Consider the following 108427-nt stretch of genomic DNA (forward strand, 5'->3'; position numbering starts at 1 on the left):
GTGTCCTCACGCGCTGATCGAATCGCCAAAACTTGGACACTGAAAGATGTTTCACGGGGTGAAAGAATATTAGCTTGGCAGCTATGGTGTCCCCTCCAACCGATCGAAACCCTAAAAAAAGTTGTTTTTTGTACACCGATATGCATTGGTAGAGACACAAATCAGGGTGAAAAATAGTAGGGTAGAGTAAGCAACCGCTCAAACCTCCCTTCTTTTGTGCGGTATTTAAGCTGAATTATTCTAAGATGTTTTATAAATATTAGTTATTGTGACGCTCGGTCATTAAATTTACATAAGACTTTCAATATTTTGTGCTTCTTTAGGCGTTAAAAATCGCTTATTTAAAATTTTTTATAAAACTTCTCACATACAGAAGTTCAAAAAGAGCGTTCCTTATAGGGGATAAGCCTTGCTCATAGCTACAGCTACGAGCCCAACCAAAGGCTACAAGCGTCTCGTCTGGTTTTAGATACTTCAATCTGAGAATTTATTTTGAACCTTGTTATTTAACCACTGACCAATAAAAGTGCATTATTTTTAATAACCACGTCTGTTAGAGTATAATCAATTATTCAATATATATTACACACACTAACCTTATGCAAAATAACTTCGATTACATCATTATCGGGGCAGGATCTGCTGGCTGTGTACTTGCCAATCGCCTGAGTGCCAACCCGAAAAATCAAGTGCTCGTACTGGAAGCCGGGCGTAAAGACAACCTGCAAAACGTGAAAATTCCAGCTGGATTTCCCAAATTGTTCAAAACAGAGGTAGACTATGGCTACACTACAGTCAACCAACCCACCATGCATAACCGTGAAATGTATTTGCCTCGTGGCAAAGTGCTGGGAGGTTGTAGCAGCATCAATGCCATGATTTATATCAGGGGGAGCCGCCAAGACTACAACGAATGGAGTACCCTGGGCAACCTGGGCTGGTCTTATGAAGAAGTACTTCCTTATTTTAAAAAATCAGAAAATCAAGAAATTATTCAAAATGACTTTCATGGCAAAGGTGGACCTCTCAATGTAACCAACCGAAGCTATACCAATCATTTGTCACAGGTGTTTGTACAGGCAGCACAAGAGCTGGGCTATGATACAAACGAAGACTTTAACGGAGCTACCCAAGAAGGCTTCGGGTTTTATCAGGTAACACAAACCAAGGGAGAACGCTGTAGCACTGCCAAAGCTTACCTGCACCCAGTCATGGCAAGAACAAACCTCCAGGTAGAAACCAAAGCCCAGGTTGAGCGCATTATTATAGAAAACGAGCGGGCAGTAGGTGTGGTATACCACCAAAATGGACAAAAGTACGAAGCTAAAGCCAGCAAAGAGGTAATACTAAGTGCAGGGGCTTATAACAGCCCGCAAGTGTTGCAACTTTCGGGCATAGGCAATGGCGACGACTTGCAAGCGCTGGGTTTGCCCGTAGTAAAACATTTGCCCGGAGTAGGTCAAAACCTGCAAGACCACATGGTGTACTTTACCCTGTTTAACAGTAATTACAAACGTTCGCTCGATTCGGCAGAAAACTTTCCGGGTATATTCAAAAACTTGTTTCAATACCTACTCACCAAAAAAGGCATGTTTAGCACCAACATAGGCGAAGCAGGAGGCTTTGTTTACTCTTCGCCCGATCAACCCTCGCCCGACATTCAATACCATTTTGCTCCGGCTTATTTTTTATCGCACGGTTTCAAAAATCCCGAAAAGGGCAACGGTTACTCTATTGGAGGGAAAGTGCTCAATCCGAGTAGTAAAGGCACTGTAAAACTGGCTTCGGCAAACTTTAATACTGCCCCAGCCATAGATCATAACTATATGAGCACCGACGATGACATCCGGCGTTCGGTATGGGGTTTTAGACTTGCCGAAAAATTGGGCATGACCAATGCTTTTGCGCCTTATCGTAAAGGGTGGCATGGCTTTGCTGCTCGCCCCACCGACGATGTGGAAATAGAAGACTTGATTCGTGCTACGGGCGAAACTTTGTACCACCCTACCTCTACCTGCAAAATGGGTGACGACGAAATGGCAGTGGTAGATGCAGAGCTAAAAGTGTATGGAGTCAATGGTTTACGAGTGGTAGATGCTTCTATTATGCCCAATGTAACCAGGGGCAACACCAATGCCCCTGTGGTCATGATTGCCGAAAAAGCTGCCGATATGATCTTACGTGAAGAAATGATGGTAGCTGCTGGCATTACTGAGCGGGTGGGTTAGCCTATAGCTGAGGCAAATGCTTGAAGCAACCCTAAAGCGTTTGGTGAAGCTATAAGCACAATAGTTGAAGGGTTTAGTGCTGTTTTGCTTAATTTTAAGGTTAAATTTTATTATTTTGGGATAGATGACTTGAAGAAATAAAAAAACAATCAAAAATTATGGAAACAGCGCTAACAACCAAGAAATTCTCCCACACAGTACCCTTTTTGCCAGTGAACAACTTGCAGGAAACCATTGCCTATTATCGTTATGTACTGGGCTTTAGCAAAGAGTGGTTTTGGGGCGACCCACCTACCGATGCAGGCATTAGTCGTGACAACATGAAGCTGTTGTTTGGCAAAAACCCCGAAATGGTGCAGCACATGCAAGGCTTTGAGGTAATGCTATTTGTAGAAGGCATAGACGCCATTTATGAAGAGCACACCCTCAAAGATGTTACGATTGTGTCGGACATAGAAGACAAACCCTGGGGAGTGAGAGAGTATACCATCAAAGAAATTAATGGGTACCATTTGCGCATTGCCGAAAGCGCCAATCAATACTGACTATTGATAGCCTATTATAATGAATAAAAATTGAATGATGTCTTGAGCTACTTGCTCAAGGCATTTTTTTTTGGCAAATACTGGAATAATCTCCTGATAAAATGCTTTAATTTGTTGCTAAATAAAACTATAAAACCCACCTGTAACAGGTAATGTGTTGCTGTGGAACTTTTGACTTTGTCAAGGCTACTAAAGAGCACACCAGTAGAGTTGAGAGGTAGGTAATAGTTGATTGTTTACCCTCTTGGGTGATTTAAAATGAATATATAAATATGCAACAGACCACTGCAAATATTATGATGGTACGCCCAGTCAGTTTTGGGCATAACCCTCAAACTGCCGAAAACAATGCTTTTCAGACAAAGAAAGCCAATGATGCTGAAGTATTGCAACAAGCCCAGGCAGAGTTCGATGGCATGGTGGCAATGCTGCGTGAGGCTGGAGTCAACGTATTGGTTTTTGACGATACTCCCCATCCTCCCAAGCCTTCAGCTATTTTTCCTAACAACTGGGTATCTTTTCACGAAGAGGGCGTGGTGATTTTGTATCCCCTGTATGCTCCCAACCGTCGCGAAGAGCGCCAGGAAGAAATACTGATTGCCCTGGAGCAACAGTTTGATAAACAAATTTTGCTTGATTTTTCACCCTATGAAAGTTCAGGCAAATACCTCGAAAGCACAGGGAGCATGATCATAGACCGCCCCCATAAGGTCATATACGCCTGTAGGTCGGAGCGCACCCACGAACAAGTGCTGCAGGTAGTAGCCGAAAAACTGAGCTATGAATACTTGTTATTCGATGCTGTAGATGAGCAAAAGCAGGCCATTTATCATACAAATGTAATGATGTGCCTGGGGCAAGACTTTGCCGTGATTTGTCTGGATTTATTGCCCAATGCAGCCGAACGTAAGGCAGTAGTAGACAAACTTCAGCAAACCCACAAACAAATTGTAGCGTTGTCGACGGAGCAAATAGCCCAATTTGCTGGTAATATGTTGGAAGTGCAAAGTACTCAAGGCGACCGATTGTTGGTGATGTCAGCGCGTGCACTCAAGTCATTGACCCCTGACCAACGCAATGCCCTTGAGCAAAAAGTGAAAATAGTGGCTCCGCCTTTGTATACCATAGAAGATCATGAGGGGGGGAGTGCCCGCTGTATGATGGCAGAGGTCTTTTTGCCCGAAAAGCAATCATAAGTAGCAGCAAGTAATTAGCTATAAGTAAGTGTAATTTACTCATTATAAGGGTACTATGCCTGCTTATTAGATGTGTTTAACTTTAAGATCAATACACCAAGCCTTTTCAATTATCTCGATTGAAAAGGCTTTTTGGCTACTATAACCTAAGTAGTAAATTGTAAAATAAAAAAAATGTAAGCCAAGTGTTGGTGTTTTTAGGGTTTCAAAAACATGTATTCTCCTCCTCTTGGTCTTAAGTGCAGCTGACCAAGAGAGCGGGTAACGATAGCGAAGAACTTGGTCTTGCCAAAAAAGACCACTACAAGTTTGTATAGGTTTTCAATCAGACTTGGTATAAGTGGCAAATTATAAAACAAAAAAAAATGTAAGCCAAGTGTTGGTGTTTTTTCTAAAAGCCATCACCAAGCTTGTCCCCTCCTCTTGGTCTTAAGCGCAGCTGACCAAGAGAGCGGGTAACGATAGCGAAGAACTTGGTCTTGCCAAAAAAGACCACTACAAGTTTGTATAGGTTTTCAATCAGACTTGGTATAAGTCGCAAATTGTAAAACAAAAAAAATTGTAAGCCAAGTGTTGGTGTTTTTAGGGGTTCAAAAACAGTTACTTGTCTTACCGATATGCATCGGTACCTAAGGACTTGTAGTTTGCTGCTTGTAACCTTGTATCTGGTATTGATATAATAAATTGTTACACTTGGAGTTTAAACTACGTACTGTTCTTAAAGTACAACTTTTGTTTTGATTACCGTGGGTATAAAAGACCCATCTAGGTTTGAAGAATGTTTAATATTCACTAATTTTGTGAAAAATACACCAAGAAAATACATCTATTGCTCAGGCATTTATGATTGATTATAATAAAAAAATATACCATTACCTTATATTATTTGTGCTTACACCCTATTTGCTTACAAATAATTGTTTTGCTAAGCCTAAAAACTATAAGGAAATATTACATCCGGCGGATACTGCCCAATATAGCAGCAGGCTTTCTCCAAAAAACACAACTGGTAACTCCCCGTTTTTCAAGAAACAGCGCAAAGATGGCTTCATTGCTTTGCCATTGGTGTACTACAGCCCTGATACCCGCTGGGCTGCAGGTGGAATGGTAGCCTACCATTTCAAATTTATTACTCCTGGCAAAAAAGCGGCTCACAGTCGTTTGTCTTACATTCAGCTTACCTCTGATTATACCCAAAACAAACAATTGGATGTATGGGGGCAATGGCGAATATTTATGAATGACAATGATTACATTTGGTCAGGTGAGGCGCGTTACCGCAACTATCCTGATCGTTATTATGGGGTGGGTAACCTTACCCTAAACGATGCTGAAGAAACTTACTCTTATGATTTGCTTAGGTTTCAGTCCAGGGTCTCCCGTCAATTGGTTAAAAACGTATACCTGGGACTGGACTATGAGATAAGCAAATACTATAATATGACCTTGCAGCAGGGTAAATCGTTGGAGTCCAGCCAGGTAGAAGGAACCAAAGGAGGAATTAATTCGGGACTTGGCCTGGTGTTTATGATAGATACCCGCGACAATGTAGTAAGTGCTTCCAGAGGTTTTTTTCTGGAAACTTCATGCTATTTGTTTGATGGAGTCTTAGGGAGTAATTTTAGCTACAGCAATTACAATTTTACTTTTAACAAATATTTTGCGATTGGCCAAAAAATGGTAATTGCTACCAACACCGTCATGACGTTCAATACCGGCGAGGTTCCCTTTGTTAACCTGGCAAGGGCAGGAGGCAACAGTGTTTTGCGGGGGTATGCTCAATATCGTTTCCGCGACTACAACTTTATTGCGTCTCAGGTAGAATACCGATATATGTTTTTGAAAAGGTTGGGTGTAGTAGCTTTTGCCGGGTTGGGCGATGTATTCAATAAAAGTGAAGACTTAGACGCTAACGCCCTCAAGTATTCGGTAGGGGGTGGGGTACGCATTGCGCTTGACGCCAAAGAAAAAATAAACCTAAGAGTTGACTATGGTGTAGGTAGAGACAACAATGGCGTATATGTATCAGTTACTGAAGCTTTTTAAAGTTTTATATATCAACACCCAAGGCAACCGTATTTTATGAAACGATTGCCTTGGGTGCTTCATCACTCAAATCTTAATCTATTTTCTCAATTTTAAAAGTGCCCAATGGAGCCACCGTACCATTTACTGCCAAAGGTGCGCTGGTAATGATACTTATTGGAGTTGCAGGAGAGGTAGCCTGGTTTGCCGAGGTAAAAGTAGTGCCACTGTCGGTACCCGAATCATAAGTACCCGGAGAAACCTCTTTTGAACTTACCCACTGATCGTTTTCCAATAGGTTTACCCCCGAAACGCCTACAAACCAGTCGGGGCTAGGGGCTATCATAGATACTATACTTACCAGAGAGTGGGTTTTGGTTACCTTAAACTCTACACTTACATTGCCTGTGCCAGTGCTTACTCCCCCACCGCTAATGAGTTCAAAAGCCGTTTTATTTTGAATCAGGGCATTGATTTCGCTGGTTAAAGGTGTTTTACCTCCTGTTTCTGCCATTACTTTAATTCCTTCTGACGCATTTTCTCCTGTTTTGTACAATGTAACATCACTGTTGTGGCTCATCCCTATCAAGCCCGAAAAGTGTGGGTTGCTGGGGTAGTCAGTGGGGTGTGAGTTGGATGTCCAATTGGCGGTAAAAGTAAGCCGGTAAGTAGCGGTATCGCTTGTTGTGTTGGTGGTAGGACTCACGGCTTCTTGCTTTTTGCAAGCAGCTATCAAAAAGATAAAGGTGCTCAAAAATAATAAGGTTTTAAAAAAATGTAATCTCATTAGCTAAAGTTTAAATGTTGAACAGTACAAATTAAGCGAATATTTGCTCCTCCAAATGTCAGTAACCTAACACATTTCAATAAAATATAATGATGATTTGTTTGTATGAGTGGAGAATGTTTGGATATAATTGTTTTGGTTGATTTTTTATTTGCCCCATTGCAGGCACTATGCTTTTACACGGTTGCCCTTGGCATAAGTTTTAGTGGGAAGGGTGTACTTAGTGGAGGCTATGCCAACATCCCGCGTGCGGGGCCAGAACCTTGTCAAGACTTTGAACTCCATCAAACATCTATATTTTTGATGGCAGTCAATCCGTAAGTATCCAAATTAAAAGCACACAAGCGCCCCGTTTTGGTATAATCAAGGCGCTTGTGTTTTTTGGTATACACACAACCATTATCCAACGGAATAGTCAGACTGCGTGCGTTAATGCGTTGTACTATCTCATCCAGGTAAAACACCTCGTGCCCATGTAAAATTGTTTTGCCTTGCACTGCCTCTTTGCTGGGTGGTATCACCCGCGGGCCTCTTAACCTTAGCATAGCGTCATAATGTACTAAAAAATCATCTTTGTAAAGTCAAACCCCGCGTGCACTAGGTAATAGTCGTCCAAGACTATATAATAGGGCAAGTTTTTAAAAAAGTGAAGATAGGCAGGTTTTATCTGGGCATCTTCGGTTAACAAGTCCCCCGATTTATTAATTCTGGAGACAAACAATCTAAAAGTACGACTATCATATTCTTGCCAGGCTTGCAGCAGGTTTTCTTCGTGATTGCCCCGCAAACAGTACACTTGGTAGCTTTGGGCTTGCAACGCCATAATGTAGTCGATTGTTCCGGCACTATCTGGCCCTTTGTCAATGTAGTCGCCCAGCAAATACAAATGATCATCCTTAGTAAGCTGAAGCGTCTCTTCAACCATTTTTTTGAGTGTTTGGCAACAGCCGTGCACATCTCCCACCGCAAAACGGCGTCCATTGGTCGGTTTTTTTATGGTTTGATATAGTGGCGTGCTCATCGGTCAAAATCTATATTGGGTTGGTAAAACAACTCCCAATTGTCTATATCAAGGGCGCACAATTGACCATAGTCCTCTATATGGTGTTTATAGCAACCATTGTCTAATGGTATCACTTTGGCACGGCTCGCCACGGCTGCCTTTATCTCAGGGAGGGAGGTTTTTTGGTGTCCATGTACCACGTGTTTGCGTTGGGCTTTAATCGCATGGTACCTTTTCAGGTTAAACCGCATTGTCCAGAGCATCGCATAAAAATCTTCAAAGGGGGCAGCCTTCCTGAAGTTGAATCCGGCGTGCACCAAATAAAAATTATCCAGTGCATAATAATAAGGTAAGTTGTTGAGCCAGCGCTCAAAGCGAGGCAATAAGCAGTCTTGCGAGTGGTCAACCATCGATTGATCCCTGACTTTGTCAGCAAAACAAGTAAGTGCCTTAGTGTCAGGGTCAAGTTGTTGGAAGCTTTCCCAGGCAGTAAGCAACATTTGTTCATGATTGCCCCTGAGTGGGTATACCTGATAATCTTGATGTTGTAAGCCAATGATGAAGTCAAGCACACCCGCCCCGTCTGGACCCCGGTCAATATAATCACCCAGTAAAAAAAGCTGGTCTTGGGTTGTAAACTGCAAGTGTTTCCATACTAATTGCTGAAGCGTTAGGCAACAGCCGTGCACATCACCTACCACAAAACGGCGTCCATTCAAAGGCTTCTTAATGGTTTGAAATAAACTCATATAAAGTAATGTTTTTTATACCATTGATGTTATGCTGTAGTATGGGCAAAAAAATAGCTACTGTTATACAATGCAAGCCTAGCAACCCTTGCCCATTTATTGTGCATCACTTCCTTTGTCCAGGTTTTTTTGGCAGACAAGCTCCCACGTATCCAAATTAAAGGCGCATAAATGCCCGTACTCATCCAAGCTATGTTTATAACAGCCATTGTCTAGTGGTATAGCTTGGGCTTTATTGGTCACGGCTTCCTTTATGGCAGATAGTGGGGTAGTAGTGTGCCCATAGATTACACGTTTGTAGTTGATTTTTTCAGGGATAAACCTCTCCGTGAAATCCCTGGTCCAAAGCATGGCATCCAGGTCAGATAAGGGGTTTTTTACTGTAAAATTAAATCCAGCATGTACCAGATAAAACTCATCAAGTTCATAATAATAAGGCAAGCTACCTAAAAAGTTCAAGTACTTGGGGTACAGTTGTCTTTTAGCGTCTTTGAGCCCCCTGCCACGTTGTATGCTAGGCAGGCGCAGTTCTTCTTCAGAATAGTTTTTGGCTTTTTCGTGCGAGTCGAGCAGCATTTGTTCGTGGTTACCCCTAAGCGGATATAGCTGGAAATCATCATCTTGCAACTCTATAAGGTAATCAATCACCCCTTTGCTATCAGGGCCCCGGTTGAGGTAATCGCCCAGCAAAAAAAGTTGATCTTCCAGCCTCAGCCGTAGTTTTTTTTCTACCAAATACTGTAATGTCTTGAGGTTAGCGTGGACATCGGCTACTACCCACCTTTGCCCTTGGGTTGGTTTGTGTATTTTAATTCCTTTCATATTGAGTGTGTCATCAGGATCGATCCATATTTTCAACTACTACTAACTCAAACGAGTCCAGATTGAGCCCACACAAGCTACCATAATAAGGGTTGTAGATTTCTCGTAAGCTTTTATAACAACCATTGTCAAGCGGTATGGCACCTGTTCTATCTTTAACCGATGCTTGTATTTCGTCTATCGAGCGGGTAGTATGCCCGTGCAGTATAGGTTTTTGCTGAATAATGGCATAGTCTGGCTCAAAATACCTTACCCATAACATACGCTCAAAGTCTTCGAGTGCATGGGGTACCCCTAGGTCGAAATCAAACCCAGCGTGGACCAAGTAAAAGTCGTTTAATTCGTAATAGTAGGGCAAATTATTTAAAAACTTATCAAGTTCGGGCATAAGTTGCCCGTTTTTGTCAATAAATGCGTTATTGAGCGTCCAGTTTTTGACGTGGGATTGGTATTGAGTGCTGTGTAGGCGTTGGTAGTCTTTCCAGTCATCAAGCAACATTTGTTCGTGGTTACCCCTAAGCGGAAAAACTTGATAACCGTTTTGTTGTAAGTAGATTAAAAAATGTAAAACACCAGGGCTATCAGGGCCCCGGTTGATATAGTCGCCCAGCAAAAAAAGTTGATCATCTTGAGTCAGTTGTATGACTTCAGTTACCAGGTAATGCAATGTTTTGAAGCAGCCATGCACATCACCAATCGCAAAGCGCCGTCCCTGGCGGGGTTCAAAAGTAAGGGTTTTGTTAGGATAAAAAGCCTTGACCATAAGGGTGTGTTACTAAAGTAATCAATCACTCAAGGTAAAAAAAATGGGTGAAAATTCCATGAGTTTTTACCTTGAGCTCACCTATCGCTTGACAACCCAGCGTAAACCCATTGAATCATAGCCTGATTTCAGGGGTTTACCCAAGCTTATTTTTGGCAAACATAATAAGCCCTGCCTGCGTTGCGCTGGTCGTCTAAGTCTTGAGCAGCTTCATAAACCGTGATTTTTTTGAATCCAGCTTTTTCTAAAGCTTGTTTTATCTGGGCAGGTGTATAACAATGTTGGGTGAGCTCCCATTGAGTACGTTTCCAGGTTTTTTTGCTGCCATCCATAGGCGAGTACAACCAAAACTTAAGCGTGCCTTGTCGAGTATTCCTGTTGTAAGAAGAAGTGAAAATGCCTTCTGAGTTTTTAAACTCAAATCGTGCTCCTCTGATGTTCCAACCTTTGATGTAGCGTTGTTCCCAGTTCATGTCAAACACAAACCGCCCACCCTTTTTCAATGCTTTATACACTTGCGTAAAAGCCTGGGTAAGCCCTTTGAGTTGCATAATATGGTTGAGCCCATCAGACATACATATCACCGCATCAAATTTTTGGCGAGTCTCAAATGTCCGGGCATCCTTGAGCCACAACTCCATAGAAGGCACGTTTTGTTTGGCAAACTCCAGCATTTTGGCCGAACCATCCAGCCCAGTCATTTGATAACCTTGAGCGTGCAATGCTGCTGCAATGTGCCCGGTGCCACACATAAGGTCTAGTATTTTTGCTTTGGGTTTTAGTTTTGGCACAAGCAGCCTGTTAAGTTTACCCATGGCAAGCCTTTCGAGCGGTTTAGACCAAAAGCTATTATAAAAATCAGCTATTGGGTCATATTCGTCGTAACGTTTTGTTTGTGCCTGCGTGGGTAGTCCAACCAATAAGACCAACACGAGGCAAAGAGAAATATAGATAAATGAGAATCGTTTCATTGTCATATTTTTAGGCATTCTGTTTTACTGCTTCACCACATTATACTGTCCATTGGTGGATTGGGCTTGGCAAAAACTGCTTTTTGTTTTGGGGGTCAATTAAAAACTCTTCAAAAGCTACTGAATCTCTAGTACAATGGGGATTAAGTAAATAATGAATTAATTTGGATGGATTGTGTTCTCTAACGAATCGTTAAAATGGTGGATAGCCATAGCTATCTAACTTTTTGGCGATGAAGTAAGAGGGCAAAAGTCGCTGAATAAATCATTAGTAATTTAGTTCCCGTTGTACTAGTTCAGCAAAAATGTCTTTGCCATTGGTAAGTCCCAGCAAATCTTTGGCACCCTTTACATTACTTATTTCAACATCTATCAGCCCATCATGAAAAGTAGCTACTTTGGCACCTGTAGAGAGGGTTTTCCAATTTTCCCACGAAAACTTGACCCCACCTACCGGAATGATAGACACCCATAGTTTCCAATGAGTAGGCAAAAAGTTTTTATCTACTATCCATAAGTAAGCGTCGCCTGGAGTATCGCCTCCCGAACTGTAAGAAACCATCACCCCTTTACTGCCATCTTCCAGCGTTACAAGGCTCCGACTAGTACCAGGGTCAAAAGCCTTGGCAATTGGGTTGAGCCAGAACGAATCGTTTACCCATATTTTCCAGGCTTTGGTCACCAGTTCTTGCCCCTTGTTGCCCGGAACAACTTTACCATTTTTACGTGCGATGCCCTGTTTTTTATTAATATCTACCAGTACATTATATGTTTCACCCCAGCGCACTTGGGCGTAGTGCCTTTTCTTGTCCCACAGTGTGTGGCGGCTAGAGCCTAAACCCCCAAAAGAAAATTGCACTGCTCCTGTGTTTTTCCAGGCTTGCACGTGGGTGACTTGTTGCATTTTTCGGGCAAAATCATCAGCAGCTGACCCGGTTTCACCTTTGGGCAACGGTTCATTGACAAGTAAAAAGGCGATGAATGCCGTGAACACCAGTCCTATTATAAAAATAAGTATTCTTTTGAGCCATTTCATATTGGTGTAGTTTAGTATGTGGTCTACAGGCGATAGACCGAGTTTTTTTATCAATAAATTATCCTTTTTTTGAACTACTAAGTATTTTTTTTTGAAAAAACTGGATTTAAACTATCCACCTGCTTTCTTTGTTGTAATAAACAAGAAGTTTTTTACAAAAAAACCAAAATCTAAAAAATTACATTCCAATGAAAAAACTTTTATTAAATATCGCCACAGTAGCCTGTTTGTTTACTCTTACTTATTGTGGAGGCAAAGAAGGCAATACTGATAACAATACAGACACTACCACCGCCAAAGACTCTGTTCCCAAAACATTGGACGACCCTGTGACTGTTTCGGCTAAAAGGTATAAGCTGGTGCCAGTGTCTTCACCTGCTTTTGCCGACGCAAGCCTTACTTTGAAGGACGTAGCAGATGATGCCAAGCTCAAAGAAGGAGAAAACGTGTTTAACTTTGAGGTGCAAAACTATAAGTTGGGTGAGCAAACCCCAGATGCAGAAGGCAAAAGTTTGGCAAACTCTGGTAAAGGGCAACACATTCACTGGATATTGAACAACGATCCTTACTCGGCACACTATGAGCCTACCGTAAAAAAAGACCTGGAAAAAGGTGGGTATGTAGCCTTGGCGTTTTTATCACGCTCTTACCACGAAAGTGTAAAAAATAAAAAGTCTTATGTAGTCAAAAAATTTACCGTGGGCGATGCTGAGCCACATAGCATAGACCTTACAAAACCTCAGTTGTTTTACAGTCGTCCCAAGGGTACTTACAAGTGGGCAAAAGGTGACAAGTTATTGCTTGATTTCTTTTTGTTAAACACCGAGCTATCGCCTGATGGCAACAAAGTAAGGGCTACTATTAATGGTGGAGAGTACCTGATAGACAAGTGGCAACCTTATGCTATAGAAGGACTAGAGATAGGCACAGTAACTATTAAGCTTGAGCTAATTGACAAAGCTGGTAATGTGATAGAAGGGCCGTTTAACACAGTAGAACGTGTAGTAACCCTTGAGACTCCAAAACCTACCCTTTAAATAGAAACTTAAACAAGTTCATAAATTAATAAGTTACAAAAAAGCATCTCAGCAAAAACTGGGGTGCTTTTTTTAATTGAGAAATTAACGAACCAATGGCTTTGCACATCGTATATTTTGTCATTGATTTACTTCCCTCTTTTGATGCTTTTTTAGAAATGCTTTGAAGTAATTGACTATCAAGGTAGGGCATTTTGTCTACCCAAACCAAGCCTTATACAAAGCATCTACTGCCTCTTTAATTTGCTCCAGCGTGAGCTTGCCAAAGCCAAAAGAGAGGTGAGGGGTGTCAGGTATATTACCTGGCAATAGCCAACTGTCAGACTTGCCCATGAGCCAAACATTGGTTTGCCTGGCTTTATCTACCAACATTTGCTCACTATCGTTGCTATGTACCTTCATAAGCACATTGAGCCCGGCATAATGATAGGCAAGCGTGACTTTTTCCTGAAAAACTTCTTGGATATACCCTACAGTATACGCATACTTTTGACGGTAAACCTTTCTCATTTTACGTAAGTGCCTGTCCCAGTACCCCTCCTGCATAAAAATAGCCATTGCCCGCTGCATATTGATAGAGGCGCTTTGTCCCAAGTGTTGTAAATCTTGCAAATAAGGCAGTAAGTGAGGCGGCAATACTATATAAGCCAGACGTAGCGCAGGTAAAAAAGCTTTAGAAAACGTGCCCGAATAAATTACTCGTTCGTGGGTGTCTAGTGCTTGCAAAGCAGGAATGGGCTTGCCCTTGAATCTAAACTCACTGTCGTAATCGTCTTCTATCAGGTAACTGTGCTTTTCTTGTGCCCATTGAAGCACCTGTAGGCGATGTGCCACAGGCATAATACAACCCAGGGGGTATTGGTGCGAAGGAGTAAGGTATACTAAATCAGGTTGGTGGGGAGTCAGCAGGTCGAGCCTGATGCCGGTTTGCTCGTTTACCTCTATGGGCAAAGCCTGGTAGCCATAATCTAACCATATTTGCCGCGACGACTGATACCCCGGCTCCTCAAAAGCAATTTGCCTGACACCTTTTCCTTTGGCTCTGTTTTTAAACAAGGTGGCTAGTAAACCCATAAGCTGGATAGTACCCGATCCAATGACTATTTGCTCGGGTTGGGTTTTTACCCCACGTGATTGGAACAAGTAAGTGGCCAAAGTTTTTTTGAGCGCAGGCTCACCAAAGTAGCCCCCATATTGCAGCGAAGGTTTGTCTAAAGCCCAGTTAATGCATTTGCGCCATTCTTTCATCGGGAAGCCTGCCTCGTCTATAGCTGCCTGATTGAGATTAAATGCATACTGAGCACGAGGTTTATCGGTGAGTACGCGAGGCAGGGCAAGGCGAGCAATCGTTGGTTTGCCCTTAGGGTATACTTCTTCAGTCTCCAGGTTTGCCACAAACAGCCCTTTGCGGGGAATATTGACCAAATATCCCTCATCGTTTAACTGCTGATAAGCTGCAATAATGGTATTATTGCTCACACCCAAAGACCGTGACAATTGGCGTATAGAAGGAAGTTTAGCATCTTTGGCTATGTTGCCGTCAATGATAGATTGTTTGAAAAAACTATAAATCTGGTCGAATAATGGGATAGGGGATTGTGGGTTGATCAATGGTAACATCTGTATCCTTTAATTAGTGCTAAACTGTATCTTTTAAAGGTAACAGGTTTACCTTAACTTTGCAATAGTAAATAAGCCATATAACCTAATTTTTGTATTTGAAACCGTACACTAATTTTTCACTGCCAATACTTGCGTAGAATTTAATTTTATCAGCCCAAAAAGTGTTTGAAAAACAGCATCTTTCTTTCCGCCTTAGTTTACTGGCGTTAAGAAATTTGAAGAGTGAAGCCGTAAAACCGAGGCTGCAGCTTTGCTGCGCCGAGCTCTGCGTAAGCTAAACAGATCACTGACCGAGGAACGAGGGAATGTTTGAGCTGTTTAGCCGAAAAGGCAGAGCCCCGAATCAAGTTCGGGATTTTAAAACTTGGGCTTCGCCCTGCGTGCGGTTCGGCGGAATGAAGCAAATTTTAGCAACAGTAAACTACAGCGGTGGCTTTTTTTGGTTCGTTTTTTTAGCTAAAGAAAAAAATGAACGGATGCCTGAGGACAAAGAATCAATAATTTAACCCAAAAGACTGCTGATTAATCGCTTTTTTTAACTGTATAAATTTATCTAAAAGGCAAAGAACTTTTGTTAAAAAAATGTGTACGGTTTTGAATTTTTGTAAAAAAGAGCTTGACAGAAACAATGCGAGCAGAAGTTTTTAGCAAACAAGTAAATTTTTTTTAATCATATAACAATTGAACAATGAGCACTTTAAAAGAACCCGTAAGGTATTATAAAGCCGTGGTAGAAGACCCACAAAAAGTAAATCTGTTTTTGCAAAAAGCCCGCAATGGACAATTGGGGTTGTACGATGGCGAATACCCTTATGTGATACCAATGGCGTATGTATGGCACAAAGGCGCCTTTTATTTTCATGGCTCAGATGCCGGCAAAAAAAACCGGGTCGTTGCCCAACATCCCAAGGCTTGCTTTACTGTAGACGAAGAATATGGCTCTACTATATCGGCAGTGCCTGCCAACTTGAGCGTGGTATACTTTAGTGTGGTAGCCTATGGCAAGGTAGAGGTAGTAGAAGACCTCGACGAAGCCACTGAAGCCTTACAAGTATTGATGGATAAGTTTGTGCCAGGATACTTTGACAAACCTTTGGCGAAAGAGCACGTAGCTACTTATGCCTCAAGCCTAAAAAGCAAAACCTGCACATTTAAGTTGGTACCCGAAAGTATGACTGCCAAAGAGTCGGAAGGAAACTTGTTCAATAAATATTTTGGGGGCAGGCACCGCCAAAACGACACCCAAAAGAGCAAAGATCAGGTGCATGTACCAGGGTTACATAGTTAGGGGCACCCACAGGGGGCAAGCTTTAAGCTACAAGCTTCAAGTTGCACCTTGTTTAACTGCGTTGGGCTCATCACAGCAAACTGCTGTAGATTCGGTTCACAGGCAACTACAGTTTTCTATTGCATTGATTTTTAGCAACTTATGAAAAAGTAGTTAGAAACGCTGGCAGGGAGCAATTTAAAATCACTGCGGATTATTGGAATATATAGGTCAGTAAATGCTTACTATACTTAACATAAAGTATAGTTATGAAAAATGTTTAACATCAATTTTCAATTAAAAACCTGCTGCTTGAGTAGTTCCTTAAACAGCAGGTTTACCTATAATCAGTAGTTACTTTTTTTGGTAATAGCGTTGCTTACTGCTTTTTGCCGGAGCTACCGAGTGGATGGCATCATAAGCAACTTGGGGAGCATCGGTAGCCAAAATGTCCCCCCCCAATTTTTTGATAATGGTCTGATAAACCGTAGCGTCGTGTTTGCCCGCTTTGTCTATGCTATACATAGTACCTACAGTGCAAGACAGGTTTTGTTGGTGAGCCGCCTTGATCACATCTGTTCTTAGCTTGAGCGAAAAATCGCCTTGAGCATCTTCTTTAAACTTACCCACCCCCACAAAAGCCATTAATTTTTGGAAAGGAATCCCCGCTTTTTTCAAGTCGTTCAGGTCTTCGGGTTTGCGCAACGACACCGACATCATCAGTTTAGGGTGCAGTATATGATACTTTAACGCGTCTTTTAGGTTGTATACAATCAGCACCACAGATGCTTCGGTGCGGGTTTCACGAATCATGTCTACCAATTGTTTGCCGTTTACCCCACGCTTAATGTCCAGCGTCAACACGGTTTTGTCTTTTGTCCATAGCAAAGTTTCTTTGAGTGTAGGTATTTTAAAGTTGGTCAGGTTGCCTTGGTTGTCTTTGAGCTTTAGTTTTTTTAGTTGGGCTAAAGTATGGTCATTTACCCGCCCGGTGCCATTGGTGGTACGGTCAAGGGTACGGTCATGCATCATTACCAACTGTTGATCTTTGGTAGTACGTATGTCGCATTCAATCAAGGCAGGGTGGGCGTTTATCACCTTCTGAAAAGTAGCAAGGCAGTTTTCCGGGTAGCCATCCGACGGACCACCCCGGTGGGCGCTCACCATAGGAATGCGGTCAGGAGTACGCTCAAAAAATGCATATAACTGTTTTACACTTTTTATTTTTAAGTAATGCTGTGCTTGCCCAGCTTGGGTACCCACCCAAAGCCATACAAATATTACAATACTTAATCTGTTGAATGTTTTGTTAAGTTGTGGTAGTTTCATCAATGATTTGTTTTATTAAATAACTGAAGCAATACTCCGCAGTGATTTTAGTCAAAGTTGTTTGCTATTTAACTTTGTTGAGCTCGCCAGAGGCTCGGTTATCAGTCATTTATGAATTTAAAAACTATTTAATAGGGTGTTTAGGCATAAAACCGAAACACTTTTAAAAATAAAGTGAGTATACAATCTTAATATAAAATACTGGTTTACAGCATTTAACAAGGTGAACATTTACTCGAATCAGCTATGGACTATCGACTAAATACTATGGACTATTGTGAAGCAAATCTACAAATAAGTAGCAAGGTTTGTATGGTTTTTATTAAGCGAATTGCGGGCTTTTTTATTACTTTTCTGAGAGCTTGGTAAAAGCATGTAAATAATTGATATTTAATACTTAACAAAACTATGAAAAAACTTAAATGCATTGCCATAGATGATGAGTTTATGGCGCTGGAGGTCATTAGGCACCATAGCCAAAAAATACCTTTTATAGAACTGTTAGCGTGTTTTGAGAATGCTATAGAGGCGATTGCTTTTTTACAACAACACGAAGTAGACCTCGTTTTTTTAGACATCAACATGCCTGACATTACCGGGCTCCAGTTGCTCAAAAGTATTACCTGCCAACCCGTGGTTGTTTTTACTACCGCTTATGCTGAATACGCCCTACAGGGCTACGATTTTTACACGGTTGACTATTTGCTCAAGCCCATAGAGTTCGATCAATTGCTCAAAGCAGTAAATAAAGCGCAGCATTTTTTGCAAACTCAAAAAACCGCCCCCACTGCTCAAGTAAGCACCCCATCCACCCATATTTCTGATACCATTTTAGTAAAAAGTGGTACACAAATTCACCAAATAAAAACAGCAGAAATACTATATATAGAAAGCACCGGAAACTATGTCAAGTTTGTAACCCCACACCAACAGGTAATGTCGTTGTTTTCTATGAAAGAGGTCATAGAGTTACTGCCTGCCCAAGACTTTGTGAAAATACATAAATCGTTTATTGTGGCTTTCAGGCACATTAGTTTGTTTGAGAAACACCAGGTAAAAATTAATGACCAACCCATTCCCATTGGCAAAACCTATCGTGAGGCTTTTCAGCAAATAGTACAATCTCGTGTGGCAAAATAGGCTGATAGTCAGTGTTTTTGGCAATAAAGTAAGCGCGGTTTTTTGAGCATTTATTCATTTCAACCTGTCCACCCCCAGTGAGTTGACAACAGCTTGTTAAAAATTATCTTGTTTTATGCAAACCTAATCCATTGCAAATGGTTATGTCTATGTAGAAAATCCATCATTTAAGTAGGATAAGCACACAACCTCTTTTGCGCTGGTTTTCTCCCTGTTTTTTTGTTAAACTTTTTCAAATAATAGTAGTTCATTAAACATAATGATAGTTTTACTATTATCTTTGTTAATCAAACTATTCCTAATAATAGCTTGGGTTTAAAAACATTATAATTACTGCTGCGGATGCAAACTAAAAATATTGAGCAAATTATTATTAAGCTGGCCGAAATATATCAGCATAAATATAGTCCCTTTGATCTGCGAGATCAGCACGTAGAAGACATTCATTACGACGCTGACCATGTAGGCACCTTTATTGACCACCTCATGGAAAAAGGGCAACAAATAAATGTAGCTCTACTAAAAAATCATATCCCCCCCCATAACCTGGAGCAGCTCATAAAATCAGTACACTTCCCAGTATTGGTATTCAGGCGATTACCCGACAATGCTTTTGCTCCCATTATTATATATAACAATCAACAAAATCAAGTACAAGGTTTCGATTTTTGTGACGACTGCGTAAAGTCTATCAAAGAGCTGGTAGAGATTATTCCTGAGCTAATTACCTACGAAAAGTCTCCAGATGTAAACGTGCAGAACGAAATCATCCTCATTACAGCGTTTCCGCTGCATTATATCATGGATGATTACTATAGCAGAAAAGAAGGTCAAGACGAAAAAAAGAAAAAACTCACCCCCGTAAAACGCTTGTTTCGTTTGCTACAGGGCGAACGTCGTATCATTGCTTTTATATATATATATGCCATTGCTGTAGGTATTATCAGTTTGTCATTGCCGCTGGGTATTCAGGCAACTATAGGGCTGGTATCGGGTGGTATGGTCTTTAGCTCAGTGGTGGTTTTAATTGCCCTGGTCATTATAGGAGTGATGGCTGGCGGGGGCTTACAAATTATGCAAATAAGCCTGGTGGAGACACTCCAGCAACGGGTTTTTGCCAAAACAGCCTTTGAGTTTGCCTTTCGTATACCTAAAGTAAAAATAGAGAGCTTTTTGAAATATTACCCTCCTGAGCTTCTCAACCGGTTTTTTGATGTGCTGACACTACAAAAAGGTTTGCCCAAACTCTTTGTAGACATTACCGGAGCTTTGCTACAAATATTTTTTGGTTTGTTGCTATTGTCGCTATATCACCCTTCGTTTTTGGTGTTTGCCTTGGTTTTAGTAGGGGTTGTAGTGAGTATTTTCTACATCACAGGAGGCAAAGGTTTGCGAACCAGCCTCAAAGAGTCAGACCATAAATACAAAGTAGCTTATTGGCTACAAGAGCTTGCCCGTACCGTAGATTCTTTTAAGATGGCAGGGCATACCAACTTGCCTCTACAAAAAATGGATGAGCATGTAAACAACTACCTGCACTACCGTAAGAGCCACTTTAAGGTGTTGCTCCTTCAATTTGCCAATATTGTGGTATTCAAAACTATTATTATTGGTGGGTTGCTTGTTTTGGGTACTTTTTTGGTGGTAGACAGACAAATTACTCTGGGGCAACTGGTAGCTTCTGAAGTAATCATTGTATTAATTGTAAGTTCGGTAGAAAAACTGATTGTAAGCATGGATACAGTGTATGATATGCTAACTGCGGTAGAAAAAATTGCCAAAATTACTGACTTGCCTACCGAGCGTGCCACTGGATTACACGTGGTGTTTGATGAGTACCAAGAGGGAATGCACTTGATGGCCAAAGACCTAAAATACAAGTATCCTGACAACCCTAAATATACCATCAATGGAGTTGATTTTGAGTTTAAACCAGGCGAAAATATTTGTATAGCTGGCGCCAATGATTCTGGAAAACATACGCTCATGAAAGTGATTACCGGAATGTTGAGCGACTATGAAGGAGTATTGACGGTAAACCACTTGTCGCAACGTGACATTAACTTGATAGCTATGCGCGACAAAATAAGTAAAAACCTGACTCAAGACGAGATTTTTGATGGAACGATTTTGGAGAACATCACCTTGGGTTGTACCGATGTAAATTACAAAGATGTAATATGGGCTATAGAAAAGATTGGTTTATCAGACTACATCAATGGGCTCAAGAAAGGTTTGTATACCCAGATTGGTTCTTCGGGCAAAAAACTATCGGGAAGTGTCATTGCCAAAATTATTCTGGCACGTTCGGTAGTATCGCACCCTAAGTTATTGATTGTTAATGATTTTTCTGAACATATCAGTCGCCGGGATAAAGTAAAAATCCTGAAGTTTTTGCAAGATAAAAGCAATGGCTGGACACTTATTATTCTGAGTATTTCTGACGACCCGCTGTTATTTGAATCATGTGATAAAATTGTGCTTTTAAGTGCTGGACAGGTAGCTGCGCAAGGAAGTTACCTTAACCTAAAAGGAAACCTCAATTTTCAGCGTTTGATCTCTAGAGACCGACATGGTTTGCCATAGAGGTTAGTTAGTTCAATGAATGTTTAAATTGTAATTATTTCATTGTTTATAACTATTTGATTTACAAATGTTTGCTATTAATTTTTCTTGCAAAAGGTCTAAAATATCCGGGTCTGAATTAAGGGTTCGCTGTATGGTAATGAACCCTTTTTTGTTAAAACCCTTCATTTGTTTTCTGATCCATTTCACCAGTTTTTGTGCGTGCAAGGCTACATAAGAAAATCGGTATAACTTGAATTCAAAACCTTTTTTGTCTTTTGTTCTGGCTTCCCCAATTTGGAGCACATGTTTGAGTAATTTGAAAAACTGTTCAATATAAGTTCTCTGAAACCAGTGTCTTCGCAAGGTTTTGGCGAAAATATGTTTACTTGTGCTATAAATAACACTTACTTTCTTTGATCCATTGAGCCGAAAAAACAGCAAAGTTACAGCTTGTTTCTTGCTACAATAATAGGCACTTATTCTCCTTTTAAAAGTGGTTTTATCTTCCTCAGGAAGCATTTTTTGACTCGCTTGATGAGCTTGCTCTGCTGGGATAAATTCTTTCTCAATCCAATCAGAGAGCTTTACCTTTTGACCCTCTATTACCACATAATGAGATTTTTTGGTTACACTGATGTAACAAAGTCCATTTTGGGCACAACTTTCTGCCAAAGCCTCATTACTATATCCATTGTCACAACTCAGGTGAAGTGTAGGAAAATCATACCCAGTTCTAGTCAGCTTTTTGCGATATTCTCCCCAGCGCCTCACAAGCTTTTGAGCTACTTTTGCTGGTTTCTGATAAGCGTTGGAGGTTTTCTTCTTGATAAAATCAAAGAAAAGTGGGTAAAATACCCCATCAATGCTCACCCCAAGGGTCAACACCCGAAAACCATACACACTTGTACCAAACTGACCACTAAAAAATTTCCCGTAGCACTCCTCAAAATCTTTCAAATGATTCTGAGAAGATAGCCAACACCGAAACACGCTATCATCCAACACAACAGTGACCGTTGTTTTTGACCAACAACTTGAATCTTTTTCACTCATTTCTTGGAGTACCTGACCCAACTGAGCCGAAAAAACCTCTTCAAATAGCTTCCGAATGGTGCTAATAGATAAATTAGAAGCCAACTTTTGATAGCTGATTTGAGCAGAATTGCTCACAACCCCATGCTTCACTAAGATACTGTTCAAAGTAGGTAAACCTACCAATTGACCCAAATAAAAAACCTGCAGAAGCTTTTCTAGTTTAGTGCATTCCTCTAAACTCAAACACGATTTATCAAATGTTTCCGAAATGGTAGTAAATATGTTGACCTCCTCACAAAAATGACCACGAAAATATTTTTTTACTAAAGAGGATAGTTCTTTACGAAAGTTTTTTTAAAATGTATATTCATTGTAAAAGCTATTATGATGTTTTAGGAGATATAATAATAACCTTTTGCAATGAATTATGGGTATAATTAATTGGAATTCAATTTTTTATACCCTTTTTAATTTCTACAATTTAAAGGAATGTATATCAGAGACATAATTTAAAAGGAATGCTTGAAATATCTAACGAAAAAATAGATTACAAAGAAATCAACGAGAAGGTACACTCGTTGAAAACCCTGACCCCGCCCCGAAATGCGCGTAGGCTTGCTTACATTCTTATTCTGTTGCTTCTTATCTTAATTGGCATTTTGTTTTTGCCTTGGCAGCAGAACATTAGTGCCACTGGCAAAGTAACTGCCTTGCGTCCATCTGACCGCCCTCAGGTGGTGCAGTCTACCATTGCCGGGCGTATCAAAGAATGGAGAATACAAGAAGGGCAATCTGTGACAAAAGGCGATACCCTGGCCATTATATCTGAGGTCAAGTCTGATTACTTTGACCCGCAATTACTCAAACGTTTGGAAGAGCAAGTGACTGCCAAAAGGGAGGGCATGGAGGCAAACCAAGGCAAGGTAAGGGCCCTGGATCAACAAATCAGCGCGTTACAAGATGCCCAAAAGTTTAGCCTTGAAAAAGCCCGCAATAAGTATGAACAAGCCCGTCTTAAGGTAATCAGCGACAGTGCCAACTTACAGGCAGAACAAGTGCAATATGGCATTGCCAAGAGTCAGTTTGGTCGCTACGATAGTTTGTATAGAAACGATGGGTTGATCTCAAAAACTGATTGGGAAAAACGCCAGTTGAAACTACAAAACACCTATGCCAAAGTAGTAGCATTACAAAACAAACTATTGATCTCAAAAAACAAGCTCATCAATGCCCGTATTGAGTTCAACTCGTTGATTGCAGATTATACAGGAAAGATTTTTAAGTCACAATCAGAAAAAAACTCTACCCAGGCCTATGTTGCCAACTCTCGTGGAGAACTATCAAAACTACGTAACAAATACGCCAACATAGAGATACGCAACCAGCAATATTATGTATTGGCACCACAAAACGGTTTTGTAGTGAAGGCGTTGAAATCAGGAGTAGGCGAAATGATCAAAAGCAATGAGGCAATTGCCACCGTTATGCCAGCAAACCCATCGATCGCAGTAGAGTTGATGGTACCCGCCCGTGATGTACCGTTGATTGAAAAAGGCAGGCATGTACGTCTTGAGTTTGATGGTTGGCCTGCATTGCAGGTATCAGGTTGGCCTAGTGTGTCGGTAGGTACTTTTGGTGGCCAGGTAAAAGTGATAGACTATATCATTAGTAAAGGAGGTAAATATCGTTTGTTGGTAGTGCCTGATCCTGAGCAAGACGGCAACTGGCCCAAACAACTGAGGGCTGGCTCTGGAGTGTATGGTTGGGTAATGCTGAAAGATGTGCCAATATGGTACGAATTCTGGCGTAAGTTGAACGGCTTCCCTCCAAGTTTGTATGAAGAGCCTAACGATGATTTACAAGACAAAGGTGGAAAAAAGAAGAAGAAGGCAAAAAATTAATAGGGTTTGAGTGAATAGTTGGTAGTCTATACTTTAACAGTCAGTTATTAAGGGTAGAATACCAACTGCTAACCAGGAAAGGAAACCTCTGAAAGTAGACTATAGCAGCCGGGTTACCAACCCCGGACTAAAAAATAATGATATATGAAAGTGCAATTTATTACATACATCACACTAGCATTGTTACTGAACTATCAGGCACTCTCAGCCCAAATACCTGGGACTTTGGTCAGTGGCACGCTAAAAAATTCGGGGAAAGTCCAAGTGATGAGCTTTCAGTTTTTTTATAAACAAATATTAGAACATCACCCAATAGTAAAACAAGCAAGCCTGCTCAACGAAATGGCACGCCAACGGTTAAGACAAACCAGGGGAGAAGGTTTTGATCCTAAACTTAAATCTGATTTTTCGCGCAAAGAGTTCAAAAGCAAAGATTATTTCAATACCTGGAAAACCTCGTTGAAGGTGCCCTTGTGGATTGGTGCTATAGAGGCAGGGTATGAACGAAACAATGGTATTTTTCTAAACCCTGAAAACTCATTGCCTAGTAATGGACTAGGTTTTTTGGGCATATCGGTACCTTTGGGACGTGGTATTGTTACCAACACCCGCCGGGCTACATTGCGACAAGCAAAAACATTTATAGAGATAGCCGAGGCTGACCGTAGGGCTATGGTCAACCAAATACTACTGGAGGCTACCCAAACCTATTGGAGTTGGTACCTGGCACATCGTAAACTCGAGCTTATCAAAGATGGGTATAACCTTGCCAGTGTACGCTATAAAGCCGTAAAACAACGGGTAAAAATGGGCGAATTGGCAGGCATAGATTCGGTAAAAGCAAAAATTATATTGCAAAAGCGCTTGTATGAACTGCAAGACGTATACACTAAGTCTAACAATGCCCGCATTAAATTATCTAACTATTTATGGCAGAAAGATAATATTCCACTGGAAGTGTCAGGCAATTTAATTCCTTCTGATAACGTACCCATCAATACCCCTAAACTAGGCGATTTGCTGGATCAAGCGGCTCAAAATCACCCAGAGTTACTGAGTTTGAATCTGACACAAAAAAACCTGCGGGTAGAAGAACGCCTACAACGCGACGAACTAAAACCCAGGGTGGATCTAAAATACCAAATACTTACCAACCCGGTAGGTAACAACCAGGACAAGGCGGTGCCGGTGGCTTTTCAAGAAAACTATAAGGTGGGGCTTAAATTTGAGTTCCCCCTATTTTTGCGTAAAGCAAGGGGTAAAATACAACAAGTACGCATCAAGAAAAACCAAACTGAGCTTAAGCTTACTCAAAAACAAAGAGAAGTACGCAACAAAGTAATTAGCTACTTCAATGAGTTTACTAACTTACAAAGGCTTATTCAGGTACAAAGACAAATGGTAGAAAGCTACGACTTGTTACGTACTGGAGAACTGAAAAAGTTTAGCGTGGGCGAAAGCGATTTGTTTTTGGTAAACACCCGCGAAAACCAATTGCTGGAATCCAGGGTAAAACTAGCAAGCCTCGAAGCCAAATTTCGTAAATATTATGCGAAGCTACGTTGGGCAGCTGGTTTAGCTCCGATTGAGTAATTTTTGGGGTAACCCAAGCAGCCTACAGCGCTGGCAGGGTAAACTTTAAGCCAGTGCAGGTAACTATACTTTCAAAAAAAGTAGTTGGAAGCACCAACAGAGGCAAGCTTCAAGCGACAAGTCGCAAGTCCTTAGATACCGATGAATATCGGTGCTATTCCCTATTCTATAGGGAGTTATCAAGTTTGTAAAATATTGATTTTAAGTTATTTACAAGCTTGATAGTTGGAAGTCCCGCAAGCGGAATGTTGGCATGGCTTTCACTAGGTACACTCTGTTTTATTACAGCTACCTTTGGAACAGGGTGTACCTAGTCCCTATTTAGGATTCTAACTGGTTGAAAATAAGTATGCTATGAACTTGTTAGCTACCTGTGAACCGAATCTACAGCAGCTTGCTGTGATGAGCTCAACGCAGTTAAACAGGGTGTACCTAACACCTAGTCCCTAGAACCTTATTATCGCTACCAACTAAATACAATATACATGGCAAAGGCAGTCAAATACATCGGGTTGCTGGCTATCTTTCTACTATATCACTCTTTTGTAAAGGCGCAGCCCGTTGTCTCCAACAAAGACAGCAGCCAAGTAAACCGTTCACGGTTACGTACCCTTATTGTGGGCAGCTCGGTATTGTATGGGGCTGGTTTGGTGGGCTTAAATGAGGTTTGGTACAAAAATTCTCCCAAACAGTCGTTCCATTGGTTTGATGATAGCCAGGAGTGGAAACAAGTAGATAAAGTAGGGCATTTTTACAGTACCTATCATTTTAGCCTGGGGGCTTCCAGGGCTTTTCGCTGGACAGGCTTGTCAGAAAAAAAGTCGATGTTTTGGGGAGCCATCATGGGCATTGTTGTAATGACCCCAATAGAGATTCTCGATGGGTTTTCGGCGGGTTATGGTGCTTCACTCAGCGATTTTTTTGCCAATGCCAGCGGCGCTATGTTTTTGTATGGGCAACACGCCTTATGGGGCGAAACCCGCATCCATCCCAAGTATTCGTTTCACCGTACCAAATACCCCCATCAACGCCCCGAGCTGTTGGGCAAATCGTTTTCTGAAGAAATATTGAAAGACTATAATGGGCAAACTTTTTGGCTTTCGATAGACGTTGACAAATTTTTGCCAAAAGGCAACCGCTATCCCAAATGGCTCAACCTGGCAGTAGGCTATGGTGCCGAAAATATGATTTTTGCCCGCGACTATCAAAACATTAACGCAGGGCTTCCTCCTTATCGTCAGTTTTACCTTTCGCTTGACCTCGACCTTACAGCCATCAAAACTAAAAGTAAGTTTTTAAAAAGTTTGATTTTTTTTGTCAATATGATTCATTTGCCCGCCCCCGCTATATCATTTAGTTCGGCAAAAGGGGTGAGGTTTCATGGGTGGTACTATTAAAGAGGCAAATCCTGAGCAGGAAAACTGTGCCTGCATTGTTATTGTGAGAGGCAATGAGCATTTACTTGGGTGAGTGCTGTAGCCAGTACTCCAGACACTACATAAGTAAAGCACTATTTCGCTTCCCCAAATCAAGTTCGCATAGGCGTCAACCTAACTTTTTAGCTGAATGCTTTATAAACAATACCTTAAGTTGAAAATAAGCACCTTTTAAAGTTATTTGATCTTGATGTGTTAGGAACACACGCGGGGACGCGTGCGCCAGCAGCTGGCAATGAGCATTTGCTTAGGTGGGTGCTGTAGCCAATATTTAGTTAATTAAAGTTTGATCACTTATTGTATAAAGAGTTATTTGGATTGTACATAAAACGCGTATGTTTCAACCAAATAACTCTTATTATAAAAGGTGGTGACTTATGCGTCACCCTGTTTGTTCACCTACTTTCCTTAGGTTATGCATATATATACCCAAGTTGTAACCGACAAATGGATAAAAAAGGATAGATTCTTACTAAAATAAAATATAACTTGCTGAAAATCAGTAATAAAAAAGAGCAACAATTAAAAATTGCTGCCCTTGTACATCTAAATTAACACTGATAAAAATTTCTTTTTTGTATATTCCTTAGTTGATCCCATCTACATTAGGCACATTGTTGCCACGTCTCTTTTTACGCTTTCGACGTTTTTTGCGCAGCTCACGCATTTTGCGGGCATCCATCGACATTTTGCCAAAACGATAAGAAAAGCTCAGAAATGCAATGCGGGTTTCTGGCTTAAAATTACCCACCTGCATAAAGTCGGTGCCATTGGTAAGGAAGCCGTAACGGCGAGTATTAAATATATCGCTTACTCTTAGCCCCAGGGTGCCCTTGCCTTTCAGTACTTTATAGTTAATGGCGGCATCTATTGAATATACTTCTTCCATTTCGCCTTGTGCCAATACAATAGGAGCACGGTAGCGCCCGGTAACCTGGGCGTTGAATTTAGAGCTAAATTTAAAGTTACTCAACAGCTTGGTTTGGTAGCTAAATGCTTCGTTATTGAGTTCATTTTCAAGGTTCGAACCATCAATTTCGGTTTTATAGAAGTTACCACTCAGGGTAAAATTCCACCATTTGGTCGCCCGCATATTAAAAGCCCCCTCTATGCCATAGTTACGCCCCGACTCCAGGTTGTCATACGAGCGAGTAATGATATTATTGACGTTGTCTTCCAACAAAATACGTTGAATATTGCCCCGAATGTCTCTAAAATAAGTGGTCATGTTCAAGGTGATGCCTTTGTGAGTATGGGTATAGCTTAACTCATAAGAGTTGATAAACTCAGGCAGTAAGGCTGGGTTTCCCTGAAACTGGTTGTTGGCATCTATTCTGATAATAAAAGGGTTGAGGGCACGGGTACGGGGGCGGTTGATACGTCGGCTATAGTTGGCAGTAAAGGTTCCCTGCTTACTGATTTTATAGCTTACAAAACCACTTGGAAACATATTTAAAAACTCGTTTTTGTAGCTTTGGTCAGTGTTTTCAACTACCGCATCCGACATGGTTTGTTCTACTCGCAAACCTACCTGAAAGCTTAACTTTTTGGTCAATTCATGATTGTAGATACCATAAGCGGCGTGTACTTGCTCATCGTAACGAAAATCATTGTTTTGAGTAAGGTCTGGGATGTAGTTGCCCGTTCCGGTGGCATCGTTCAACACCGAATAACCATTGAATATATTTCTTATAGTGGTTTTGAGTCCCATTTCCAGTTTTACGCTTTTATTTACTGGCAACTCAAAATCCAGTTGGGCGGTAGTGATATTAAACTTATTGTCGGTTTCGTTAATAGTCAATGCCGAATTACCTCCTGTGGGGGTACCATCTTCATTGCGAGGGGCAAGGGCAAGGTCTGAACTAAACAAGCTGCTTGAACGCGAATGACGTATGTCTAACGCCAGGACTTTATCAGGGTTATTAAAATACCTTTTGTAGCCAGCGTTAAAATCCATATTATTACCATCACTTCCCAACTCATTGTTGAGCAATGAGCGCGACAAAAAAGTACGATTGCCTCCGTTTACTTGTTGCTCGTTTACCTGGTCAGTGATCATGTCTCTGCCAAAGCCTCTGATGCTGTACAAACCACTAAAAGTCAAGGTGTTTTTTTCGTTCAGGTTGATGTCTATTCCTGCTTTGAGCAAGTTTGAATGAAACTGCATATCACCATCGCCTACTTGATTCAAAAAAGTAGTCGTGTCACGGGCGTCGTTGTAAGTTTCACGCACATTGGTAGAGTTCATAAAACGGTTGAACAAGTTGCCGCTATAGTTTACATAGGCGTTAACAGCTCCAGTACGCAATCCCAGGCGAAGCGAACCACTGTATTTGTCGTTGGTACCTACATTGAGGTTTACAAAACCGTTCATTCCACGTAATACGTTCTTTTTCAGTACAATATTAATGATACCCGACATTCCGTCTGGGTCATATTTTGCCGAGGGATTGGTAATTACTTCTATTTTTTTGATGCTCGATGCCGGAATTTGCTCCAAAGCAGCCTGGCGCCCACTCCCTGTCAATCCAGAAGGCTTGCCATCAATAAACACCGTTACATTGGCGCTTCCGCGTAAACTCACATTGCCATCTTGGTCTACATCTACTGAGGGCACATTTTGCAACGCATCTAACGAGGTACCACCAGTACTGGTAATGTTTTTTTCTACATTGAACACCTTACGATCGGCCTTGATCTCCATTGTTTCACGTTCAGCAGTTACAGTGACAGTGCCCAGCTTTTCGGTGCTCGATGCTATGCTCACTTCCCCCATATTTTGTTCTATGCCATCGCCCCGGTATTTTTTAGGAAAGAGTTTGATGGGGCCCAGGGTTTTTACTTTATAGCCAATATAATTTACTTTCAACTGGTACATTCCTAGCTTTACCTCACTGATAGAAAACTTGCCCTTGTCATTGGCAATGGCTCCTGTAACTATTTTTTTTGTACGCATGTTTACCAACGCCACTGTAGCAAACTCTACTGGTTTTCCGGTAGAAGCATCTTTTACCACGCCATATACTTTTCCAATGGCGGGCATTTGCCTTTTTTGCCCTTTTTTGACAGGAGGTTTTTTTTGCTGCGCCTGAGTACTTGTAAAGCCCAGTATCAGCCCAAACACTAAGAGTTTGATAATAAGAAGGTTTTTCATGGTATAACTTTTTGGGGTATAATTTTTCATTGGTATAAATGTTTTCTTAGGAATGTATGCTGTTTGGTTAAAAATAGGAGCGAACCACAAACTGAATTTGTATTACTTACCTGTTGTAAAATAATGTGGTATACACCTGTGTCATAACCTGGATTTAACTAATGTTCAATAGAAGCATGCATCATCTTTAAAAAATCACAATTTTATAGTCTATTTGGTTGCTATATATGGGAAGCAACGTTTCTACAAAACTAGTGAATGACTCTATTTCATACATGCATAATCTACCTATAGCCTTATTTTCTAGACCAATCACCCAATCACATCTCTATGAAATGCCTGATTTTATAGATGAGTTAAAGTGCAGATTATCAATTATTTAACAAATAATTAACAGGTAGTAATGGGAGGTTACTCTACTGGGTGGGCGTTTACGCACAGGAGTGTTGAGCGCTTTTTCCTGTTTTTGCTACAAGCTATATACCGAAGGTCGTTGCCTAAATTTGTTTATCCCCTTAAACTTATAGAACTTTGCAGTTACAAACATTCGGGGCAACTGAACCGCCCTCACTACCCTTTAAAAGACTAAGATGATGGCGACAGTAAGCCAAAAACAAGATATAAGAAAATTTTCGGTAGCTGATATTAGCAGCTTTTTGGCAAGTAAAGGTGAAAAAGCCTTTCGAGCCAAACAAATATATGCCTGGCTGTGGCAAAAGTCGGCAAACAGTTTTGAGGAGATGACCAACCTGTCGCTCAAGCTGCGGGAAATGTTACAAGCACACTTCGACATTACTGCATTGACAGTAGACCAACAACAAATTAGTAATGACCAAACAATTAAGTCTACCTTTAAACTTTACGATAATCATATCATAGAAGGAGTGCTCATTCCGGCTAAAGACCGAATGACCGCCTGTGTGTCGTCGCAAGTGGGTTGCTCGCTTACCTGTAAGTTTTGCGCTACAGGTTATATGTCGCGCAAGCGTAACCTGGAGCCAGGAGAGATTTATGATCAGGTAGTGGCCATTGCCCGACAAGCAGAAGAAAACTACGAACAACCCCTCACCAATATAGTATATATGGGGATGGGCGAACCTCTGCTCAATTATGCCAACGTACTAAAATCAGTAGAGCACATTACCTCGCCCGAAGGCTTAAATATGTCGCCTAAGCGAATTACAATATCTACTGCAGGCATTGCCAAAATGATTAGAAAGCTAGGCGATGACGAAGTGAAATTTAACCTGGCTTTGTCGTTGCACGCTGCCAACGATGAAAAGCGCAACGAAATAATGCCTATTAACGAGAGTAACACCTTGGTAGCTTTGCGCGATGCCTTGAAATACTACTTTCAGAAAACCAAAAACCGGGTGACTTACGAGTACATTGTTTTTCATAACTTTAACGACTCGCTCAAAGACGCTGAAGAGCTATATCGTTTTACCCGTCATTTGCCTTGCAAAGTAAATATTATAGAGTATAACCCCATTGCAGAGGCAGATTTTGTAAATACTAAAGAAGACAAGTTGGCTAAGTTTGCCAAATACCTGGAAGGCAAAGGGGTGATTGTAAACGTGAGACGTAGCCGAGGCAAAGACATTGACGCTGCCTGTGGACAATTGGCGATCAAAGAAGAGAAATAGTCGATACGAAATATTTATATAAAAAAAGCTCAGCTGTTATTAAAACAACTGAGCTTTTTTTTGATGTAAAAGAAGGAAAACCAAGAACCCAGTCCCTAGCTCCTAGCCCCTATAACTTATCTCCTAAAACTCAACACCCCACCCGAACAATAGTCAGAGGTTTTCTTGGTATCATAAGTAAACCGAATGTAGTAGATACCAGTACGTTGGCAAGTGTATTGAATAGCATCGTAATACTTGCCTTCTACATAACTGGTAGCAATGGCTTTTTTACGTGAATTGAGCAAGGTAATTTTTAAACCTTCGTTTTTGCGGCCTTTTCTGGCAAGCGATATAAGGTATTTTGAGTTACGACTAAGAATGTAAGAGTATTCAATTTTTTTCTTTTTACCACCCAACCCATTGACAGGGTATCCTTTGAGAAAGGTAAAACCTTTGGGTAGACTGCTAATACCCTTGCGTACAATTTGCTTGGCTGAGCAGGGAGCGTTGGTTACCGGAGTAGGTGATGGGTGGAACCAAGACATTAACGAAGCGAGTAAGAAACTGAAGATCATGAGTAGCTTTGTTTTTTGTTGAGACTAAGTACACTGTAAAATAAATATCTTATGCTTTTTTCGGCTTCTTTTGCCCTCTGACTTCTCTTTACAAAAATCGCGTAGCTTTGGCTATGCTCTATTTGTAAAGATCGCCATCAAACAAAATAAACTCGAACTAAATAACAACTTACTTAATTTACAGTGTACTAAGTAACAATGTTCAAAATAAGTTTCCGAATTTTGGATATATACCCGAAACTAACTGCGGCATTTTTTGAAGGCGTAGCAGCGCTACGGCTGATAAAAATAACAAAAGTTAGTAAAGGGGATTTATTCTAAATCAGACAGTTATTGCGAATATGTTACTAAATAATGTTTGAAAAATAAAACGTCTGTTTGGCGGTTATTTTTTATCCATTACTAAAAAGACTTTCCAAATTATAAAAATTCAGAAAGCCTTTGAATAAAGTTGTGATATATTTAACAGAGTTGATTAACGTTTGAACGCCAATACACCTCCTGCGCAATAATCGTGTTTGCCATCAAATCTAAAGGTAATGTAGTAGATACCAGTAGCACCACACTTATACCCTAAACCTGGGTAATATTTACCTTTTACATAGCTTGAGGCTATTTTTTTTCTTCTAGAGTTCATAATCGAAACAATTACTCCTACATTTTTTGGGTGACTATTTTTTAGTCTCACAGTGTAAGTAGAGTTCTTACTGAAAATGTATGAGTACTTAATCGTTTTTCTTGATCCACCTCTACCATCAATCGGGTAAGCTTTTAAGAAAGTATAACCTCTTGGTAGTTTGCTGATTGCTGCGTCAGTAAAAGCTTTTGTATTGCAAGCCATTGGTTTTACAGCTTCTGCCTTTACTGGCGTAGTTGGTGAAACATTGGTGAATGAAAGAAAAAACGACAGAATTAGATTCAAGACCATCATAATAATTTTGGTTTTTTAGTAGAATTATGTCAAAAATGCTTTGTTTTTATTCTTTGTGTAAAACAATTGATCTGTTAGAGATTTAAACAAAAAATATAAATCAATCTCATAAAAGCTTACTTTACAAATGTATAATATTTTTTGAAAAACCCCATATCATCGAAACTTTTTAAAAGATCAAATGATATGGCTCACTGGATTTTCTTAAGTAACTCATTCCGCTTTGAAAAATTTTACATAATCAAACAAAATTATAGATTATGCCTTTTTTATTAGACGAAACGATTGATTTGTAATACCTGCATTTATCAGGTTTTTAAAAGCTTTCCAATAACACATTCATACGAAAACTAAGCGGGTTTAGTTTTTCTAATATTTGAGAAATGAACGCAGGATTATTGACATAAATACTCAAAATATTGTCTTTACGCTCTTGTGGGGCTCCATTTGGAAACAATTTTTCTTTCAATTTTAGTAGTTGATTAATTTCAGTTTCCAATTTACGTTCTTCCGACTTCTTGAGCCTTTTCTCTATATTGCCCAACGATTTCAGGCTTTTTTGCTGCTCCGATTTAATAAAACCTTCCAATGATTTATCTACTTCTAGGGCTTTTTGCACCACACTGGCAAACGCTTGATTGAGGGTTGCTACCTCTTGGTCGAGCTTAAGTTCGTTTTCTGAGTTTTTGAGGACAAAGTTTTTGCGCAATGTTACCTCGTCTAAAAATAAGTCGGCAATGCTTAAATCCAACTTTTCCTTTTTCTTATGATTGATGTGGTCAACAAAAAGCACAAAGTTGCGGGGTTGTAACAAAGGAAAAGGACATTGGAAATGTTCAAACACCCCTTTGAGCTGTAGCCAGTATACAAGCTCGCTTGGGCCACCTATATAGCTCAGGTTAGGCAAAATACACTCTTGATACAAGGGGCGCAAAATAACATTGGGGCTAAACCTTTCAGGGTGTTGCTCAATGAGTGCTTCCATTTGGGCAGGTGAAAAGCTCAAGTCGGTGTTCAAGACCTTAAACTCTTCGCCCTCTCGAACAATGCGTTCACGGGTGTTGCCTTCCAGGTAAAAGAAATTGATTTCGCGGGGGGTTACTTGAGTTTTATAATTGAGTTGGTCTAGTTTTTCGCTGGTTTGGCGCACAATGTCAAAAGATGCCGGGGTCAGTACCTCTTTTTTGATAATGGGCTGAAAAACCTTTTTGAGTCCAGTGTGGTCAGCATCCAGAATAACCAGGTCAGTATTGGCAAATAGTTGGTGCACCAGGTAGCGGGTGGCGTCGCTCAACGATGAGTGCTGAGCGTAAGCCTGGGCAAATAAATCTGTTTTGGGCTCATTGATTTTTTCAAATATTTGGGCTACATTTTCGGGGTTAAACTGCCCCACGGCTCCTGTTTGGTCAGTGTTCCAGGTGTAGGTTTTGCCAAACAAATTGAAATGATTGATTTCAGCAAAGTCGTGGTCTTCGCTCGCCATCCAATAAACAGGTATAAAGTTGTACGCTGGATATTTGGCTTTCAAGGCTTTGGCAGTATTAATTGCTGCCGCAATTTTATACACAAAATATAAAGGTCCCGTGGCAAGGTTGAGCTGGTGCCCGGTAGTTACAGTAAAAGTATTGTCTTCAAGCAAAGCATCTATTTGTGCCTGAGGGGGAGCAGGCACGTGTTGGTATTGTTGAGTGAGTGCCTTGTGTAGTACTTGGCGGGTGTCAGCCGAAAACGTTTTTTTGAGGGCGATTTGCTGTTCGAAGTTTTCGATGTGGGGCAATTGGTGATAAAACTCCTTCAGGGCGTCTTTTCCGGTGATATAGTCTACAAAAGTGTCAGAGAATACGCCTGTTTGGGCAAAATCAATTTGATGTAATTGCATGGTGTAACTTGTTTGTTTATGTTGAAGCCTTTGGTGTTTTAGTGTTTGTATAATGAAAGTAAGCCAAACTAAAGGCCACGGCTGAGTTTAAGTAATTTATTGATTATTAGATAGTTGTTCTGGGCTGATGAATGAAGCCTTTATTTGTGAAGCAAAAATACAGGGATTTTTAAATGTGTCCTGTTAAATGGATGTTAAGTTAGATTAGCCCTGGTTTTTTTTATATCAAACAGGCAAACTCAGGGTTTAACGAGTATTTGGCGATGTAATGAAAATTGTTAATTTCGTTGTTAGTCTTACAAATACTTTCTTGCTATATTATCCATCCAATCACACCTATTCAAATAATAAAACAATATACTCATATAACAATAAACAACAAATTATGATGCGGATGAGGGCTTTCACTATGATGATGTTGCTATGGCTGGCAGGTATGTACACAGCCCAGGCACAACAAAAAGATTATCAGAAGCTGTACAACGACATGGTACAAGCTGCCAAGCAAAAAAAATATCCTACTGCCGTGAAATATGCCGAAGAAATGCTACCAGGCATAGAGGGCGTATTAGGAAAAGGCTCTAAACAACTGGGCTCTTTTTACTATAGTGTAGCTGGGTTTTATCAGGCAGTAAAAAAGTACGACAAAGCAGAACAAATGTACCAACAGTCGCTGGCAATACGAAAAAACCTACAGGGAGGCAAAGCAGCCAGTTACTTTAAAACCCAACGACGTTTGGCAAGGCTTTATCTTCAAACTAAAAAAATGGCCAAGGCAGAGAAAATTTATGCCCAAATGCTCGAAAGCCAGAAAACTGCCCTGGGCGAGAAAAGCCCCGAATATGCACTTACCTTATATAACCTGGCCAACCTCAACCGGGATTTGGGCAAACCTGCGGAAGCGAAAAAATACTATACACAGGCACTGGCCATTCAAAAAGCAAGCAGAGGCGAACAACACCCCGACTACTTGAATACCCTCGAAGGATTGGCATTTTTGTACAACCAGGAAGGAGACTATAAAAAAGCAATGCCTTTGTTTGAAAAAATATGGCAAACCTATAAAGCGACCGTAAAAAACAGCAACCCCCAATACATAAGAGCGGTGGGCAACCTTGCCGAAATTTATTTTGCGGTAGGCAAGTACAACAAGGCAGATCCCTTGTACAATGAAACAGTACAATTGCTCAAAGCTACCAAAAGCCCTTTATACGGCAGGTATTTGGCAAGTATGGCAGTGCTCAAAGAGGTACAAGATCGTTATGATGAGGCCGAAAAACTGTACCAAGAAGCCATTACTGAGTTGAAAAAAGACGTGGGCGAGCAACACCCTGATTATGCCCAGGCAATGCACGACTTTGGCAAGCTGTATGAGCTGAAAAATGAGCTCAACAAAGCCGAACAAATGATGAAAAAGGCGCAAACGATCAGAGCACAGGCTTATGGCAAAAACTCGCCCAAATACGCCGAATCGTTGAATGACCTTGCCAAGTTGTATTTTAAAATGGGCAAGCATCAACAAGCGCTTGCTCATGCCAAACAAGCACTAGAGATTCGACAGAAAGGCAATGATAAAGCCACCGAGATGACCACCATTCGAAACATAGCGAATATCTATTGGACATTGAAACGGTTTACCGAAGCCGAAAAGTATTACAAAACGGTACTGGATTATCAAAAAAAGACCCAGGGAGCATTACACAAAGAGTATTTGACCACGCTCAATCGCCTGGGGGAGATGTATGATGCCCAAAACCGATTGAAAGAAGCTACTCAAGTGTATAAAAAAGTGCTCAAAGGAAGGGCGCAAACATTGGGTACCAACCACCGCGATTATTTGCTTACTTCGTATGACCTGGCAATGCTGTACATTACCGAAGAAAACAAGTTGGATAGTGCTTTTAGTCTATTGCAGGAGCTGGAAAAAAACGCGAGTGTATTGCGTAAAATGCCAGATGTGTATGCCAATATCTTAAGAAACCTGGGCGGAATTTATTACCAACAGGGTAAAATAGCTGAAGCCAAAAAACGCTTTGCCCAGTGTATAAAAGTGTATCCCCAACGCGATGAAAGTTATATTTATTTTCTCAACTCTTTGGCAGCCTCTTATGTAGAGTCGAGCAGCTATACTACTGCCGACTCGCTGTATTCGGCATCGTTGCGGTTGAGCCGACAAAAGTATGGGCGTAATAGTGAAATATATGCGGTAACGCTTGATGAGTCGGGCAAGATGTATGAGCAGGCAGGGCGCTACGACGAAGCTCTGAAAAATTACCAGGAGGCATTGAAACTGGAGAAAAAAATAAAGGGAGCCAATAGCCCCGAATATGCCCGCGCGCTGCACGACTTGGGGGTAGTATTTAAGGCAATGGGGAAATACACCGAAGCCGAACAAAGTTTTTTGAAGGCAAAGCAGCTACGTAAGGTAAATCCGGGCGTTGCCTCTTACGCTTATTCTGCTACACTAAACGGTATGGGCAACTTGTATAAAACAATGGGGCGCTATCAGGAAGCCGAAAAGATGTATGTACAAGCGCTCGATATTCGACGAAAAACACTGGGTGAACAACATTTTGAATATGCAGTTACCTTGAACGACCTGGCGGGGCTATACCGTAAATTAGGCAAAAAAGCAGCGGCACGTAAACTGTATACCCAGGCGTTGACTATTCGGCAGGCGGAGCTGGGCAAGCAACACCCCGACTATGCATCGTCTTTAGACAATCTGGCGGGTTTGTACCGCGACGAGGGCAACAAACAAAAAGCCGAAGAATATTACTTAAAGGCGCTTGAGATCAGAGGAAAAACGCTGGGCAATAATCACCCAGCTTATGCGGCATCGTTGAACAACCTGGCGGTGTTTTATGAAGAGTTGGGTAAGTTGACTGAGGCAGAACAGGCGTATAAACAAACTATAGATATTTTTAAAGAAAAACTAGGCGACAATCACCCCGATTATGCGGCAGCTTTGGGTAATTTGGGGGTTTTCTTGGAAGCCCAGGGTAAGTTTGACCAAGCCGAGCAGTACTTTAGCAAGGCAGTGAAGATTGTACTCAGACAAATTGACCAAACTTTTTCTTCTTTGAGCGAAGATGAAAAAAAACAGTTTTATGAAGTCAATAAGCGTTTTATAGATGGTTTTATGCGTTTCGCCTTTAATTCGTCAGGCTTGCGGTTGTCAAAGGGGCAAACCAAGTTACCAGTATTGGGCGATGCGTATAACTTGCAGTTGGCTACCAAAGCCCTTATTTTGAACGCTACCTCTAAGGTACGGCGCCGTATTATGGCAAGCGGCAACCAGGCTTTGATTGCCAAATACAATGAATGGCAAAAGGTGAGAGAACAGATTGCCAATTTATATAACCTGGGCGATGCTGCGCTCAACCGCAAGGGCATTAATGTACAAGCCTTGGAAGCAAAGGCCAACTCGTTAGAGCGTGAGTTGTCTGCCAAAGCCGAGGGGTTTCGTGGGGCTTATAACCCTTCGTTACCCACTTGGCGCGATGTGCAAAAGCGTTTGAAACCGGGCGAAGCAGCTATAGAAATGATACGTTTGCGTACGCGTAAAGACAGTGTTTACTACAGCGTGCTGGTGATAAAACCTGAGACTAAAGATCATCCAGAGTTTTTGACCATTCGCAATGGTAAAAAATTAGAAACCCGTTATGTAGCGTATTATAAAAATGCCATTCGCTTTAAACGCAGAGACCGTTACTCTTACAAAATGTTTTGGCAATCTTTTCGTAAGGTGCTCAAGGGGGTAAAAAAGGTATATATTTCGCCCGATGGTGTGTATAATCAAATTAACCTGAATACGCTCCAAAATCTCGAAACGAACAAGTATGTACTGGACGAACTAGAGGTAGCGATGGTGACCAATACCCGTGATATACTAGGCTTTGGCAAGCGTACAACTACCCACAAGCAAGCGGTATTGTTAGGACACCCCAAATACTATATTAAGCCGGAAGGCAAGATAAATATGGTGAAGAAAAAAAATAACCTGGATGAACAACAAGACTCCTGGCTGAAGTACGCTTTTTTTGCCGACTTGCCAGGTACAGCAGTAGAAATAGCTGGTATAAAAAAGGTACTAAGACGACAAGCCTGGAACACAAAGGTGCATTTGGGTAACAAAGCCCTTGAAGACAGTCTGAAAACGATCAAAAACCCTGATATTTTGCATATTGCCACCCATGGTTTTTTTATCCCTTCGCTTACCGATGAAGCACAGGGTGCACGTGGGGTAAAAATAAAAGCCCAGAAAAAGAAGAAAAAGGGCAGTAACCCAATAGACAATGACCCTATGTTGCGTTCGGGGTTGATTCTTGCCGGAGTGACAGATTATTTTAAGGCAACCGAAAAACCCAATACCGATGATGGGGTGCTGACAGCTTATGAGGCAATGAATTTACAGCTTGACGAAACCGATTTGGTGGTGTTGTCAGCGTGCGAAACCGGGCTGGGCAAGGTACAAAGTGGCGAAGGGGTATATGGGCTGCAGCGAGCTTTGAAAATAGCTGGGGCGCGTACCGTGCTTATGAGTTTATGGAAGGTGAGCGATGAGGCAACCCAAAAGTTGATGAATGCTTTTTATGAAGAGTGGCTTAAGTCGGGTAATAAACGGCAGGCTTTTCAGAAAGCCCAACTAAAAATAAGAAAGGATTATAGCCACCCGTATTATTGGGGAGCTTTTGTAATGGTGGGAGAATAGTTTTATAAAAGCATAAGTTGCCAGACCTGCCAGATTTTCTACACCTGGTGGGTCTAACTAAAGATATATCCGGTTTTGAGGCATAACGATGGTCTCTGTTTACAACGTCAATACCAGGTTGACCTTAAAAACCTCTTTGTCAGGCACTACTTCGAGGGTATACTTATTAGCATACAGCAACTCAAGTTGTCTTTGAACGTTTTTGAGTCCCAAGCCCGACTTTTCTTCTAACTGATTGTTGGCAAACGGATTTACCGTGTTCTCTACCCGAAAGCTCAATTGCTGATTGCTTACTTTTAGCTCAATGCTAATCGACGATGTTTGTTGTTTGCTAATGCCGTGCTTAAAGGCGTTCTCGACAAAAGTAATCAACAACATAGGGGCAATTAGGCATGCAGGCGCATCTATTTCTACCTCAAAGTTAATGTTTACTGTGTTGTTTTTTCCGGCAAACCGCAGTTTCTGCAACTCTATATAAGTCTCAATATAAGCCACTTCGCGCTCCAGGGCTATTCTATCTACATTACTTTCGTGCAACATGTACCTAATCAGTTTCGACAACTTGGCAATGCCTTCTGCTGTTCGTTCCGAACCATCGCTTAGCGCTGAAGCATATAAATTGTTGAGGGTATTGAACAAAAAATGGGGGTTGATCTGCGACTTTAAAAACTTAAGCTCGGTTTGAAGCTTGGATTGTTGCAAATATTGCTTTTCGGTTTCGTGCTGCACCCAGTCTTGCGTAAAGCGAGCCCCAAACGAGGTAATAATAAATATGAGATAAAAAGCGGGCTGCAGAGACACTATGCCTTGAAAGTGATTAGGTGGGTAGGCATCTTGTGGCATAGTAGGAGGGACTACCTGTACCAAAAAATAATCTACTCCTATCTCTATCCCATAACACATCACCACCAAGCCCACAAAGTTGACCAAGTAACTAAAGTACCGTTTTTGTTGCAGAAAAGTCTTCATCAACACTTCAGAGTTGCCATAAAACAGTATTGCCTTAAAGATGTTGCCAATGAGTAGGGGAATAAAAAACTGGAGATCGGTATAGTGCACATCCTGAAAAATACTGTTTTTGTCGGTGTAGGTTAACCTGCTGGATGAAAAGCTGTAGTAAAAAAAAGAAATCGCAAGCCAAAAAAGCCCATGCAATACTATAGTAATTATTTTTTGAGGTTTCATGCAAGGAGGTTTAGTATAGAACTACTCGAAGTTAGACAAAACCCACCACCCACCTATTATGACCAACTGTTTTTTTGATCAACGCCTGGGTTTATTGTACCAACAGCGCATCATGCTGTAAAACCGCTTTGTTACCAGCAATGGCACCATACATCAAAAATATTGGTACGTTGCTGTATTGAGTTTTTTATACTACCACAAGTTGCCTTCATTGCTGCCAATTAAAAAAGCTGAAATGGCTTTAAACAACCAATCAACATAAATTCATGAAAAAAATCACCCTATTCAATCTTTGTATTTTCTTAATGGCACTGTTTGCCTTGAGTACATTGCAAGCCCAAAACCACGCCCGTACCATTGATCAATACCTGACTAAAGCTAATCAAGAAGGCTTTTCGGGGGTGGCTTTGGTAGCACATAAAGGCAAAATCATTTTTAGCCAGGGGTATGGCTTTGCCAATCGCGAAAAGCGCCTTGCCTTTGACCCAAACTCGGTATTTGACATTGGTTCTATTACCAAGCAGTTTACTGGAGCAGCCATTATGAAATTGGAAATGGAAGGCAAACTGAAAACTTCTGATGTATTGACGAAATACTTGCCCAACCTGCCCGCCCACATGCACAAAATCACCCTACACCATTTGCTTACCCATAGCGCAGGCTTGCCCGGTGGCATAGGTCCCGACGAAGAGGTATTGGGTAAAGAAGCTTACCTGAAAAGATTGTTTACCAAAAAACTAAGCGATTCGTTTGGCTCGTTTGCCTATAGCAATGTGGGCTATAGCCTGTTGGCAATGGTAATAGAGCAAGCAAGCGGAATGGAGTATGAGCAGTTTTTACACAAAAAAATATTTGCCCCTGCCGGAATGACCCAAACTGGGTATAGATTGCCCACCTGGAGCACCAAAAATATAGTAGTGGGTTATCGCAATGGCAACCGTTGGGGCAGTACCCACCTCAAGTCTCATTACAACCAGGGCGTTACCTACCATCTTAAGGGCAACGGGGGCATTATGTCTACCGTGCTCGACCTACATAAGTGGTATAAGGCAATCAAAAACAACACTGTATTGTCAAAAGAAGCCACCCAAAAATACATTGCCAAGCATATAAAAGACGGAGGCGGACACTATGGTTATGGTTGGGGCACCGAACCCAAACCCGGACGGGAAATAGTGTGGCACAATGGAGGTAATGGTTTTTTTAATGCTTTTATGGGGTATTATCTTGCCAAAGACTTGGTCATTATTGTAGCCACCAACTATGGTAAAAGTGCTGACCCTTATGCGCACCCAATAGACCGTATCATGCACGGCGAGTTTAAAACAATGAACGAAAAACTGGCGAAGCGCTACCAGGGGGCTTATCGCTTGCCTTCCGGCGAAAAATTTAAGGTGCGTTTCAATGCCAACAGTCAGTTAGAAGTGCCCATTCACCAGGCGGCTTTGTACCAGTTGTTTTCGGGGTCTATTGCCGACAAAGCCTCGGTAGCGGCTACTTATAACCAAAAAATAAGTGTACTTGGTAACACTTTGCTCAAGCACAACTATGCCCAATATGCCAAGATAGAACATCAGTATATGCTCGAAGGGTCAGAGGCAGCAATAGCAAGTCAAATAAAACGCAGCCTTGAACGCAGAGAAAAACGTCTGGGCAAAATAAAAGCGGTGGAGGTGTTGGGCAGTGTGGCACGCCAAAAAGGGAAGTATTACTTAAGTGCAGCAAGGTTCGCTTTTGCAAAGGGAAATAACTATGTTTTCTATACCTGGAAAGGAAATCGACTAATTGGTGTGAGGGTATTGAACGAAGCTGGTATGACCAAAAAGTTTGATTATCAGGGCAAGCACGCCTTTTTTGCGGAAAGCAACCAACTTAAGATACAACTTACTACCCAACAAGGCAAGCCTGCTATAAGGGTAGGAGACAAGGTGTTGGTGAAGGAGTAGGGACTTACAGCTTTAAGCGACAAGCGAAAAGTGATTAGCCCAGAGCCCTAACAAGGCTCTAGGGACTATTGATCATGCAATGCCGCTTTTTGCTAAAAATCATAAAAATTACAAAAGAGGTAACAGCCATTCATTGCGAGGCTGTTGCCATTTTATCTGCATCAAATCTACCTCAGGGCGAATGTAAGGCTGGCTTTTTCTACCATTAAATGCCAGGTATGACTTTGCCCTGATTTGGATTTTTGGGTGCCCCTCTTGTTTGAGTTGTTCGCCTAAGTGATGCGCCAGCTGCAAGATCATATCGGGTTGGGTAGCCATCATTTTTTCCTGCAAAGGCGTCAGCATTTTGCCCGGTAAAATCTCCCATTGTTGTTGGGTTTGTGGGTCATAAGCCATAAAACTTACCAAGCCCGTTTTTTCAATCAACATCACATTCCAGGCAAACCTAAACCCTTCTTCTGTCCAAAGCACATCGCCTTTGTACAACCAGTGTCGCAATGGCAGCAAACATTGAACTATTAAAAAAAACGCCACAAAGCCTTTGATCAACCGAGTGCGCCAAGGTAGCGCAGGAAAGGGGCGGTCTGGCACCAATGCAGGCGATGAGCAAAGCTTTTGGTAAAAGCCCGTAGAGAAGAAAACAGTAGCACTCACCATCATTACCCAAGGGAAAATGCCAATGTTAAACAACAGCCAGGTAAGCAAGTGAAACACCACTACCAACCCATAAGCCACCGGGCGAGACACCCGCCAGGCAAGCAAAAAAGCAATGCTCAAATCAAACAAAGCCCCCGCCCAGCTCATCAGGTAAGGCACCCAATCATATTGGAGCCAGGCACCCACCAACGGGTAGTTGGTGCGCACGGCAAGCCAGGTTTTGAGCGGTTCGGCGTGTACCAGCCAATCATACTTAAGCTTGGCCACTCCGGCAAAAAAATACACCAGCCCAATTTGACAACGCAACGCAGCCACATACCAAAAAGGCACCGTTTGCTGGCGCAGTTGGGCAAACCACTGTCGGTCGAGCGAAAAACGATGATGTAAGGGAAAAAAGATGAGCAAAAAACTCAATACACTGATAAAGTAATAGTGGTTGAGGTAATTGGTTTTGTCGATGAGTTCTACGTAAGTAAAACCCAAAAAAAACAGCCCCATACTCAAGCGGTAAAACAAGCCCAGTATGATGCACCCACAAAGTACCATAAGCCCACCAAACAACCAATACATACCATTGCCTGGTAAGGGTTGCACCCAATGAAACCCCTCGAAAGTAAAAAAGAACTTTGGTGTCAGGTACAAGTCTTTGATCCAACCCTTGGCCGCAAAACGTACAAGACTGACCAACATTAAGCTACCAAAAAAAATCCTGAAAACACCCAAAATAGCATTGTCTACCGGGCGGTTAAAGCGCAAAGTATTCATAGTTTTTTAGCATTGATAGGCTCAAGTCCTTAGATGCCGATGCATAGCGGTGCTTCAAGTTTGACGCTGCTCTACAAGCAAAACTTATCGGTTTTATAAGACGTTTATTTTTAGGGTTTTATGAGGTCAATAGATGGAAGCTACTATAGCCCCAAGCTTGGGACTTGTCGCTTGTACCTTGAGGCTATCCAAGCCCTAATCCCCATCATTGTCATTAAACGTCACAATTCCCCCCAAGGCATTCATCATGTCTACCTTGATAAGCACCACCAACTCACGCGCAAGGGCATAAGCTGCCTTTGTCTGCGTTTGGTCGGCACTTACAGCCTCATACAAAGTGGGTTGAATGGCAAGCACCGCCTCTTTGGTTTTGGCAATGTGCGCCACTATACTATTGGCAAGCGATTGCCCACTGCCCGACGCTTTCAGTGCATTGAGATAATCATCAAAACCATCGCCCGAATCACCCTTAAAAACCATTGTCATCATATCCAGGTTTGCGACCAAATGTGCCAACGAAGTTTTACTACGCCAAGCCTCCGTTTTTTCGGGTTGAGGAGTACCATCTTTGAGCTGCACCCCCAGCGGCGCGCCCAGTTTGGTATTGGCAACAATTTCTGCCGTTTCAATCATTTTATTGGCAAGTGTATTGACTGCATCGTTGCCTCCCTGACTATTTTTAATAAAAGTCTGGAGATAATTGCCCCCGTTGTTTGCCCACTCCTGTGCTACTGCTGTCACCTGTACTTCAATGTTTTGTGCTGCTGCCCTTACATAAGCCTTTCGGCGAATGGCTTGAGCATCGGTAGTAAACAGGGCAAGCATTTGCTCCAGCGTTTTTTCGCGGTCGAACAACAAAAACTCGATGGTTGGAAACCCCTTAGCGGCAGCCCCTAGTGTAGCCATATATGCTTGATTTAGCGTGATGTCAGCATCGCCCAGCACACTCTCAATGATGTGAGTACGGGCAGGGTTAAAGTCAATTTTGAGACTGGTTTCCTGCATTTTGATAGGCCCAAAGTTAAAAAAAGCACAGCGTTCCCATTGCAATGTTGCGGCTTGCCAGGCATTGCGTACCAATTGCAGGTTTTCGGCAGTGGTTTCGGTTTCAAAAGCCTGGGCAGCCTTTACCAAAGTGCTCATTTCTTGCTGCAAAGCATTCAATTGTGGAACAATGATATTATTCCCCACATTCTCCAGAATGAGCTGACGGTTATAACTTTCTTGTTCTTGTTTAATGCAGCCCAGCAAGCCCAATAAGCAATATATATAAAGCAGTGTATTTCTTTTCATCAGGTTATTTTATAGACTATCAATCGCCCATAGTTTTTTGTTTTTATTATATTTGCAAATAGTAGAGTGAAAGAAAGGCAACCATGAGACCTTTTATAAAATGGCTAATTTACCCGTAGCAGCTTCTGTTTGCGGATTTTATAAATCACCAAAAATCAAGGTGATATAAAACCACGGAAACTTGTAGAACAGCCTTCAACTTGAAACTTACTGCTTAAAGCACCAATATACATCGGTATCTAAGGACTTGAGTCTTTGGTAGCCCAGAGCCCTAAACTCTAAAGCGACTCCAAAAACTTAATGACCGCCTGACGGTCACCTTTCGACAATTTCATATAAGCCTCCTTCGCCTTGACACCCTCGCCACCATGCCAAAGAATAGCCTCTTGTAAATTGCGTGCCCGCCCATCGTGCATAAAATTGGTATGCCCGTTTACCGTTTGTACCAAGCCAATGCCCCACAAAGGCGGAGTACGCCATTCATTACCCGTTGCCTCAAAATCAGGGCGATTATCTGCCAGGTCATCGCCCATGTCGTGCAACAACAAATCGGTATAAGGGCGAATGACCTGCCCCGACAGTTCTGGAAAGCCCCTAAGAGTACCAGTCGTAAACTTGGGTGTGTGGCAAGTCATACAACCAATTTTGCGAAACAATGCCTTGCCCTTAAGCACCTCACCATCTTGCCAGTTGCGGCGAGCGGGTACTGCCACCAAATGGTTATAAGCCGTTACCGCGTCCAGGTTTTCGGCGCTTATCTCAGGGCTACCTCCATTGGGCGCCTGTTGGCAGTTGGTTTGCCCCGAAGTACAGTTTTCGTTAGGAAACAAAGGCGAAGTAATGCCCATATCGCCCAGAAAAGCCCCCGCTACTTGTTGTTTTAGCGTAGGTTTGTTGGCTTTCCAGCCAAACCTGCCCAGTGTCTTTTTTTCTTTCACCACATCCCACACATAGTTGGGTCTGCCCGACACCCCATCCTTGTTGATGTCATTGGGGTCGGCTTGTGCCAAAATATCTATTTCGTTGATCGCCTGTAGTAGCCCCAACCCCGGAATCATAGGTGCCACCCTGGGCGAAAACAATATTTGAGGCGACATAGCCCCATAGCCCAGGTTTTTGAAGGTATACACAGGTTTGCGCAAGGTATAGGTTTCGCCGTCGTCAAACTTCCCCGCCACCTCTACATAACTCAGTGCTACATTGCCTTCTGCCTTTACCCCCAATATATGCTTGTTGTTGAGCTGGTTGCCATAGGTAGGGTCGCCCAGAGGTCCTCCGTGTTCGGTTTGCCCCGGAATGCTCAACCTGATAAGCATAGACTCAAACACCCCACCCGGAGCAGGCGGTGTACCTCGTCCGTCGTTTACGTGGCACCCTGCACACGACACTGCATTGAATAAAGGCCCTAAGCCATCGCGGGCGGTAGTAGAGGCAGGCGCCGATACCCAAGGGTTGCGGAAAAAGGAGTTGCCTACAAAAAAATGATCAAAATTTTCATTGCTGAGGTTACGCACCGACTTGTCAAAAGCCTTGGCGCTGCTGGCAAAAACCGTAGTTTCGCCTCCCGAAAGTTCTTCGTTTTCTTCGGGCATCAACATTTCTGTTTCTGACTGGCAACTGATAAAAACTACGCTACAGTAAGCCAGTAAACTAAGAAAAAGCGTAAGGAATCTTATATGTGTCATTGGTAGGGAATTGGCAGTTATTGAAATCAAAAGCGTAGCCAGCAATTAGCAACAAACAAAAGTAGTTATTGGGCTTTTGCTATCAAACAAAAAAACGACAGGCTTATACCTGCCAGGGTGTTGAAACCTGGCAGGTACCATTACTTGTTGCTTTATAACCTTATTTCAAAGCGTCAGACGTTTCCAGCGTAAGGTTACCTAAGTTGAGCTTTTGAGCAATCGACTCAATAGAACGGGTTTGGGCTCTCAGAGCCGTGATCGCCACCTCTACGCGTTGGTTTCCAGCTGTATTGCCTTGGCTTATCTCCTTGTCGAAGGGCGCCTGAATAGCCAGTGTAGCTGCTTTGGTAGCTTCCAGTTCGGTTTTTATCTGGGCATACAGTTCTTTGTCGACTACTTCTACCAAGGAGGCAATGCCCTTGCCCGTAACACTGCCATAAGTACCCCAGTATACATTATAAATTCCCTGGGCATTGGTTACTATATCACGGTGAGTATTATCGCTAAAGCAAGAGTGTTCGTCTTCCTGGTCGTGGTTAAACAAAGCTACCTTCATACGCTCTCCGGCAAGTTCTGCTTCAGACAAGCTACCCATTCCGGTCAAAATTCTTACTATCGACTTGTTGCCATCTGCTACAAAACTAGTGCGGTAACTGGCACCCTCTGCCCAGGCATCTCTCACTGTTTTTAAGTCCTCGAGCAATAAATCAATCGTTACGTGCAAATATGTTTTGCGTCGGTCGGCATTGGTAGCCGTAGTATAATCAGTAAAAGCACGTTGGCCGGCGTTGCTGTAGTCGCCGCCAGGGTTGGTATCTTGTCCCCACAACAAAAACTCAATGGCGTGGTAGCCAATGCTGATATTTTTTTCACCCCCTTTTTCGTTGTTGCCTCTCAATGTAGCAGCATCAATGGTTTGGGTTAAATCATTGATGATACCAGCCGTGGCATTGCCGGCTACATAATCTATAAAGTTTTCGTCCAATGGCCAGGCATTGATCGCCCCCTCCGGACCAGTAGCAGAGTTATCGATAGGCCCTTCGTAAAAACGAAAAACCTCGGTTTGCCCATAAGGTTCGCGGGCGTCTTTCCAGGCTTGCTTGGCAGCGTCAAACTTGGCTTGGTCGGGGTTGGCTACAAAAGCGTCAATGCTTGTTTTGAGTGCTACCACCTTGTCGTAGCTATCACTATAGCTCTGGTGAGCTATTTTGGCATAAGTTTCCAATACCTCAGCCACCTGAGTAGCGTCAGGGGTAGGGGGAGTAGTTTCTTCCTTTTTTTTGCAGGCATTGAGTAACATTACAAATACCAGCAGGGGTAATACTTTAATCAATTGCATTGTGCTATCCTTATTTAGACTCGTTAAAAATAATGCAGCAAAGATAGAATTATTTTATTCAAATAATCAATAGCCTGCCGCATTTAGTCCATCATTTACAACCGACCTGAGCGCACATTCAATTTGCTCAATTGTGAGAATCAGTCAATTATAATAAAATCATTTCTTGATATTTTTTTTCATCAAGTAAGTGCTTTCACCACTGCACATTGGTAGGAGATCAAAAAGCTGGTGCAGGGATGCTAAAATTGTATAACAATGGCAGTGCAGAATGCCGACGTATATTGATAAGCTGTGAAGCTATCGGCAAAAAAAAACCGCAGATGTTGGTAACACCCACGGTTGGTCAATTCTTTATGATACAGCACATTTATTTTTTTGCCGCAGGAAAACGCATCCTATAATCAACCCGTACATCACCCTTGCTTATTTTGGTAAGGCGCGACTTGAGCAAACGTTTCTTAAAGCCCGAAAGGTAATCGGTAAACAATACCCCTTCTATATGGTCGTATTCGTGCTGAATCACCCTTGCCGCCATACCATCATACTCTGCTTCGTGTTCTTTCCAGTTGAGGTCAAAGTATTTGATACGAATTTTAGGCTGTCGACTTACATTCTCTCTTATGTCAGGAATACTCAAACAACCTTCTTCAAATACCCATTCGGTACCTTCTTCTTCCAGTATCACCGGGTTAATAAAAGTCATCTTCATGTTTTGTAGCGCCTCATCCATTGGCTCAGGGTCAATCACAAACAAACGCAGGCTTTTGCCTATTTGCGGAGCTGCCAGCCCCACGCCATGCGCCTCATACATGGTTTCAAACATATTTTCTACCAGTTCACTCACATCAGTACCTGGTGCTATTTCCTCGGCTTTTTTTTTCAATACGGGGTCACCGTAAGCCACAATCGGATAAATCATCTTATATCAAAATTTTTATTATTACTTATACTTTAGTCGATAGATTAGTAGTCCATAGTCAATAGTTTTTGTGGTTTGCTTGGCTCTTGTTTGACCGAAAGTTATGAGGGTGCTTTAGTCCATAGCCCCCACAGGGCAAATCCTTAGATGCTGATGTATGTCTAACCCCCTTGCTGTAATACAATGAAAGTCCGGGATTTATCGGGGTGTTTGCCCTTATGAAGAGTAAACAAGCGTGAATTAAATGCTTTTTGAGTGGAAAATCTTATTGACAAAGTTTATTTTCCTGACATAATTCACTGATGATCAGTTGGACCCACGTACACTCCTAATTCTTAATTGAAAATTGTAAAAGCCCCGCTTTGCGAACCATCAAACCATTTAAACTATCACAGCTGCATTTTCTCCAGGTAAGACTGCAATATTACTACCGCACTCACCTTGTCTATGTTGCCCTTTTCGCGGCGATACTTCTTCGTAGTACCCCCAGCAATCATTGCATTGAGGGCTATTTTAGAAGTGAACCGTTCGTCGTGGGTTTCTATGTCCGTGTCCGGGAAATTTTTCTTGAGTAAATTAAGAAAAGCTTCTACGTGTTTGGTAGCGTGGCTTTCGGTGCCGTCCAATCGCTTGGGCATGCCTACTACAAACAACTCAATGCCTTCTTGCTCGTGGTAGTCTTTCAAAAACTGGATGACATCTTTTGAGTGGACAGTGTCTAAGGCAGTAGCAATAATTTTGAGTGGATCAGTCACCGCCAATCCCACTCTTTTGGTTCCATAGTCAATGGCAACAATACGCGGCATATCAATAATTTAAGTACTAATGCAGAATTAAATACATTTAATAAATAGACATAATTGTCGTATTATAAACTAACTATATCTGATTGCTTATAGCTTGTTGCTGCTTAATTTAGACATAAACAACTGTAGGTAATGAGCTACAAGCAGGTTTGAACCAATCATATAAAATCAGCTATGCTTCATAATGATTGGTATTGTTTTTTTATAGTAAGTACCAAGGTAGCATTAAATATACCTAATGAGTAGGTGTAACTACCTTATGATGAGCAAGTGGCTCTTACTTGTAGCACCGATATACATCGGTATCTAAGGGCTTATAGCTCATTACTTGCTGCTACTTATCAGGTATAAACCTAGTCATTAGGCAAAATTAGACAAATCTCTACTGATTAGCGCGCGATTCAATAGTTAATTTCATTTATATAACCCTGGAGGGCATAAAATCAAGGGTTTAGTTATAGTGATGGCGTTTTTTAAGCATTTGTTTTACCTTTAGCTCCAGCTGTAATGCCTTGGGAAACAAAATTTGATTTTCTATTTTGGCATGTACCTGCAAGTCCTTTTCCAAAGCCTGTAGCTCCATAAAAAGCACCCTCAAGTGTAAATGGGCGTTTTGGTCAAGGTAGTAGTTATTGGTAATATCTCTGATGCCCTTCATTTCGTCGTCGTGGGTGTCGTGCTCAATGGCAAGCAAATGCACTTGATTTTTCTCCATTTCATAATGCAACTTGCTGGCGTTGTAATGCCCCTGAGAGGCACCCATCAATAGCATAACATATCGGAAAAAAGTATCTTCTTCTTCGTGGATATGATGAATGAAATCTTCGGTAAATAAAGGAAAGAGTAATTGAAGATCGCGAATAGTATGAGCGTTTCCTATTTTTTGAGGGTCAAGGTTTTCAATCAACGACGCCATATAAGGCAACTTTTCGTTGATAAACACATAATGGGCGTGACGCAAGTACTCAATCACCAAGTCTGCCGGGTAAGTATTGAGAGGAAGTTCTTTAGGCTGGTGATGGATAGCCTCAAGGCTACTCACTACCTTTTCTACGTTGAGATTTCTCGCCTTACAAACCTGAGCAAGCGTATCGTTTGAGTAATTGTAGAACTCAATGCCAAAATAGTGTAATACGGCAGCGTATACATAATTTTCGGTCACTAGTTCGTTTATTTTTTTGGCAACTAACCTCATATACTTGTTCCTAAATTGTGAGATTGTAAGATGATTGTAATAGATAAAGCAAATAAGTACTAATACAGCATTAAATACGGCTAACAAGTAGCTATTGTTAGCTTATGATGAGTGAGTTAGCCTTATTTTTATTATCGTTAATTATACCAATATGTATTGGCATTCAAGGCTTGTGGCTACTTGCTATATAGAAAGTGCTTAGCAAAAATAAAAAATTAAACCTTTTTACACAAATACACAATTTCTTTAGAAGGCAACGAATACTTTTCTACCAATGCCTTGTCCAGATGCATCACATAGTCATCTTCTATTACTTCAAAACCACCCTGTTGCAAGCGTATGCCATAGTCGGTACCATACATGCGCACGTGGTCTTCTTGTCCAAAAGCCTTGAAACGCTCCGATGGACTGATAATGTTAGCATCTTCGTAAGTAAGCTCTAGCCCTTCTGCGATAAAAGGCACTTGAATAATAGCCCAACCACCGGGCTTTAGTACACGGTGAATCTCACTCATTGCCTTGATGTCATCGTCTACGTGTTCCATTACGTGGTTGCAAAAAGCCACGTCAAAAGTACTTGCGTCAAAAGGAATGTCATGTACATCCATTTTTACCTTGGCAAGCGGCGACTCTAAGTCAGCCGTGATATAGTCGAGGTTAGGCATTTTGTCAAACCGTTTGATAAAGCAAGCTTCAGGAGCAATGTGCAATACCTTGAGTTGATCTTTAAAAAAGTTGGTTTTTTCTTTTAAGTACAAATGCATCAGGCGGTGCCGCTCCAGCGATAAGCAATTGGGGCACAAGGCATTGTTTCGTGCCGACTCACCCCTGCCATAAGGCAGAAACTTCTTGAAATTTTTGCTGCATACTGGGCAGTGTACCTTATCTCCCCGGTAAAATATGGCCAAAACTTTGAGCGCCAGCGGGCTTATAATTTGTAAATACTTTCTTGGAACTCGTCTAATGATCCAGCTAATGAGTTTTTTCATGAAGGTCAAAATCAAATGTAATTACAAAGCTACGGCTAAAGTCTGAAAAAATGAAGCAAACAAAATACACAAGTGACTTCTGCCAACGATAAAAGTTGTATTTAGAGTACTTATTGGTAGCTTTGTACCTGATTTGCTATTCTCAAAAACATTTTAAAAATGCAAAAAATACTCATTACTGGTTCCAACGGTTTATTGGGTCAAAAGCTCCAGCAATTACTCATTACGTCGCCTTATAATACCACCGTAGAAGTACTGGCTACTTCGCGTGGCAACAATCGTTGCTCTATCACCAATGCCAATCTGCGTTACCAGTCCATGGACATTACCAATCGTGAAGAGGTGATCGCAACCCTGACCGAGTTTAAACCAGATGCTGTGATACACACTGCTGCCATGACCCAGGTTGATGACTGTGAGACTCAACGTGACTTGTGCTGGCAGCTCAATGTAAACAGTGTAGAGTATTTGATAGAGGCTTGCCAACAGCTAAAGCAAGCAGGAAAGGCGCCTTTCTTGGTTCATTTGTCTACTGACTTTATATTCGATGGGGCAGCTGGTCCTTACCATGAAGAAGCCACCGCCAACCCGGTAAGTTATTATGGCGAAAGCAAACTAGCCGCTGAACAGGCTTTGCTGGCAAGCAATATACAGTGGAGCATTGCCCGTACCGTGCTGGTGTATGGCATAACCGAGGCTATGAGCCGCTCGAACATCATTTTGTGGGTGAAAAAATCGCTTGAAGAGGGCAAAACCATTCATGTAGTAAACGACCAATGGCGCACACCTACTCTTGCCGAAGACCTTGCTATGGGGTGCTTCTTGATGGCCGACAAGAAAATTAGTGGTATTTTTAACATATCGGGCAAAGATTTTCTGACGCCCTACGAAATGGCGATTAAAACCGCAAAATACTTTAACCTCGATGCGTCATTAATTGTAAAAACCGATGCTTCACGGTTTTCGCAACCTGCCAAAAGACCACCAAAAACCGGGTTTATTCTTGATAAAGCAATCCAACAACTCAATTATGCGCCGCGCTCGTTCGATGAAGGCATTGCTATTCTTGACCAACAGCTCAAGGCCACAGTATAGGGTTGGGCTACTATAAAGCATACCAGAAAATAGGGGTGTATGCGCGAAAATCTTGATATTGTTTAATCAATTTGCTTTTTTTTGCGTATACATTTCGCTATTTTTGTTGTTATAGCATTTTCTGCTCAATTTTTGTTCTTCCCAGTAGTATATTATTTTAAATGAGCAAATTGAATCAATAAAGGCGGTTTTTGGTGTTTTAAAAACCCAAATAATTTTATTGATTTCTAATCGTACAAAAAATAATGCGTGGAGCTTGTATGATTGTTAATTTGCCTAACCCTATAAGCTTTAGAAACAATGAGCCTACAAGAAACAAAAAATGGGCTGTACGCTTACTACACAAAATACGAAATAAAGCGCGCACTCAAATACTATGTTCCTACGCACTGTCAGAATATAGCCCCCACCTTAGAGAACAACCCTGACAATCAGTTTGCCTTTGTTACACGACAGTTATTGATTCCGTTTTTTATCAATCGCAACATCAAAGACTCAATGTATCGAGATAAGTTTTACATCATTTTGGCAGAGGCTGGAATGGGTAAAACAACCTTTATGTTAAACTTGTACACCAAATACGCCGAAAAGCTGGCAGATACCGATTATCAAATCAAAATTTTTCCGTTGAGTTTTCCTAATGCAATGGAGCAGGTAGAGAAAATTCCAAAAGCAGAACGCCCCAATACCATTTTATTATTAGACGCATTTGACGAAGACAGTGACGCTATCAAGGCTCATCAAAAAAGGCTGCACTACATTCTGCAAAAAGTGGCTGATTTTAAAGAAGTGGTTTTTACCTGTCGTACCCAGTTTTTTCCGCGCGAAGAAGAAGAGTCAGGAGAAACCGGCTTGTTAAAGTTTAAATACAAAGAAAATACTTACCAGTTTCGAAAGCTTTATTTGTCTCCTTTCAACGAAGAAGACATCAAAACATACCTTAAGAAGAACTACTCGTTTTTGAACATTCTGAAGCGCAAAAAAGCCGAAAAAATAGTGTTGCATTCGCCCAACCTGATGGTGCGCCCTATGCTGTTGCGCTATATCGACGACCTCATCAAAAGCCGGGACAACTACAGCTCTACTTATCAGATTTATACCGAACTGATTGCCAAATGGATAGAACGTGAAGTACAACGCCGGGGAACGAACAAAGAAAAGTATCGCCGCGACTTGTACAAATTTTCGCGTGAGGTGGCCATTGATATGTACACACACCGCAAGCGCAGAGGTGGCTTTGTGATCACTGATGATGAACTAAAAGTACTGGCCGAGCAAAACAATGTAGATTTGGGCACGCTTGAGCTCAAAACAAGGGCATTGTTGCACATGAACACGTTGCACCAGTGTACTTTTGCCCACAAATCTATCCTGGAGTACTTCTTGGTAACCGAGGCTTTTTACAACCTCCAGTTTGCCAAGCAGCTCGACTTGAGCGATCTGGAACAAGGAGAACAGTTACGTGAAGAAATGTTTTTTGAGAAAGCTAAATCATTATTTGGACGTTATAAAACCTATGATTCGGGCAAGAGCAAGGATTTTGTGAATATAAAACCTGCCGAGCTCGAAAAAATCAAACACGCGGCATTGCTCAAGATAGATGCCCACGACGTACAAGTATTGCGCACTTTCAAGAGTTTGGGTTTGTTGCAAATCAACGATATTCAAGTAGATGTTGATCAGTTAGACCAGTTCTTGTACCAAAACCATTTGGACTTAAGCGCCAAAGGTTTGACCCAAATCAGTGACCTTCAGTTTTTGACCAACCTGGAAAAACTGGATTTGAGTAATAACCAAATTACTGACTTGACTCCGCTCAAAAACCTGAAGCGTTTAAAACAGCTTAATTTGTACTCAAATAAGGTAAAAGATATAAGTATTTTGAGCGAATTGCCTAACCTCGAAGAGGTCAACATTCAGGAGAACCCTATAGACCCACATACTTCGGGCAATGTGAGTGGCTCTTATGCTGAGGTAGCGCTTTAGCAAAAATAAAACAAGACAAAATAAAAAACGAGTGATGGAACCAATGCTGTCACTCGTTTTTTTATGCTTTTTACTTTCGATTACCCGCCTTTTTTGAATTCTTGCCTTGTATTTAACCTTCGTTTGGGCATAATGCCTATATTCGTGTTTTTTATGCATCCAAATTGATTACACAAAATATAAAATTATGCAAAAAACACTATTCCTGCTATTTACTTTGTGGTGGGTTTTTGGCGTAAGCCATGCCCAAAAACCTGACACTACCCGGTGGTCGGTAACGATGGGCACAAAACAAGTGGGCTTTTTGAAAAAATGGAAAAATGTAGATGGTACCTTCTCCGAATGGTTTCAGTTCAACGACCGGGGGCGAGGCGATAGCACGGTAGGTACTTATAGTTATGACAAAGATGGTTACATTACCATGATAGATGCACGAGGGGTAGATTATTATAAAAAGCCAGTATATGAAAGGTATGGTTTTAAACGGGAAGAGGCTTTTTGGGAAAACAATGTAGAAAAGGGCAAAGAAGGGGTGCGCAGAAAAGCACAATATGTAGCCCTCAATATTTCGTTGGGTACCTCATACCAGGCTTATTTTAACAACCCTAAACGCATCATTCAGCACTTGCCCAGTGGCAGCTCTACCCTTAAGGTGTTGCAAAATCATATTTTACGCGATGGCAGAAAAGTAAAGCTGGTGAGAATAAGTGGATTGGGGTTGGCACCTAAATATATATGGCTGAACAAGAATAATGAGTTTTTTGCTGCTCCGGGCGAGTGGTTTTCTATGGTAAAGCTGGGCTATGAGGGTTTTACCAAAGAATTGCACAAGATCACAAAAATGTACCGTGATAGTTATTACAAAGAGTTGGCCTCTCAACTACGCCATAAAATCTCCAAAGGGTTGCTTATTACCAATGCTCAGGTGTTTGACCCAGTGGCTGGTAAACTGTACCCCAAAAGTAGTATTTTAATAGCCAAAAGTAAGATTCAACAAGTAGCTTACGGCAAAAAACTGAAGGCACCCGAAGGCTACCAAAAGATCAATGCCAGAGGGAAGTTTGCTATGCCGGGTTTGTGGGACATGCACGTGCACTACACCAGCGAAACCGACGGATTGCTACACCTTGCTTGTGGGGTAACCAATGTACGCGACATGGGCAACAGCGAGGCATTGCTTGCCCGCAAAAAGGCTATAGAGGCTGGTACAGTGCTGGGACCACGCATTCAGGCAATGGCTGGCTTTATAGATGGAGCAGGCAAATATGCAGGCCCCATAGGTAGCAAAGTTCACAATGTAAAAGAAGGCGTTGCAGCGGTGCAGGCGTATGCCAGTAAAGGATATCAGCAAATTAAGTTGTATAGCTCTTTGAAACCCGCATGGGTAAAGCCACTGGCCGAAGAAGCCCATCGCCTCAAAATGAGGGTAAGTGGACACATTCCATCGTTTATGCTTGCCGAAGAAGCGGTAAAAGCGGGCTATAATGAAATACAGCATGCCAATATGTTGTTTTTAAACTTTTATGGCAAAAAACTGGATACCCGCACCCCTGTAAGGTTTAGCGCGGTGGCACAACGCGGACATCAATTTGATTTTGACTCGCCCCAGTTCAAGGCATTTGTACAATTGCTTAAGCAAAAAAATGTAGTGATTGACCCTACAGTTACTATATTTGAAAATATGTTTGTAGGTACCAAGGGTGAGTTTCGACCTTCGATGAAAAGAGTAGCCAAACGTTTGCCTTTGAACATACAACGCTCTATGCAGGCTGGATCATCGCTTGAAGTACCCGAAGGTCAGGGAGCTAATTACGAAAAATCTTTTGCCAACATGCTCAAAATGGTAAAAGTAATGCACCAAAATAACATTACGGTAGTGCCGGGTACCGATAGTTTTGTGGGTTTTACTTTGCATCGTGAACTTGAAAATTATGTGAAAGCGGGTATTCCGGCAGCAGAGGTACTCAAAATGGCCACCATTACCTCGGCAAAGGTGGCAGGGCGAGCCACCAAATATGGCACTATAGCCAAAGGCAAGGCCGCTGACATTATCTTGATCAGTGGCAACCCACTCAAAAACATAGCAGATGTGGGCAAGGTAGCCATTACGATCAAAAACCAAGACATTTACTACACCAAAGAGTTGTTCAAAGCAGTATCTGTTAAGTATTTTTAATAGATAGCTTTTTAACTTGTAGTTTTTTACTTTTCGAAAAATTAAGAAAAACTGTATACAATTGACGCTCAATTATTGGAGTTACAGGTGTTTGAAAATAATTGTGTTATACAATTGATAGTTGCTTATAAACCAAGCCTGTGAGCTCAGGGTGGCCAAACAGGTGAAGACTTACGGCACCGATTGATTACATCAGTATCCAAGTCCATGCCTGCAAAGGCTACCAACCTAGTACACTTGCTCTTAAATAGGTAAATAGAGTATTTAAGTGTGTTTTGTTTTCTGATGAATTTTAAAAATTGAGCATAGCCAAAGCTACGTGATATTTTTGAAGTGAAATCAGGGGGCAAAAAACACAAAATAGACTTTACAAATTTAGGAGCTGGTGTACTAGATAAACCAAAATAACAAAAATTAGAACAATGAATTATACCAAAGAACAAACTGCCAACCTACAAGAACAAACTTTTGCTTACATTACAGTAGAAGAAAAAGACCATTTATTGACTATTACATTGAATCGCCCCAAGGCACGCAATGCGATGAGCCCCACTATGATACGTGAGTATGCCTATGCCATGAGCTATGCTCACCACCATGCGCATATTTGGGCGGTAGTGTTTGCTGCCAATGGGAAGGTATGGTGTGCCGGAGCCGACCTCAAGGCTATGCGAGGCAAAGAAGAAGCCAACGATAGCACTGTTCCTACGCCTGATACCCCTATAGTGATGGCAGAGTTATTTACCAAAATTCATAAACCTGTAATAGCTAAAGTACACGCTCCAGTATACGCCGGAGGCTTTTTGCTCATTGGAGGGTGTACTTATGTGGTGTCTACCGAAGCGGCTACTTTTACCTTACCCGAAGTAAAACGTGGGTTGTTTCCTTTTCAGGTAATGGCAAGCTTGATGAAGTTTATGCCTGCGCGCCAAGTACTTGATTTTTGTATCAGGGCTAAAAGTTTGAGTGCTCAAGAAGCCCTGGAAGCAGGCTTGGTTACTCAATTGGCAGCACCTGACAAGCTCGACGAAGCTGTAGATGCCTTGGTGCAAGAGATTTTTGCTAACTCGCCTTCAGCGGTACGCTTGGGTCTTAAGGCGTTTGACGAAATGAGAAATATCAGTGAGAGTGAACAACAGGCTTATCTGGCCAACATGTTGGGGCAAACCATCATGACCAAGGATGCTCAAGAAGGACTTAAGGCTTTTGCCGAAAAACGCACGCCTGCTTGGACAGGAGAATAAGAGGGGCCCATCAGGTTTAACCAAAGGTGTTATTTAAAGCTTCTCATGATAAGAAAGTTTCCAGACTTAGAGTATGTTTAAATTGTTAGCGTGAAGGTTTTTAAACATACTCTTACTACTGTTATACCAACCATTGTATCAGGGCTGTGTTTGAAGTAAAGCCTGGAGGCTTTTTAAGTAAAAAGAAAAATGATAAACAATACCAAAAACACGATGCCTATCACCAAAAAATATTTCGCTACGGCAGCCTGGGGATCTTCCCATACTTGTATTCTTACACTTTTTGGGTGGTAGTAGAGGCTTTTACTGAGTGATTTTTCGCCGTAAATTTCCAGGTAAAGTGAATCGTTTTTTTGACGGTTTTTAAACATCCACGATTCCGATTCTTCTTTTTCTGTCCAGGTACCGTCAGAGTCGTGTCCTGTTTCCCACCAATATTCGTTTTCAAACTCATTGATGCGACGGTCTTCACTGTCGTACATTTCAGCCATTAAGTATATGAAATCACCGTTGACATGGGTCATATGAGGGTAAACCGACATTTTTAAACTGTAGATGCCTACCTTCTTCTTCACAGGAAATGAGGGAGTTACCAATGGTTTGGTTTTGCTAAGAGAGTCTATAGGTAGCTGAACATCGGCTACTTTGCGGCGTTTGGTGGTTTTGAAACTTACAAACAAGCAGGCTACGAAAATAAATAATAGCAACAGCCTGGCAAATAGTTTATCGCTGATTTTTCCTGCCATAAAGTTCAACGTTTGAATGAGGAATGTTAGAGTACTTAAAAATGGAGTTTTTGGGGCAGAAAAGCAAGCAGTGGAGGTAATAAAGTAAGAGGCAGTAGGGGGAGAGAAGGGCAAAAATAAAACTTGTCTAAGCGAGAGGTGAGGAGTGATACACTCAACAATACACTCAGACAAGTTTTTAGGGTTTAGCAGGGGTTTGGGTGAATGCTTTGTTTATATAGAGCTGTAATATTTATCGTTCAAAAAGTTTTACAATATCAACAGCCCCTTTCTGTTTTATTACTAAATCAACATTACATAGTAGTGTTAATTTCATCGTCTACGTCTGCGCGACCAGTGTCGTCATCGTCTTTAGGCGGAAAGCCAAACATAAACATAGGACCGAAGCTTGCTGGGCCGAATGGGTTCTTTTTGGGGTTAAATCCTCCTTTAATGTCTCTCAAGTCGTAGTTAGATAATTGGTCTTGAATATTTCCAAAGTTTCTTAAACTTCTTTTCATTATAATCAGTTTTAAAAGTTAAAAAGTGTGATATACCTTGCAATAAGCATTCGCAAGTTAATTTTTTTTATGAGAAAACAAAGAAATTGGAGCTAAATCTTCGGTTTACCCATAGATGTTTTAACAAATAAATAACGTTTTCTTATGCTTTATTTGGGTATTTTGCGCTGTTTTGGAATAAAAAACTATTTATGAGTATTTATACTTATAAAACGAACTTGTCCTGCCTAAAATAGTTACCTATTTCTTTATTTTTTGTAGTACTTTTTGAGGATATTGCACTCAATTGAAGGGGATTATGTATACTTTCAGAGATTTATAATGGAGTGAATATAAATAATCCTTAAAAATATGATTATAAGAAGAATTCTGTAAAATAAACATTCAATGAAAATAGTAACAGTTGGCAGAGCGCCAGACAATAACATTATTTTGTTTGATGATAAGGTGTCGGGTAAGCATGCATCGTTTACCCTTACCGACAAACAAGAGTATTATGTGCAAGATTTTAACTCTACCAATGGCACTTTCGTTAACGGCAACAAAATAGGCAACGAGCCTTTTCAAATATTGCCTAAAGATACCGTGAAAATAGGTAAAACTATAGTGCCCTGGCAAACCTACCTGAGCGACCGGTTTGAACCCGCAAAAACTTTCCCAAAAGCGCCTGTTCGCCAATAAAGGTTTTTATAAACCGGGGCATTTTGGTGGCACCACCAGGTGATGTTGGGAGTAACCAAAAAAATAAAGCGTGTATTTTTTGGTTACTCCCTTATTGTTGTCATGTCTGTGCTTTGGTTGCATACAGCGGCATAGATGTGGTACAAACTTAAAAAAGATATACAAAGTATTGACAACTTTTCTAATTTACTTCGCTGGGTTGATTTCATTCCTTGAATTTGTTTAGATTTGCCGGATTAATTATAGATAATTCAAGAGCCTGTAATATGCCTTACCTGATCATAGGTGTGGTTTTGGGGGAAATGATTCTTGAACTAACCACAGAAGTAATATAAAAAATGAAAGTCCTGCCCATTGCTTGGGTCTGTTGTATAGCAGACACCAAAAAAGTATGCCTATGTTTGTTTGTGACAGTGTTATATTGTTTGGTATTAGCCACTGCCCAGGCAAAGTCCTATTCTAAAATCCAACGACAAATAGAACAGCTTACCGCTCAACTGCGACAAGCCTCCTCTGTACCCCAGAAAGTAAAACTACTTTATCAATTGGGTGAACTCCATAAATTTGAATACAAAAAAGCCATTCAGTATTACCAAAAAGGGGGAGCCCTTGCCACTAAAGCCCACGATATAGCGGGCGTTGCTCAGGGGCACGTACTACAGGGCAAGCTACACCTGAGTTATCGCAGTTTTGACAAAGCCTGGCAGCAGTTTAAAAAGGGAGAGGCAACGGCTCAAAAGCACCAACTGGTAGCAGCACATATTGATTGTTTGAATGGTATTGCCTCGGTACTGATAGAAAAAAACAAACAGCACAAAGCACGCACCCTTTATCATAAAGCATTGAAGCTTGCCCAACAACTCAACGACCCTGAAAGAATTTGTTATACCAACATTCGCATTGGAGAGTTTCATCGTTTGCAAAAAAACTATGATTCTGCTTTTGAGTATTTAGCCAAAGCCCTGAAAACTGCCCAGCACTACCAAATGGTTGCTTTGGAGTACGAAGGATTGATGGTAAAGTCAACTGCTTATACCGATTTGGGGCAGTTTGACCGGGTAGAACAACTTGCCCATGAAGCCCTACAGGTGGTAGCTAACAGCAATAATAGCCATTTGCTTGCGGGAGCCTACAACAATTTGGCTATAGCCAATACTTGTCTTAAAAAGTACGATCTGGCGATTGGCTATTACACCAAAGCTTTACGCATTAAACAAAAGACTAAAGACAATGGCAGGTTGGTTATTTTGTACCATAATATAGCCGACTTATACCGGAAATCGTTGCAATACGATTTGGCGATTACTTACTTTAAGAAATCGCTCGATTATACCCAAAAACGAGGCGATGTGCTGGCTACTGGGGTTATGTTGAGAAACATAGGTGAAGTATACTACCTAAAGCAGGCGTATGATCAAGCCGAAAAATACCTAAAGCAAAGCGAAGTCAAGGTGCAACAGGCGTCATCGTTGTTTGAAACCAGTGCTACCTATCAGTTGTTGGCACGCAACTATGCCGCCCTAAACAATTTTAGGCAGGCATATTATTATCAGGCAATGCATAAAAAGGCGGACGACAGTATATTTAACAATGAAAAATCGGAAAGCATAGCCAAACTGGAGCAACACTATAAGGAAGAGCAAAAACAAAAAGCCATTGCTTTGTTGAAAAAAGAAACCAACCTGCAGCGACAAAAAACTACTTTTCAGCGAAAGCTACGCAATATAGCAGTAGTGGGGCTTTTGTTGGCGGTGTTAGTAGTGGTGTTGTTGTATAATCGATACCAATTGCGGCATAAAATACTGCAGCAGAAAAGCCTGGCTTTGACGCAGGAAAATGCCCGCCATAAGGCCGAAGGGCAACGCATGGAGATAGAGCAAAAGCTAAAGCAGGAAGAAAATAAACGGTTGAAACTAGACCTGGAGTACAAAAACCGTGAACTTGCGACTTCTACTTTATTGATGCACCACAAAAACGAGGTGTTGACCAACATCCAGGGCGAATTGAGTGCTTTTCAGCATCAGGTGCCCCCAAAACTGAGCAGTAATATTCAATCTATTAAAAAGATTATTCAAGAAAACAACCACCTGGAAGAAGAGTGGGAGCATTTGAAGATACATTTTAACCAGGTACACCCCAATTTTTTTGGTATTTTGCAGCAACGATTTTCCCACTTGTCACAACACGACTTAAGGCTATGTGCTTATATAAGAATTGGACTTACTAACAAAGAGATTGCGCGTATTTTACACGTAGAGTTTAGAAGTGTACAAGTGGCAAAGTACCGCCTCAAAAAGAAGATGGGTTTGACCAAAACAGAAGACTTAAGCCAGTTTGTACAGCAGTTGTAACCAAGCCAGTATAGAGTTGGTCAACCCAAAAAGCCCCAATGAACTAACGCTCATTGGGGGTTGGTTTTTACAAACAGTTAACAGCGAGCCAAACAAGCTTTGTAGCGGTATACACACGCGGTTACTGCTGCAATGTCTACCAGGCCTGCTCCAATGGCGCAACCTATGGCACAAGGAATGCAGGTAGCCACACAGCCTATAAATACAGTGCCTGCGGTACCAGCTGCTACCCAAAGGCAAGCGATTGCGTCGTTGTAGCAAGCATCGCCACAGTTGGCGGCGGTTCTCATTGCCGGGTCGTTGGTCATCAGTTGAATACTTTTTTGAGCTACAGTTTTTTGGTCTGCCTGGCGTAGCTGGCTTAGCTCCGGGTACTTTTTCATCACTGCCTGTTGTTTTTGTACAAACGAAGTTAAAAACTTAGTGTCAAGCCCCATTTTGGCGCTCAGCGTAGCTATCCCTGCCTCTGTCCAACCTTGCTGGGCTTGTGCACTATGTGCGACACGTATGGCTTTTTCATACGCATTTACATCACCATTATAGCGCTTTTCTATAGTTTCGCCTTGTAGTATATAAAACTTGGCTAAAGTGTGCATATACGCTTTAAAATCTCGGTCTTGCGACATCTTGTTTGCCAAAGTGTTTAAGTTAACCTTGGAGGTAACAGGTGTCGACTGATTGTTTGCCGGAGCAATGCTTTCTTTTTTATTACACGAGGTAACTAAAACAATGAAAGACAAGACCAGCACTAAAAACTGAATAGGTTTGTTATAAGTAATCATTGGTAATTATGTTTTGGTTAATTATTTTTTTTGATGTTGCAAAGGAAGGGGAGGGGCTGGCAAAAAACTATTAAGAGCACCATACAAGGACTATACAGTTTAATGTCTGTCACCCTACAAAAGCAATACTGAAGGGGTTTAATAGTATTTAATTGAGGTAGGGTGGTACTTTAATGGAAGTGGTCAGTTATAGCTTAGGTGGTTTGACTACCCCTAATATCATATACTTAAACAGTTCATGCCTCAAATCAGGGCAAACTTTTTAAAGGTTCTCAAAGTTTGCTCTTTGCCTTTTACTTGTGTAAACTTTCTGTGGAATAATTCCGGAAATAATTGAGGGTTGTAAGCTTGCGCCTTGTGATGTTGAAAAGTTTGTTTTGGGATTATTCGGTGAAAGGCTCAGGGTTATATACTGCACTTGATTTGGAGCAACTTGCCTTTCAAAGGCTTAAGTTGAAAAAACTTAAGCCAGTATATGGTTTTTTAGTACTAAGGAACCTGTTCAAAATAAGTGTCGAGATTGAGGGCATAAACTCAAGGCTGACTGAGGCACTTTTAGCCTTTGGCAGAGCTCAGCGCAGCAAAGCTGCAGCTATCGGGTGTGCCCTGAAACAAAGCACAACAAGCTTTGTATGCTATAACTAAGATGGTGGTAGACCCACCAAAGGCGATTTACAGGAATAGCCTTTAAACCACTCTACGGTGCTATGACAGTAATGTTTTGGTATTGAACGGCTAGAGAAAAGGCTCCGCTGGTACGGAGTCAGGTGTGAATAAGAGAGATGAACGCAAGTGAACCAATGAAGAAGTGTCGAGAACAGCTACTTGTTGTCAAAACCAGACTTATCCGATAAAGTTTGGGACAAAGCATAGAGCGTACCCTGTCAAGTGTCTATGTGGCAACCGTCATTAAGTTGGCATGACTCTTATTTAGGCTTAGTTATGGAACAGGGGAAGCCCTCTATGATCATTAAGGGAAAGTACAAGTAGCGATCCTACAAGGCGAATACTGAGATGATAGAGGGTGGCGGATGAACTCGTATTAGTGTAGAAGCTTCTGTAATGGAAGTGGAGCGAAGGGGTTCAGTTATACAGTTTTCAAGTTTTTAACAACTTAATAATATGAGGAGGATTAAAAGCGACAAGACAAAGTCATTACCATTTTATCACTGGAATACAGGAGTTAAATTATGATGATTTGTATAACAAGAGCCGTGTGATGGGAGACTATCACGCACGGTTCTGTGAGAGATTTGGGGTGAAAATCCCCTTATCTACTCGACTTTGCGGGCAAGGCAACATCCGTGGGATGTTGAGCCAGACCGTGGGACGGTGCTACGGACAATAAAAGCTCATAGATACTATCTTAAAAAACAAATAATTTAATATAAATATTTTAAGATTTTGAATATATACCAACAACTGGTTATATTTGCATTAACCCAAAAGGAGCTGCTTTAGCAGTTACCTAGTGTAGGAGGGCATTTTGCTCTTCTACAGTTTTGTTATTAATGCTGTAATCAAAGTCCTCATCTTTTTTCCATAATGTGTACATCATACACAAGAGCTTCCGTTGTACTGCAGTGTAGCCTTTCATTTTCTCTTTAGTTCTCTCAAAAACCCGGTTGTACAAATTCAGAAAAACACCCTCAACATTTATAGCGTTAAATGCTGGCATACATAAAATACGCCTTATGTGAGCATTTCCCTGTTTTGAAATCTTTGTTTTTCCTTTGCGGGTGCCCGATTCGTTTTCCACAATATCGTACCCGGCATAACTGGTAAGCTGCTTTTCACTTGTAAATAGCTCAAAACCATTAGTTTCGGCGACAACTACTGCTGCGGTAAGCAAGCCAACCCCATGAATACTGGTTAAATGTTTTATTTTTTCATGCAGCTTTTCATCTTCTTTGACTGTAGCTTCTATTTGATCATGTGTTTGATCTCGTTGTTTCTCGAGGAACTTAATCTGAGCTTTGAGTTGTTTGGCAACAAACTTATCAGGGTTATGACTATAATCAAGCGCATGTAAGCGATTCCGACTTTGAGTAAGGTCTTTTTGTATAGTTTCGTGGTGACGGGTAAGAGAACGTAATGCCTGCATAGAGGAAGATATTGGTTGCCAGGCCCTTAAGTCTTTGACTAGAACCATTTTAGCTAACCCTTGAGCATCTATTTTATCAGTTTTACTCCGAATCCCTTCGCCCTTCATAAAGTCCTTTGCCTGGCTAGGCAAGGCGACAACAACCTTTACAGATTTGTCATAGAGAAACCACGCCAAATTTTCATGATAAACCCCAGTAGCCTCCATTAAGTATTCTATATCTTCACAGTCATGCTTGCCCAAGTGTTTTTGACTCCAGCTCCAATATTTCTCAAAGCCAGAGGGGGTATTAGAGAACTTGGAACTGGCTAAAACCTTGTATTTCTTTTTACCCTCAAAACCCATGATACAAGCACTAAAATCCGATTTTGCTATGTCCATGCCCAGACCCATTTGAATGTATGAGTGTTTTTTCATTTATCCACCATTTAAGTTGAAATTCCCGATTTATCGGGGGAACCATACCATTTATTGAAGCCTATCTTACTCAATGTTACTTATTAGAACGCGGGCTATAAAACGCATTTATGCCTTAGATACTTAATTCTATTTCGGAGTAGAAAAACAGGTAGCATATATCTACGAGTCTGTATCTATCGTATGATAGTACTTAGTCCCCTTTATAGAAAAAGAGTTTATTGATCTGTTGACTACCTGTTATTTAGGCTTTTATTGTTAACGTTATATTGTACTTTTTTTATTTAATACAAAGGTATAAGTCCCGGCGGAACTGCCGGGGTAACGAAAGTCAGGAAAGAGAACCGCAGAACGAAGTTCAAGCTCTGCGAAGCTAATATGTTCTAAACCGGACAGCTTCAAAGTCCCGATTTCTTATCGGGGTTATTGTTGAGGGCTATGCCCGAAATCCCGTTTACGGGGCGATCACGTTCCTAAGCTTCTTGCATAAAATTCAGTTCATCACAGGTTTTACTGGGTACAAACTCCGTTACTTCGCAATCGACCAATTGGTGTTTTTGAAAGGGATCTTCGGCAAGTATTTTCAATAAAGCCGCTTTATCTTTCATTTTTGATAAAATAATGCCACCCGTGCGGGGTACCTTACGTCCCGATGCGTGAAAATTGCCCAAAGCATATTGTTCGTCTAGGTAAGCAATGTGCGCCGCCAAATGTGGTTCTACTTGTTCTAAAGGTACTTTATAAGTCAATGATACAATAAACATAATCAATTGTGTTTGAATGGTTGTTGTTCTCTGTTTTGAGTTTGCTTTTAAACGAAAGTTACAAGTTTTCTTTTATTTAAAGGCTTAAGTTAAAAAACTTCATCTGGTGGGGTTCTACCACCTTCCTGAAAAAGCCCCTTTCCCTGTACATCAAAGTTTTTTTTAAAAAAAACAGATGAATTGTCATATTTGACATGTGCTCCCAACTAAGATAAGTAGACATAAAAGAATGCACATGGATTTAGAACTCGAAACTACCTTTTTAGAGGGGGTGGAACGAAACAAGCAAAAGATACTTCGTATTTGCTCTGTATATGCCAGAGACGACGAAGATAAGAAAGACCTTTTTCAGGAAATTTTGATCAATATCTGGAAAGCAATGCCTTCGTTTAAGGCCAAAAGTTCGCTCGATACTTGGATGTATAGAATCACCCTGAACATTTGCCTAAGCACCCAAACCAAGCTGACCAAAAAGAAAAAGCACTTTGTAAATATGGATAGTATTACACTGTCACGGTATGAGGAGCCACCCATCACCAAGGAGGAAAGCCAGCGGTTGATATTTTTGCGGAGTTGTATCAAAATGATGAACGAGGCAGATAAGGGGATGATCACGCTTTACCTGGAAGAACTGGCATATAAAGAGATCGCAGATGTTACAGGGTTAACCGAAAACCATGTAGCGGTTAGAATTATGCGAATCAAAAAGAAATTGTTAAACTGCATAAACGAAAGATCATGATTGAAGACGAATTAAAAAAAATATGGCAATCATCTCCTCAGCAAGAGCAGGTAAAGTTCGAGAAATCACGCTTTATGATGGAGGTGCAATCAAATGTAGACCGTTTTCATAAAGGGTTGAAGTGGCTATACCTCAGAGAAGCCCTGGGGGTGATTATGGTCATACCTATTTTTGCTGTTTATGCCTTTATATTTCCTCAGATTTTGGCAAAAATAGCCTCTGTACTAATTATACTATGGGCAATTTACATTTTGCTGGTAATTGATAAAACTAAAAAGAAAAGACCCACAGAGTACACAGATAATTATCTTGACTACCTGCATAAAACAAAGGCTTATCTGGAGCTGCACAAGAAACTACGTGACAAGGTGTTGTACTGGTATGTTGCTCCATTCATATCTTTTACTTTCTTATTTATGGTTGGTTTATCCGAGGGCAAACCCAACAGGGCTAGTCTCCTTGTTAAGGTAGGGGTGGTTTGTGTAATCATTGCAGTCATTATCCACTTTTTAAACAAAGTGTCGGTCAAAAGATTTGTGGCTCCCAAGCTCAAAAAGGTAAACGAGCTTATTAAGTCTTTGGAAGAGTAAATGTATTTGTAAGGGATATTTGAATGCATTCACTGGCGCAACTCTCCAGACCTCAAATCAAGTTTGGCTCACAGCCCCAAGCCTTGTTCTTGGAGAGTTTTGAAACTTCCTTGATAAAAGGCGGAAATGATACTTCTCTTTATTGGAACCTGGTGAGATTAGAGTAACCTACGGTAAGTTTTTCAAGTTTTCTTTTACCAGCTTGAAGGTGTCAATGGTTTGGCGAGTTTTGTTGTATTTGCTAAATGTGAGTGTATGCTGGTCAAGACGAATAATAGATAAACTATCTGTATATTTGCCTCCCAGGTGTCCATTATAACGAAGAATGACTTGTCCGTCTTTTATTGACCAAATTCCCGAATTACCTATAGTTTGCATTGGGCGGGTACTTGTATGAAAGTTTTGATTTTTGAATCTAATAATAAAATAACTTAGATTTTTATCTGTTGAGTCAATAGGTTGGCTACTTTTCCAATTGCCTAATATCAATTGTTGAGGATAGCTGCAAGCGCATAGGCTACATACCAAACCAATAGTTATAATGTATATTTTCATTGTGATGATTGAGTTTTTCTATGAGCTAAATATTCTTCTAGGTTGCTCTTTATGTGCGGGAAATCTTCTTGTTGACAAATGCCTAATAAAGGTGTAGGATTGGGTAAACTGGCATTATTTTGTTGATTTAAATGTAGGAAATCTATGATGGTTGGCACGTGAGACTCGAACCTAAATATACACAAATGTTTGTGTCCTGCTTCAATAGATTGGATTGGGTGTTTTGCCTCAAATGCTACTTGAAGTAAAGTAATGGGTGTAACGATGAAGTTGGATGGCTGATATAGGTCAAACACACAATCAAATGTTTTAGGAATGCTAAATGTTGCATAGGCATACAAAGTAAATAGTGCAGCTTCATTGTCTTGGAGTTGCCAACCCATAAACTCATCAAAAATATTTTGCTCTATTGCCTTAAAAGATTGCTTCAGGTATTCGAGGGCAGGCTGATGAAATCGTTCATCAATAGTTAAATACCTTTGACTAGGTGGGCAGGTGTGTTCGTTCATTTTATACTTATTAGTTTATTTATTCTAGCTTTTTTAAGCCTTTCTCCGCGTGTGCCGTTGTAGACAATTCAACTTAAAAATAACTTTCCCCGTACTGCTCTTAAGGCTTCAGCCAGACCAGTGAGCTCGACCATTCCGACGAATGACGGAGCACTTTCCCGCAGCCCATACACAAGCCGTTTTTCAAAGTCTTGGATCAGCATTGCTCAGGTCACCCTACGGTAAGACCTGAGCAGAGAAACAGGGGTGATTGTTGAATTTACTTGGTTGGTCGCACTTTCTTTAAAAAAAGACTTAAGTTGAAAAAAATTAAGCTAGAGAGCGTACAAACTCAAAGCTTATTTTGCTAACGCAATGGAGATGAAAACGCTCAGTTCATTGGTTTTCTTCTGGTCCTTTTAAGTCTTCCTTTAGGAGACTTGAAAGCTGTGAATAAAGGCAAGTCTCCTGACTTGCTTGCGCAGCAAATATTGCGTGTGTAAAAATTATAAAAACTACTCTTGGTTTTCAATGTTTCTATTTTGTTTGAAATGGAAGCAATAAAATAGGTGCAAAGTTCTATTGGTGTAAAGTCAAAAATTGATTAACCTTCGTTAGCCATTTGGCTAGAAAGCCTGTCCTGTAAAGGTTAGAGGCTTTTTTTATCAAAAAGCATTAAGTGACCCGTTGGAACACTCAAAGCAGAGGGGTGCGGTATTTTGCTTATGCAATGAGAGGTACAAGCTACTCTGATGCTAAGCTTGCACCAGAGTAAGTTTTATTCCCCTATGTATTGCGCATACACATCATTGAGTTGGTCGTAATGCCCATAAGCCTCAGTAGCTGAGTTTTTGACATCTATAAGCCGCGCTCTATAGTCATTCTGTAAGTTGTGCTGAACAATCATTTGAATCACGTCACCAAATAGTTCCTCAAAGTAAATATAAAAATCATCGCCAAAGTCACCCCCATATTCATTTGCCATACCGGTACACTCTTCTATGGCATGCAAGGCTACTTCTATATAATACTTTACAGTTGTATCGCTACTCAATTGTTCAATAATATGCTTTACTTTGTCTAGGTTTAATCCCCCTTGCATTCTTTCATTGGGGTAGATAGCTTGAGTAATTTGGGTGGTGTATTTGTCTAACAGTTTTTGGTCAAGTATATCAGGCTTAAGCTTGATGGCATAGTAGCCTCTTACTACTTCAAAACTAGAGTATAGCTCTTTTAACTCAGCTCTTAGCTGTTCTTCGCTTTGTGTTTTAATGTGATTTAGAAAGTCTAGCATTTGGATTAATAATTATATTGATAACTTGTACCGCTTGTTTTTTCCACAAAATTACAAACTTTTTCCCATCTAAAAGCTCAAGTTAAAAGAAGGATGGTAAAACCCTTGGCTCTTTTAAGTCTTCTTTCAGGAGACTTGAAATTATTTAATGAATATAGGTCTCCAGACTTGTTTGCGCAGCAAATGGTGTCTGCGTGAAAATTATAAAAACGGCTTTTGGTTGAAGTTAAGGCTGCATTCGCAGAGAAATCTGGAGACTTCTATAAGTTTCAAGTGTCCTTCGGAACACTTAAAACAGCAAGGTTCTGCCTCAATACCTCAACAACACCCCACCAATGGCAAAGCCCGCCGAAGTACCCGCCAATAAACAAATATCGCCCCGTTGAATGCTACCCTCGTCTATAGCTGCCATGAGCGTAAGCGGAATAGAAGCCGCAATACAATTGCCATAGTGTGCCAAGGTAGTTTTTACCTGCCCAGAAGCAAAGTCAAATAAGCGTTGGAAGAGTGCCGCCCCCAGTTTAGACGCCTGATGAGGCACTATAGCGTCTACTGTAGCAAGGGCATAGTCTGTGTCGGCAAAAAAAACCTCCATAAAATCAGGCAACAGACGTTTGGTAAGTTTGAGCAATTGTTTGCCCTTCATTTGGAACGAATGTAGCTCAGGGTCGTACGGGTAGTCTTTGAAAAACTTACGATTGCCCCCTCCTTCAATCAAGGTATGATACACCCCTTCAGAATAAGTGCGTTGCATTCCCTTGATATAGCAAGAGGCTTGTTCAGGGGCGTAGCTCACCACCGTCGCTGCTGCCCCATCGCCAAACAGGGTCAGGGTTTCCCAGTTGGTAGGATTGATGCCCTTAGAGGCAATCTCGCTACTTACAATGAGTATGTTTTTATAGGCTTTTCCGTCTAGTATTTTGGCGGCAAAATCAAGTGCAGTGACAAAACTCAAGCAAGTACTGTCAATGTCTATAGCGGGGGTGTGGCAAGCGTTACCGTCCTTCATTTCTGCTTTTATCACACTGGCTTGGTTAGGAATGGGATAGTCGTAGGTGCCCCCACCCGAAATGAGCATATCTATGTCGTGCAAAGTCATTCCGGCCTTTTGCAAAGCTTCTTCTGCCGCCCGTGCACCCATCCAGCCATTAGACTCTTGACTTGCCACATGGCGGTTTTGCACCCCCGAATATTTCATTGCCCAGCCAGCGGGCAAGCTGTGTTTTTTTTCTAAAGCCTCCGAACTCATCGCTTGTGGCAAATACTTGCCCATTGCTACTATTCTGATAGGTTTAGTTTTGGTCGTTTTGCTCATTGAATGCCTGCTTAATTCTTCTTAATTTACCCCCCTTTTCGTGGTGTTTGTGTTGGACTTGCACAATGTTTACCCCAGCAATGTGGTGTTTATTGAGCAAGTCTAGTATACCCTGCCGGGCTTGACAAAAACTTTTTTCTTGGCCTTTTATGTACAGTTCTAAGCGTTGAAGATCGGTTTGAGCAAGCGTATAATCTTGAATAGCTTCATCGGAAAAAATGATGGCCCGACGCAAAAAATCAGGGTAAATTTTTACAGTATTCCCTGTGGTATCGACAAAATGTAACACATCATCGGCACGCCCTTCTATTTGGGCGATGGCAAGGGTAGGTTGCCCACAAGGGCAAGCTTTTTCTTCTATAATAATGTCATTGAGCTCGTAGCGTACTACAGGTTGCGACGAACGCAGCAAGTCAGTAATTACAGGATGAAACCGCAAGCGTGACTCATCGAGGTATTTTTTTTCAATAATGAGAAAATCTTCGTGAAAATGCAATACGCCCTCGCTGCAACTACTGGCAAGAAACCCCTCAGTACATTGATATACTTGATGGATGGTTTGCCCAAAGACTCGTTCTAGTTGAACCCTGTCTTCGGGAGAGAGTACTTCCGCCACCGCAATTACCTTGGTAGGGGCAATGTGCAAGGTACCCGCCTCTAATGCTTGGGCAAGCTCTAGCAGCATACTGGGTTGCGCCACCAATATATGAGGCTTGAGGGCGTTGAGCCGGGCCAGGTGTTGGGGCAAATTGTCATACAAATCAAAAAACTCAAACTGTAGCACCCGCGACTTTATCGAGTCGTACAAGTTGCTGTTGGCACGCAAAAAAAAGGCGACCTTGCGTTTTTTGAGAGCTACCCCAATGACCCGATCAAGCACGGCAGCCACCCAAAAAGCCCGCTCTGCCTGGGCAGCAAGAAAAATGCCCCGGTTGCCACTGGTGCCTGACGACAGCCCCACGGTAACCTTGCCCAACATAGGCGAAAAGTCGCGCGATTGTTCGGCTTTGAGTGCCACATTATAGGCCTCTTGTACCTCTATTCCGTGGGTATTGATGGCGTTGAAGTTTGCCATAAACCGGGCTTTGTTCATCAAAGGATAAGCTGCCAGTGGTTGTTTGTTTTGGGCGCTTTCGCGATAAAAACCTGAGTGGCACAACACCTTTTTTTGCAACCGTTTCCATAACTTTTGCTGTAGCCTTTGTTTTGCTTTTGTCGTGCGGGGTTTGCGCCAACGGAGCTGCACCAAGCGCCATAAAATCTGGAGTTTAAAGAACATTCATCGCTAACTTATCTTGCACCAAAGCATCGGTAGTGGCTGCACAGTGCGTAGGAACCAACAAAGTCTGGGGGTTTGCCACGTGGTAATCGTGCATTTTTTGTAAGGTGCGTTTAAAATCGAACCACGAGTGAAAAAACAACACTACTATAGGGTTGGGAGGAATGACCTCCTCGTAAGAGCGTTTGATCCAGCAAGCGTCTGCCACCAAAAAATAAGGTCTTTGTTTGGTTTCTAACATCACCCCAATCTGCCCGGCAGCGTGTCCTGGTAGCTCATAAATATACAGGCTATCGTCGCCAAACAAGTCGTACTTATGCCCAAAAATAGGGTCAGTCATTTTCTCGCAGGTTTCGTCAATCAATACTGTGCGTTGCTTCAGGTTTTTGGGCAACAAATCTTTGAGTACCCCTTTGCTAAAAGCAGTCCATGCCGATAAACTCAAGGTATAGTCGAGCGCTTGGCGCGAAGCGTAAAAAGTAGCATTCGGAAAATCTTTCAGCCCGCCCACATGGTCGGCATGAAAATGAGTAATAATGATGTGTTTAATGTCTTCAGGGGCAATGCCTGCCTGCTGGAGCTGGGCTTTTACCTCGTCTTGTTCTCTGATCACCACTGGGCTTAGCAAAGCGTATATCTTGTTAGGAAACCAGCCCGTGGCTTGGTGAAACCTGCGGGTGTAACCTGTATCATACAAAATCCAGCCCTTGTCGGGGTGTTCTATCAGCCCCCATAGAGCGTTGAACTGCACATTTTCGCTTTTGCCACCTTGTATTACTTCGCTTTCTTTTGCTACGCAATATCCGGCATAGTTGAGGTATAGTTTTACTTTTTTCATCTTTAGTTGGTCGTTAGTAGTTGGGAGCTTCTAAAGCTTTTAGCCTTTAGCTTTTGTTTGGCTGTTTGTAGGGAGCTTTTAGCCTTTTTTGATCTTGGTGTAACTTTAGCCTTTAGCTTTTGTTTAACTGTTTGTAGAGAGCTTTTAGCCTTTAGCTTTTTTTGATCTCTGTATTTTAGCCTTTGATTATCATATTTGCGAATTTGTTAGAAGTCAGTAGCCAATAGTTTTAGCTGCGCTCATTCGTAATTGAAAAACTCGTAATTAGCTAAAGCAGAGCTCCCTCCGGTCGGTTCGTAATTGTTTAACTATTTGTATTGAGCTTTTAGCCTTTAGCGTCGCTTTGCGCTCATTCGTAATTGAAAAACTCGTAATTAGCTAAAGCAGAGCTCCCTCCGGTCGGTTCGTAATTGTTTAACTATTTGTATTGAGCTTTTAGCCTTTAGCGTCGCTTTGCGCTCATTCGTAATTGAAAAACTCGTAATTCGTAATTAAACAAACCACTCCACAAACTCCCTAATTGCCTCGTCGGTGCTTACTTTGGGGCTGTAGCCCAATAGCTTTTGTGCCTTCGATATGTTCATAGTCATAGACTTGGCAAGTACCCCCACTCCGTATTTAGTAAGGACAGGTTCTTTGCCTCCCGTCAGTTTTGCCGAAAGTTCCATTGCCCCCGCAGCTGCCCATACCACCCAATACGGTACTTGGGCAGTGGGCACTTCTTTGCCCAGCAGCTGTAGTACCATTGCTATTTTCTCCCAAAGTTTTACGGGTTCGCCGTTCGTAATGTTATAAGTTTCGTTGAGCCCTGTTTGAGTAGTCAACGCCAGTACGATAGCATCTGCCACATTGGCCACCGAAGTCAAATCTACTATATTTTTGCCATTTCCTATCACTTTAAGCCTGCCTTCTTGTTGTGCCCTGATGATGCGTGGCATAATCACCGTATCGCCTCTGCCTATCAAGGCACGGGGGCGCAAGGTTACGTAAGCAATGCCCGATTGCTCTAGTTCAACCTCAGCAAGTCGTTTGGTTTGGCTGTAGGCATTCACCATTTGGCGGGGCAGTGGGTCGCTTTCTTTAATGTCGAACCGATCGTTGCCCGTGAAATACATCGAGGGAGTAGAGATAAAGACAAAGCGTTTGATGCGGTGTTCTAGGGCGGCTTTTATCAAATGTTGTTGGGTAATGAGATTGGCTGCCTCAAAGCTGGCGTAACTGCCCCACGGCGACGAAAGGGCGGCTGCGTGCACAATATACTCGGCTTGTGCCGCTATGCTTTGTACAAACTCCTGGTGAGTTAAATCTCCCAAAACATAGCGCACTTTGGGGTGCTCTACAGTATGGCTGGGCTTGAGGGTGCGCCCTGTGGCTATCACCTGACTTACTTCAGGCAATTGAACGAGCACTTCGAGGGTACGAAATCCCAAAAAACCTGTAGCACCAGTAAGTAGTATTTTCATTTTTTTTAGTTAATAGTCGGTAGCTTCTACAGCCTAAAGCTATTAGTCTTTAGCTTACGCTTTTGTTTTAATGTTTAATATACAATACTATGCAGTGATTTTAGTCAAATTTGTTGAACTCGCCAGAGGCTCGGTGATCAGTCGATGATGAATTTACAAACTATTTAACTCCATCGTTTCACACTTGGCATAGCCACGGTGGACTATCGACCGTTGACTAAAATACCCCCACACAAAAAGTGTAAATATAAGCCTCGTCCTCCTCATTCAGTTTTTTTTCTAGCCAAGTATTACGTTTTAGTGCAGGACAATGCATTTCGGGGCGCCTCTTGACTAAAAACTGCCGCTCGCAAAAACGCGCATGAGGTGCCGCAGCCTTTGCCACCCCTTGCCATATTTGTTGGTATACTACAGGTGGGGCATACGACGAAAAGTCGGAGAGTGAAAAGGCATTGAATTGGTAAGGGCTTTCGGCTAAGTAGTCGGTCAATGAAGCAGTGACTACTTCTACTCTATCAATATTTTTCTTGATCAAATCAAAGTTTTCGGGGCGCAAGTGGTGGGGCAAAATGCAGGGTGGCGAATACTTGCCCCGCAGCATTAAGTGGGCGTAATGGTTGGTTTTTAGGTCAAAGTTGTTGCCCATGTGGTCGAGGCGGGCTTGCATATAGTCATACACGTTAAAACCAGCCGGAATGAGCCTTGCTCCGGGTTCACGCACCACATATTTCCATAAAAACTGGTGAGAGATGAACCTCAGGTAAAACCGCCACACCAGGTTATCCCATTTTTTTGTCCAAATATTACGTTGCGCCTCCAGCGAGGGAGCAGTCATTAATTGCTCAATCAGTTTTTTGCGGGGACTTGCCAGCCGTAGCATACTCCTGAGCAATCGCTCCCAAGTACCACAATAGAGCACTCCGTTTCTGATATATTTGGGATGTTTTGCCCAAAATGCCTGGGCTTGCGCCGATAACAAAGGAGCAAGCGCTGGGTAAGTAGCCGCTCTTTTGCCGCAAGGCTGCAAACCAATAAATCGGGCGAAAGCCTTATAGTCAAAAGTATGGTAAGCAGCAAGCTTGAGCTCCAGTAGGTAGTTTTGGGCGGGGTTAAAGTCAATACTCACTATTTTTTTAGGGGTATCTACCAGCAAGTCGAGCGATCTTGCTCCACTGCCACTAATGCAAAGTACGGTGTCATTAGAGGTCAGCTGTAGGGCTTGCCGCTCCGATTCGCTGTCTTCGTTGCTTGCCGAATAGTTAATTTTGGTAAAAAAACGGTTTGCCATTATAAAAATAGTTTAAAATTGCTTTCTGAAGGTGTCATAGCTTGGCGTTGTTGGGCTGCCCGCCTGATCAGACGCATCTTGTGGTACATCATATCACCATCTATAGATTTATCCTTTTGTTGGGCAAATATTTTTTGATTGGCAAATTGTTGTTGGGTGATGTCAAAGTCTTGTGCCAGTACTTTGCGGGCAAGCCAAGGTAAAGCTCGCTTGACCAGGAAGTTGAGCTTACCAAAACGAAATGAAAGCCTTACCAAAGCCTCCGTTTTGCCTTCGGTAATGGGGTTGCAGGCAATCACCGCCATAAACCGAGGAACGTCGTTGATGGCATAATCAACCTTTACCAGGTTGGGCAATAAAAAGGCATCGCTGTGCTTGATGCGCAGGTTTTTGCCCAGAATAAGCTGTAGTGCCACGCCTATTTTTTCGGTGGTTTCAGCATAACTTGCCAATAGTTGGTGAGAGGCTACTTTTAGTTGTACCTGATGCTGAGTAGGTGCCCCGTGCCCCCTGATAATGCCCCGGTGGATAAAAGGGGTGTGGGTGGCATCCATAAAGTTTTCAATGAGCAATTCTTCACTGGTATCAAATTGTTTTTTTAGCTGAACATGTTGCCAGCCTTTGGTTGGGTCTGCCAGCGACAGCGGTAACTTGGAGGGAGGTGTACCCTTGCCCAAATAAACCCAGAGCAAGCCGTTGGCTTGGCGTATTGGCAAAGTATGCAGTGAGGCGTTGAGTTTGCTTAGGTCTATATCGGGCGAGCTGGGAATATGGCAAACCCGCCCGTCTTGCTTGTACTGCCAGCCGTGATAAGGACAGGTAAGGGTGTTTTGCTTAAAACAAGTTATCGCCAATGGAGCCCGTTTGTGAGCACAAACATCTGCCACGGCAAATACTTGTGCTTGGGTATCGCGCCAAAGCAATAAAGGGATTCCATAAAGCTTGGTTTTGAACGATTGTTTTTTTTTCAGGTCTTGGGCAAAAGCTACTGCATGCCAATGGTCGGCTAAACCTTGAGCGGTGGTTTCAAACATATTTTTTTAGAATTGCTTTATTGTTTAAATGGTTCGCGAAGCGATGTTTCTTGTTATTTAAGCCAATTCAATCTAAAAAGCAATTGTCATAATCAAAAGTAAGGGTTAAAGTGTAGAGGCAATCCCTTGTGGTTGCCCTATCGCAAGCAATCCAATCCAAAAAACAACTTCCCTGTATTGGTCTTAAGGCTTCAGCCAGACCAATACCCAACCCAAAACTCATACACAAGTTGTTTTTCAAAGCTTGGGGTTCGCATAGCTCAGGTCACCCTGCGGTAAGACCTTCGCGGGGGAGGTAGGTTTTTGAAGACAATTCAATCCTAAAAACAACCTCCTCGTATTGGTCTTCAGGCTTTAGCCAGACCAATACTTGCGACCCCAAAAGCTTGTACTCAAGTCTTTTTTCAAGCTTTTGGTTGATAATTGCTCAGGTCACCCTGCGGCAAGACCTTCGTGGGAGGCATGAGCCAATCCAATCCAAAAAACAACTTCCCTGTATTGGTCTTAAGGCTTTAGCCCGACCAATACTAAATCTTATCTACAAGTCTTTTTTCAAGTTTTTGGTTGATCATTGCTCAGGTCACCCTGCGGTAAGACCTTCGCGGGAGGTAGAATTTGAGCCAATCCAAAAAACAACTTCTCTGTATTGGTCTTAAGGCTTCAGCCAGACCAATACCCAGCCCAAAACTCATACACAAGTTGTTTTTCAAAGCTTGGGGTTCGCATAGCTCAGGTCACCCTGCGGTAAGACCTTCGCGGGAGGTAGAATTTGAGCCAATCCAAAAAACAACTTCTCTGTATTGGTCTTAAGGCTTTAGCCCGACCAATACTTGCGACCCCAAAAGCTTGTACTCAAGTCTTTTTTCAAGTTTTTGGTTGATCATTGCTCAGGTCACCCTGCGGTAAGGCCTTCGCGGGAGGTAGAATTTGAGCCAATCCAAAAAACAACTTCCCTGTATTGGTCTTAAGGCTTTAGCTAGACCAATACTTGCGACCCCAAAAGCTTGTACTCAAGTCTTTTTTCAAGTTTTTGGTTGATCATTGCTCAGGTCACCCTGCGGTAAGACCTTCGCGGAGGGATATTTTTTTTTGAATTTGTTAAACTGGACACACGCGAGGACGACGTGTGCCAGTGAAAGCTTGTAACTGTCTATTCCTTCCTCCGTGCTGCCTTTTCCCAGGCTACACTTTGTTGTCCTTTGATGAAGCGAAAAAAGCCTAAAAACACTGATAGGTTCATCACCACAAAATAATAAGGAACAAACAAGGCTTTGAGCTTAATCTTTTTGGTTTGCAGCCACCAACCCAGCAACGCCGTGAGGTAAAACAGTACCTGTAGTCCTAGCATTACCTGATAAAAAGGCAATTGAAACAGGGCAAGCCATACATTGAGGGTAAATACCGCCAACAACGACAATGGCGTAAGCGTCCAGCGCAATACCCGATGCGATACGTATTGGAAGCTTAGCCAACCGTATTTGAAAATATTGAGCAGGGGCAGCAACCATAAAATAGACTGAATGCCTCCTGCGCAAATTCTGATTTTTCGTTTAAACTCTTCTTTCACCGAGCTTGAAGGGGTTTCCCAGGCTTGAGCTTGTGGTTCGTATTTTACTCGGTAGCCCTTTTGGGCAATGCGCATCGAGAGCATAAAATCATCCAGAAGGGCGTTGGCAGGTACTTGTTCGTAGAGCTTGGTACGTACCGAAAAAAGTTCGCCTGCGGCACCTACTACCGAATAAAAAGCCGAATCCATTTTTTTGAGCCATGACTCATACTTCCAGTAAATGCCCTCTCCGGCACCGTTGGCGGCGTCTTTTTCTAACACCTTGATGCGTTTTTCACCTGCTACTGCGCCCACTTTAGGATTTTGGTAGTGTTTTACAATCTCTTGTAAGGCTTCGGGGTTGAGATCAGTGTTGGCATCCGAAAAAATGGCAATATCGGCTTCTACAAAACCCATGGCGCGGTGCATGGCATGAATCTTTCCACGACGGGCATCTTCGTGTAGCACCCTAATGCCCTGAGCTTCATATTCGCGCAAAATATGAGGCGTTTGGTCGCTTGACCCATCCGTTACAAAAATAATATCGAGTTTGTCGGCAGGGTAATCCAGTTTTAGCGAGTTGGCCACCTTGTCGCGAATGTAGTCTTCTTCGTTGTAAGCGGCAATGACAAACGCCACCGTCGGAAAATCAGTCAGTGGGGGCAAAGGTGCCTCTGGCTTGAGCGCATTTTTGAGTTTTACCAAAACGCCTATCACCACCCCATAGCCTACATAAGTATACACTACCAGGGCAATGCCCAGCCAAAATAATATGATCAGAAAGTTTTGCATCAGATAAATAAGGTTGAATTAATTGCTAGTTTCTTTGAGGACAATCTCGCGATAAACGTCCAGTGAGGTTTGGGCATGGGCCTCCCAGGTAAAGTTTTTTACGTTTTCCAGCCCTTTTTCTATCAGCGATTGTTCCAGGGCTTCATCACTCGCAAGCTGTCCTATAGCTTGGGCTATCTCGTCGGGTTGGTGTGGGTCAACCAATAGCCCACAACCATTGGCTACTTCTGGCATAGCCGAAGTGTTAGACGTGATCACAGGAGTACCACAAGCCATAGCTTCCAGGATGGGTAAACCAAAACTTTCGCGCAGTGATGGGTACAAAAACACCTTTGCTTGATTGTACCATAAAGTGATATTGGCATTGGGAATATATCCAGTCAGCAAAATATGTTGGGTAAGCTGAGGCAAATTCAATGAGCTGAGCCAATCGGCCAGCTGCTCTTCGCTGGTTTCGGCTATGACCAAAGGTAAGGGAGAAGCTACACTTTGAGCGTATTGAGCATAGCCACGCAAAGCATTGCCCATATTTTTTTTGGGGGCTTGGTTTCCCAAATAAAAAACAAAACTTTTGGGTTGTAAACCCTTCATCAATTCCTGGTGTTGGTCTAGTTTTTTAAACTTGGCGGCTACCCCATTATGCGCCACTACTACTTTGTCTTTAATGCGGGGGAGTTTGTTCGTAATCTGGGTTTTTTCGTAGTTCGATACAGTCAGTATCTTTTCGGCTTTACGCACCGCTCTGGGCACGTTCCAGCGCCGATACACATGCCCTAGTTTTTGGTAGAGTGTACCTTGAGCGCGCCTTTTTTCCAGAAAAATAACATCATGCAGCGTAATTACTGTGGGTACCGGGCATCTCAAAGAGGCGGTATTACTGGTAAAGTGCATGAGTTCAATGCCTGATTTTTTGATGGCTTTGGGCAGTGAAAGTTGTTCCCAATCGAGGTAAGTTTTGGCGTTTACTTCTATCACCGTAAAATTGTCCTGACTTTGAAGGCAAGGGTCGGCATCGGGTTTTACAAAAACAAAATATTCGTTGTATTGATCTATTTTTTGCAAATGACGGATGAGCTCCAGCGCCACTATGTCCATGCCGTGCTTATGTGGACGAAAAACCCTTTGGGCTTCTATGCCTATTTTCATGGGGCGTGCCTGTGGAACAGGGTTGGTGGGTGAGTTCGTATCTTTTTTTAATGTATCCATGAGTTTTTCTGCTTACTTTTTTTGCGAATGTTGGTGAGGAGTTGGTAAAAACGATTTGAAACCTTTACGAAAGTTGAACAATGCCTTAAGCATAGAGAAAAAGGTCAAAGGCAACTTGCGGAAAGCATACAGTGTCTTATAGGTTCTAAACTTACGAGGCAAAGCGAGGGTCAAAAACAAAATAAGCGAGGCAAAAAGCCCTGCAGTGTAAATAAAGTAGGGCAAACCAAGCAAAGGGCTCAGGCAAGTAAGCAAGCCCAACCCACCCAATAAGAGCAAGCGAGGGGGTAACCAAAACTGAAGTACTTTGTCAAAGTAAGCAAAGTTGCCTTTCAATAGCTGTACCAACCCACTTGGTGCTCCTTTTACCCCATACTTTATTTGTGCCGATATCCAGCGAGTACGTTGTCTGCCAAATACCTTGGCGTCTGAGACTTTTTCGTCGTATACCATGGCATCATTGAGGTAATATATTTTGTTATGAGGCAAAGTCTTGTCCTTGATCAGGCTCAGTTCCAGTTCCTTGTCAAACCCGCCAATGGCATCAATTGCCTGCATGTGTTCACGGTAAATGTTAAAGTCCATCACCATTCCAGAGCCAATGAGCGCAGCAGGCAAGCCCAATACCTGGTGCCCGGTACGAAACATAGAGTTGTTGAGCTCTTCGCTGATGGCGTCTAACTGTGCCATGTCGTTCTCTTGGTTTTTGGCGGTGCGGTGTGCCTGAATAATACGGTGCCCTCCTTGCACGTAGGCAAGGTTAGATTTGAGCAAAAAGTCGGCTTCTATGTGATTATCAGCATCTAATATTACGGCTATGTCGTGTTCTTTCAAGTGCTGAAAAGCAAAGTTGAGTGACTTGGCTTTGGTACTTTTTTCAAATTTAACCTCTATTACCTGTACCGGCAATTGGTGAAGTGCCTCCAGAGTTTCGGGCTGGAGCTGATCGGCAAGCACTGCAATGGTGTATAGTTCTTTGGGGTAATTTTGTTTGAGTACATTTTGTACCGTGTCTACAATCACCCCATCTTCTTTGTAGGCAGGCAGTAATATTACAAAGCTTGATTTTTTTACTGCTTCAAGTTCTTCGATAGTGTACTTGGTTGTTTTGAAAAACAAACTGGCCACACAAAATAAGCCATAGTAACTCACCGAAAGGGTGAGGTAACCAAGTATGAAGGAAATAAAAATAGTTAGAATCCACATTTTTTATACTAATTATTCGGTGATTAAGAATTACTTTAATGTTCGTAGTGTGATTTTTTCAGTCAAAAAGCCTTACTTTATGTTATTTTTTTCGAAAATATCGGTGAGATGTCGGTAAAAACGATTCAAAAATTTTGCGAAAGCCAGGCAATGCCCTGCACATAAGCAAAAAGGTAACGGGTAATTTTTTTAAAGCATACAGTGTTTGATAGGTCCTAAGTCGACGAGGTAAAGCAACCACCAAAAACAATGCTAAAGCTACAAAAAGCCCCACAGTATAAGTAAAATATTGGAGCCCAAACCAAGGACTGATGCATACCAACGCTGCCAGACTCCCCAAGAGTATCAAGCGGGGAGGCAACCAAAACTGAAGAACCTTTTCAAAATAAGCAAAGTTTCCTTTAAAGAGTTGTACCCACCCATCGGCAGCATTTTTTAATGCGTACTTTATTTGTGCCAAAATCCAACGCGTACGTTGTTTTCTGAACACCTCATTGTCCGACATTTTGGCATCATACACCAAGGCATCGTCTAAATAATGTATCTTGTTGTGCGGCAATGACTGATCCTTGATTAAACTCAATTCAAGTTCTTTGTCAAACCCATCAATAGTATCAATCGCGCGCATGTGTTCGCGGTATAGGTTAAAGTCCATCACCATGCCTGAGCCAATGAGCGCGGCAGGCAAGCCCAATACCTGGTGTCCGGTACGAAACATGGCATTGTTGAGTTCTTCGCTGATGCCGTCTAATTGTGCCAAATGGTTTTCTTGGTTTTTGGCGGTACGGTGTGCTTGAATAACCAAGTGTCCTTCTTGCACATACGCATAATTAGCCTTGAGTAAAAAATCTTCTTCTATGTGGTTATCACAGTCGAGTACTACAGCCAAATCGTATTCGCCGAGGTGGTCAAAAGCCAAGTTAAGCGACTTAGCTTTGGTACTTTTTTCAAAGTGCACCTCTATCAGTTGTACAGGCAATTGTCTCAGATCTTCGAGGGTTTGGGGTTGCAAATGATCTGCAATTACTGCAATGGTGTACAGTTCTTTAGGGTAACGTTGTTTCAGTGCTTTTTTTACCGATTCCACAATCACGTCATCTTCTTTGTAAACTGGCAGTAAAATTACAACACTTGATTTTTTTACCTTGTCCATTGCCCCAAAAGAGCGTTTGGTTGGTTTGAAAAACAAGCTGGCAATGCAAAATAAGCCGTAGTAGCTTACCGAAACAGTAAAATAACCGAGTATCACATACATGATGGTTGTTAGAATAATCATAGTTTTATTTGAATAATGGAGCTTCGGTTTACAGGACTCCAGCATTGGCTTTTATTTAAGTGCGTGTTTAAATGTAGCAGACATTTAGATATATACTATCAGGTATCACCACTTATATTATATGACCTGTTTTGCAAGAAATTTACAAACGAAACAGGAAAATGAACGGGGGCAAAGTTAATCATTTGTTTTTGCTTGTGGGCTTAAATGTGGAGTTAAAAACATAATTGCCATACCTACATTGAGCAAACTACCTGTAGGAATCTGCCCCAGTACTCCGTTGCCATAACTTGCCAGATAAATTCCCCACAGGCCACCCCATATTGCCATCATTTTTTGCCGCAGCTCCGAGTCTTCCATATACCAAATATAATAACCCGAATGCCCGGCTATATAAAATAAAATAATCAGGTGTAGCCAAAGCCCTACGATGCCTTCTTCTGCCCATATTTTTACATACCAGCTATCGGTAGGAGTTTCTGCCAAAAAACTCCCTGGACTAAAGCGTAGCCCCCAGTTGCCCGCCGAACCCACTCCTCCTCCAAAAGGGCGTGAAGCCAAATAGTTCGACAGTTTTCGCTGATTGGCAAGCCTTACCTGTAGCGAGGGGTCGTTGGGGTCGAGCGCGGTACGCATCCGGTTAATGGCATAAATACCTTGCCCTATAGAAGTAAACTTTAGCACAGAAAAAGCCCCAATGCCTATAATAATGCCTAGTACTACTATCTTAAAGTTTTTGCTCATGACAAAGTACATAAAAAAGCCAATGCCTGGTACTGCAAGAGCCCCCCTTGTACCTGATATCATCATGCCATATAAGCACAGCACTGCAGTAATGGCATAAAATGCTTTTCGGGGAAGGCTGATTCCTTTTCTCAGAGCCATTACCCCGGCAGCTACCAGCGCGTGCCCCTGCGATACCCCAAACTGCCCGGCATCGCTGTAGAATGAAAATACCCGCAATTTGCCAAACAACAAGTGTTGAGTACCAGCGCCAGCGTCTAACCAAGCTTGTTCAAATCGGTCTACTCCAAAATGTTGTTGTTTGATTCCGTTGAGTGCCCCACAAATAGATAAGCCAAACCAAAGAATAAAGAAAATGTCTACCTCGCGTGGGGACCGCACAAGCAGCATTACCAATGGAGCACTTAGCAAGGGGTAAAGTGCCACCCCACGCATGGCATAAAACCACGCGACCCGGCTGCGGGCTTCAGGGTTAAACAGCTGTAAGAGGTTGTACCCCATCCAGATGGCAAAAGCAATGACCAACCCATTTTTAAGGATCTGAAAGTCATATTCTTCGGTTTTGTGCACTGCTACTGCTACCCAGGTAATAATAAGGATGCCATCGACTGATAAGCCCAAGGGCAGCCCAGATACATACCGCAAAATACCACTTACTCCAAACCCTGCCACCACATAAGAGTAAATACCAATGATGGGGTAAGTGAACAATAGGTAAAGGTAAAAAAATACAAATGGTAAACCGATCAAGCCCAACCCGGCAAGCATGCCGCCTTTAGCTACTACAAACGCCACAGGCAAAGTAGCGATCAACGCCAGCATCAACCTAAGGTTTTGGGAGTAGCGGGTTTTAAATGGAGAAGTGTCGGTAGGTTTCATCAATTTATTCAAAGCTCAGCCATCGGGCAATATACACTGCCCGCAATTCATCTATTTACGAAACGAAGAAAAACGTTTAAACAAAATACTGTTCCAGCAGACAGCTTTCAGGTATATTTTAAAATTTTTGAAATTGCCTTTGAGCAAATACTTGCCCAAACGTACTGGAGTTACCAGCATAACCAAATAAGTGAGTGCCATGAACAACTGAAAGCCCCTTAAGTTTCTACGGGCAAAGAATATACGGTTACGGGTTTTATAATACAACTGCAAAGGGCTATTCTTACCCACACTCATAGATTCTTTATGCAATACGAGTGATTGGGGCACAAAATGAATCGCAAAACCTGCTTTTTTGATTTGCTCGCACCAGTCTAGCTCTTCATAATACAAGAAAAACGAATCTTCCATAAGCCCGGCTTTGGCAATGGCTTCTTGCGACACCATCATAGCGGCTCCGTGGGCGAGGTGGGTTTGTCCGCCTGTCTGGTCATACTGCCCTTTGTCTTCTTCGCCATAGCCAATGGCATAACTTGCCACTCGCATAGGGTCTATAGCTGTAGAGCCAGCATATTGGATATGTACCTGGGTTTCGTGAAACCTTATTTTAGGGCTGCAAACGCCAATTTTAGCATCTTGCTCCATACAAGCCACCATGGGCTCCAAAAAGTCAGGGGCTACTTCGGTGTCGTTGTTGAGCAATAATACATATTTGCCCTTTGCCTGCCTGATAGCCACATTGTTTCCTCCGGCAAAGCCTAAGTTTTCTTGGTTTTTAATAAACTTCACCTCCGGATAACGACTCGTGATGAGTTGCTCTGGTTGATCTTTAGAGGCGTTGTCTACCACCAGTATTTCTATATTGGGGTAGCTTATTGCCCGCAACGAACTGAGCAAGTCGCAGGTGATTTCGGCTTGGTTGTAGTTAAGCGTTACAATACTTATCAAAGGGTGTTTTTCCTGATCCATAAATTATTCAATGCACTGCACGAGTGAAGTAGTTTGGTGGTGGATAAATTTAATTTTTTGTGGCAGGCATTGCTTGCCTTACCGATAACCTGTGATACACCCACTGGTACGCCTTGTCATATATCAGCGAAAGCCCAACTGCCAGCAACAAGTAAATAAACAAACCTGCTATACTGAAAAATACCTGGGGAGTGGGTGGTTGTATGTATAAAAATAATTGAAGTACAGCAATATGTACAAGGTAAAGCGGATAAGAATATTTGCCAATAAATAGCATCATTTGTTCAACAAAAGGGGCAAATGTCTGACATGCCTGGTAGAGCAACACGGTGATAGACAGGTACCCTACCATTGCCGGAATGTCGTTGATAATGATGCCCAAGCCTCCCAGGGAAAAGGTAAGTAAAGCCATTGTTCCAAAACCTGCCATAAATCCAATGACCCATCTGCCGGCAGGCAAGCGCCAAAATTCAAATTGATTGGTTTGGAAACGCCGGGCAAGCACCATGCCCAAGGCAAACTCCCATAAATACATTGGAAAAAACCTGCTCCATAGTTTATGCTCAGGTTGGGGACTGAGGTACAAAATGCCAAAATAGACCAGAGAGATGCCTAGGCAAATGATCAAAAAACGAACATTGCCTAATTTTTCGAGAACATTGCGTAACAAAGGAAACAATAGGTAGAGTTGTAAAATGGTGCTAATGAACCAGAACTGAATACCAAATACATAAAAAATCTCTAAGTCAACCAATTGCACAAAAAATAGTGTGCCCAGGTAGGCATACCAGTCCATTTTGGGGTGTACAGTTACAAAAAAGTTGATGATGAAAAGTAAGGTGACAAAGAAATAATAAGGGAGTAGTATTTTGGTTGCACGTCGTCGCAAAAAGTGTTGCCAACCCCGGTATTGACCCAAAGCGAGCCCAAAACCTGAAAGTAATATAAAGACATGGATACCTGTGCCCCCTAAGGGTACCGCCTTGGCCAACCAACCGGGTAGGGGTACTCGTTGGAAGTAGTGCATCATGACAATGGTAAAAATTGAAAACCCCTTGGCAAAATCTATAAATGTGATCTTTTTATTAGGCATAACAAACTAATTCAACGGAGCGAGAATAATTGTTTGGCATTCAATTGTCTGACATCGTGAATGGGCAATGTTTTGTATATTTTATACCAACCAAAACCCATACCTATAGCAATGTTTATAAGGGTGACACCCGCTACCATCACCAACGACCCTCCCGCACTAAGCACCAGGTAATCGCCCACAATGTTGATGGCTACCATAATACCTATTTTAAGCGTATTGATTTGAGGACGATTGAGGCTGTCAAGAGCAATGCCGATGAAGCGATCAATGGGTAAAAAAATCACATAAATCAATAGTATTTGAAAAATGGGCGCAGAGGCAGCATATTTGACTTTACCGATTAACACCATGAAAAATTCAGCCCAGATCATACCTATTAGGCAAAAAGGAGTAGCAAGCATAATAAATACCAGTACTTGTTTTTGGATAAACTGAGTGGCAATGACGTATTTTTTTTCTTCAGTCCACTTGGCAATTCTTGGAAAAGCCGTTGTAGCAAAACTTCGGAGGGGTACTTCGGCCAGCTCTATAATTTTGAGCGGAAACTGGTACAAAGCTACCGCAGCTGGTCCTATAAAAATACCAATAAGAAATATGTCAGTGCTTTTGAGCAGATTGGTGCCTAGCATTGAGAACAAACTGTATTGCCCAAAATACACCAGTTTTTTCACATAACGTTTGCTTACATACGCAATGTAACGAATGCCATCCCAACCACTTATCAGCGTAAATATTCCTGCAATGGCCCGCACTGCAGTATGGGCAATCAAAATAGTGGTAAGGTCTAGAGAGCGGTGGTAGTTGAAAAGTATAAACAAGCCAAACCCCCCCGTAATGCACAATTGAATAATGACCATGCGTACATAGCGTTGCTTCGAATGGCTGATCCACAAACCCATATTTGACGGAAGCGTGACCCAAATCACAATTGGGTACCATTGAAAAAACAAGGTGAAGTTTTTGCTGGCGATGGGTTCGGCAAAAGCCCAGCCTGATAAAGCAATAAGCCCCGAAAACAAGGCCGTAGAAATGAGCCCAATCCACCACGATGAACCGGTGATTACTTTTTGAACTAAACCCTTGGAGTTTGACGCAAAATACTTGACCAATGCCTGGTAGATAAACCCCGCTCTGACCATTTCCATAAAGGTAAAAGCTGCTACATACAACAACCACACACCAAACTCATCAACTGGGAGCATGTGGGCAAGAAACATAAAGCTTAAGAAACCAATGCCTGCATTGAACAAATTGCCTCCCAATACCCATAAGTTATCTTTGATGTGTGAAAGTTTTGCCATATTAGTAGGTCTTCTGAAATTCAGTTTTTTTGCGTGCAATGATTTGATTGATTACCTTTGAAAGCTCTTCGGCGCGATTGTCCCACGAATTAGAGGCAGCAAAAGTAAGGCGTTTTTTGGTAGCCTGGGCAAATTCTTCTGGTTGTTTGATGTGTGCCGCCAATTGCTTGATGGCAGCCAAAAACTCATCGGGTTGGCTAGTGATAGATGCAATTTCCTTAAAGTCGTCTACTTGACCAAAATTGGTCATTACCACTGGCAAGCCTGCTGCCAGATACTCATTTATTTTGAGAGGATAAATACTTTGGGTAAAGCCATTGCTTACAAAAGGAATCAACCCAATGTCGAACTTTGCTACATAATCTGCCAGCTTTTCGGGCGATTGTGCGCCAAAAAACGTGACGTTACTGTAGTTTTTCAAACGATCTTTGCCTTGTGGGTAAATCTCTCGCCCCACAAAATGAAACTGGGCATCAGGCAACTGTTCTATACAGTGAGCCAATAGTTCGTAGTCGAGTCTATCGTCTATAGTGCCCAAGTATCCCACTGTCAAGGGTTTGTCAGTAGCATCAGCGGCTTGTTTTTGTGCATAGGCTTGCTGAAACAATTCCAGGTTTACCCCATTTTTCACCAAAAAACATTGATCATTGTAAGCTTTCTTGTTTTGCTGCAATTGTGCCGAGGTAGTAATGATGGCATCGGCTTTGGCGGCAAAGTCGGCTTCTACGCCTGTACCGTGTTTTTTACACCATTTGGCATGGCTTATTTCGTCATAGCAATAGTATAACAACAGTTTTTCGTTGAGTTTGCCCACTAAAGGCAAACCGTAGGTAGGGTTAAAAGCATTGACGACAATAGGGCTGTGCATATCGCGCGAACTCACTGCCCTTTGAATAGCTTTTCTGAGGATACGTGCGTTACGCTTAACAAAAAAATGATGAATTTTGCCAGAAGGCAACCAGTTTACAGGGTAGATAGGGGGAGCAGTTAAAACGTTTATTTCAGTATTATCTTCGAGCTTTATGGTACGCAATCGTTTGTTGATGCCCAAAATCCGTTTGACAGGAATACTGTTACCACGCAACATACCCGTGATGATGTCTTTATAAGTAAACTGATACTCAACGTAGATTACCCGGTTATGACGTGCCAGTACCGACATAATTTGTACGCTGGCTTTCATGTAATCGCCTTCCCAGGGAGACATTGCCAAACAAACGATATTTTTTCCTCGAATCATCTTGCTGTATGTTTTATGGATTGCGTATGAGTTGTATTCTTGGGTTAATTTATTTTCTTTTTAGATTTAAATTCAAGGCGAAAAGCTCGTTTTACCCACGCACGCAACGAATAAGGCGACTGCCCATAATCCCCTACTAACTCTTCAATGTAATGTGGCTTTACCCCATTCAATATCATCAAGTGTTTGACATCGTCTTGCGACAAGTAAGTGTCAGACAAATATTTATCAGATTTTTTCCAAGATCGGTTAGCCCTTACAATCAACACGTTTAAATTTGCCTGTTTCAGCATTTTTAGCGGTAGCATTCCTTTTACAAATCCAGGAAGCTCTAGCAGTATATAGTCAAACTCTACCTCTTCGAGCGATATGTCTACCAACTCTTCAAGCGTTTGTTTTTCGGGCAAGTCAGGATTGACCATATATTCATAATCGCTTTTATACTGTTGGTTGTTACTGCTGTTGGCGGGGTTTATCTGTAGTACTTTCTTGCCCGAAGAACGCAAGTTATCTACGATCTCTTCTGACAAATAAGACTTACCTTCTCTGGTTTGAGTACTCGTGATTGTAATAATTGGCTGGGGAACATCTTTCAACTCAATCAGTATTTTATTGGTAATCTGATTGATCAAAGCCTTCCTGATTATTTTTTGATTTTCTTTGACTTTCTTCTTTTTGGTCACAGGTATGGCTCCCGCAAATGGCAAACCTACTGCTTTCATTGCCCTTGCTGGGCTCTTCAGGGTGGTATCCAGTAGCTCGGTGGCTATTACAAATGCCAAAGACCCAATGGCACCCACCATAAACCCTAAAATAATGAGTAATACTTTTTTATTGGGTTTTTTTGACACACTTGGCTTATCTACGACCTCCAGGTTCGACGACAGCTCAATATTTTGTTGGCGAATCAACGCTTGATTTAATCCGTGCAAAATTTCAATATATGCGCGTTCTTCTACACCTACTTCCCGTTCCAGTTTTTTGAGCCTGGATCCTAGTGGAGCAAAACGATCATACTCTTTGTCTATATCTTTGATACGATCCTCAAAAATCTTTACCCTTGCTTTTGCCTGTTCTACCAAAATAAGGTTGGCGAGCCATTCGTTTAGCAAAGTTTTAACGGCAATACCCCCTCCTGTAGAGTACTGATAATTGTACATATTGAGCACCTCTTTTTGCAAGTCCTTTTTTAAGGCTTCTATTTCTTGCTTCAGCGCTGTTTGGTTTTGGTCAACAGTAGGATCATTTTCGGCAGGTTTGCGGGTTTTTTGCAGCGCCAATGCCACAATCAGGTTCGATAGGCGTTTCTTTTTGATAAGAATTTCATCATTTTTGGCAAAAAACTCTTTGTTGATATTGAGCTTTTTTTCCAATTCTTTTAATACTGCTCTGGATGCTTCCAGGTTTCCTACTTCTTTTTTGTAAGCATCTGTAATATCACTTTTTTGCCCGGCTATAGATTTAGTTTGTTCGTAGTAATTTAATATTTTACCGTTTTCACGGAATATTTTTAAGCGGTTTTCTACCCCATTTAATTTAGCTTTTGCTTTATTGAGTTGTGCCTCAAAGTAAGCGACCACATCTCCTGTCTCCGATTTTTTTAGAAATTTATAACGTTTGATAAATTTTTCGACAACAAAAATCAACGTATTCCGACTGATAAATGCATCATCGGTGCCGTATTTAATGGTAATCATGTCGCTTGAACCTAAGCGCCTGGCCGATACACGCGACATTGCCCGGTAACTGTAGTAGGGGTGGTTGCTATTGAGTATTTTATTGAGCCACTCTGGTTGGTTGGTTTCAATAGACTTGTAGAGTTTGTCATAAGTAGCCTTAAAGTTACCTTTAACTACCAATTGTTTTCTTACTGTAGGGGTTACTATTTTTTTTAGTTTGTCGTAAGCTTTTACCCCTATAATACCTGAGGTGGGTTTGTCGAGCAATAAATGTTGAGTGAGTAAACTCAGGGCAACTTCTTTTTGAGTTTCTTTGGCTTTGATCACATTGATCAAGTTATCAAAGGCATTATTTACACTAAAGTAATCTATTCTTGAGCTTCCGGTAGACTCAATATTATAGCCTGAGGCTATGCCTGTATAAATCAAAGTTTCTGCCTCATATTTATTAGGCATGTCTTTGACCAGGTAGTATACTCCAGCGGCTAAAGCTACAGGTATAAAAATGAGTAGCTTTATATTATGGACTATTAGACGAACAAAGTCTATTAAGTTCATTTTTTGTGATTTAGAAACTGTTTAATGGCTTACCAACAAATTGTTCCAGCTTTAAGTAGGCTTTTTCATAGCTGTTTTTTCCTTGTTCAAACTCCTGATGGGCGTTGGAGGTGAGCTCGATGATTCGGCTTAGCTCAGCTATTTTGATTTGCCCCTGGGTAAACTCTTTCTCGGCTACTTGTCGCTGTAAAGCAAGTGTTTGCATCTTTTCACTTTTAATATGTAGCAAAGTTTGGGCTAATTCCAGGTTTTTGTATAGTTCTGTTACTTGCCATACAATTTCTCTTTCAATAGAAAGTAGTTGGTTTTCTGAAGCATTTTTCTCTTGAATAGCCACTTGAGTGACATGTTTTGCTCCTGAAAAGTCAAATAAAGAGAATCTGAGAGTAAAGCCGGCGCGGTAATTCCCTCCGTTTTTCAAGGCAAGTGTTTCCACATTGCCCGTATTAGAGTTAATATTAGTGACCGAAAAGTTGTTGGTGTAGCTATACCCCGCATCCATAAACACTTTATTCATCCATCGCTTTTTTCTTTCTTTGATATTGGCTTTGTCACGGAGAATGATTGATTGCTGATATTTTACCTGTGGAGAACTGTTGATTGCTGCTTCAGTTAACGCTGCCAGTGGTGGTAAGCGAAAAGCTGACCACGCGGTGTCTGTTTGTGCATTGGTGTTGAAGCAAGTCAATAATAAGACCCATCCGATGTATAAATACTTGTGCATCCTTAGTTTCTACTGTTTCAAATAGTAAAGAGAAGTTAGCAGGCTTTCTCTTAGGAATGGTGTAAAAATAAAGTTCTATAGTAACGCCAAAATATTTTGTTGGCAGGAGAGGCAAAAAAACGCGGCATAGCAGCGCTACGGCAAGTTTTTTTAACGAATTCTGTCAGCGAAAGATGACGTTAAAAATGTAAATTTATTTTGGTACTATTCCTTAATTTGGGAACCTGTGTGAATGATTGATGATTACTTTGAGTACAAAATTAAACAAGTACACTATAACATTTAGTTTATAGCCAATAATTTATTTAAAATTTTGTGTCAACACAGGTTTTTTTTACACTTTTTCGGATTGCAACAAAGCAGGGAACGTTTTCAGAATAATCTTCATATCCATCATAAACGAGTGCTTTTGTGCATACTCATTGTCAAGGGCTATGCGCTCTTCGGTAGACATATCTGCTTTGCCTCGTTTGGTTACTTGCCACAAGCCTGTAATTCCAGCAGGCGCATCAAAACGTTGAATGGTCTGATCTTTCGTAAGCTTTTCTGCTTCATACAATGGCAAAGGGCGGTTACCTACCAGCGACATGTCACCTCGAAGTACATTGAATAGCTGAGGTATTTCATCGATACTGGTTTTTCGTATAAAAGCGCCCACTTTAGTAATTCGAGGGTCTTTGGCTAGTTTCATAAAAACTGCTTCATCCTCTTTTTCTTCTACTTCGCTTTTTACTTTCTCACACACTACCCCCTCGTCTGTCCACAATGGTTGCTGACAAGCACATTTTTTCAACACACAATCTGCACAGTTTTTCATCTCAGTTTTAGCTTTTTCTTTTTTGGCGGGTGCTTTGTATTGGTTGAGGTGCTTTAGCTCTTCCAAACGTTGGTCAGCATCTTGATACATAGAGCGAAACTTGAGCAAAGGAAATACTTTGTAATTAGTTCCTACTCGTTTTGAAGTATACAACGGATTTCCTTTAGACTCTAGTCTGATAATGATGGCCACTAATAGCAAGATAGGAGACAACAGTAACAAGGCTGAGCCTGCGGCTACAATATCAAAAGCTCTTTTGAAAAAATTAACGTGTTTTTTTGTCGACGCTTTGGGCTGAGCATTCAAATCATTGTAACTTTTTTTCTTAAGCAAACTGTTGATGCGTAGCTTGAGCATTTTATAGCTCAGTTCATCTGACAAAATATCGTTTACCCCGGTAGGTACATGTTGAAACAAAGGTGAGTCGCTTAAATACTCAGGGTAAATAAACAATACCGGCAGCTGTTGTTTGCTGTATTCACGTCTGATTTTGCTTAAAAAGCCAGTAAACTCAATGATAGATTCGTGTACAGCACAAATGCAAACATCAGCTTCGCGAATAACGCGGCTTGATGAGCGGTGCAGACTATCTAAATCTTTGAAATGAACAATTTTGTAGTCTTGTCCCAGGTTAGCTTGAAATGCAAAAGTTTCTTGCTTATTTGGATTGATATAAAGTAGGGTTGAAGTTTTCATTAACTGAGTTGTTTTTTTTTACGATTTTTTGAACTTTGATGAGTAATTCTGCAGGGTTGAAAGGCTTGGTGAGGTAGTCTTCCGCACCTAACTGCAGGCATTTGATCCGAGCGTTACTATCGCTCAAACCTGAAAGCATTACAACAGGAATATTCTGATATAATTTGCTCTTTTTCAGGAGGTTGATTAGTTCAAAACCATCCATTTCGGGCATCTTAATGTCCGTAACAATTATATCTGGTACTCCCGTTTCTTCCATCCATTCAAAAAACGCAAGTCCGTTGTTGAACTCAGAAACTTCGAAGTGTTCGTTTAGGTAGGACTCTAGCATGTAGCGCATGATAGCATTGTCCTCTATAAGGGCCAGGGTTAGCTTGGTACTCATAAAACTTATATTTTTAATTTGTAGAAATTAAAAAGGGTATAAAAAATTGAATTCCAATTAATTATACCCATAATTCATTGCAAAAGGTTATTATTATATCTCCTAAAACATCATAATAGCTTTTACAATGAATATACATTTTAAAAAAACTTTCGTAAAGAACTATCCTCTTTAGTAAAAAAATATTTTCGTGGTCATTTTTGTGAGGAGGTCAACATATTTACTACCATTTCGGAAACATTTGATAAATCGTGTTTGAGTTTAGAGGAATGCACTAAACTAGAAAAGCTTCTGCAGGTTTTTTATTTGGGTCAATTGGTAGGTTTACCTACTTTGAACAGTATCTTAGTGAAGCATGGGGTTGTGAGCAATTCTGCTCAAATCAGCTATCAAAAGTTGGCTTCTAATTTATCTATTAGCACCATTCGGAAGCTATTTGAAGAGGTTTTTTCGGCTCAGTTGGGTCAGGTACTCCAAGAAATGAGTGAAAAAGATTCAAGTTGTTGGTCAAAAACAACGGTCACTGTTGTGTTGGATGATAGCGTGTTTCGGTGTTGGCTATCTTCTCAGAATCATTTGAAAGATTTTGAGGAGTGCTACGGGAAATTTTTTAGTGGTCAGTTTGGTACAAGTGTGTATGGTTTTCGGGTGTTGACCCTTGGGGTGAGCATTGATGGGGTATTTTACCCACTTTTCTTTGATTTTATCAAGAAGAAAACCTCCAACGCTTATCAGAAACCAGCAAAAGTAGCTCAAAAGCTTGTGAGGCGCTGGGGAGAATATCGCAAAAAGCTGACTAGAACTGGGTATGATTTTCCTACACTTCACCTGAGTTGTGACAATGGATATAGTAATGAGGCTTTGGCAGAAAGTTGTGCCCAAAATGGACTTTGTTACATCAGTGTAACCAAAAAATCTCATTATGTGGTAATAGAGGGTCAAAAGGTAAAGCTCTCTGATTGGATTGAGAAAGAATTTATCCCAGCAGAGCAAGCTCATCAAGCGAGTCAAAAAATGCTTCCTGAGGAAGATAAAACCACTTTTAAAAGGAGAATAAGTGCCTATTATTGTAGCAAGAAACAAGCTGTAACTTTGCTGTTTTTTCGGCTCAATGGATCAAAGAAAGTAAGTGTTATTTATAGCACAAGTAAACATATTTTCGCCAAAACCTTGCGAAGACACTGGTTTCAGAGAACTTATATTGAACAGTTTTTCAAATTACTCAAACATGTGCTCCAAATTGGGGAAGCCAGAACAAAAGACAAAAAAGGTTTTGAATTCAAGTTATACCGATTTTCTTATGTAGCCTTGCACGCACAAAAACTGGTGAAATGGATCAGAAAACAAATGAAGGGTTTTAACAAAAAAGGGTTCATTACCATACAGCGAACCCTTAATTCAGACCCGGATATTTTAGACCTTTTGCAAGAAAAATTAATAGCAAACATTTGTAAATCAAATAGTTATAAACAATGAAATAATTACAATTTAATGATTAACAGGGTAATAGACTCACAATTTCTGTTAAGTAAACTGTGTTAGGAATTAGTTAAATAATAGCATTAATTAAATTGTACTTTTTTGTTTTAATGTTTTAAAAAGATATTATAATCAGCTCCTTTATTTTACTAAAGGATTGGTGGCTCTGTGGTTTTAAAAAGTAGAATTAGTGGTATAGAATTGTATAATTCTAAATTTGTGTTATTGTGATAAGAGCCTGATTATTAAATATATAAGTTGCTTTTGGGTTTTTTAACTGAAAGATGTCCCAAAATATTGCATGATTATATGCAATTATTTATCAATAGGTAACCAAAGGATTTTGGATAAAAAGAATAAATGTGATTTTATTCTTTAGGACCATAAGCTACTTTGGGTAGTATTGTAATGATGAGAAAGATTTTTTCTTTGTGTGTTTGCCTGAATAATTTTCATTATGTATTTGTGTTTAAAGTTGCTCAGCCTGTTTAGCAAATATTGAGCAAAATATGCATCATAGTTAAATTATTTTTTGCACATCAAAAAAACAAAAGTATCTAACCTCTTAAGAGATCATTAGACAGTGAGTAAATCACCTCAACTTGTTTTGTTTCACTTTTAAATTTTTGATGCTCAAAATGTGTTAGTTTTCTATTTGTTAATATTCTGTAAAAAAATACTTCCGCATAGTTACGGCTTTTTTATGTTATAAGTAAGACCTTTTAGGTGAGTGTAGCTATTTTTTAGACTAATGTACCTATTTGAAGGATTACTTGTAAGCGTAAAATTATATAAATATTTTTAGAACATATAAATGCATGTAAGAAAGAATCTAATTTCTTTCGTAAAGAATATATTTGTGTAGTACAATTTTGTTTGAGTTAGTACTTTACAATTGTTTGATTAAATTATATAAGGAAACGGCAAAAAGTAAGTAGGAGGGTAGGAGATTTATATAGTAAGTTTAGTAAGCAGATGGGTATAAAAATACCGTAAGCCTAAAAGTTTTTTTGGACTTACGGTGTAGATCTTTATTGATAAGAGCAATTTAGACTTGCTTGATAGCAGCAAAATTATGTGTGTCAATCTTGGTATATTTAAATTCTCCCCATTGCGCAAGCAGTTGTTTGAGTGCTTGTTGATCGGAAATACAGGTTTCCATGATAAGCATGAGGTGGGGGCAGTTTTTTATAAACTCGGAGGCGCCTTTGAGCACTTCACTTTCCATTCCTTCTACATCTAGTTTTACTATCACTTTGTCATTGTATGTCAGAGGCAACTGATTTATAATAGAGTCAAACTGTTGAATTTGCCCATTGTTGGTCTGACTTGTTTCGGGAATATGGTTGTTTCTAATAACTTTGCTTGCTCCTTTGTTATGTGGTCTTACTTCAAAGCTTACTTCTTCTTTTTTTGAGCCCAACCCCCAGGGGTAAGAGTGAATACGCTCAGTGAGGTGATTAATTTTAATATTTTGTTGCAACACTTCAAAGTTTGTCGGAACTGGTTCAAACGTTAAACACTTGTACCCATTATTTGCCAACCAAATAGAGTAATCGCCAATGCAGGCACCTACATCCAAAAAAGTATCGTATTTACTCAGGTTTTTTTGGATAAATTTTTTCACCTTTCTTTCATAGTTATAGTTGGCATACATGAAATCAGTGGTGTCTTTGCGGCAAAGAAAAACCCCCATACGTGAATAAATGAGACGATCGGTTGAATTGCTTTTTTTTGATATTACATACCTTAGAGCATTGCTTATAGATCTGAAATCTATGTAGCGTAAATATTCCCAGAAATACCACCAGTAAATCTGAATTTTGTCATAAGTTTTAGTAATCTGTTGCATATATATTAATAGTATTTTGATAAAAACATTAGTAGAGTGTATACTTATAATTTATCTGTAAGCCAGAGGTTTCATACCTTGGATACAGGGTGTAGGATACTGCCCTTGATGGTTTGTCAGGGCGACAACCTAAACTTTATATTGACAATCGCTAATAAATAGGCTGTTTTTTGTGAGAAATACGAGGCTATGTGATTTTCGTAGATATTCTTATATGGGTATTAAAGTAAGTTATATATAAGTTTAAAATTATTTTGCACTTTATTAGCCACCTCTATATTTATGAATTCTTTTGCTGAAATTTCTCCTAACTTTTGGTTACAAATAAGCACTATTCACTTTTGTGTTATAATTTGCCGCTTTTCACCTTCTGATAAAAGTTTTGGTTAAACCCTACATAAACACCTTGTAATGCTTTAGTCTTTTGCATAAGTGTTGCTTATGTTTTGAGAATATAAAATATAGAAAAGCGCAGAATTGAGGAAGAAAACTTTTATGCTTTTGTACCTGACTTCTGGTAAGTGATTATGCTTTTAATTAATGAAAAATATTGCCTATGTTTTGAGATAGTATCCTTTTGGGATTTTTTTTCTAAAAATGGAATGGATTTGATAGTAAGAGGAGGGAATAGAAAAGAAAATAAGCTTAGGATAATGGAAACAAATCAGCTATAATACGTCTATTGTAAATATCCTTTGATAATAAATTATAACGAACTAAACCTTTATGCGAAAATATGGAAACCTCTAAGATTTTTGTGGTAGAAGATGACGATTGGTATGCCAAAATATTGATGTACACATTATCGCTCAATCCCGATTATGAGGTCATTAGGTTCAAGTCAGCTAAAGAAGTATTGGCAAGCCTTCACCTCAAACCCTCTATTATTACCCTCGATTATTCGTTGCCTGATACCAAAGGGCCTAAACTGCTCAAGCAGCTCAAAGAAAGGTTGCCCGATGTGCCTGTTGTGGTGGTTTCGGGGCAAGAAGACATTACTACAGCAGTGAGTTTGCTTAAAGAAGGAGCGTATGATTATATAGTAAAAGACGAAAACACGAAAGAAAACCTTTGGAAGGTAATTCACCATATCAGAGATCACATCTCACTGAAAAAACAAATTGATGATTTACGGGAAGAAGTGGAACGAAAGTACACTTTTGATAAGATAATTAAAGGAAACAGCCCGGCGATTCAGCGAGTATTTAGATTGATGGAAAAAGCCACTTCCAATAACATTACAGTATCTATCACAGGCGAAACAGGCACCGGAAAAGAACTGGTGGCAAAAGCCATTCACTATAACTCTAATCAAAAGAAAAAATCGTTTGTTGCTGTCAATGTAGCGGCTATTCCAAAAGAGTTGATAGAAAGTGAGCTGTTTGGGCACGAAAAAGGAGCATTTACTGGTGCGGTAGCTCGTAGAATAGGCAAGTTTGAAGAAGCCCATAAGGGCACCCTGTTTTTGGACGAAATAGGCGAAATGGACTTGAATATGCAGGCAAAACTGTTACGGGTATTACAAGAGCGGGAGTTGAGTAGAGTAGGGGGCAATGAGTTGGTAAAAATAGATGTAAGACTGATAGTAGCTACCCATAAAAACTTGTTGGAAGAAGTGCAACAAAATAATTTTAGAGAAGATCTGTATTATAGGTTATTAGGTTTACCCATTGTAGTACCCCCATTGCGCGAACGAGGCTCTGATATTATATTATTGGCAAAATACTTTGTAGAACAATTTTGCAAAGAAAACAAGATGCCTCCGCTTAAAATTTCGCCTGAAGTCAATAAAAAACTGTTGCAATACCCTTTCCCTGGCAATATAAGAGAGCTCAAGGCAATGGCAGAACTGGCTGCGGTGATGGCAAACGGTGATACCATTTATCCTGAAGACATCACTTTTAACACTACCCGAAATACGGCCGATTTTTTGCTCAACGAAACCACCCTGAGGGAGTATAATCAAATGATTCTGAGGTATTTTTTGCAAAAATACGATAATAATGTTTTGTTGGTTGCTCAAAAACTGGATATTGGCAAATCTACCATTTATCGTATGATTAAGAATGGGGAAGTTGGTGTAGGATGATCCCATCTTGGGAAATTTTTGTCTCATTATGGGATAAGAGTGTCAGTGGTTGAGTGGTAATTGCTTGATTTGTAGGTGCTTATTTTCTGTGCATTGTATTAGAAGGTGGAGTGGTATTGACCTTTACTTATTTTCAACACAACCAACATCATTACAATTATGTATATAGCACCTACCTCTATCGAACAAATGCTTCAGCCCATTATTCAACAGTCAGATAAGGATAAATCGAAAACCTGGCTTCTTATGTTTGGTGAGCAAGACTTGCCCGATATTACACAATTGATTCAGGTTTTAAACACTCATCATATTTCTTTTTTTGGGGGCGTATTTCCAGGGGTTGTCTTTCAGGAAAAAAAATACGAGAGAGGACTTGTTGCGGAGCAACTACCCGCCAACATAGATTTGTTATTGGTACAAGAACTTGATTCACCTGATTTTGAAATAGGGTTTTTGCCCAATATTGTTACTTGTAATGATGCATTGAGTGCCTTGGTGCTGGTAGATGGGCTTACTGCCAATATTGCGTCGTTTTTGCGTCGTTTGTATGATATATATGGCGATAATGTAAATTATATGGGAGGAGGGGCAGGATCACTGACACTGGAACAAATGCCTTGTGTATTTAACCAAGAAGGTATTTTTCAGGATGCTGCCATTGTTGCGTTTACTCGGTCGTCAAGTTCACTTGGTATTCGTCATGGTTGGCAAAAAATAGTAGAACCTTTTCTTGCCACCAATACTACCAACAACGTGATAAGCGAACTCAATTGGGGAAACGCCTTTGAGGTATATAGAGATGTGGTAGAAGAAAGTAGTGGCGAGCGCTTATTACAAAACTCGTTTTTTGACATAGCCAAGGGATACCCATTTGGCATTACCAAAGAAGGGTTAGAAGTAGTAGTACGTGATCCTATTATGGTAAATGCCCAAGGTGATCTGGTATGTGTAGGCGAAGTGCCCCAAAATGCTTCACTTGCCATACTGAAAGGCGACAAACAAAACCTAATCAAGGCTGCCAAAGAAGCTGCTGAAGCTTGTGATAACTCCAGGCAAAGCTTGTGTATGGTGTTTGACTGTATATCAAGGGTATTGTTCTTGGAAGATGATTTTGACAAAGAACTTCAGGCGGTAAAAAAGGGATTGGGCAACCCTGCACAATTGTTAGGTGCACTCACCCTGGGTGAAATCTCGTCTTATGGAGATGGGTATATTGAGTTTTTTAATAAAACAATTGTGGTAGGTGCTTTGCATACTTAAAATCGATGGATTTGTTATGATAACGGATCATTAAATAAGTAATGAGTCATACCAACCGTAGGAAGTTTTGTGTAAGCTAATTATGAATTATCTTACGCGGTGCTTAACGCTCGTAATTAGCCAAGGCAGAGCTCCCTGCGGTCAGTTCATAATTCCCAAACGTTTGTAATTAACACCTTTGCTATATATAATTCGGTTATTATGAGTAGCTTAAGTCCACTTGTAGCTTATGGTTAATTGCACCGATACCCAAGACTTTTTACTACTGCTATACATCATCAGGCAATATTAATACAACAACTGCTAAAAAATAAATCGTACCCAATATAATACAATGATTCAAAAAAATGACGTGCTGGACGATATAACCACTTTGTATGAACTATCACTCTCAATAGGTTCATCTTTAAATTTATATGAAAATTGCGAACATTTTTTAACTACCTTGCTGTCGCGTAAAAACCTCGATTTTGCGTCAGTATGGTTAAAAAAGTCATTGATTAAGCCACAGCAAGCAGATGGGCATAACCTAATGACTGTATTTGCTTTACCTGTGTCCAAAAATGGGCAGGAAGAGTTGAGCGCTGACCATTTTTTGCCCGTCAAAACTACCCAATTACCCTATTTCTCTTACCACGTTACTGACAAAGAGTTTACCGATTGTATTCAGGAAAATAACATTGTAAAAGGTGCCTATGCTATTTATCAGCTGGGCAACATCGGTTTTATGAAGCTCTACTCTGCTCGTTGGCAAAAAGCCCTATCAACTACAGAACTGAATAAACTCAAGGCTGTGATTGATAAATTTACTGTATCGCTTGAGGGGTGTTTATCGCACCAACGCTCTATTTATGAGGCAAAGAGCCGTTTGAAAATGGAGAAACAACTTCATGAAAAAGACATGCTCTATAGAACAATGGTAGAAAAGCTTCAGGATGGCTTAATTATTACCACCCCTGAGTCTGATATTATATTTGCCAATCCACGTATGGAGGAACTGTCTGGCTATAAACTGTCAGAAATGTTGCACCGAAAAACGTATGAATTGTTTATAGCCGAAGACAAGCAAGTGCTGCTGAACGAAAAACTTCAGGGCAGACGTGAGGGGCGATCTGATAAATATGAAATAGAACAAGTACGAAAAGATGGTACCTGTTGGCAATCGCTCGTCAATGCCACTCCTTATTATAACGATGCCAACGAAATGATAGGGATTATGGCTTTGGTAACTGATATTACACACCAAAAAAATGCTGAAGCTCGCCTAAAAAAATCAGAGCAAGATCACCGTTTGTTGTTTAACAAAAACCCGCACCCAATGCTGATTTTTGCTACCGACAACTTACAAATACTTGCTGTAAACGACACTATGGTAGAGAAGTATGGCTACACCAAAGAAGACTTTGCTCAAATGAGTCTTAGAGATTTGTGTTGGGCAGAAGACATTCCATGCCTAGAGGCAAACCTGAACCAAGCTAAAGATGTGACTCGAAGCAGGCATTGCCTTAAAGATGGCACTCTCATAAACGTAGACATATCAGGACGCGATATTCTGTATAATAATCAAGCTGCTCGTTTGGTACTTATTCAGGATGTCACCGAAAAACTCAAAGCTGAAAATGAACTTCAGCTTACCTCATCACGGCTGAAAGCTTTGTTACAAAACATGCAAGCAGGTATACTGTTAGAAGATGCTCAACGCAAAGTAGCACTTGCCAATCCAGTGTTTTGCGATATGTTTGATGTGCCCGTGCCTCCCGAAGAACTCAAGGGACTTGATTGTGCTCCTTTTGCCGAGTTGAGCAAAGGGTTCTTTACAAACTCCGATACCTTTATTTCGGTGATCAATGACATACTCACCGCCAGAAATATTGTATTAGGTGAAGAGCTCGAACTGGTAGATGGCAGGGTGTACGAACGTGACTATATTCCTGTATTTAGCAATGAAGAGTACTTGGGGCACTTGTGGCAGTACCGTGACGTAAGCAACAAAAAAAAGGCGCAAAAGGTGTTGATCCAGGCACGCAAAAAAGCTGAAGAATCATCCTTGGCAAAAGAGCGGTTTCTTGCCAACATGAGCCACGAGATACGTACTCCGCTTAACGCCATTATTGGCATGCAACGGTTGTTGAGTAAAACTTCTTTGGAAGAAAGACAGCAAAGGTATTTAGACGCCATAGGTACTTCGGCAGATAACCTCTTGGTGATTATCAATGATATTTTAGATATATCGAAAATTGAGGCTGGTAAACTGGAGCTCGAAAATGTAGGCTTTGACCTTTGTAAACTTATTCGTCATTTAGTATTTACCCTTGGTTACAAAGCCGAAGAAAAAGGCATTGGTTTGTATGCCAACATAGATGACAACATGCACCCCATTGTATTGGGCGACTCGGTACGACTGCACCAAATATTGCTCAACTTGCTCAACAATGCCATTAAATTTACCGATGTGGGTAAAGTAATCATCAGTACATCTTTGGTAGAAGCCAACCCTGATACTCAAACCGTTTGTTTTGAGGTAAGCGATACCGGGCGAGGAATCAAAGCCGAAAATATAGAAGCTGTTTTTGAGAGTTTTACTCAAGAAGATGCCAGCATTACCCGCAAATTTGGTGGTTCGGGTTTAGGACTCGCCATAGGCAGACAGCTGGTAGAGTTGTTTGGGGGCAAACTCACGGTAACAAGCGAATACAGCAAAGGTACTACGTTCTCGTTTACGCTTACTTTCAAAAAAGAAACCCTGGATGCCATTGCCCCAGTACATGAGGTAACCCAGGAAGGAGAAAAAATCTTACAGGGAAAAAAAGTGTTACTGGCAGAAGACAACCAAATGAACCAGTTTTTGGCAACTACTATTCTGGAAGAGTGGGGAGTGATAGTGGAGGTAGCCGAAGATGGCAAACAAGCCATTGAAAAATTTAGCGAAAATAAGTACGACTTGATTTTGATGGATATGCAAATGCCCATTATGGATGGACTGGAAGCCACCCGTATTATTCGTCAGCAATTAAGGTCTACAGTGCCTATTATTGCGCTTACTGCCAATGCCATCAAGGGCGATCGACAGAGGTGCATAGAGGTGGGAATGAACGACTATTTACCCAAGCCATTTGCCCAAAAAGATTTGCAGGAAAAAATATTGCTTAACCTCAATTTACCTACCAAAACACTTGTCCAGGAGCCCGTAGTAAATAAGCCAAATGAGGAGCTTATCCAGCTCTACAGTTTAAGCAAACTTGATAAAATGATGAGTGGCAATAAAACCCACATCAAAAAAATGTTAGAAATGTTTGTAAACGATACCCCAGCGCTGGTGCAAGACATGCAACAAGCGTTGGTTTCCAGCGATATTCAAACTGTAGGCAAACTGGCACACAAGGTAAAAAGCTCTATTGATATTCTCGATGTAAAAGATTTGGGCAAAGTAGTAAGAGAAATAGAAACTTTGGCAAAGGAGTACCCTCAAAGTGAGCGTATCCCTTTGTTGATTCGTAGTTTTTCCAGCATTCTTAAGCAAGTAGTGATTGCCCTGCAAAACGACCCTATGTTTCAAGAGTGATTTTTAGGTACTTCTTTTACTCATTATAAGTATCTGGCAAATCGTTCTCATACAAAACCACATCACCTGCCTTGGCTATTTTCATCAAATGTTGGTTAGCATCGGTCAGGTTGCGGGCAATATAGAGGCGATCTTCAGGGTAATTTTTGTTTTTAAGCCCCTCTTGTATAGGCAGGGTTTGTTTAGGACCTACTAAAATGGCGTAGTCTACATGTTCCGCAATTTGTTCACCCAATACCTTATTCAACTCGTACTCCTTCTCGGCAAGTTCAATCATTCCAGGGGTAATAATTACTTTTTGTCCACCTTCAATCTGTTTGAGCACGTTTAACGCCATTTTAGCCCCGGCAGGGTTCGAGTTAAAGGCATCGTCCAGAATAGTGATTCCTCCCGGATTGCGCTTAAGTTCCATTCGGTGTTTAACCGGCTGGAGATTCTTTACAGCAAACTGAATATTTTTAATTGGAACATCAAAGCGAAGCGCCACTGCACAACAAACCAAAATGTTCGACATGTTGGCTTCACCCATAAGTTTGGTTTCCAGTTCCATCACTTTTTCATTTTTATGATATACTGAAAACTGCATGCCCTTTGCGGTGTATTGAAGGTCACGTGCCTGGTAGTCAGCGTCGGGTTGGTGTAGACTGTACGCGTGATTTTCTACATGGGCAATGGGGGAATGATTCTTTACATATTCATAGTCAAAGTTAAGGTAACCTACCCCATCTTTAGGCAAGGCATCAATGAGTTCAAACTTGCCTTTTTGAATGTTTTCAATCGAGCCAAACGTGTCAAGGTGTTGGTCAGCTACTGCCGTTAGTATTCCAATTTGCGGATGGGCAAGGTTACATAACTCCTTAATATCACCTATTTGTTTGGCACCCATTTCACATACAAAAATCTCATGAATAGGCTTGATGTGGTTACGAATAGTAATGGTTACCCCCATAGGTGTATTGTAACTGCCTGGGGTCATGACTACATTGTATTTTTCAGACAAAATCCGGGTGAGAAAGTGTTTCACGCTCGTTTTTCCGTAGCTACCCGTAATACCAATTACCTTAAGCTGAGGCATAGACTTGATGATACGGCGTGCATCGGCATAGTACCATTGGGCAATGCGTTGCTCTACCGGAATAAGCACAAAGTTGGCTAAGATGAGCCAGCCAAATGCCATAAAATCCATCAAAACAAGTGTCAACATGGTAAATTGGGCAGGCACAAACCATACAACGGCTGTATTTGCTACCACAAATAGCCCTATAGAGGTAAAAAACAAGGTTTTAGCGCGGCGAGTAAAAGCAAGTTTCTTTTTGTGCTTTTCGGTAAGTAATCGGTATGCTCCAAAACCAGCGCCAAATATCCATACCAGGTAAGCAGGTATGGAGGCTATTTTGAGCAAAGCCAACACTCCAGCTATTGCCATGAGTAATATGCTAAAGACAAACTTTTGGCTAAAATTTTTCTTAGTCCAGCTCCAGTAACGGCTGTTTCTGTAGCTGTTGAGTTGCATCATGTGCAGCTCTTTTTTTAATTGAGCAAATGCGTGGGCTGCTAAAGAAAGAAGAACGAGCCCGAACCAAATTTTTTCCATAACTTATATATAATAACTGAGCCTTGTCGCTGTTTTTTTTAAATAAAATGATCAACAATAATGAGAAATTCTGCCCGCTTCTCTAAAAAGCCGTAGTGTCCTGTATTTTTGAGTACTGCCAAGCCTGCGTCAGGAATTTCCTTTTCCATAATTTTAGCATGTGCCAAAGGAGTAGCCGTATCGTGTTCGCCCCAAACCAGTAGGGTAGATGCTTGCATTTTTGGTAATAAATGGCGCAAATCCTCATTCACAACCTTTACCAATGTTTGGCGCATTACTCCTGAGGCGTTTTTGTAATCACTAGAACCTGATTTTTTCCGATATTTCTCCAGTACTTGCTCAGAATAGTTTCTGAGGATGGGAAGTTTAAATATATTCTTTATTATTTTATAAGAATATACCTTGACATAATAATCAAGCTTGCGTTTAGGTTTCAGCCCTGCACCTCCAGTCAGAATCACCTTCTGAATACTGGCATGTTTGGCAGACAATCGGATAGACACCCGCCCCCCAAAAGAATGCCCCAACAAAATGGGGTTTGTTATATTGAGGGCAGAAATAAACTGTTCGGTCAAAGCAGCGTATTCTTCAGTGCTCCAGGGTTCAGGAGGGTTGGGAGTTTTGCCAAAGCCAGGAAAGTCAATACTATATGTAGTAAAGCGTTGCGAGAAATGGTCTTGGATAGGCTTAAAAATTTCCAGATCACACCCCCACCCATGCAACAACAATAAATTAGGTCCGCTTCCGGTAATTTTGTAATGTATCGGAATATTTTGAATATCTATAGTTTTGTTCATACCACCACACCTTTTGAGGTTTGTGTCTCTTGTGAAAGACTCCTCATTGCTAAAATTCTTCAAAGTTATGTGCAACCTCAATTAGATTGCAATAAAAAACCTGTTTTTTTCAGTTCCCTAGCCCAAAAAGGGATTTTTGTTGTTCATTGGGTTACATAAAACTGTTTTTAGTATGAAGAAAACACGAACACATAAGACAAAACCATTGACTTGCAAGTACAAGAGGGCAGA

The 108427-nt window shown here is 41.2% G+C and carries 80 protein-coding genes; 26 read left to right on the top strand and 54 right to left on the bottom strand.

Features of this window, described 5'->3' with window-relative positions; genetic code table 11:
- Window positions 1–599 precede the first annotated feature (599 nt).
- The 4 genes from M23134_RS23480 to M23134_RS23495 all read left to right on the top strand — a co-directional run bounded on the left by M23134_RS23480 (window position 600) and on the right by M23134_RS23495 (window position 6015).
- Window positions 600–2228, top strand: a complete 1629-nt coding sequence (locus M23134_RS23480; RefSeq protein WP_002700220.1) for a GMC family oxidoreductase — start codon at window positions 600–602, stop codon at window positions 2226–2228.
- A gap of 158 nt (window positions 2229–2386) precedes the next feature.
- Window positions 2387–2773 (top strand): glyoxalase superfamily protein, encoded by a 387-nt coding sequence (locus M23134_RS23485; RefSeq protein WP_045114200.1) that lies wholly within the window; start codon window positions 2387–2389, stop codon window positions 2771–2773.
- 272 nt (window positions 2774–3045) lie between these two features.
- Window positions 3046–3969, top strand: coding sequence for a citrulline utilization hydrolase CtlX (gene ctlX / locus M23134_RS23490; RefSeq protein WP_002700223.1), 924 nt, complete (start codon window positions 3046–3048; stop codon window positions 3967–3969).
- Between the two features lie 843 nt (window positions 3970–4812).
- Complete coding sequence (locus M23134_RS23495) at window positions 4813–6015, top strand: BamA/TamA family outer membrane protein (RefSeq protein WP_002700225.1); 1203 nt, start codon at window positions 4813–4815, stop codon at window positions 6013–6015.
- Between the two features lie 73 nt (window positions 6016–6088).
- Here the strand turns inward: M23134_RS23495 and M23134_RS23500 are convergent, their stop codons facing one another.
- From M23134_RS23500 to M23134_RS23535, 8 genes are all read right to left on the bottom strand, one after another.
- Window positions 6089–6781, bottom strand: coding sequence for a spondin domain-containing protein (locus M23134_RS23500; RefSeq protein ID WP_002700227.1), 693 nt, complete (start codon window positions 6779–6781; stop codon window positions 6089–6091).
- Window positions 6782–7065: 284 nt separating this feature from the next.
- Window positions 7066–7326: a hypothetical protein gene (locus M23134_RS23505; RefSeq protein ID WP_045114201.1), complete on the bottom strand. Its 261-nt coding sequence runs from the start codon at window positions 7324–7326 to the stop codon at window positions 7066–7068.
- Between the two features lie 14 nt (window positions 7327–7340).
- Entirely contained in the window at window positions 7341–7802 is a 462-nt protein-coding gene (locus M23134_RS23510) for a metallophosphoesterase family protein (RefSeq protein ID WP_002700231.1), read from the bottom strand.
- Window positions 7799–8533: a metallophosphoesterase family protein gene (locus tag M23134_RS23515; protein ID WP_002700232.1), complete on the bottom strand. Its 735-nt coding sequence runs from the start codon at window positions 8531–8533 to the stop codon at window positions 7799–7801. The genes M23134_RS23510 and M23134_RS23515 overlap by 4 nt, the downstream gene beginning before the upstream one ends.
- 96 nt (window positions 8534–8629) lie before the next feature.
- The gene (locus M23134_RS23520) at window positions 8630–9355 is read right to left on the bottom strand and encodes a metallophosphoesterase (protein WP_002700234.1); all 726 of its coding nucleotides are present in this window, start codon (window positions 9353–9355) and stop codon (window positions 8630–8632) included.
- 13 nt (window positions 9356–9368) lie between these two features.
- Complete coding sequence (locus M23134_RS23525) at window positions 9369–10118, bottom strand: metallophosphoesterase (RefSeq protein WP_002700236.1); 750 nt, start codon at window positions 10116–10118, stop codon at window positions 9369–9371.
- A 146-nt stretch (window positions 10119–10264) separates the two neighbouring features.
- Entirely contained in the window at window positions 10265–11089 is an 825-nt protein-coding gene (locus M23134_RS23530; protein WP_075164067.1) for a class I SAM-dependent DNA methyltransferase, read from the bottom strand.
- Between the two features lie 268 nt (window positions 11090–11357).
- The gene (locus M23134_RS23535; RefSeq protein ID WP_002700240.1) at window positions 11358–12125 is read right to left on the bottom strand and encodes a hypothetical protein; all 768 of its coding nucleotides are present in this window, start codon (window positions 12123–12125) and stop codon (window positions 11358–11360) included.
- Window positions 12126–12313: 188 nt separating this feature from the next.
- Between M23134_RS23535 and M23134_RS23540 the strand changes: the two genes are divergently transcribed.
- On the top strand, window positions 12314–13162 hold the full coding sequence (locus tag M23134_RS23540; protein WP_002700242.1) for a hypothetical protein: 849 nt from the start codon (window positions 12314–12316) through the stop codon (window positions 13160–13162).
- Between the two features lie 198 nt (window positions 13163–13360).
- Here M23134_RS23540 and pdxR read toward each other — a convergent pair whose 3' ends face one another.
- A complete protein-coding gene (gene pdxR, locus M23134_RS23545) occupies window positions 13361–14782 on the bottom strand; it encodes a MocR-like pyridoxine biosynthesis transcription factor PdxR (protein WP_002700246.1) in 1422 nt (473 codons plus the stop codon).
- A 691-nt stretch (window positions 14783–15473) separates the two neighbouring features.
- Here pdxR and M23134_RS23555 point away from each other — a divergent pair.
- Complete coding sequence (locus M23134_RS23555) at window positions 15474–16073, top strand: pyridoxamine 5'-phosphate oxidase family protein (RefSeq protein WP_002700247.1); 600 nt, start codon at window positions 15474–15476, stop codon at window positions 16071–16073.
- A gap of 333 nt (window positions 16074–16406) precedes the next feature.
- Here the strand turns inward: M23134_RS23555 and M23134_RS23560 are convergent, their stop codons facing one another.
- On the bottom strand, window positions 16407–17381 hold the full coding sequence (locus M23134_RS23560; protein WP_002700248.1) for a glycerophosphodiester phosphodiesterase family protein: 975 nt from the start codon (window positions 17379–17381) through the stop codon (window positions 16407–16409).
- Between the two features lie 408 nt (window positions 17382–17789).
- Between M23134_RS23560 and M23134_RS23565 the strand changes: the two genes are divergently transcribed.
- Window positions 17790–18521, top strand: a complete 732-nt coding sequence (locus M23134_RS23565; RefSeq protein WP_002700249.1) for a LytR/AlgR family response regulator transcription factor — start codon at window positions 17790–17792, stop codon at window positions 18519–18521.
- Window positions 18522–18863: 342 nt separating this feature from the next.
- Window positions 18864–21107: a peptidase domain-containing ABC transporter gene (locus M23134_RS23570; RefSeq protein ID WP_002700250.1), complete on the top strand. Its 2244-nt coding sequence runs from the start codon at window positions 18864–18866 to the stop codon at window positions 21105–21107.
- 39 nt (window positions 21108–21146) lie between these two features.
- Here the strand turns inward: M23134_RS23570 and M23134_RS23575 are convergent, their stop codons facing one another.
- Complete coding sequence (locus tag M23134_RS23575) at window positions 21147–22289, bottom strand: hypothetical protein (RefSeq protein ID WP_157558275.1); 1143 nt, start codon at window positions 22287–22289, stop codon at window positions 21147–21149.
- 353 nt (window positions 22290–22642) lie between these two features.
- Between M23134_RS23575 and M23134_RS23580 the strand changes: the two genes are divergently transcribed.
- The 3 genes from M23134_RS23580 to M23134_RS23590 all read left to right on the top strand — a co-directional run bounded on the left by M23134_RS23580 (window position 22643) and on the right by M23134_RS23590 (window position 27015).
- Window positions 22643–24025 carry an HlyD family secretion protein gene (locus M23134_RS23580; protein ID WP_002700252.1) on the top strand — a complete coding sequence of 461 codons (1383 nt, stop codon included), beginning with the start codon at window positions 22643–22645 and terminating at the stop codon, window positions 24023–24025.
- Between the two features lie 144 nt (window positions 24026–24169).
- A complete protein-coding gene (locus tag M23134_RS23585) occupies window positions 24170–25618 on the top strand; it encodes a TolC family protein (RefSeq protein WP_053337367.1) in 1449 nt (482 codons plus the stop codon).
- A 485-nt stretch (window positions 25619–26103) separates the two neighbouring features.
- Window positions 26104–27015 carry a DUF2279 domain-containing protein gene (locus M23134_RS23590; protein WP_002700254.1) on the top strand — a complete coding sequence of 304 codons (912 nt, stop codon included), beginning with the start codon at window positions 26104–26106 and terminating at the stop codon, window positions 27013–27015.
- Window positions 27016–27640: 625 nt separating this feature from the next.
- Here the strand turns inward: M23134_RS23590 and M23134_RS23595 are convergent.
- A complete protein-coding gene (locus M23134_RS23595; protein ID WP_045114204.1) occupies window positions 27641–30238 on the bottom strand; it encodes a TonB dependent receptor in 2598 nt (865 codons plus the stop codon).
- A 563-nt stretch (window positions 30239–30801) separates the two neighbouring features.
- Between M23134_RS23595 and rlmN the strand changes: the two genes are divergently transcribed.
- On the top strand, window positions 30802–31854 hold the full coding sequence (rlmN, locus tag M23134_RS23605) for a 23S rRNA (adenine(2503)-C(2))-methyltransferase RlmN (protein WP_002700258.1): 1053 nt from the start codon (window positions 30802–30804) through the stop codon (window positions 31852–31854).
- 116 nt (window positions 31855–31970) lie between these two features.
- Here rlmN and M23134_RS23610 read toward each other — a convergent pair whose 3' ends face one another.
- The 3 genes from M23134_RS23610 to bshC all read right to left on the bottom strand — a co-directional run bounded on the left by M23134_RS23610 (window position 31971) and on the right by bshC (window position 35221).
- Window positions 31971–32411: a hypothetical protein gene (locus tag M23134_RS23610; protein ID WP_053337368.1), complete on the bottom strand. Its 441-nt coding sequence runs from the start codon at window positions 32409–32411 to the stop codon at window positions 31971–31973.
- A 475-nt stretch (window positions 32412–32886) separates the two neighbouring features.
- Window positions 32887–33342, bottom strand: a complete 456-nt coding sequence (locus tag M23134_RS23615; RefSeq protein WP_053337369.1) for a hypothetical protein — start codon at window positions 33340–33342, stop codon at window positions 32887–32889.
- A 316-nt stretch (window positions 33343–33658) separates the two neighbouring features.
- Entirely contained in the window at window positions 33659–35221 is a 1563-nt protein-coding gene (gene bshC / locus M23134_RS23620; protein WP_002700262.1) for a bacillithiol biosynthesis cysteine-adding enzyme BshC, read from the bottom strand.
- A gap of 394 nt (window positions 35222–35615) precedes the next feature.
- Between bshC and M23134_RS23625 the strand changes: the two genes are divergently transcribed.
- Window positions 35616–39935: a CHAT domain-containing tetratricopeptide repeat protein gene (locus M23134_RS23625; RefSeq protein WP_198145081.1), complete on the top strand. Its 4320-nt coding sequence runs from the start codon at window positions 35616–35618 to the stop codon at window positions 39933–39935.
- Window positions 39936–40034: 99 nt separating this feature from the next.
- Here the strand turns inward: M23134_RS23625 and M23134_RS38785 are convergent, their stop codons facing one another.
- Window positions 40035–41120: a sensor histidine kinase gene (locus M23134_RS38785; RefSeq protein ID WP_002700264.1), complete on the bottom strand. Its 1086-nt coding sequence runs from the start codon at window positions 41118–41120 to the stop codon at window positions 40035–40037.
- Window positions 41121–41386: 266 nt separating this feature from the next.
- Here M23134_RS38785 and M23134_RS38790 point away from each other — a divergent pair, with 266 nt between their 5' ends.
- Window positions 41387–43066: a serine hydrolase domain-containing protein gene (locus M23134_RS38790; RefSeq protein WP_002700266.1), complete on the top strand. Its 1680-nt coding sequence runs from the start codon at window positions 41387–41389 to the stop codon at window positions 43064–43066.
- Between the two features lie 108 nt (window positions 43067–43174).
- On the opposite strand, the gene M23134_RS23640 is transcribed toward M23134_RS38790, so the two are convergent.
- From M23134_RS23640 to M23134_RS23675, 8 genes are all read right to left on the bottom strand, one after another.
- Window positions 43175–44488, bottom strand: coding sequence for an HTTM domain-containing protein (locus M23134_RS23640; RefSeq protein WP_002700268.1), 1314 nt, complete (start codon window positions 44486–44488; stop codon window positions 43175–43177).
- A gap of 195 nt (window positions 44489–44683) precedes the next feature.
- A complete protein-coding gene (locus tag M23134_RS23645) occupies window positions 44684–45781 on the bottom strand; it encodes an imelysin family protein (protein WP_002700270.1) in 1098 nt (365 codons plus the stop codon).
- A 278-nt stretch (window positions 45782–46059) separates the two neighbouring features.
- On the bottom strand, window positions 46060–47466 hold the full coding sequence (locus M23134_RS23650) for a di-heme oxidoreductase family protein (protein ID WP_075164068.1): 1407 nt from the start codon (window positions 47464–47466) through the stop codon (window positions 46060–46062).
- Between the two features lie 160 nt (window positions 47467–47626).
- The gene (locus tag M23134_RS23655) at window positions 47627–48805 is read right to left on the bottom strand and encodes an imelysin family protein (protein WP_002700274.1); all 1179 of its coding nucleotides are present in this window, start codon (window positions 48803–48805) and stop codon (window positions 47627–47629) included.
- Window positions 48806–49175: 370 nt separating this feature from the next.
- A complete protein-coding gene (def, locus tag M23134_RS23660; RefSeq protein ID WP_002700276.1) occupies window positions 49176–49727 on the bottom strand; it encodes a peptide deformylase in 552 nt (183 codons plus the stop codon).
- Window positions 49728–50116: 389 nt separating this feature from the next.
- The gene (ruvX, locus tag M23134_RS23665) at window positions 50117–50533 is read right to left on the bottom strand and encodes a Holliday junction resolvase RuvX (protein ID WP_002700277.1); all 417 of its coding nucleotides are present in this window, start codon (window positions 50531–50533) and stop codon (window positions 50117–50119) included.
- Window positions 50534–50984: 451 nt separating this feature from the next.
- The gene (locus M23134_RS23670) at window positions 50985–51728 is read right to left on the bottom strand and encodes a hypothetical protein (RefSeq protein WP_002700278.1); all 744 of its coding nucleotides are present in this window, start codon (window positions 51726–51728) and stop codon (window positions 50985–50987) included.
- A gap of 215 nt (window positions 51729–51943) precedes the next feature.
- Window positions 51944–52717, bottom strand: a complete 774-nt coding sequence (locus M23134_RS23675) for a class I SAM-dependent methyltransferase (RefSeq protein ID WP_002700279.1) — start codon at window positions 52715–52717, stop codon at window positions 51944–51946.
- A gap of 159 nt (window positions 52718–52876) precedes the next feature.
- Here M23134_RS23675 and M23134_RS23680 point away from each other — a divergent pair, with 159 nt between their 5' ends.
- The 4 genes from M23134_RS23680 (at window position 52877) to M23134_RS23695 (ending at window position 59218) form a co-directional block, all read left to right on the top strand.
- Window positions 52877–53812: an SDR family oxidoreductase gene (locus tag M23134_RS23680; protein ID WP_002700280.1), complete on the top strand. Its 936-nt coding sequence runs from the start codon at window positions 52877–52879 to the stop codon at window positions 53810–53812.
- A 300-nt stretch (window positions 53813–54112) separates the two neighbouring features.
- Window positions 54113–55798 carry an NACHT domain-containing protein gene (locus M23134_RS38795; protein WP_002700281.1) on the top strand — a complete coding sequence of 562 codons (1686 nt, stop codon included), beginning with the start codon at window positions 54113–54115 and terminating at the stop codon, window positions 55796–55798.
- Window positions 55799–55985: 187 nt separating this feature from the next.
- Window positions 55986–57974 carry an amidohydrolase family protein gene (locus M23134_RS23690; RefSeq protein ID WP_002700283.1) on the top strand — a complete coding sequence of 663 codons (1989 nt, stop codon included), beginning with the start codon at window positions 55986–55988 and terminating at the stop codon, window positions 57972–57974.
- A gap of 422 nt (window positions 57975–58396) precedes the next feature.
- Window positions 58397–59218 carry an enoyl-CoA hydratase-related protein gene (locus tag M23134_RS23695; protein ID WP_002700285.1) on the top strand — a complete coding sequence of 274 codons (822 nt, stop codon included), beginning with the start codon at window positions 58397–58399 and terminating at the stop codon, window positions 59216–59218.
- A gap of 173 nt (window positions 59219–59391) precedes the next feature.
- Here the strand turns inward: M23134_RS23695 and M23134_RS23700 are convergent, their stop codons facing one another.
- On the bottom strand, window positions 59392–59964 hold the full coding sequence (locus M23134_RS23700; RefSeq protein ID WP_002700287.1) for a hypothetical protein: 573 nt from the start codon (window positions 59962–59964) through the stop codon (window positions 59392–59394).
- 293 nt (window positions 59965–60257) lie between these two features.
- Complete coding sequence (locus tag M23134_RS23705) at window positions 60258–60464, bottom strand: hypothetical protein (RefSeq protein ID WP_002700289.1); 207 nt, start codon at window positions 60462–60464, stop codon at window positions 60258–60260.
- A 387-nt stretch (window positions 60465–60851) separates the two neighbouring features.
- Here M23134_RS23705 and M23134_RS23710 point away from each other — a divergent pair, with 387 nt between their 5' ends.
- Entirely contained in the window at window positions 60852–61145 is a 294-nt protein-coding gene (locus M23134_RS23710) for an FHA domain-containing protein (RefSeq protein ID WP_002700291.1), read from the top strand.
- A gap of 338 nt (window positions 61146–61483) precedes the next feature.
- The gene (locus M23134_RS23715) at window positions 61484–63496 is read left to right on the top strand and encodes a tetratricopeptide repeat protein (RefSeq protein WP_045114205.1); all 2013 of its coding nucleotides are present in this window, start codon (window positions 61484–61486) and stop codon (window positions 63494–63496) included.
- A gap of 77 nt (window positions 63497–63573) precedes the next feature.
- Here M23134_RS23715 and M23134_RS23720 read toward each other — a convergent pair whose 3' ends face one another.
- The 3 genes from M23134_RS23720 to M23134_RS23735 form a co-directional block, all read right to left on the bottom strand.
- The gene (locus M23134_RS23720) at window positions 63574–64278 is read right to left on the bottom strand and encodes a hypothetical protein (RefSeq protein WP_002700296.1); all 705 of its coding nucleotides are present in this window, start codon (window positions 64276–64278) and stop codon (window positions 63574–63576) included.
- 1468 nt (window positions 64279–65746) lie between these two features.
- Window positions 65747–66799, bottom strand: coding sequence for an IS110 family RNA-guided transposase (locus M23134_RS23730; RefSeq protein ID WP_002697850.1), 1053 nt, complete (start codon window positions 66797–66799; stop codon window positions 65747–65749).
- Between the two features lie 473 nt (window positions 66800–67272).
- On the bottom strand, window positions 67273–67563 hold the full coding sequence (locus M23134_RS23735; protein ID WP_002700298.1) for a YciI family protein: 291 nt from the start codon (window positions 67561–67563) through the stop codon (window positions 67273–67275).
- A 235-nt stretch (window positions 67564–67798) separates the two neighbouring features.
- Here M23134_RS23735 and M23134_RS23740 point away from each other — a divergent pair, with 235 nt between their 5' ends.
- Both M23134_RS23740 and M23134_RS23745 read left to right on the top strand, forming a co-directional pair.
- Window positions 67799–68305 (top strand): RNA polymerase sigma factor, encoded by a 507-nt coding sequence (locus M23134_RS23740; protein ID WP_045114206.1) that lies wholly within the window; start codon window positions 67799–67801, stop codon window positions 68303–68305.
- The gene (locus M23134_RS23745) at window positions 68302–68895 is read left to right on the top strand and encodes a hypothetical protein (RefSeq protein WP_002700301.1); all 594 of its coding nucleotides are present in this window, start codon (window positions 68302–68304) and stop codon (window positions 68893–68895) included. The genes M23134_RS23740 and M23134_RS23745 overlap by 4 nt, the downstream gene beginning before the upstream one ends.
- Window positions 68896–69063: 168 nt before the next feature.
- On the opposite strand, the gene M23134_RS23750 is transcribed toward M23134_RS23745, so the two are convergent.
- The 22 genes from M23134_RS23750 to M23134_RS23855 all read right to left on the bottom strand — a co-directional run bounded on the left by M23134_RS23750 (window position 69064) and on the right by M23134_RS23855 (window position 95563).
- Window positions 69064–69450 carry a hypothetical protein gene (locus M23134_RS23750; protein WP_045114207.1) on the bottom strand — a complete coding sequence of 129 codons (387 nt, stop codon included), beginning with the start codon at window positions 69448–69450 and terminating at the stop codon, window positions 69064–69066.
- The gene (locus tag M23134_RS23755; protein WP_002700304.1) at window positions 69447–69959 is read right to left on the bottom strand and encodes a hypothetical protein; all 513 of its coding nucleotides are present in this window, start codon (window positions 69957–69959) and stop codon (window positions 69447–69449) included. The genes M23134_RS23750 and M23134_RS23755 overlap by 4 nt, the downstream gene beginning before the upstream one ends.
- A gap of 757 nt (window positions 69960–70716) precedes the next feature.
- A complete protein-coding gene (locus M23134_RS23760; protein WP_002700305.1) occupies window positions 70717–71232 on the bottom strand; it encodes a DUF6155 family protein in 516 nt (171 codons plus the stop codon).
- A gap of 310 nt (window positions 71233–71542) precedes the next feature.
- On the bottom strand, window positions 71543–72547 hold the full coding sequence (locus tag M23134_RS23765) for a 3-oxoacyl-[acyl-carrier-protein] synthase III C-terminal domain-containing protein (RefSeq protein ID WP_002700306.1): 1005 nt from the start codon (window positions 72545–72547) through the stop codon (window positions 71543–71545).
- Complete coding sequence (locus M23134_RS23770) at window positions 72525–73826, bottom strand: F390 synthetase-related protein (protein WP_002700307.1); 1302 nt, start codon at window positions 73824–73826, stop codon at window positions 72525–72527. Before M23134_RS23770 ends, M23134_RS23765 begins: the two co-directional genes overlap by 23 nt.
- Window positions 73816–74664 (bottom strand): MBL fold metallo-hydrolase, encoded by an 849-nt coding sequence (locus M23134_RS23775; RefSeq protein ID WP_002700308.1) that lies wholly within the window; start codon window positions 74662–74664, stop codon window positions 73816–73818. Before M23134_RS23775 ends, M23134_RS23770 begins: the two co-directional genes overlap by 11 nt.
- A 491-nt stretch (window positions 74665–75155) precedes the next feature.
- Window positions 75156–76127, bottom strand: coding sequence for an NAD-dependent epimerase/dehydratase family protein (locus M23134_RS23780; protein WP_002700309.1), 972 nt, complete (start codon window positions 76125–76127; stop codon window positions 75156–75158).
- 217 nt (window positions 76128–76344) lie between these two features.
- The gene (locus M23134_RS23785; RefSeq protein WP_002700310.1) at window positions 76345–77415 is read right to left on the bottom strand and encodes a DUF3419 family protein; all 1071 of its coding nucleotides are present in this window, start codon (window positions 77413–77415) and stop codon (window positions 76345–76347) included.
- A complete protein-coding gene (locus tag M23134_RS23790) occupies window positions 77415–78449 on the bottom strand; it encodes a Rieske 2Fe-2S domain-containing protein (protein WP_002700311.1) in 1035 nt (344 codons plus the stop codon). The genes M23134_RS23785 and M23134_RS23790 overlap by 1 nt, the downstream gene beginning before the upstream one ends.
- A gap of 1150 nt (window positions 78450–79599) precedes the next feature.
- A complete protein-coding gene (locus M23134_RS23795) occupies window positions 79600–80787 on the bottom strand; it encodes a glycosyltransferase family 2 protein (protein WP_002700315.1) in 1188 nt (395 codons plus the stop codon).
- A gap of 18 nt (window positions 80788–80805) precedes the next feature.
- Entirely contained in the window at window positions 80806–81993 is a 1188-nt protein-coding gene (locus tag M23134_RS23800; RefSeq protein ID WP_002700316.1) for a glycosyltransferase family 4 protein, read from the bottom strand.
- A 12-nt stretch (window positions 81994–82005) separates the two neighbouring features.
- A complete protein-coding gene (locus M23134_RS23805) occupies window positions 82006–83199 on the bottom strand; it encodes a glycosyltransferase (RefSeq protein ID WP_002700319.1) in 1194 nt (397 codons plus the stop codon).
- Between the two features lie 82 nt (window positions 83200–83281).
- Entirely contained in the window at window positions 83282–84475 is a 1194-nt protein-coding gene (locus M23134_RS23810) for a glycosyltransferase (RefSeq protein ID WP_157558620.1), read from the bottom strand.
- Between the two features lie 177 nt (window positions 84476–84652).
- The gene (locus tag M23134_RS23815) at window positions 84653–86098 is read right to left on the bottom strand and encodes an O-antigen ligase family protein (protein WP_002700323.1); all 1446 of its coding nucleotides are present in this window, start codon (window positions 86096–86098) and stop codon (window positions 84653–84655) included.
- Window positions 86099–86149: 51 nt separating this feature from the next.
- Window positions 86150–87067 carry a glycosyltransferase family 2 protein gene (locus tag M23134_RS23820; protein WP_002700325.1) on the bottom strand — a complete coding sequence of 306 codons (918 nt, stop codon included), beginning with the start codon at window positions 87065–87067 and terminating at the stop codon, window positions 86150–86152.
- A 49-nt stretch (window positions 87068–87116) separates the two neighbouring features.
- On the bottom strand, window positions 87117–88160 hold the full coding sequence (locus tag M23134_RS23825; protein ID WP_002700327.1) for an acyltransferase family protein: 1044 nt from the start codon (window positions 88158–88160) through the stop codon (window positions 87117–87119).
- Between the two features lie 11 nt (window positions 88161–88171).
- The gene (locus tag M23134_RS23830; RefSeq protein ID WP_002700330.1) at window positions 88172–89464 is read right to left on the bottom strand and encodes an oligosaccharide flippase family protein; all 1293 of its coding nucleotides are present in this window, start codon (window positions 89462–89464) and stop codon (window positions 88172–88174) included.
- A gap of 1 nt (window position 89465) precedes the next feature.
- Window positions 89466–90704 (bottom strand): glycosyltransferase, encoded by a 1239-nt coding sequence (locus M23134_RS23835; protein WP_045114209.1) that lies wholly within the window; start codon window positions 90702–90704, stop codon window positions 89466–89468.
- Window positions 90705–90748: 44 nt separating this feature from the next.
- Window positions 90749–92941 carry a GumC family protein gene (locus M23134_RS23840; protein WP_045114210.1) on the bottom strand — a complete coding sequence of 731 codons (2193 nt, stop codon included), beginning with the start codon at window positions 92939–92941 and terminating at the stop codon, window positions 90749–90751.
- A 10-nt stretch (window positions 92942–92951) separates the two neighbouring features.
- Window positions 92952–93665, bottom strand: coding sequence for a TolC family protein (locus M23134_RS23845; protein ID WP_002700336.1), 714 nt, complete (start codon window positions 93663–93665; stop codon window positions 92952–92954).
- 334 nt (window positions 93666–93999) lie between these two features.
- Window positions 94000–95178, bottom strand: a complete 1179-nt coding sequence (locus M23134_RS42635) for a sugar transferase (protein WP_002700338.1) — start codon at window positions 95176–95178, stop codon at window positions 94000–94002.
- Window positions 95141–95563 (bottom strand): response regulator, encoded by a 423-nt coding sequence (locus tag M23134_RS23855; RefSeq protein WP_002700340.1) that lies wholly within the window; start codon window positions 95561–95563, stop codon window positions 95141–95143. The genes M23134_RS42635 and M23134_RS23855 overlap by 38 nt, the downstream gene beginning before the upstream one ends.
- A 333-nt stretch (window positions 95564–95896) precedes the next feature.
- Between M23134_RS23855 and M23134_RS23860 the strand changes: the two genes are divergently transcribed.
- On the top strand, window positions 95897–97039 hold the full coding sequence (locus M23134_RS23860; RefSeq protein ID WP_157558275.1) for a hypothetical protein: 1143 nt from the start codon (window positions 95897–95899) through the stop codon (window positions 97037–97039).
- Window positions 97040–98090: 1051 nt separating this feature from the next.
- On the opposite strand, the gene M23134_RS23865 is transcribed toward M23134_RS23860, so the two are convergent.
- Window positions 98091–98894, bottom strand: a complete 804-nt coding sequence (locus M23134_RS23865; protein WP_002700344.1) for an FkbM family methyltransferase — start codon at window positions 98892–98894, stop codon at window positions 98091–98093.
- A gap of 736 nt (window positions 98895–99630) precedes the next feature.
- On the opposite strand from M23134_RS23865, the gene M23134_RS23870 reads away from it, so the two are divergent.
- From M23134_RS23870 to M23134_RS38800, 3 genes are all read left to right on the top strand, one after another.
- Complete coding sequence (locus M23134_RS23870; protein WP_002700347.1) at window positions 99631–100983, top strand: sigma-54-dependent transcriptional regulator; 1353 nt, start codon at window positions 99631–99633, stop codon at window positions 100981–100983.
- A gap of 159 nt (window positions 100984–101142) precedes the next feature.
- Window positions 101143–102243, top strand: a complete 1101-nt coding sequence (locus M23134_RS23875; protein ID WP_002700349.1) for an FIST signal transduction protein — start codon at window positions 101143–101145, stop codon at window positions 102241–102243.
- Window positions 102244–102577: 334 nt separating this feature from the next.
- Complete coding sequence (locus M23134_RS38800; RefSeq protein ID WP_002700350.1) at window positions 102578–105805, top strand: PAS domain-containing hybrid sensor histidine kinase/response regulator; 3228 nt, start codon at window positions 102578–102580, stop codon at window positions 105803–105805.
- A 16-nt stretch (window positions 105806–105821) separates the two neighbouring features.
- On the opposite strand, the gene M23134_RS23885 is transcribed toward M23134_RS38800, so the two are convergent.
- On the bottom strand, window positions 105822–107321 hold the full coding sequence (locus tag M23134_RS23885) for a UDP-N-acetylmuramoyl-tripeptide--D-alanyl-D-alanine ligase (protein ID WP_198145082.1): 1500 nt from the start codon (window positions 107319–107321) through the stop codon (window positions 105822–105824).
- A gap of 116 nt (window positions 107322–107437) precedes the next feature.
- Window positions 107438–108196 (bottom strand): alpha/beta fold hydrolase, encoded by a 759-nt coding sequence (locus M23134_RS23890; protein ID WP_045114211.1) that lies wholly within the window; start codon window positions 108194–108196, stop codon window positions 107438–107440.
- Window positions 108197–108427 lie beyond the last annotated feature (231 nt).

This window comes from Microscilla marina ATCC 23134 (assembly GCF_000169175.1).
GTDB lineage: Bacteria > Bacteroidota > Bacteroidia > Cytophagales > Microscillaceae > Microscilla > Microscilla marina.

Bases quoted from the DNA above. Each gene is read 5' to 3' on its own strand.
- M23134_RS23565 (WP_002700249.1), top strand. From the start codon at position 17,790: ATGAAAAAACTTAAATGCATTGCCATAGATGATGAGTTTATGGCGCTG.
- M23134_RS23520 (WP_002700234.1), bottom strand. From the start codon at position 9,355: ATGAAAGGAATTAAAATACACAAACCAACCCAAGGGCAAAGGTGGGTA.
- M23134_RS23640 (WP_002700268.1), bottom strand. From the start codon at position 44,488: ATGAATACTTTGCGCTTTAACCGCCCGGTAGACAATGCTATTTTGGGT.
- M23134_RS23760 (WP_002700305.1), bottom strand. From the start codon at position 71,232: ATGCTAGACTTTCTAAATCACATTAAAACACAAAGCGAAGAACAGCTA.
- M23134_RS38790 (WP_002700266.1), top strand. From the start codon at position 41,387: ATGAAAAAAATCACCCTATTCAATCTTTGTATTTTCTTAATGGCACTG.
- M23134_RS23670 (WP_002700278.1), bottom strand. From the start codon at position 51,728: ATGAGGTTAGTTGCCAAAAAAATAAACGAACTAGTGACCGAAAATTAT.
- M23134_RS23740 (WP_045114206.1), top strand. From the start codon at position 67,799: ATGGATTTAGAACTCGAAACTACCTTTTTAGAGGGGGTGGAACGAAAC.
- M23134_RS23720 (WP_002700296.1), bottom strand. From the start codon at position 64,278: ATGATTACTTATAACAAACCTATTCAGTTTTTAGTGCTGGTCTTGTCT.
- M23134_RS23845 (WP_002700336.1), bottom strand. From the start codon at position 93,665: ATGCACAAGTATTTATACATCGGATGGGTCTTATTATTGACTTGCTTC.
- M23134_RS23875 (WP_002700349.1), top strand. From the start codon at position 101,143: ATGTATATAGCACCTACCTCTATCGAACAAATGCTTCAGCCCATTATT.
- M23134_RS23485 (WP_045114200.1), top strand. From the start codon at position 2,387: ATGGAAACAGCGCTAACAACCAAGAAATTCTCCCACACAGTACCCTTT.
- M23134_RS23515 (WP_002700232.1), bottom strand. From the start codon at position 8,533: ATGAGTTTATTTCAAACCATTAAGAAGCCTTTGAATGGACGCCGTTTT.
- def (WP_002700276.1), bottom strand. From the start codon at position 49,727: ATGATTTATCCGATTGTGGCTTACGGTGACCCCGTATTGAAAAAAAAA.
- M23134_RS23795 (WP_002700315.1), bottom strand. From the start codon at position 80,787: ATGCAAAACTTTCTGATCATATTATTTTGGCTGGGCATTGCCCTGGTA.
- M23134_RS23865 (WP_002700344.1), bottom strand. From the start codon at position 98,894: ATGCAACAGATTACTAAAACTTATGACAAAATTCAGATTTACTGGTGG.
- M23134_RS23770 (WP_002700307.1), bottom strand. From the start codon at position 73,826: ATGTTCTTTAAACTCCAGATTTTATGGCGCTTGGTGCAGCTCCGTTGG.
- M23134_RS23650 (WP_075164068.1), bottom strand. From the start codon at position 47,466: ATGACACATATAAGATTCCTTACGCTTTTTCTTAGTTTACTGGCTTAC.
- M23134_RS23765 (WP_002700306.1), bottom strand. From the start codon at position 72,547: ATGAGCAAAACGACCAAAACTAAACCTATCAGAATAGTAGCAATGGGC.
- M23134_RS23480 (WP_002700220.1), top strand. From the start codon at position 600: ATGCAAAATAACTTCGATTACATCATTATCGGGGCAGGATCTGCTGGC.
- M23134_RS23835 (WP_045114209.1), bottom strand. From the start codon at position 90,704: ATGATTCGAGGAAAAAATATCGTTTGTTTGGCAATGTCTCCCTGGGAA.
- M23134_RS23690 (WP_002700283.1), top strand. From the start codon at position 55,986: ATGCAAAAAACACTATTCCTGCTATTTACTTTGTGGTGGGTTTTTGGC.
- M23134_RS23785 (WP_002700310.1), bottom strand. From the start codon at position 77,415: ATGGCAAACCGTTTTTTTACCAAAATTAACTATTCGGCAAGCAACGAA.
- M23134_RS23815 (WP_002700323.1), bottom strand. From the start codon at position 86,098: ATGAAACCTACCGACACTTCTCCATTTAAAACCCGCTACTCCCAAAAC.
- M23134_RS38795 (WP_002700281.1), top strand. From the start codon at position 54,113: ATGAGCCTACAAGAAACAAAAAATGGGCTGTACGCTTACTACACAAAA.
- M23134_RS23510 (WP_002700231.1), bottom strand. From the start codon at position 7,802: ATGAGCACGCCACTATATCAAACCATAAAAAAACCGACCAATGGACGC.
- M23134_RS23540 (WP_002700242.1), top strand. From the start codon at position 12,314: ATGAAAAAACTTTTATTAAATATCGCCACAGTAGCCTGTTTGTTTACT.
- M23134_RS23500 (WP_002700227.1), bottom strand. From the start codon at position 6,781: ATGAGATTACATTTTTTTAAAACCTTATTATTTTTGAGCACCTTTATC.
- M23134_RS38785 (WP_002700264.1), bottom strand. From the start codon at position 41,120: ATGAAACCTCAAAAAATAATTACTATAGTATTGCATGGGCTTTTTTGG.
- ctlX (WP_002700223.1), top strand. From the start codon at position 3,046: ATGCAACAGACCACTGCAAATATTATGATGGTACGCCCAGTCAGTTTT.
- M23134_RS23885 (WP_198145082.1), bottom strand. From the start codon at position 107,321: ATGATGCAACTCAACAGCTACAGAAACAGCCGTTACTGGAGCTGGACT.
- M23134_RS23525 (WP_002700236.1), bottom strand. From the start codon at position 10,118: ATGGTCAAGGCTTTTTATCCTAACAAAACCCTTACTTTTGAACCCCGC.
- M23134_RS23870 (WP_002700347.1), top strand. From the start codon at position 99,631: ATGGAAACCTCTAAGATTTTTGTGGTAGAAGATGACGATTGGTATGCC.
- M23134_RS23735 (WP_002700298.1), bottom strand. From the start codon at position 67,563: ATGTTTATTGTATCATTGACTTATAAAGTACCTTTAGAACAAGTAGAA.
- M23134_RS23755 (WP_002700304.1), bottom strand. From the start codon at position 69,959: ATGAACGAACACACCTGCCCACCTAGTCAAAGGTATTTAACTATTGAT.
- M23134_RS23590 (WP_002700254.1), top strand. From the start codon at position 26,104: ATGGCAAAGGCAGTCAAATACATCGGGTTGCTGGCTATCTTTCTACTA.
- M23134_RS23495 (WP_002700225.1), top strand. From the start codon at position 4,813: ATGATTGATTATAATAAAAAAATATACCATTACCTTATATTATTTGTG.
- rlmN (WP_002700258.1), top strand. From the start codon at position 30,802: ATGGCGACAGTAAGCCAAAAACAAGATATAAGAAAATTTTCGGTAGCT.
- ruvX (WP_002700277.1), bottom strand. From the start codon at position 50,533: ATGCCGCGTATTGTTGCCATTGACTATGGAACCAAAAGAGTGGGATTG.
- M23134_RS23570 (WP_002700250.1), top strand. From the start codon at position 18,864: ATGCAAACTAAAAATATTGAGCAAATTATTATTAAGCTGGCCGAAATA.
- M23134_RS42635 (WP_002700338.1), bottom strand. From the start codon at position 95,178: ATGAAAACTTCAACCCTACTTTATATCAATCCAAATAAGCAAGAAACT.
- pdxR (WP_002700246.1), bottom strand. From the start codon at position 14,782: ATGTTACCATTGATCAACCCACAATCCCCTATCCCATTATTCGACCAG.
- M23134_RS23615 (WP_053337369.1), bottom strand. From the start codon at position 33,342: ATGATGGTCTTGAATCTAATTCTGTCGTTTTTTCTTTCATTCACCAAT.
- M23134_RS23715 (WP_045114205.1), top strand. From the start codon at position 61,484: ATGAAAGTCCTGCCCATTGCTTGGGTCTGTTGTATAGCAGACACCAAA.
- M23134_RS23775 (WP_002700308.1), bottom strand. From the start codon at position 74,664: ATGAAAAAAGTAAAACTATACCTCAACTATGCCGGATATTGCGTAGCA.
- M23134_RS23680 (WP_002700280.1), top strand. From the start codon at position 52,877: ATGCAAAAAATACTCATTACTGGTTCCAACGGTTTATTGGGTCAAAAG.
- M23134_RS23750 (WP_045114207.1), bottom strand. From the start codon at position 69,450: ATGAAAATATACATTATAACTATTGGTTTGGTATGTAGCCTATGCGCT.
- M23134_RS23790 (WP_002700311.1), bottom strand. From the start codon at position 78,449: ATGTTTGAAACCACCGCTCAAGGTTTAGCCGACCATTGGCATGCAGTA.
- M23134_RS23555 (WP_002700247.1), top strand. From the start codon at position 15,474: ATGAGCACTTTAAAAGAACCCGTAAGGTATTATAAAGCCGTGGTAGAA.
- M23134_RS23610 (WP_053337368.1), bottom strand. From the start codon at position 32,411: ATGATCTTCAGTTTCTTACTCGCTTCGTTAATGTCTTGGTTCCACCCA.
- M23134_RS23800 (WP_002700316.1), bottom strand. From the start codon at position 81,993: ATGGATACATTAAAAAAAGATACGAACTCACCCACCAACCCTGTTCCA.
- M23134_RS23595 (WP_045114204.1), bottom strand. From the start codon at position 30,238: ATGAAAAATTATACCCCAAAAAGTTATACCATGAAAAACCTTCTTATT.
- M23134_RS23830 (WP_002700330.1), bottom strand. From the start codon at position 89,464: ATGGCAAAACTTTCACACATCAAAGATAACTTATGGGTATTGGGAGGC.
- M23134_RS23855 (WP_002700340.1), bottom strand. From the start codon at position 95,563: ATGAGTACCAAGCTAACCCTGGCCCTTATAGAGGACAATGCTATCATG.
- M23134_RS23585 (WP_053337367.1), top strand. From the start codon at position 24,170: ATGAAAGTGCAATTTATTACATACATCACACTAGCATTGTTACTGAAC.
- M23134_RS23745 (WP_002700301.1), top strand. From the start codon at position 68,302: ATGATTGAAGACGAATTAAAAAAAATATGGCAATCATCTCCTCAGCAA.
- M23134_RS23805 (WP_002700319.1), bottom strand. From the start codon at position 83,199: ATGTGGATTCTAACTATTTTTATTTCCTTCATACTTGGTTACCTCACC.
- M23134_RS23825 (WP_002700327.1), bottom strand. From the start codon at position 88,160: ATGCCTAATAAAAAGATCACATTTATAGATTTTGCCAAGGGGTTTTCA.
- M23134_RS38800 (WP_002700350.1), top strand. From the start codon at position 102,578: ATGATTCAAAAAAATGACGTGCTGGACGATATAACCACTTTGTATGAA.
- M23134_RS23820 (WP_002700325.1), bottom strand. From the start codon at position 87,067: ATGGATCAGGAAAAACACCCTTTGATAAGTATTGTAACGCTTAACTAC.
- M23134_RS23655 (WP_002700274.1), bottom strand. From the start codon at position 48,805: ATGCAATTGATTAAAGTATTACCCCTGCTGGTATTTGTAATGTTACTC.
- M23134_RS23705 (WP_002700289.1), bottom strand. From the start codon at position 60,464: ATGAAAAGAAGTTTAAGAAACTTTGGAAATATTCAAGACCAATTATCT.
- M23134_RS23535 (WP_002700240.1), bottom strand. From the start codon at position 12,125: ATGAAATGGCTCAAAAGAATACTTATTTTTATAATAGGACTGGTGTTC.
- M23134_RS23530 (WP_075164067.1), bottom strand. From the start codon at position 11,089: ATGAAACGATTCTCATTTATCTATATTTCTCTTTGCCTCGTGTTGGTC.
- M23134_RS23505 (WP_045114201.1), bottom strand. From the start codon at position 7,326: ATGCTAAGGTTAAGAGGCCCGCGGGTGATACCACCCAGCAAAGAGGCA.
- M23134_RS23840 (WP_045114210.1), bottom strand. From the start codon at position 92,941: ATGAACTTAATAGACTTTGTTCGTCTAATAGTCCATAATATAAAGCTA.
- M23134_RS23560 (WP_002700248.1), bottom strand. From the start codon at position 17,381: ATGAAACTACCACAACTTAACAAAACATTCAACAGATTAAGTATTGTA.
- M23134_RS23695 (WP_002700285.1), top strand. From the start codon at position 58,397: ATGAATTATACCAAAGAACAAACTGCCAACCTACAAGAACAAACTTTT.
- M23134_RS23730 (WP_002697850.1), bottom strand. From the start codon at position 66,799: ATGAAAAAACACTCATACATTCAAATGGGTCTGGGCATGGACATAGCA.
- M23134_RS23700 (WP_002700287.1), bottom strand. From the start codon at position 59,964: ATGGCAGGAAAAATCAGCGATAAACTATTTGCCAGGCTGTTGCTATTA.
- M23134_RS23890 (WP_045114211.1), bottom strand. From the start codon at position 108,196: ATGAACAAAACTATAGATATTCAAAATATTCCGATACATTACAAAATT.
- M23134_RS23645 (WP_002700270.1), bottom strand. From the start codon at position 45,781: ATGAAAAGAAATACACTGCTTTATATATATTGCTTATTGGGCTTGCTG.
- M23134_RS23710 (WP_002700291.1), top strand. From the start codon at position 60,852: ATGAAAATAGTAACAGTTGGCAGAGCGCCAGACAATAACATTATTTTG.
- M23134_RS23780 (WP_002700309.1), bottom strand. From the start codon at position 76,127: ATGAAAATACTACTTACTGGTGCTACAGGTTTTTTGGGATTTCGTACC.
- M23134_RS23675 (WP_002700279.1), bottom strand. From the start codon at position 52,717: ATGAAAAAACTCATTAGCTGGATCATTAGACGAGTTCCAAGAAAGTAT.
- bshC (WP_002700262.1), bottom strand. From the start codon at position 35,221: ATGCAATTACATCAAATTGATTTTGCCCAAACAGGCGTATTCTCTGAC.
- M23134_RS23580 (WP_002700252.1), top strand. From the start codon at position 22,643: ATGCTTGAAATATCTAACGAAAAAATAGATTACAAAGAAATCAACGAG.
- M23134_RS23625 (WP_198145081.1), top strand. From the start codon at position 35,616: ATGAGGGCTTTCACTATGATGATGTTGCTATGGCTGGCAGGTATGTAC.
- M23134_RS23810 (WP_157558620.1), bottom strand. From the start codon at position 84,475: ATGATTATTCTAACAACCATCATGTATGTGATACTCGGTTATTTTACT.